Source organism: Streptomyces sp. NPDC087440 (assembly GCF_044744005.1).
In the GTDB taxonomy this organism is placed as follows: Bacteria; Actinomycetota; Actinomycetes; order Streptomycetales; family Streptomycetaceae; genus Streptomyces.
This window is the reverse complement of record NZ_JBIUXN010000016.1, coordinates 113614-225385: the sequence shown is the minus strand read 5'-3', so window position 1 is coordinate 225385 and position 111772 is coordinate 113614. Positions and strand designations below refer to the sequence as shown.

Sequence of the window (111772 nt, the reverse complement as noted above, 5' to 3'; positions counted from 1 at the left end):
GGCAGGCTCCTGCCCGCGAGGGAGGACGGGGCGGGGGCCGCGGGCACGGCGTCCCTGGTCATCGTTGCCTGGCTCATGCGTTGGCCCCCGAGTACTCCTTGCGGCGGGCGATGATGAGGCGCGCCGCGCCATTGACCAGCAGGGTGAGGACGAAGAGGACCAGGCCGGAGGCGATCAGCGCGTCCCGCCCGTACTCGTTGGCCTCGTCGAACTTCGCGGCGATGTTCTGCGCGAAGGTGCCGCCGCCCGCGTCCAGCAGGTGGAAGGAGAGCAGGAAGTTCGGGGAGAGGACGGTCGCGACGGCCATCGTCTCGCCGAGCGCACGGCCCAGGCCCAGCATCGAGGCGCTGATGACGCCCGAGCGGCCGAAGGGGAGCACGGAGAGCCGGATGACTTCCCAGCGGGTGGCGCCGAGCGCGAGCGCGGCCTCCTCGTTCATCTTCGGGACCTGGAGGAAGACCTCGCGGCTCACGCTGGTCACGATCGGCAGGATCATGATCGCGAGCAGGATGCCGACGGTGAAGAGGTTGCGGGCCGGGCCGATCTCGGTCTTCTCGAAGATCAGCGTCCAGCCGAGGTACTCGTCCAGCCAGGAGTTCAGGCCGTCCAGGTACGGGACCAGGACGAGGGCGCCCCAGATGCCGTAGATGATCGACGGCACGGCGGCCAGCAGGTCGACCACGTAGGCGAGCGGCGCGGCCAGCTTGCGGGGCGCGTAGTGCGAGATGAAGAGGGCGATGCCGACGGCGATCGGGACCGCGATGAGCATCGCGATGACCGAGCTGATCACCGTGCCGTAGAGGAGTACGGCGATGCCGAAGACCGGCGGGTTGCCGGACGGGTCCCAGTCGAAGGTGGTGAAGAAGTTGCCCTCGTTGTCGGCGAGGGCGGCGCTGGCGCGGACGGTGAGGAAGATGGCGATCGACGCCATCACCACGAGCAGCAGGATGCCCGAGCCGCGCGAGAGGCCCAGGAAGATCTTGTCGCCGGGACGGGCCGCGGACTTCGCCTTGGGGGCGGGGGGCGGTTCGGCCGGTGGGGAGTCTGGGGGTGTGAGGGTGGAGGCCATGACGTGTCTTTCCGGTCTGGGGAGGGGCGGCCGGGGTGGGCCGGTCCCGGGCGGCGGTGCACCGGATGGTGGGGCGGGGTCTTCGTTGTGCGGTACGGGGGGCTGGGCGGGGGCTACCGGGCTGGGCCGGTGTCGGGCGGGCCGCCCCCTTGCCCGCCCGTCCCGCCCCCGGGGGGGCCCGCCGCCCAAGGGGGCGGGCGGCGGCCGCGCCCCAAGGGGGCTGGGCTGAGGCTGCGTCCCCAGGGGAGCGGCGGCGGGAGACCCGGGGTGGGTTACTTCAGGCCGGCGATGGTTTCGCGGACCTTGGCGTTGATCTCGGCGGGGATCGGGGCGTAGCCGATGGAGGAGAGGGCCTTCTGGCCCTCGTCCGAGGCGGTGTAGTTGAGGAAGGACTTCACCGTCGGGAGGGTGTCGGCCTTGTTGCCCTCGTCGCAGACGATCTCGTACGTGACGAGGACCAGCGGGTAGGCGCCCTCGGCCTTGGTCGCGTAGTCGAGCTCCAGGGCCAGGTCCTTGCCGGTGCCCTTGATCTTGGCGGCGGCGATGGCCTTGGAGGCGTTCTCGGAGTTGGCGGCGACCGGGGCGGAGGCGCCGGTGGCGACCTTCACCGTGGGGATGGACTGCGAGGTGGCGTAGCTGAGCTCGAAGTAGCCGATCGAGCCCTCGTTCTGCTTGACCTGGGCGGCGACACCGGAGGAGCCGTTGGCGCCCTGGCCGCCGGCGGCGGGCCACTTCTTCTCGGCCTCGTACTTCCAGTCGGCCTTGGCGGCCTTGCCGAGGTACTTGCCGAAGTTCTGGGTGGTGCCGGAGTCACCGGAGCGGTGCACGGACTGGATGGCCTTGTCCGGCAGCTTCGCGCCCGGGTTGAGCTTGGCGATCGCCGGGTCGTTCCACTTCTTGATCTGGCTGTCGAAGATCTTGGCGATCGCGGAGGCGTCCAGGACCAGGTCCTTGACCTCGGGGAGGTTGTAGCCGATCGCGATCGGGCCGCCGACCATCGGGAGGTCGATGCCCTGGCCGGTCTTGCAGGCCTTCTTCGAGGCGGCGACCTCTTCGGGCTTCAGCGCGGAGTCGGAGCCGGCGAAGCCGACGACGCCGTCGGTGAAGTTGGAGATGCCGTCGCCGGAGGAGGAGGACTTGTAGTTGATCTCCACGCCCTGGCAGGCGGCCATGTAGTTCTTGACCCAGAGGTCCATGGCGTTCTTCTGCGCGGAGGAGCCGGAGGCGAGGAGCTTGCCCTTGGCGCCTTCGCACTTGACGTTCTTGGCGGCGTTGGTGCCGCCGGTCCCGCCGGTGCCACCGCTGTTGTTGTCCGAGCCGCACGCCGTGAGGAGCAGGGCGCCGGAGACGGCGAGGGCGCCGAATGCGGAGGCGCGGAGCCGGTTCTTGCGCGGGAGCTTCATCACTCTCTGGGTTCCTTCCGGGTGCCGCCGGGCCCTGTGGCGGGCGGCGTGCGAGGTGGGTGGGAGGGGTGTGGGACTTCTCGGCCGGATGGCCGGTCCCTTGCGTCTGCCTGTACGAAATTAGGCAGATCAGGTGAAGCGGGCTGCGGGGGAGAGTGAACGGGGGGTGAACCGTGGCGGGCGGGCACGTGCCGGTGCTTGGCGGCGGGGGTGCGCTTGCCGGTGCCGGGCTGCTCGTGCGGTTCTGCCGCGCGGGGCGCCCCTTCAGGGGCGCGGGGAACTGCGCGACCAGCCACGACGCACCTGCACGGAACCGTCCAATGGCCGCGCGGCGAGCGCTTTAGGTGGAGGGGCGGGTCTGGGGCCTCTTCTGCCTGGGCAGGACGGGGCCGCGTGTCCGGTACGGGGGCGGGCCGGGGCCCCCTTGGACGCGCGTCCGGAGCAGGCGCTCGGCCAGGGGCCGGTGTCGGGGCGAGCCGGTGGCGAGAGGGCCGGAACGGGGCGGGGCCCGTGTCGGGCGGGCCGCCCCCCTTGCCCGCCCGTTCCGCCCCCTTGGGGCGGCCCCGTCGCCCAAGGGGGCTAGGGGGAAGGGGGAGGGCGGTCCCGTCGCCCAAGGGGGCTAGGGGGAAGGGGGAGGGCGGCCCCGTCGGCCAAGGGGGCGAGAGGGGAAGGGGGAGGGTGGCCCCGTCGGCCAAGGGGGCTAGGGAAGAGGGAGGGGAAGGGCGGCCCCGTCGCCCAAGGGGGCGGGGGGGAAGGGGGAAGGCGTCCCGCAAGTGCAGGTGGCCCGGAGAGTCAGGTGTCCCGGAAGGCCGGCTTCCGCCCCCCCGGAAGGCCGGCTTCCGCCCCCCCCCCGGAAGGCCGGCTTCCGCCCCCCCCGGAAGGCCGGCTTCCGCCCCCCCCGGAAGGCCGGCTTCCGCCCCCCCCGGGAAGGCCGGCTTCCGCCCCCCGGAAGGCCCCCGAGGGCTCAGGCAGGGCGCAGGGAGGAGAGGAGGGCCGGGATGAGAGGGCGGTCGCGGCGTTGGGTGAGGCGGTTGGTGGCCGCCCCCGGCGGGAGCCAGAGGAGCCGGTCGACCTCGGCGTTCGGGGCGAAAGAGCCCGCCGCCGCCTCGGCCGCCCAGTACGCGACCTCCTTCGGCCGCCCCCCGACCACGTACCGCACCGTCGGCAGCCGCGCCCCCGGCACACAGTGGAAGCCCGTCTCCTCCAGGACCTCCCGCAGGGCCCCGGCCAGCGCGTCCTCGCCGCGCTTCAGCTTCCCCTTCGGGAAGGAGAAGTCGTCGTACCGGGGCCGGTGCACGAGGCACACCTCCACCTCCCCGTCGTACGGCCCCCGCCGCCACAGCACGCACCCCGCCGCCAGCACGACCCCCTTGCCCGAAACGCTCATCCCGGCATCACCACCACCGCCTGCCGCCACGCCCGCTGGAAGGCGAAGCGGGCCGCCTCGACCTCGTGGCGCTGCGAGGAATGGAGTACCCCGAGGGCGTACGCCGTAGCGGGTGCGATGCGGGCGGTTCGGGCCGCCGCCGACGCGGCCGCGGCGGCTTCCGCCGCGTCCCGGTGCCGGTCCAGGGAGCGGCCCGCCTCCGCGAGGGCACTGGTGTCGCCCCCGGTGACCTCGGCCGCGTAACGGTGCAGGCGCAGGAGGAGGCGTACGTGGTGCCACGGGGAGTCCTGCCCGTCGTGGACGGCCTCCGCGTTGTACGGGCGGGCCGCCCGCCCCAGCGGCAGCGCGTCCACCGCCTCGGTCAGCCGCCGCCCGGCCCGCGCCGCGTGCTCGTACGGGTCGCCGGGCACCACGGGTGCGTCCGAGGCCAGCAGTGCCACCGCGTCGGCGAGGGCGTGGAAGCGGGAGGAGCCGAGGGCCTGGAGGGCGGCGGAGTGGGCGCGGGTGCGGGCGAGGGTGAGCTGCCGCTCCAGCAGGGCGGCGGCCCGGGCGATGCCGAGCGCGTTCTCCCGTACGGACGCGGCGGCCCCCTCCTCCCGCTGCCCCGGGACGGGAGCCGCCGCCCCCAGCCGTTCCATCGCCTCCAGCAGCCTCCCCAGCCGCGCCGAACACGCGTGCTCTCGGGCCAACGTCCCGCTCAGCCAGGCGAGTTCGGCCCGCAGCGGGTCCGCCCAGGCGGTGTCGGTCATCGGCCGGAAGGTGTGCAGCGCACCCCCGATCCGGCGGGCCGCGCGCCGCATGTCGAGGGCGGAGCGCGCGGACTGCACCGGGTCGGTGGCGTCCGAGCCCTCCCGGTGCCGCCGCAGCGCCCGCAGGAACTCGGCGGCCTGGGCGTTCAGGTGCTCGGCGAGCATCACCTCACCACCCCTGCGGGCAGGCGGAGTTGACGTAACGAAAGCTTCGGCGATGGGTTCATGGCGTGGCACGTCGGCGCCTCCGGGCGTCGATCAGCATTTCCTGTACGTGGCGAAGGGGGTGCCCGTCCGCGTCCGTGGCGTGACGCGTCCAGTTGCCGTCCGGGCCGAGGTGCCAGGACGAGGTGGTGTCCGACATGCCGGTCTCCAGCAGGCGGGACAGGGCGGCCCGGTGGGCCGGGTCGGTGACCCGGACCAGGGCCTCTATGCGGCGGTCGAGGTTGCGGTGCATCATGTCGGCGCTGCCGAACCAGACTTCGGGCTCGCCGCCGTTGCCGAAGGCGAAGACGCGGGAGTGCTCCAGGAACCGGCCGAGTACGGAACGTACGCGAATGTTCTCGGACAGCCCCGCCACGCCCGGCCGCACGGCGCAGATGCCGCGCACCCACACGTCGACCGGGACGCCCGCCTGGGAGGCCCGGTAGAGGGAGTCGATGATGGCCTCGTCGACCATCGAGTTGACCTTGATGCGGACGTACGCGGGACGGCCCGCGCGGTGGTGCGCGACCTCCTGGTTGATCCGCGAAATGAGGCCGTCCCGAAGGGACTTGGGGGCGACGAGCAGACGGCGGTAGGTCTCGCGCCGCGAGTACCCGGACAGCCGGTTGAAGAGGTCCGAGAGGTCCGCGCCGACCTGCGGGTCGGTGGTCAGCAGCCCCAGGTCCTCGTACAGGCGGGCCGTCTTGGGGTGGTAGTTGCCCGTCCCGACGTGGCTGTACCGGCGCAGCGTGTCGCCCTCCTGGCGGACCACCAGCGACAGCTTGCAGTGCGTCTTGAGCCCGACGAGCCCGTACACGACATGGCAGCCCGCCTCCTCCAGCTTCCGCGCCCACTTGATGTTGGCCTGCTCGTCGAAGCGGGCCTTGATCTCGACGAGTACGAGGACCTGCTTGCCGGACTCGGCGGCGTCGATCAGCGCGTCCACTATCGGCGAGTCGCCCGAGGTCCGGTACAGGGTCTGCTTGATGGCCAGCACGTCCGGGTCGGCGGCGGCCTGTTCCAGGAAGAGCTGGACGGAGGTCGAGAAGGAGTCGTACGGGTGGTGCAGCAGCACGTCGCGTTCGCGCAGGGCGGCGAAGATGTCGGGCGCGGACGCCGACTCGACCTCGGCGAGGTCGCGGTGGGTGCCCGCGATGAAGCGCGGGTACTTCAGCTCGGGCCGGTCGAGCCCGGCGATGCCGAACAGCCCGGTGAGGTCGAGCGGCCCGGGCAGCGGATACACCTCCGCGTCGCTGACCTTCAACTCCCGTACCAGCAGGTCCAGTACGTACGGATCGATGGACTCCTCGACCTCCAGGCGCACCGGCGGCCCGAAGCGGCGCCGCATCAGCTCCTTCTCCAGGGCCTTCAGCAGGTTCTCGGCGTCGTCCTCCTCGACCTCCAGGTCCTCGTTCCGGGTCACCCGGAACATGTGGTGGGCGAGGACCTCCATCCCCGGGAACAGCTCCTCCAGATGCGCCGCGATGACGTCTTCGAGGGGGACGTACCGCTCGGGGGAGGCCTCCAGGAAGCGCGACAGCAGCGGCGGCACCTTCACCCGCGCGAAGTGCCGGTGCCCGCTGACCGGGTTGCGCACGACGACGGCCAGATTCAGCGACAGCCCCGAGATGTACGGGAAGGGGTGCGCGGGGTCCACCGCCAGCGGGGTGAGCACCGGGAAGATCTGCTGCCGGAACAGGGTGAAGAGGCGGGCCTGCTCCTTCTCCGTCAGGTCCGGCCAGCGGATGAGGTGAACGCCCTCGTCGGCCAGCGCCGGGGCGATGTCCTGCTGGAAACAGGCGGCGTGCCGGGCCATGAGCTCGCGCGAACGCGTCCAGATCAGGTCCAGCACCTCGCGCGGCTGGAGCCCGGAGGCGGACCGTGTGGCCACCCCCGTCGCGATCCGCCGCTTCAGCCCGGCCACCCGCACCATGAAGAACTCGTCGAGGTTGCTGGCGAAGATGGCCAGGAAGTTAGCCCGTTCGAGGAGGGGCGTGGTGGGGTCCTCGGCCAGCTCCAGCACCCGCTCGTTGAACGCGAGCCAGCTGCGCTCCCGGTCCAGGAACCGTCCCTGCGGCAGCGGGGTCCCCTCCTGGTCCCCCTCCCCCTCCTCGTACATGTCGAGGTCGGAATCCAGATCCGGATCGAGCCCGGAGGCCGGTGCGGCGGCCAGGGTGTGCGGCCGGTGCGCGGCGATGGACCCGACGGACGGCTGCGTGTGCTGAACAGGAACGTCGGCGCTCGTGCTGCTCTTGCTGGCACCGGTGCTGGGCTGCTGCTGGCTCATGGCCCCATTCTTCCGTGCGGGGCCCTCGGCGGGCGCGCCGAAATAGAGGGCGGCGGGCGGGGTGGGCACGGGGGGTCGCATTGAGCGAGGGTCGCAAGGGTGTCTGAATCCTGGGTTACGGGGAGGTGGCCCCCGGGGGAGCGGGGGCGGACCGGGGGCCTCTGGGGGCAGACCTCGCTCGCTCCCGCGTGGGCGCCGTTCTGCCCGGTTCCGGCAGGGCGGTCCGGCGGGACTTGCCGGGGCGGCCCCCTGGGGAGCCCTGCCGGAGCCGTGGTCGGATGGCCGGGTGCTGGGGTGCTGGGGTGCCGGGGTGCTGGGGTGCTGGGGTGCTGGGGTGCTGGGGTGCTGGGGTGCCGGGGTGCCGGGGTGCCGGGGTGACGCCTCGCTTCGACCGCGCGCAGCGCTACTCGGAACGACCTGACCCGGAAGGGGCAGTGCGCCGTGGACGGTACGGAAGATCGCGGGGTGGCCGGCCCCCTCCCGCTCAAGCCGGTCCTCGCCCCTGACGAGACGTCCTACGGCCTGGACGTGTACTGCCTCCGGGCCCATCTCCTGACGGCCGTGGGCATCACCCTGGCCTGCCTCGTTGCCGTTCTCATCACGACCGGTGCCGCCCCCGCGACCCCGGAGCCCGTCGGATATGCGCTCGTCTCCCTGGGGCTCGGCGCCGGTGCGCTGCGGGCGGCACGCCGGATGCGGCGCGTCCTGCGCAGCTTTCCCTGGCAGGTGTGCCGGGCGGTGACGGTGCGTGGACGGCTGGGCGCACCCGTCGTGGTGCTGACTGATCCCGGAAGCGGACTTCTGCTGCCGTTCTCCGTGGCCACCACCCGCAACCGCTTCCAGGCCGCCGACCCCGGGCCCGAGGCCGTGCTGTGGTTCTGCGGCGACTTCGTGCGAGGCGGTGTGGTCTCGCTGCCGGGCGGCGACGCCCTGGTGTGGGTGCGTCCGCTCCGGGGGCGGGCCGCCCGCAGGGCGGTCGGGCGGGCCGGCCGGTAGCCGGGCCCGTCATCCCTCCCGGAGTCCCTCCCGCTGGGCCCGCCACCGTTCCATCATCAGCGGGATCTCCTTCTGCACGAACGCGAAGAAGTCCGCCGACTCCGCCATCCGGCGTCCCGCCGGGCTGTCGGGGCCCAGCAGTTCCGCGCCCTCCAGGAGGACTGCCTCCCAGCGCACCATGATCTGGTCCCGCTTGCCGAACATCTCGTACCAGAGCTCGTCGTGCAGCACGTAGCGGTCCCGCCGGGTGCCCGGCTCGCGTTCGCGCCGGACCATGCTCACGTGGGTGAGGTAGCGGATCGCGCCCGACACCGCCGCCGGGCTGATCTGCAACCGCTCGGAGAGTTCCGTCGAGGTCATCGCCCCGGTCTCGGAGGCGAGCAGCGCGGCGAAGACGCGGGACGACATGCGCTGCATGCCCGCGTCCGTCAGTTCGCCGGCGAAGCGCTCGACGAAGCGGGACACGGCGGCCTCGTCCGGGCGGGCGGTCAGGGGGTGCTGGTCGGCTCCCTTGTCGTTCACGCTGGTCATCGCCTCATCTTCTCCCCTGTTCGACGCCCTTCGATCGTATCCCCGACTTTATACGTTTCCTTAACTTCACAAATTTGTGAAGTGAGCGTACGTTCAAAAACATGACCAACGCACTCAGCGTGGCCGGACTGCACAAGTCCTTCGGCCGCACGCATGCACTGGACGGACTGGACCTGGAGGTCCGCTCCGGCGAGGTTCACGGCTTCCTCGGGCCCAACGGCTCGGGCAAGTCCACCACCATCCGTGTCCTCCTCGGCCTCCTGCGGGCCGACTCCGGGGCGGTGCAGCTGCTCGGCGGCGACCCGTGGCGGGACGCGGTCGCGCTGCACCGGCGGATCGCGTACGTCCCCGGAGACGTCACCCTGTGGCGCAACCTCTCCGGGGGCGAAGTCATCGACCTGTACGGGAAGTTGAGGGGCGGCCTCGACCCGGCGCGACGGGCCGAGCTGATCGCGCGCTTCGAGCTGGACCCGACGAAGAAGGGGCGTACGTATTCCAAGGGCAACCGACAGAAGGTCGCCCTCGTCGCCGCCTTCGCCGCCCGGGACGTGGATCTCCTCATCCTCGACGAACCCACCAGCGGGCTCGACCCGTTGATGGAGTCCGTCTTCCAGCGGTGCGTGGAGGAGGCCCGGGACGCGGGGCGGACCGTACTCCTCTCCTCGCACATCCTCAGCGAGGTCGAGACCCTCTGCGACCGGGTCAGCATCATCCGGCAGGGGCGGACGGTCGAGACGGGTTCGCTGGCCGAACTGCGCCACCTCACCCGTACGTCCATCTCCGCCGAACTGGCCTCCGCCCCCAACGGGGTCGCCACCCTCCCCGGCGTCCACGACGTCGACGTCCAGGGCAACCGGGTCCGCCTCCAGGTCGACACCGACAAGCTCGACGCGGTCCTGTCCGCCCTCACCTCCTCCGGTGTCCGCTCGCTCACCAGCACGCCGCCCACGCTGGAGGAGCTGTTCCTGCGCCACTACAGCGACGAGACCAGTGAGGAGGCGCTCGTACGATGAGTGCCGTCGCAGCCCCTGTCCCGGCCGGTGGTCAACTCACCGGCCTGGCAACCCTCTTGAAGCTCGCCCTGCGCCGCGACCGGGTCATGCTGCCCGTCTGGGTCCTCGTCCTCGGCGTCACCATGAGCAGCGGCGCTGGGACGGTCGACGAGCTGTACGGAACGGCAGCCGAGCGCGCGAAAGTCGCCGCCTCCATGGCCGGCAGCGGTTCGCTCCGCGCGCTCTACGGCTCGGTCTTCGACACCTCCGTCGGCGGCCTCGTCGCCTGGCGGCTGGGCGGTTTCGTCGCCCTCATGGCGGGCGCGATGAGCCTGATCATCGTCGTACGGCACACCAGGGAGGAAGAGGAGACCGGGCGCCAGGAGATGCTCTCCGCCGGGACGCTCGGGCGCCGGGCCCCGCTCGCCGCCGCCCTGCTCACCGCCCTGATCGCCAACACCGCCCTCGCCCTCCTCGCCTGCGCGGGCCTCGCCTCCTCCACGCAGGACGCGACCGGCTCCCTGGCCCTCGGGCTCGGGATCGGCGCGACCGGCATGTTCTTCGCCGGGGTCGCGGCCGTCACCGCCCAGCTCAGCGAGAGCGCCCGCCTGGCGAAGGGCCTCGCGGTGGCCGTCCTGGGGGCCTCCTTCGTCCTGCGCGCCGCCGGTGACGCCGCGACGACCGACTCCTCGTCGGTGCTGAACTGGCTCTCGCCGCTGGGGTGGACCGCCAACATCCGTCCGTACGCCGACGAGCGTGCCCTCCCGCTGATCCTGCTGCTCGCGAGCGCCGCCCTGCTGGCGTGGGCGGCACAAACCCTGGCCGCCCGCCGCGACGTGGGCATGAGCTTCCTGCCCGCCCGGCCCGGCCCCGCCACCGGGCGCCTGACCTCGGCGTACGCCCTGGCCCTGCGCCTCCAGCGCGGCACCGTCGTCGCGTGGGCGGCGGGCTTCCTGGCCTGCGGGCTGCTCTTCGGCGGCATGACGAGCGGCGTCACCGACCTGGTCGGCGGCAACGCCAAGACCGCCGAGATCTTCCAGCGGATGGGCGGCAGCCGGGCCCTGGACGAGGCGTTCCTCGCCGCGATGGTCGGCATGCTGGGCATGGTCGCCGCGCTGTACGCGGTCGGGTCCGTGCTCCGGCTGCACGCCGAGGAGACCTCCGGCCGGGCCGAACCGGTCCTCGCGGGCGCGGTCGGCCGACTCCGCTGGGCGGCGGGCCACCTCGTCATCGCCTTCGGCGGCTCGGTCCTCGTCCTGCTGTGCGGCGGGCTGGGCCTGGCCCTCGGGTACGGAAAGTCCTTCGGGCCGGTCCTGGGTGCCTGCCTGGTCCAGGTTCCGGCGGTGTGGACGCTGGCCGGTCTCGCGGTCCTGCTGCACGGGGTGCTGCCCACCCTCACGCCGGCCGCGTGGGGGCTGACCGGCCTGTGCCTGGCGGTGGGCTGGATCGGCCCGGTGATCGGCGCACCGGACGCGCTGCTGCGGATCTCCCCGTTCGGCCACCTGCCGAAGGTGCCGGGGGCGGAGATGGCCTGGACCCCGGTGCTGGTCCTGACGGGCGTGGCGGCGGCACTGGTGGCGGCGGGGCTGGCGGGCCTGCGGCGCAGGGACGTGGCGTAGGGACGTGGCGCAGGGGCCCCGGCCTCCGGTACGGGGTGGGGCGGGGCGGCGGCGGACCTGTGCGGCCCACCCCGCCCCGCCTCCCCTCACCCGCCCCCCGGCACCACCAACCCCCACGCCCCCTCCCGCACCGTCCACGTCCGGGTCCGGACCGGGCCGCCCACCGTGCCGTCCGCCCGGTAGCGGAAGTCCGGGCCCGAGACCGTGACCGTGCGGGCGCTGGCGGACGCGGCCGAGACGCCCGGGGGCCCCGCGACCTCGACCTCGACCGTGCCGCCGCCCCGGGAACGTACCGACACCCCTTCCACCGCCTCGTCCAGGTCGCTCAGCAGCACCCCGTCCGCCTCCACCCGCAGCCGGTACGTCAGCAGCCGCTTCGGCGGGGTCGGGCGCACCAGGGTGCGGACCAGGGAGCGGCAGGCCGTCCACACGGAGGGCGGGCCGCCGGAGGCCGCGCCGGGGCCGGAGGGGGAGAGGGCGGGGACGCGCAGCCCGCCCAGGACCACGCCGTCGCTGTCGTCGACCAGCAGGTCGAGCCGCCGCGACGCCCCCTCCAGGACCGCTCGGGCCGCCGCGACCGTGCCCGTCGGCACGCCCAGCGAACGGGCCAGGACCACCCGGTCGCCCACCGGGACCAGGCCGAGGGGATCGCCGTCCGCCAGCTCCCGCTCCCGGTGCAGGAGGCCCACCGTACGGAGCAGCGCGCGGTCGTCGCCGATGACGACCAGCCGTTTTCGGCCCCGGCGGGCAAGGGCCCGCGCGAACTCCTCGGCACTCTCCGGAAGAGAGATTTTTGTGCGTGCCCCGGCACACAGCACGTCTTTCGCGATGCGTACGGACTCGCCGTCCATACGCCGGGCGACCGGGTCGATGACCACCATGAGCTGGTCGGGAGCCGACACCTCGGTCCTTCCTCGGGTAGCATCTTTGTGCAAGAGCCCCTTGCGCTATTGCGCCAGGGGCTTCGTCTATTCCGGGGCAGCTCGTTCAGCGGTCAAGGCACGCGACGGACGTCAGGAGACGTCCCGTACGCCGACACAGTCGTCGGTGCACGTCATCGCGTACGCCCCTTGACCTTGGACATGCCCCGCCCGGAAGGGGTGTACGCCTGTGCCCGCACTTGTGCTGCTCGGTGCTCAGTGGGGTGACGAAGGCAAGGGAAAGGCCACCGACCTGCTCGGTGGATCCGTTGACTATGTAGTGCGCTACCAGGGCGGCAACAACGCCGGCCACACGGTTGTCGTTGGCGACCAGAAGTACGCGCTGCATCTTCTCCCTTCCGGAATCCTCTCGCCTGAGTGCACGCCGGTCATCGGAAACGGTGTCGTCGTCGATCCCGCCGTCCTGCTCTCCGAGCTGAGTGGGCTGAATGACCGCGGTGTCGACACGTCCAAGCTTCTGATCAGCGGCAACGCCCACCTGATCACGCCGTACAACGTCACCGTCGACAAGGTGACGGAACGGTTCCTCGGCAAGCGGAAGATCGGTACGACGGGTCGCGGCATCGGTCCGACCTACGCGGACAAGATCAACCGCGTCGGCATCCGCGTCCAGGACCTCTACGACGAGTCGATCCTCACCCAGAAGGTCGAAGCGGCGCTGGAGACCAAGAACCAGCTGCTCACCAAGCTCTACAACCGCCGCGCCATCGAGGCGGAGCGGATCGTCGAGGAGATGCTCCAGTACGCGGAGCAGATCAAGCCCTTCGTCGCCGACACCACGCTGATCCTGAACAAGGCGCTGGACGACGACAAGGTGGTCCTCTTCGAGGGCGGCCAGGGCACCCTGCTCGACGTCGACCACGGCACGTACCCCTTCGTCACCTCCTCGAACCCGACCGCGGGCGGCGCCTGCACGGGTGCGGGCGTGGGCCCGACGAAGATCAGCCGCGTGATCGGCATCCTGAAGGCGTACACCACGCGCGTCGGCGCGGGCCCCTTCCCCACCGAGCTGTTCGACGAGGACGGCGAGGCGCTGCGCCGCATCGGTGGCGAGCGCGGTGTCACCACCGGCCGTGACCGCCGCTGCGGCTGGTTCGACGCCCCGATCGCCCGTTACGCCACCCGCGTGAACGGCCTGACGGACTTCTTCCTCACCAAGCTCGACGTGCTGACCGGCTGGGAGGAGATCCCCGTCTGCGTCGCGTACGAGATCGACGGCAAGCGCGTCGAGGAGCTGCCCTACTCGCAGACCGACTTCCACCACGCGAAGCCGATCTACGAGAAGCTCCCCGGCTGGTCCGAGGACATCACCAAGGCCAAGACCTTCTCCGACCTGCCGAAGAACGCGCAGGCGTACGTGAAGGCCCTGGAGGAGATGTCGGGCGCACCGATCTCCGCGATCGGCGTCGGCCCCGGCCGCACCGAGACGATCGAGATCAACTCCTTCATCTGACGCGCGTCTCCGACGCGTCGCCGCGTGCCATGCGGACGGCCCGCCTTCCCCGGATGCCGGGGGAGGCGGGCCGTCGTATGGGCGGGGTGGGTCAGCACGTCGACGCGGAGCTGATGCGGATCTTGTCGACCACCCAGCTGTTGAACGTGGTCTCGTAGCCCGGCTTGGTGCACCACGTCTCGCCGTTGGTGAAGTGCGTGTAGACGACGTCGTCGTTGCGGGTGTTCACCATCTTGGTGGCGCCCTTGCTCGAACCGAGACTCTGCCAGCCGCTGGTGACGTCCTTGAACTGGCCCGTCTTCGTGGAGCCCTTGTAGAAGCACACGTACGGGTAGGCGCAGCTCGCGGCGGCGGCCTGCGAGGCGGACGAGGCCGAGGTGGCCGCCGAGGCCATCGGGGCGAAGGCCAGGCCGGTGCCCACCGCCGCGGCGGCCGCGGTGAGGGCGAAGCGCTTGCGTATCTGCATGGTGTCGGCTTCCTTTCCAGTTCACGGGCCGGGTGCCCCGGGAGTGTCCCGGTGGTCCCCCGAGTCGGCCCGTGCTGTGCGGGGAAGCGGTGCCGCCGGTCAACGGCACCGCGGTGCTGCTGGGCCAGGAACCTACGGGGGTGTGCCGGCGCCGTCGTCCCGCGCCGGGTTGAATTCGGCGGGCCGGTGAGGCGTACGGGGGAGACTCCTGCAACTTCCGTTGTACGGCGGGGAGTTGAGGCCAATTCCGGCCTGGTGCCCCCGTGCTCGTCGCCCCCTCCGAACTTTCCTCACCTTGTGAGAACTCTGGTCAACAGGCGTACCCCTTGGTAACTTTCGGCGCTGTTACCGCTAGGTAACACCCCTGACACCCCCACGCCATCCCCGTGTTCCATGAGACGAATCCGAGGGAACCATGCACCGCATCGCACCGGGCAAGCTGGCCACCGCCGTCGTCACCGTCCTGGCCGCCACCGCCCTCCCCCTGGCCGCCACCGCCTCCGCCGCCCCCACCGCCGCCGTGTCGCAGACCGCTTCGGCCTCCGCTGCCAAGGACTCCTTCTACGCGTACGACGGCGAGAAGCCGCTCTCCTCGTACGCACCCGGCGACGTGCTGAAGACGCGCACGCTGAGCTACCACGTCCTCGGCATCCCCACGCCGGTCAAGGCGACCCAGTTGCTCTTCCGTACGGTCGACGCCCAGGGGCGGCCGTCCGCCGGGGTGACCTCGGTCGTCCGCAGCCCGAACGGCGACAGCGGCAAGGCCGTCTCGTACCAGTCGTTCTACGATTCCCTCGACCCCGAGCACGGGCCCTCCCGCGCGATTGCCGGTGACGTGTCGCTCGGCGGCGCCATCGCCAACGGCGAGTCGCTGCTGCTGGCGCCGCTGCTGCTCGCGGGCTACAACGTCGTCATCCCCGACACCGAGGGCCAGACCGCCAACTTCGCCGCCGGGCCGGAGTACGGGACGAACACCCTCGACTCGATCCGGGCCGCGAGCAAGGCCCCGGAGACCGGGCTGAACTCCGCGACCCGGTTCGGGCTCGCCGGGTACTCCGGCGGGGCCATCGCCACCCACTGGGCCGCCGTCCTCGCGCCGAGCTACGCGCCGGACGTCAACAAGAGACTGGTCGGGTACGCGGAGGGCGGCCTGCTGGTGAACCCTTCCCACAACCTGAAGTACATCAGCGGGAGTTCGATCTGGGCGGGCGTCGCGCCGATGGCCGTCATCGGGGCCGCCCGCGCCTACGACATCGACTTCACGCCCTACCTGAACGACTACGGCCTGAAGGTCTTCAAGAAGCTTCAGAAGGCGTCCATCGCGAACGCGCTGGGCCAGTACCCGGGTCTGACCTGGAAGAAGCTGGTGAAGCCGCAGTACGCCGACCCGAACTCGGTCCGCCCCTTCGTCGAGGCCGTGAACAAGCTCAACCTCGGTTCGGCCGCCACCCCGCAGATCCCCGGCTACATCGCGCAGGGCAACGGGGGCGTCTTCGAGGGCACCCTCAGCAACCACCCGGGCATCGGGCGGGGCGACGGCGTCATGGTCTCCGGCGACGTGCGGGCGCTGGCGCGGCAGTACTGCGACAAGGGCAACACCTCCATCAAGTACCAGCAGTTCGAGCTGCTGAGCCACGTCGGGGCGGCCGTGCCGTGGGCCCCCACCGCCGTGGGCTGGATGAACGACCGCTTCGCGGGCAAGAAGGCCCCGTCGGACTGCGGGCGCATCCCGGCGGGCAACTCGCTGGACCCGGAGGTCCCGACGGGGTCCTGAAGGATCTTGAGGGCTCTTGCGGGCTCTTGAGGGCTCTTGAGGTCACCCCGTCAGCGGGTGCGGAGCTCCGTCGTCGCCGTGACCGCCACGGCGACGGCGGCCGGCAGGGCCAGCAGTGCCCAGGCCGGGACGAAGCTGCCGGTGAGGTCGACCAGCAGGCCGAGCACGGGTGGCACGGTGACGATGGCGATCTGGTTGACGGACATGGCCAGCCCCAGGGCGAAGCCGGTCCTGCCCGGCGGGGCCGCTTCGGTGACGTAGGCGACCCACGGGCCGTACCAGCCGAAGCCGAAGAAGCCGAGCCAGACGAAGACACCGGAGGCGACGACCGGCGACCTCCCGGCCGGTGTCATCAGCACGGCCAGACCGGCGATCACGGCGACCAGGCAGACCAGTACGACGGTGTAGCGCCCGGACCTGCTCCGGTCGCTCCAGGCCGCCAGGCAGATCCGGCCCGCGACGCCCGCCCCCTGGGAGGCCACCAGGACCAGCGCCGCCGTCCCCGCGCCGACCGCCGCCGTGCGGTGCAGGTGGAGCACCGTCAGGATGCCCACGCCGCACTGCACGGAGACCAGGCTGGTCCCCGACAGCATGATCTTCACCGTGGACGGCTCCCGGAGCATGCGCAGCCGGGCGCGGAGCTGGGCCGCGAGCGAGGCCGAGGGCTCGGTTTCTTGAATGGCGGGCGATGCGGGCGGCCGACGATGGCAGCCCATGAACAGCCCGGCCCCGAGCAACGCGACGAAACCCCCTGCCAACAGGGTCGCCCGCCAGCCGAACTCCACGGCCACAAGAGGGAGTACGGCAGAGGCGAGCGCCGCGCCCAGCGGCAGCCCGGCCTGCCGGATGCCCATGGCGACGCCGCGCTGCGACGCGTCGAACCAGGACGCCACCGACTTGCTGCCGCCCGGCTGCACGGTGCTGTACCCCATCCCGACCACCAGCAGGACGCCCAGCAGGGCCGCGTATCCCGTCGCCAGGCTCCCCGTGCACAGGGCCAGCCCAACCGTGCCCGCACCGATCCCGACCACCCAGCGCTCGCTGTACCGGTCCAGCAGTTCACCCGCCACCAACAGCCCGACCAGCGGCGCGAGTTGTGCCGCCGAGAGCAGGAGCCCCAGCTGTGCCGTGCTCAGATCCAGGGCGTTCTGCAGGTGGACGCCGAGTGCTCCGATGCCGCCCACGAAAAAGCCGGACGCCGCCTGGGTGAAGGTGGCGACGCCCAGCACGACCCAGCGGTAGCGCCACGGGTCCCGGTTCCGGAATCCGGTGCGTCCGGGGCGTACGACGTCCCCTGCGGTGCCTTGTGTCATGCGCACCACCCTGCTGTCATGGTCTTATGCAGCTCAACCCTTACGGCGCTGACGCCGTGAACCTGGCCGCGGACCTGGCCAACCAACGTCCCCGCAGCGCGGAGGAGTTGGCGGACCGCTGCCGCGCCGCCGGGCTTGTGCTGGAGCGCCCGGTGGCGGCGGACGACCTCGACCGCGCTCGGTCGGCCCTCGACGCGTGGGAGGCCGTCGTCGATGCCGCAGACGAGCAGGAGCGCGCCGACCTGCTCAACCGGATGCTGGCCGAGGCCGCCGCCTACCCACGGCTGACCGCCCACCCCGGCACCGGCTGGCACCTCCACTACCGGGACGATCAACAGCCGCTCGGCTCCGTCCTGTTCACGCTGTTCGCGGTCGGCACGGCGTTCCACCTCGCGCACCGGGGCATGCACCGGCTGGGGCGCTGCGAGACGACCGCATGCGACACGGCCTTCGCCGACACCTCGCGCACCGGACTGCAGCGCTACTGCTCGCAGCGCTGCGCCAACCGTGACGCCGTCCGCCGTCACCGGGCGCGGGCGGCGCTCGCCTGACCGGAGTGTGCCGCCTACGTCGCGGGGCTCACACAGGTGGAGCAGTCGGGGGACGGGGAGAACAGCCCGTGGACGAGGGCACGCGTCGTGCGGTCCAGGTCGGGTTCGGGCAGGGCGGAGGGGCACAGGGCAAGAGGGACGAGGGTGAGCAGGAGAACGGGCGCGTACGCGGCGGGCGGGGCGTCCGACGTGCCCGGGGCGGATCTCGTGCCGTAGCCGCTGAGGCGTCTGTGCAGCCAGCCCTTCGCGGCCCAGTACAGGGGGTGATCGGCTGAACTCACGGCGTGCAGCAGTACGTCCGGGGATCGCTCCCGGAGCGAGACCGTCAGCGGATGATCGCGCACGAGCCGTGCGGCGTACGACAGTTGGCAGGCCAGCTCGCAGAGTGGCGGGAGCTGCGTGACCACCGACTGCGGAGGCTCGTCGGCGTGCCGGAGCAGCAGGTCCAGCCCGTAGGCGAGTGCTTCGGAGTGCAGCTGCCGGGGTCGGGGCCAGTGCCGGTAGAGGAGGCTTCGGTGGGTGCCCGCGAGCCGGGCGATGTTGTCGAGCCCCGGCTTGCGGACGCTGTGCTCGGCCATGGCCTGAAGGGTGGCCTCGTAAAGGAGGCTGAGCGGTGGCGGGTCGATCACCCGCGGACGAGCGTTCATGGAAGCACCCTGACCGCCCCGCAGCTCCCGCGCGCCGAATACCTGCAAGATCACTCAGAGGTGGCGATCGGAGGGGGTGCAGGAAAAGTGGGACAGTTTGGGCGCGAAGTGTCCCACTTTTTGGAGGGGGGTGATTTTTGGCGGCGAATTGGCACCCGTCCCGCTCCGGCCGGTGCACCCACGCAGGAGGAACCCGTGTCGTACCCGCATCCCCGCAGCCCCGAGGAGCAACTCGCGCACGCGAAGCGCCTGTTGGGCCTTCCATGCATCGTCGTGATCTGTGGCTCCACCCGCTTCATGGCCGAGATGAACGAGGCCGATCTCCGGGAGACCGCAGCCGGAAGGATCGTCGTCAAACCCGGCTGCGACCTCAAGTCACCGCACGCGCTGTGGTCCGACCCCGCCGAGGCCGAGTCGCTGAAGGTCCGCCTCGACGAGCTGCACCGGGCGAAGATCCGGCTCGCCGACGAGGTGCTCGTGGTCGGCCCCTACATCGGCGACAGCACCCGAGCCGAAATCACCTACGCCCGCTCCCTGAACAAGCCCGTACGTTTCACCCACCCCGAAGTCGCCCCCAGCTCCTGAGCAGTCTCTGACGCGGGCGACCGGGTCGGCCGAGGCCCGGGGCATGATCAGCGACAGTCGTTGAGCCAGTCCCCCGGGATCAGGTCATGAACCCGGTCGAGGTCTTCCACCGTCCGGCCGCGGGCCAGAACGGCCAGGCCGTCGTCGACACGGAGAAGTACGTCCCGGCCCAGGAACCACCGGATCGCGTGCTCCTCCTCGCCGATCGGATACGCAGGAAGGGGCAGCCGGACCCCCAGCCTCTCCTCGGCCGCGACCAGATCGGCCTCCGCCCACCCGTCACCGCTCTCCAGGGCACCAGCCCCATGGGCAGCGAAGCCCTGGATGAAGCTCCACGCACCACTACGGCCTTCGACGCCTCCGGCAAGAGACGCAGCGAGATCGAACCCTTGTGTCAGACCGGGACGATATCCGTCCCGCTCACCAGACCCTCAACAGCCCGGCACACCGACGAAGACGCCCTTCTCACCCCGGGTGGCGCCGATTCGAGGAGGAGCAGCCCATGTCCATACGCATCCGCAAGGCTCCGGCCGCCGACGAGGGCGAAGGGTAAGGCTGGTGGCTCTACTCGGAAGGTTGACCGGCGAACGACGCGTTGATGCGCCGAATCCTGGCGTCGTGCGACGGGACTAGTTCGGTTCGGTGGTCGATGTGAGACGTGGTGTGCGACCGGCGCGTACGAAGTCGAGGTACTCGTCTTGGGCAATACCGGCGTTGACCCACCGGCCGGGGACGGCTCCCGTGCTGGCCTCGGCGGTCGCCATGGCCTGCGATTCGTCCTCGGCTGTGGCGACCTCCTGACCGAAGTCCTCCTCGCCGTCGGAATCGAGGGCGGGGAACTCGGTGAGATCGTAGAAGTGCTCTCCGCCGATGTCCTCGGCGGTGTGGAGCATGACGGTGTATCCAACAGGTGCTGGCCTGACCTCTACCCAGCGAATGCCGGGCTGGTCCGGTCGGCCTACCGCGCCGAGGAACTGTTCGATGGTGCGGCCCCGCCGTAGGGCGGCGAGGGCGAAGGATTCGGTCAGGTATCGCACGTGGACAGCGTAGAGCGACGCCTCAAGCTGCCTGGGCGGGGTACGGGGTCCAGGCACGGATTCGGTGAGTCGGGCCCGAAGCGCGTCGTCCTCCGGGCCCTGGTGTTGCGCCAGTGCACGTAGGCGCCGATGGCGGCGTCCTGTTCGCCGACTGGCTGATGAGCACAGACCTGAACACCGTACCGATCACGCACCCGGCGCAGAAGCAGGCTCTCGTAGACCTGCTCGCACGTCTGGAGGAAGTGGACGTCATCGAGTCCACCGTTGAAGAGATCGTCACAGCCCAGGCCGAGGTGGCCAAGAACATGGGCTGGTAGGGAGCCGTACGAGGTTGGGGGTTTTCGAAGGGCACGGCGGTGGTGGCTGCCCGGCGTGTGGCGAGCGCGACGAGGATCAGCCTGAGGCTGCTGAGTTCCATGTTGCCGGGGCGAGTCCTGTGCAGCGGCCCCGCGCGACGTCAGCGGGCCGCGCGTACGGCACGGCCCGCGTTCCCCGCAGCCGGACGGGGGGGCGTGGGTCAGCGGGGTTCGACGGTGGGGAGGAAGGCGGACCAACTGGCGCTGGAGACCGTGAGGATGGGGCTCGTGTCGCTCAGCTTGGAGTCGCGGATGTGGACGGTGTGGGGGCAGGCGGAGACCTCGACGCACTCGCCGCCACTGCTGGCGCTGTACGAGGACTTGTGCCAGTCGTAGGCCACTTCGAGGCACTCGCCTCCGCCGCTGCTGCTGTAGCTCGACTTGAACCACCGGAGGGTCTTGCTCATCTCTGCTCTCCCGCCAACTGCTCAATGAGGCCCAGCGATTCACGAGGGCCCAGGGCCTGTGACCGGATCTTCGCATATCGCTGGAAGTAGAGCGTGACCTTTGTGGGGTCTTCAAGCAGGATGCTCTCGTCTTGGATCTCCAGGTAGACCAGGCGTTCGTTGTCCAGTGTTTCGATGATGGTGAGGTTGCCCCGGTCGCCTGCGTACTCGCCGTAGCGACCGCAGTCCTGCTTGAGCACTTGGATGGTGACGTTGCGTCGACGGGCACATGCGGCGAGGTGACGCATTTGGTCGCGCATGATTTCTTCGCTGCCCACCAGCCGGGTGAGTACGGCCTCTTCGATAACCAGCTCGGCCAGGGCCGTTGGTTCACGGTCGAGCAGCGACTGCCGCTCCATGCGCGCCTGGACGAGTTCTTCCGCCCTCGCCTCCGAGACCGGTGGGTAGCCGCCACTGATCAGCGCCTTCGCGTAGGCCTCTGTCTGGAAGAGCCCATGCACGGTCTGCATCGAGTAGATGAACAGCGTCGCCGCCTTGGCCTCCAGGTCCGCGAAGTCCTGGAAGAACGGCGGGAACTTCTCACGCCGGACCGCCGTCCGAGCCTCCTCGAAGAAGCCGGACCCCTCGCCCACAACCTCCTCCAGCCGGACGAGCATCAGGTCGCTCGGCGGCTGCGCGCACGTTTCCATGGCGCTCACCGCCGCCCCGGTGAATCCCAGTTCCTGCCCCAGTCGATCCTGCGACCAGCCCCTCTGTTTCCTGATGGCCAGGACCATCTTCGCAACCAGTCGTGCCGCCGGACCTGCCGTTTCCTTGTTCTCCGCACGCGCCATCGCGTTCACCAATTCACTCTCAACTGGCCTCAACCAGCCTCAACCAGTCCCCGCCGAATTCAACCCGGCACAACGGGAGTTGGCATTGTCCAACGGCCCGCCGAAGCCTATGGAAAACGTAAGGCAGCCCCCGACAAGCTGTCAGCGTGGATACGCAAACTCGTGAAGTAAACATCGACTGGATTCCCGCATCCGGCTTCCAACTCCGCAAAGCCGGCGTGCAATTCGATGCCGTACGCATCGAGGGGAGCGCGGGGCGCCGGGTGGCCGAGATGCTGGAGGAGATGACGGGCGGCGACCCCGGGCCGATCGTCGCCGAGGTGAAGGGCGTCCGGGCCGTGTACTTCCTGGTCCGGGCCGGAAGCACCGGGTACCGGGCGTGGCCGCGCGGGGTGACGGTACTCAACTCCGGCCCGAACAGGGTGAGTTACGTACCCGTGCCCGCACTCACTGGCGGGACCTGGCCGCTGACCTGGTGGTGTCCGCCGAGTTCGGCCGGGCGGCGAGTGCATTCGGGGCTGCTGGCGGGCGTGGCGGACGCGGTGCTGGTGGCGGAGTCAGCAGAATCCGGCGGCTCACCCGAATGAGTGGGAAAGCTCAACCTGGCTTGCGCGTAGGGATGTTGATGGTCGCGTAATGGTCGGCGACATAACTTCAGATCAACATGAAACGGCCCCGCGGTGTTAGAGCACCCGGGGCCCGACACCCGGAGCCACCTCCAGATGTACATTCACCGTACCTCGCCCACGCGCGCCTTCACCATCTTCAGCAACCAATTGTTGCGGGATTGCTCGATCTCCTGGTGCGCGGCAGGCGTACTGATGTACCTCATCAGCCTCCCCGAGGAAGCCCGGGCGTCCGTGCGTTCACTGGCGGAGAAGCGCAAGGAGGGGCGGGCCCGGATCGCCTCCGCCCTGCGTGAGCTGGAGAAAGCCCGGTATCTGCGGCGCGAGGTGCGCAAGGACCCCGAGTCGGGGCACTTCCGGACCGTGTACGTGGTGTTCGACAGCCCGTACGAAACGAGCGGGCCGGAGCCCGTGGAGCCCGCCCCCGAGAATGAACCCGAAAGTGGCTGGAACCTGGCCTCCGGTGACCGGACGGCTCGCGGCACGGGCCCGAAACCCTTGGTTTCAAGCACCTCTCCGAAAGAACCTCCCTCCCTGGCGGAGGGCGAGGCCGACCCCGCCGTACGGACCGGGCGGGCCGCCCGCTTCCTGCACGGGCTCGGGCGGGCCGTGCCCGCGCTGTCGCTGGGGGCGGCCGAGGCGTTGAGGCTCGCGCCGCTGGTGGAGGTGTGGTGGGAGCGCGGGGCCAGTGACGCCGTACTGGAGAAGGCGCTGACGGCGGGCCTGCCCCAGGAGGTGCACTCGGCCCCGAAGCTGCTCGCCGACCGGCTGCGACGCAAGTGCCCGCCGGTACCGCCCGCCCCGCCGGAGCCGTTGCTGCGGCACGCGTGCGAGGGGTGCGGGGCGCGGCTGCCCCAGGCCGGGCGGTGCGCGGCGTGCGTGCGGGGGGTGGTGCGGGAGAACAGGGAGCCGGTGCCGGTCGCCGAGGGCGTGCTCGGGTTCATCGAGTCGGCCAGGCGGGGCGCGGAGGCGGCGAGGGCCGCGATGCGGGGGCTGGCGCCGGGCGTGTAGGGGGCTGTGCGTGCCCCGCACCCGCGTCCCCGTACCGACAAGGACTTCCGGCCCGGATCCGGGTCGGCGGAATCAAGTAACCGGAGAAGAAGGAAGGGGTCCTCGTGACCGCATTGCTCGAACCGCCCCAGGTGGTATACCGAAGGTATACTGCCGTTATGGCCGACACCACGATCAAGGTTGACCCCCTCACCCGCGACCGCCTGATGGTGCTCGCCCGGGAGCGCGGCATGACCATGCGCGATCTCCTCACGGAGCTGGCCGACGCCACGCCCACCCAGGAGGAGCTCCGCAAGCGGTACGAGGCGACCAAGGCTTACTGCGAGACGCACTTCGGAGTGACGCTGACGGACGAGGATCACGACCGGGCCGAGCAGGTGTGGAAGGACTTGGAGGCCGGTCGGCCCGTGGACAGCCTGTGACCCGGTCCGTGGCGGTGGTCTACGACGAATCCGCGCTGCTCGCCCTCGGCCGGGGCAACCGGCTCGCCTCGCAGTTCCTGTCCAACACCGAGCATGGGCCGACACGGCATGTGTACGTCCCCGCTGTCTGCCTCGCGACGGCGGACGGGGTGCGCAAGGGGCTCGCGGACCACGTGGGAGCCCTGCCCGCCGCCGAGATCGTGGACCTGGACTTCGCAGGTGCCTCGGCGCTGGGCGCGCTGCTCAGGGACGGGATCGCCATGCCGGTCGGACACGCCGTCCACCTGTCCCGCCCCACCCTGGACTGGCCGGACGGACGACCGGTCGTGACGGTGGAGCCGGAGCTGTACGCCGACATGCCGCTGGTGCGGACCATCCGGCTGCCCTGAGGTGAAGGGGGTGGGGCGCGTCCTGGGGCGCGTCCCACCCTCCTGCGCGGCGACCAGGGCGGTCACGATCAGGTCGCCGATCGTGGCGGGGCCGTCGTGGGCTCAGCCCGCCCGGCGGTAGGAGGCGGGTGCGTCGTCGCTGCTCGCCCCGGCCTGCGTGACGAACAGCTGCTCGCCGCGCAGTTCGAACAGCTCGGTGTTGGAGTCGCCGCTCTTGCAGTAGTCCTTGGGCTCGCTCGCGGTGACCAGGGCGGGGGCGACGCGGAGGGTGTTCGCGCCGCCTGTGCCCGCGTCGATCAGGGAACCCTCCCACTCGCAGTGGTAGTTGTCGCCGTCGCCGGTCTGCTGGAGGACGACCTCGCCGTACGTTCCCTGGCCGATCTTGAGGATGACGTTGTGGGTCGCGCCGTCCTCGCCCTTGTAGGTGCGCTTCCAGGTGGCGACCAGCGGGGCGGGCACGGCCTCCTTGGCCATCGGCGGGACCTTGCGGAGCACGGCGGTGTTGCTGCCGTCGCTGTCCGTCCAGACGACGGTGCCGTCGGGGCGCAGGCGCAGGGTCTGCTTGCCGGAGGGGGAGCAGTCGTCGCTCTCGGGGAGGGACTTCACGACGCGCTTGGTGTCGACCTCCAGGAGGTTTCCGGCGGAGATGAGGGTGGAGACGCCTTCGCAGAGGACCTTGTCGCTGGAGTTGACGGTGTCGATGATCTCCTCGCCCTCGGCGCCCTGCTTGATGGTGAAGCGGCGTACGGCTTCGACCGACCCGTCGGACTTCTTCACCTCGCCCTGCCAGATGCCGAGGTATCCGGCGGGGACGGCGCCCGGGCCGGGGGTGGGGGGCGGCGTGCCCGGGGTGGTGGGTTGGGCGGTGCCGGTGCCCGGGGCGGGTGGGTTGGCGGCGGGGGTCTGCTTGGGCTTCGACGAAGTGCCCTGCTGGGCCTTGTCGTTGTCCTTGCCGCTGTCGTTCTTGTCGCCGTTGCCGTTCAGGAGGCCGGGGGCGAGGAGGACGCCGCCGACGGCGACGGCCAGGGCCGCGACGATGCCGACCGCGATGAGGAGGGGCTTGCGGCCCTTGCGGGGGGTGGGGGGCTGCGCGGTGCCGCTGGGGGAGATGTTCACCGCGGGGCCGAAGCCGCCGGGGGGAGTGGAGCCGCCGGGGGGTGTGGACCCTGCGGGGGGCGGGCTTCCGTAACCGCCGAGGGGGAGGGAGCCGCTGGGAGGCGTGGACCCGTCGGGGGGTGTTCCGCCGAAGCCGGGCGGGGGCGGGCCGAATCCCGGCGGGGGCGCCGATGCGGAGGGCGCGGTCGGGGTGGGTCCGGGCGCGGGGGAGGGGGCGCTGGCGGCGGGCGGGTTCGGGCCGCCTCCCGGCGCAGCACCGGCATCGGGTGGGGTCCCGGGCGCGGAGGAGTCGGGCGCGGGGGGCTCCGGTGCGGGGGATTCCGATGCGGCGGAGGGCTCGGGCGCGGGGGAGGACTTTGGTGCGGGCGAAGGCCCCGGTGCGGGGGCGGCTGCGCTCCTCGGGTCGGCGGCCTCGGCCCGGTACGCCCCGGGCAGCGGGGTCGGAGGCCCGGCAGGCATCGCCGGTACGGGTGCCGCGCTCCCCGGGAGCGGAGTCGGCGCCGGTGCCCCCATCGGCCTCGGCGGCACGGACGGCGGCGGTGTCGCAGGCGCGGCGGGATGCGGTGCCGCGCCCGAGCCGGGAGGCGGTGCCGTGCCCGGGGCCCATGCCCCGCCGTGAGGCAGTGCCGCACCCGGAGTCGATCCCGAGCCGGGATGCGGTGCCCCGTCGGGAGTCGGTGCCGCACCCGGTGCCGAACCAGAGCCGGGGGGCGGTGCCGCGCCCGGAACCGCGCCCGCGCCCGGTGCCGCGCCCGGAACCGCGCCCGCGCCCGGTGCCGCGCCGGGAGGCGGCCCGAACACGCCCGCCGCCAGCGCACCCGCACCCAGCGCACCCGCCCCCAGCGCCCCGGGCACTCCCAGCGCCCCCGGCGCGCCCGTCGGCGGGCCCGCCGGCATCGGCGGCTGCGCCAGCCCCGCCGGAGTTTCCGCGTCCAGCAACTGCGCCGCATGACGCCCCAGTTGAGCCACCAGCGCCGCCGGAAGCCACGGCTCGTCCGAGCCCTCGTCCGGAACGGCCTCGGCGGTGCGCTCCGCCACCTCCCCCGGCGTCGGCCGTGCCGCCGCATCCTTCGCCAGGCAGTCCCGTACGAGAGGCAACAGCCCCTCCGGCACCCCCGTCAGGTCCGGTTCCTCCTGCGCGATGCGGAACATCACCCCGTGCATCCCGCTCTCGCCGCCCCCGAACGGGGCCCGGCCCGTCGCCGCGAAGGCCAGTACCGAGCCGAGGCAGAACACGTCGCTCGCCGCCGTCAGCGACTCGCCCCGCACCTGCTCGGGGGACATGAAGCCGGGGGAGCCCACCACGGCCCCCGTCCGCGTCAGCTTGCCCGTGCCGGAGACCGCGTCCAGGGCCCGCGCGATGCCGAAGTCGATGACGAGGGGGCCGTCGATGGTGACCAGGACGTTGCCGGGCTTGAGGTCACGGTGGATGAGCCCGGCCCCGTGGATCGCGGCGAGCCCCTGCGCCAGCCGGTTCGCCAGCACGCGCACCGAACTCTCCGGCAGCGCACGCCCGTTGCGTACGACGGCCTCGTGGAGCGTCGGCCCCGGAACGTACCCCGTGGCCACCCAGGGCTCCCGCGCCTCGGTGTCCGCGTCCAGCACGGGGGCCGTCCACTCGCCGCCGACCCGGCGGGCCGCCGCGACCTCCTGGGCGAAGCGCCGCCGGAACTCCGGTTCCGCCGCGAGTTCGGCCCGTACCAGCTTGACGGCGACGGTGCGGCCGCCCTCGGAGCGGGCGAGGTAGACCTGCCCCATGCCGCCCGCGCCGAGTTTGCTGAGCAGGCGGTACGGGCCGATGCGGGCTGGGTCGGAGTTGGTGAGGGCTTCCATGGGCCGAGAATAGGTTCCGGTCCAAGTCCCGGACCGGCCGGTGAAGTTGTTGTTACGGGAACGGAACTGACCGCTCCCGCAGCCCGCCACTCGCCACCCGCCTGCGCGGAGCTAGCCCGCCGCCCCCCACTTCCGCGCGAACTCGCCGGGCTCGCTGTCCGTGCCCATCGAGAAGTCCTGGAGGAGTTCCTTGCCCCGGTAGCGGATGATCCGCAGGTTCCGGGACGAGGAGTCCTGGACGCACTGCGGGTCGGACTTGTCCCGGTCGAGCGCCAACGGGCCGAGGACCAGCAGGTTTCCCGCGCCGCCGACCGTTCCGGTCCGTACGCACAGCTCGTCGCCCGGCAGCAGGTTGCCCTGGTCGTCCGTCTTGGGCATGGACTCGTCGAACCGTACGAGCGACGTCCCGACCGGTCCCTGGGTGACGGTCAGGGTCGTCCGGTAGCGGTCCCGCTGCTCGGCCGACAGCTCCTTGAACGGCACGGCCTCCCACACCCCGACGAACCGCGCGGGCACCGCCTCCGGACCGGCCTTCGCCCGCTTCAGGGTGGCGGTGACCGGGCCCGACCTCCACTCCAGTACGTCTGCGGAGTGCAGGGTGAGGGTCTGTCCCGCGGAGGGCGTGCAGCGCTTGGCGGGCGCGCTGGTGGTCACGGTGCTCTCGCCGAGGACCACCGTGTCCGCGTTCGCCGACACCAGCACCGAGCGGCCCATGCACAGCAGGTCAGGGCCGACCTGGACGTACGTTCCGGCCTTGTCCCCGGTGCGCCCCTGGGCGATCTCGATGCGGCGCGTCTCGCTCGGCATGTCCGGGTCGCCGCGTACGACGCCCTCCCACGCCCCGAGGAACGCGGCGGGCACGGCGTCGGCGGCCGGGGCGGCGCGGGTGGGCGCGGGCGTGTCGCCCGCCTGGCCCGGCGTGCCCTTCTCCCGCGCCTGGTACGCGGCGAACCCTCCGCCTGCGGCGAGCGCCAGCACCGTACACACGGCGATGACGATCCGGTGCCGGCGGCGGGGGCGGGCGGCGGTGGGGGCGTCGGGCGGGCCGGAGGTGCCGGATGTGCCGGTCTCCTCGGGCGGCGGCGGGGACACGGCGGAGACCTCCCCACCCCGCACTTCCCCACTCCGGACATCCCCTCCCCGTACATCCCCACCCCGTACCTCGAAGTCCAGCAACTCCGCATTGCGTTCACCGATCAGCGCCAGCACCCCGGCGGGCAGCCACGGCCCCGGCGGCGCCGACAGGTGCGCGGCGATCGACGCGGCGATCGACGCGGCGTCGGGCCGGGCGGCCGGGTCCTTGCGCAGGCAGGCCCGCACCAGCCCGGCCAGATCGCCGGGCAGGTCCTCGGCCCCGGGCAGCCGCGGTTCGTCGTGCGCGATGCGGAACATCACCGAGTGCGCCCCGCTGGCCCCGTCCCCGAACGGCTGCACCCCGCTCGCCGCGTACGCCAGCAGCGACCCGAAGCAGAAGATGTCCGACGCCGTCCCGACCCGCTCGCCGCGCACCTGCTCAGGCGACATGAACCCGGGCGACCCGAGCAGCTCCCCGGTGCCGGTGAGCGTGAGGACACCTTCCCCGGTCACCGAGTCGAGGGCCCGCGCGATCCCGAAGTCGATGATCCGCGGCCCCTGCACCGCCAACAGCACGTTCGACGGCTTGAGATCCCGATGGACGAGCCCCCCGGCGTGAATGGCCTCCAGCGCCTGCGCCAGCCCATGCGCCAGCACCCGCACGGTGTCCGCGGGCAAGGGCCCGAACTCCCGCCCCACGACGTCCCGCAACGACGGCCCGGGAACGTACGCGGTCGCCACCCACGGCACGTGCGCCTCCGTGTCGGCGTCGATGACCTCCGCCGTCCACACCCCGCCCGCCCGCCGCGCCGCCGCGACCTCGCGGGCGAACCGCTCCCGGAAGGAGGGCTGTTGGGCCAGTTCCGGCTGTACGAGTTTGACGGCGACGGTTCGTCCCCCGCTCGACCGCGCCAGAAACACGCGGCCCATGCCGCCCGCCCCGAGCCGGGCGAGCAGCCGGAACTGGCCCACCCGGGCGGGGTCTTCGGCTCTCAGCGCATCCACGGCGGCATGATGCCACGAGGGGTGGCGGGGTGAGGTGGGGCTCCTGTGGAGGGTGTCCTAGGCGGCGGTGCGGGTCAGGCGGCCGGTTTCGTTGCCCTCGATGGTGGCGGTGGTGCTGGTGACGCGGGTCGGGCGGGCGGGGTCCTCGCAGGCCGGGGCCCTCAGCACGGTCGCGCCCCACCGCGACCAGAACAGGACGGAGGGGGCGGGGTCGTCGAAGTACCGGCGGAGCTCCCACTGTTCGGTGCTGTTCACCTCGTCGGCCTTCAGCCGGAACCTGTCGTGGGTGAGGTGCACGAGGAAGCCGGTGTTGGTGGGGCGGCGGTGGTGGTCGAAGTGGACGCGCCCCTGGTAGAGCGCGCCGACGCCGCCCGGGTCCGCCCAGTCGGCGGCGGTGCCGCCGCACTCGGGGGCGGGGGCGGGGGCCGCCGCGGCGGTGGGGGTGAGGACGGTGGCGGCGAGGAGGGCGGCGGTGGCGGCGGTGGCGGTGCGGATCACGGGCGGGGCCTTTCGGTGGGGAGCGGGGGTCAGAAGGAGGCGCGGGTGAGGAGGGCGTACTGCGTGCGGGTGTCCAGGACGGCCTCGGTGACCCGGGTCGGGCGCGCGGGGTCGGCGCACTCCGGGAAGGTGAGGGTGACGGAGGGGTTCCCGCCGACGACGGCGTACGGCAGTTCGTACTCGTGGTCCCATTCCAGGGACCACGCCTGGCTGTCGGAGGAGTCGCGGGCGTCCTCGCGGAGCTGGTCCAGGGCGAGGCGGACGGTCCGGGCTCCCTCGGGACGGCCGTTGCCGAAGCCGTCGTAGACGACCCCCCAGTAGCTGCTGCCGTTTCCGTCGGCGTCGGCCCAGTCGGCGGCGGTGCCGCCGCACACGGGCGGGGGAGCGGCCTCGGCGGAGGCCGGAACGGCGGCGAGGAGTGCGGCGGCGGCCAGGGCGGCGGCGAGGGGGCGGTGCATGCGGGGCCTTTCTCCGATGGAACGGGGTGTCCGGCGCGCGGGGCGAGCCGGCGGCCCCGCGCACGGAACACCCTGTTCCACATCCCGCGGCCGACGCGCAGACGATCTCCGAATGGACGCAGGGGGCAAGGGGGTGCGGGCGGGCGCGCGGGGGTGGCCGTGCGCCGGGCATGATCGCCGTATGACTGCTGCCGAGATCGTTCTGATGGCCGACCCCCGGATCGCCGCCGTGCCGGTGCGGGACTGCGGCGAACCGCTCGTCGACGTACGCGAGGTCGGGCTCGAACTGCGGCCGGAGCGGGCGGACGGCGTGGAGGCGTACGCACTCCTGCGGTCCGGCGTCGCCGAACGCCTCCTACGGGCACAGGAGTTGCTCCCGGACGGGCTGCGCCTGGTGATCGTGGAGGGGTACCGGCCGCCGGAACTCCAGCGGGCGTACTTCGAGGAGTACGAGGAGGAACTGCGCGGCCTGCACCCCGAGTGGCCCGCCTCCCGCATCCGCAGCGCGGCCAGCCGCTACGTGTCGCCGCCCGACATCGCCCCGCACAGCGCGGGCGGCGCGGTCGACCTGACGCTCGCGGACGCGCGGGGGCGGGAGCTGGACATGGGCACGCGGATGAACGCGAGCCCGGAGGAGAGCGGGGGCGCGTGCTACACGGAGGGCCCGGGCGTGCCCCCCGCCGCCCGCACGAACCGGGCGCTGCTGGGCACGGCCCTGGACGCGGCGGGCCTGGTCAACTACCCCACGGAGTGGTGGCACTGGTCGTACGGGGACCGGTACTGGGCGCTGGCACGGGGCGAACGGGCGGCACTGTACGGGCCTCGGGGCTGAGGCCTCTCGGGGCGGGCTGACATGCCGCCCGAAGGGCAGGCATGCCAGGGGCGCGGGGAACTGCGCGCCCAGCCACGACCTATCTGCACGGAACCGTGCAACGGCCGCGCGGCGAGCGCTTTAGGTGGAGGGGCGGGTCCGGGGCCTCTTCTGCCTGGGCCGGGCAAGGCTGACGCGCCCGTCACGGGGGCGGGCCGGGCCCCTTTGGGCGCGCGTCCGGTGCCGGGGTGGCCCAAGGGGCGGTACCCGGGTGGGCCGGGAGCGGGAGGGGCCGCCCCCTTGCCCGCCCGTTCCGCCCCCTTGGGGCGGCCCCGTCGCCCAAGGGGGCTGGGGCGCAGGGCGGAGCTCAAGGGGGTGGGGCGGCGAAGGGCAGCAACAGGGTTGCAGGGCAAGGGTGTTGACAGTTTGCTGTCGTAGTGGCAGCGTGCTGTCATCGGCCGGGGGAGGCCGACCCCGCGATCTCCAGGAGACGCCCATGTCCCGCACGACCGTGCACCTCGCCGTCTACGACACCTACGCCGACTGGGAGTCCGGCCACATCACCGCCGAGCTGAGCGACCACGGGTACACGGTCCGGACCGTGGCCCTCACCGCCGAGCCCGTCACCACCAAGGGCGGCCTCCGCATCCTGCCGGACCTCGTCCTCGCCGACCTCCGGCCCGAGGAGAGCGCCCTTCTCATCCTCACGGGTGCCGAACTCTGGGACGAAGGGGAGGAGTTGGAGCCGTTTGCCAAGGCAGCCCGGGGGTTCCTCGACACCGGGGTTCCCGTCGCGGCCATCTGCGGAGCCACCGCAGGGCTCGCCCGCGAGGGGCTGCTCGACGACCGCCCGCACACCAGCAACGTCGCCTTCTACCTCGACGCCACCGGCTACCAGGGCTCCGCCCACTACGTCGACACCGACGCCCTCACCGACGGCGACCTCATCACCGCCAACAGCACCCAGCCCGAGGCCTTCGCCCGCGAGATCCTGCGGCGCCTGGAGGTGTTCCCGGAGGAGAAGCTGGACGCCTGGTACCGGCTGTTCCACGACTCCGACCCCACCGCGTACGCGATCCTCGCGTCGTGACGGCCCCGCGTCCGGACGCCCGCTCCCCGGAGACCCCCGCCCAGCAGCTCCTCACCCGTACCGCACTCGGCGTCTTCCGCCTCAACGGCCAGTTCGTCGCCGTCTCCGACCGGATGGCCCGCGAGGTGGGCCTCACCGCCGCCTGGTGGCAGGTGCTGGGGGCCGTCGACCGGGTCCCGGACTCCGTCGCGGGCGTCGCCCGCACCCTGGGGATCACCCGGCAGAGCGTCCAGCGCATCGCCGACGTCCTGGTCGGGCGGGGGCTCGCCGAGTACACCGACAACCCCGCCCACCGCCGCGCCAAGCTGCTCCGTATCACCGCAGCAGGGGTCGAGGCGCTGCGCCGGTGCAACCCCTCCCACGCCGCGCTCGCCGACCGGCTGCGCGCCGAGCTGGGGGAGGCGGGACTCGCCGAGACCGTGCGTGTGCTGGAGCGGTTGTCGGCCGCCATGGGCGCGGTGCCGTCGTCGTTCCCCTCCCCTCGGGGCGCCTCCTGAGGGACACTCGGTGACGAAACGGTAGCGATCGGCTGACTTCACCGTCGTACGGCGGAACTATCCTCGGCCCATCGCTGTCGCATCGGGGGAGGGTGGCACAGCAGTCATGGCCATGGAGAAACTGGGGCCCTCGGACCCCCAACGCATTGGCGCTTACCGCCTGTTGGCCCGGCTCGGGGCGGGCGGGATGGGGCAGGTCTATCTGGCGCGCTCGGACCGCGGCCGTACCGTCGCCGTCAAACTCGTACGGCGCGAACTCGCCGAACAGGAGGAGTTCCGCTCGCGGTTCCGCCAGGAGGTGCAGGCGGCGCGGCGCGTCGGCGGGCACTGGACGGCGCCGGTGCTGGACGCGGACACCGAGGCCGACGTGCCGTGGGTGGCCACGGGGTACGTCGCCGGGCCCACCCTCCAGCAGGTCGTCTCCGGCGGGCACGGGCCACTGCCCGAGCGCTCGGTGCTGATCCTGGCCGCCGGGCTCACCCGCGCCCTCAAGGACATCCACGCGGCGGGCCTCATCCACCGCGACCTCAAGCCCTCCAACGTCCTGGTCACCATCGACGGGCCCCGCGTCATCGACTTCGGGATCGCACGGGCGCTGGAGACGGTCACGGACAGCGGGCTGACGCGGACCGGTGCGCTGGTCGGGTCGCCCGGGTTCATGGCCCCGGAGCAGATCCGGGGCGACCGGGTCACCCCGGCCTGCGACGTCTTCTGCCTCGGGTCCGTCCTCGCGTACGCGGCGACCGGGCGGCTTCCCTTCGGTACGACGCACAGCGGCGTCCACGCGCTGATGTTCCGCATCGCGCAGGAGCCGCCGGACCTGGCGGACGTGCCCGAATCCCTCCACGACCTGATCCGCGACTGCCTCCAGAAGGCACCGGAGGCGCGGCCGGACCTGGACGCGGTACTGGCACGGACCGGCCCGGCCCCGGCCCCGGGGGAGCCGTGGCTTCCGGCGTCACTGGTGGCGCAACTGGGGGCGCACGCTGTGCAGTTGCTGGATCTGGAGAGCCCGACGACGTCGCTGCCGGGTGGGCGGACGCCGACCGTGGGGGTCGGGACGCCGTTGCCGCCGGAGGTGCGGGCGGGGGGTGAGGAGGGGGCTTCTCCGGGTGCTCCGGGTGGGCCCGGTGCTCCGAGTGCTCCGGGTGGGCCCGGTGGCCCCGGTGCCCCCGACGGTGGGGTCCACTCGATGCCGACCATGATCGTCGCCCCGGGTGCGGCGCCCCCGGCGGCCGGCAGCGGGGCGGGCCAACCCGGTGCCACGCCCCCCGCCGGACCCCCCGCACCCGGCACCCCCGGGGCCGGAGCGCCTCCGCATGCGGGGCAGGGGCTCCCGGCGCTCCCACCGGCGGCCCCGAACGCGTACGGCTACCCCAACACCCCACCCCCGCACGTGAGTTACGGCTACCCGCAGCCGGGCTACGACCCCTACGGCCGCCCCACGCCACCCGGCAGCTACGGCTACCCGAACGCGTACCTGGGCGCGACCCCCGTTCCCCAGCCCCCGCCCCAGCGCAGCAAACGCTCCACCCTGGTCCTGGTCGCCGTGGCGGTCGTGGTCGCGCTCGCGGCGGGCAGCTCGGTGTACGCGCTCATGCGGGGCGACGGCCAGGACAAGCCCCCGGCCGCCGTCGGCACCCCGGACAACAAACCCTCCCCCCAGAACTCCTCTTCCTCCTCCTCGTCCTCAGCGGGTACCCCCTCCAGCGGTACGGCCGCCACCCCTCCGCCCACCACCGCCGACGCGGCGGGGTCGATCCCCTCCGGCTTCCTCGGCACCTGGCACGGGACGGTGAGCGGGGACTCGGGGTCGAGCACCCGCGACCTCACCCTCCGCCAGGGCCGCTCCGGCGAGACGGTGATGTCCCTCGTTGCCGAGGGCACCTCGTTCCGCTGCCTCTTCGAGGCGGAACTCGCCTCGGACCCGTCGCCGGAGGGCCCGGTCAGCCTGGGTCCCTCGCGGGTGGTCACGGGTCCGGCGACCTCCTGCTCGCCGGGCAAGGCGTCGGAGGTGACCCTCCTCCCGGACGGCCGCCTGCGCCGCACGACCCCCGACAACAAGTCCGTCACGTACACCCGCTCCGGCTGAGCCCGGCGCCGGGCCCTGCGGGGTGCGGGTGAGTTGGTTCCTGAACGCCGGACGGGCTGAAGTGCCCGTTCCGGGCAGGGGATCACCCTAGGGGCGCGGGGAACTGCGCGACCAGCCACCCACCCACCCGCACGGAACCGTGCAACAGCCCCGCAGGGTTACGGGAAGGATGGGGTCTCCCCTGCTCGAACGAAGTTGAGAGCTTGGGGAAGGGTAGGGGAAACCTGCCCCGGCACCGGCTGCCGATCCCCCACCCCGCACACAAGCGCCCCCAGCCCAAGCCCCGTGCCCCACAAACCAGGGCTCAGGCCCAGGCCCCAGGCCCGGGGGCCGGGGGCCCGCCCAGAGCCCCCCCCACCCTCGACACCCTGCCGACCCCCACGCCCCATCCCGTACAGGATGGCCATAGCCCCTCCCACCTGCGCCGATCTACCCTCCCCCCATGACCCCTCACTTCACCCCCGACCCGGCCAAGGGCGCAGCCGTCAAGGCCGCCGACCGGGCGCACGTGTTCCACTCCTGGTCCGCGCAGGGCCTGATCGACCCCCTGGCCGTCGCCGGTGCCGAGGGCTCGTACTTCTGGGACTACGAAGGCAACCGCTACCTCGACTTCACCAGCGGTCTCGTCTTCACCAACATCGGCTACCAGCACCCGACGGTCGTCCGGGCGATCCAGGAGCAGGCCGCGTCGATGACGACGTTCGCGCCCGCGTTCGCCGTCGAGGCCCGGTCCGAGGCCGCACGCCTCATCGCCTCCCACACCCCCGGCGACCTCGACAAGATCTTCTTCACCAACGGCGGCGCCGAGGCCATCGAGAACGCCGTCCGCATGGCCCGCCTGCACACGGGCCGTCACAAGGTGCTCGCCGCCTACCGCTCGTACCACGGCGCGACCAACACCGCCATCAACCTCACCGGCGACCCGCGTCGCTGGGCCTCCGACAACGGGTCCTCGGGCACCGTCCACTTCTGGGCGCCCTTCCTCTACCGCTCCGCCTTCTACTCCTCCACCGAGGAGGAGGAGTGCGCCCGTGCCCTCCAGCACCTGGAGGACACCATCGCCTTCGAGGGCCCGGCGTCCGTCGCCGCGATCGTCCTCGAAACGGTCCCCGGCACGGCCGGGATCATGACCCCGCCGCCCGGCTACCTCGCGGGTGTGCGCGAGCTCTGCGACCGGTACGGGATCGTCTTCGTGCTGGACGAGGTCATGGCGGGCTTCGGGCGTACGGGCACCTGGTTCGCCGCCGACCAGTTCGACGTCGTACCGGACCTCATGACCTTCGCCAAGGGCGTCAACAGCGGTTACGTCCCGCTCGGCGGCGTCGCCATCTCCGGCAAGATCGCCGAGACCTTCGAGAAGCGTGCCTTCCCGGGCGGGCTCACCTACTCCGGGCACCCCCTCGCCTGCGCGGCCGCCGTCGCCACCATCCAGGTGATGGAGGAGGAGAAGGTCGTCGAGAACGCCGCCCACATCGGCGCGACCGTCATCGGCCCCGGCCTGCGCGACCTCGCCGAGCGCCACCCGAGCATCGGCGAGGTGCGCGGCACGGGCATGTTCTGGGCCCTGGAGCTGGTCAAGAACCGCGAGACCCGCGAGCCGCTCGTCCCGTACAACGCGACCGGCGCGGACGCCGCCCCCATGGCGGCCTTCGGTGCAGCCTGCAAGAAGAACGGCCTGTGGCCCTTCATCAACATGAACCGCACCCACGTCGTCCCGCCGTGCAACGTCACCGAGGCCGAGGCCAAGGAAGGCCTCGCGGCCCTCGACGAGGCACTCACCGTCGCGGACGAGCACACTGCGTAACGCTCGACGCGTCGTACGCAACCGAATGTGATCTCCCCCCTTGTCCTGCCCCGAACGCCCCATAAGGTGTCCGGAGCGGACGAAGGGGGAGACATTATGCCCGCGAGCGGAGCCGGCACGCGCGGGATCGTGCACCGCAGCACCCTGCGCCAGCAGTTGGCCGACGCACTGAGCGACGAGGTGCTGGCGGGGCGGCTGCCCCCCGGTCACGCCTTCACGGTCAAGCACATCGCCGAGCAGTACGAGGTCTCCGCGACCCCGGTGCGCGAGGCCCTCTTCGACCTCGCCGCGCAGGGCCTGCTGGAATCCGACCAGCACAAGGGTTTCCGGGTACGGGAGTACAGCGTCGCCGAGTTCCGGGGCATGGTCGAGGCGCGCTCGCTCGTCGTCGCCGGGGTGCACCACAAGCTGGCCGTCGCCACGACCGACCTCCCGCCGGACCGCCTGGCGGTGCTGCGCCGCCGCGCGGAGGAGGCCGCCCGGGCCGCCGGGGCGGGGGACCTGGACGTCCTCATCGGCTACGACCTGCGCTTCTGGAACGAGCTGGCCACCATGGTCGGCAACCCGCACATAGCCGCCTTCCTTCACCAACTCCGGGTCCGCTGCTGGGTGTTCTCCATCTCCCGCCTGCGCGCCGAACTCCTCCTGCGGGAACCCGGCAGCCGGGCGGGCGGCCTGTGGAGCCGTCACGAGGAGGTCGTCGCGGCCATCGCCCAGGGGGACGCGGAAGCGGTCTACACCCTCCTCGACGAACACGACACCCGCGCCCTCGGCTGGGCCGACCGCCTGGAGGGCCACGGCGAATACGCGGGCCCCCCGGGCTTCTGAGCCTCCGCCCGCCTGCTGCCCGCCGAGTGCCTGGGCCACCACTACGTGCCTGCTGCCCACCGGGCTTCTGGGTGCCTGGCTGCCTGCTGCCCGCCGCCGAGTTGCCTGGGCCGCCGAGTTTCCTGGGCCGCCGCCTGCCTGCTGCCCGCCGGGCTTCTGAGCCTCCGCCCGCCTGCTGCCCGCCGAGTGCCTGGGCCACCACTACGTGCCTGCTGCCCACCGGGCTTCTGAGCGCCTGGCTGCCGGCTGCCCGCCGAGTTGCCTGGGCCGCCGCCCACCCGCCGCCCGCCGGGCTTCTGAGTACCTGGCCTCCCGACCGCTGCTTGCCCGGGTGTCCGGGCCGCCTCCCGTCTGCTGCCCGTCGGGTGTCTGGCCCGCCGCCCACCCGCCGCCCGCCGGGCTTCTGAGTGCCGGTCCGCCCACCCGCTGCCCGCCGGGTGCCTGAGCCGCCGCCCGACCGCCCACCCGCCGCCCGCGTGGGTTCCGAGCCGTCGCCCGCCCGTTGCCCCAGCGCCCGGCCCCGCCCCCCGGAGCACCCCGCCCCCGACCTGTGGCGTACCCCGCCCCTGCTTCTGACCGGCGGTCTTCGCTCGACGTACACATGGCATTACGCTGCCTGGACCGACCGGTGCCGGACCCCGGGGCCGGACGCCCAGACCCACCTCATCCCCGCCCCGGACCGTGGAGGAGCGCACCCCTTGGCCTGTGACCTGTGGCTGGTCCCCCTTGTCGACATCCTCTGCCAGAGCCCCGACAACCCCTTCGCCGAAGAGATCGCCTCCTACGACAAGGCGCTGACCGACGCCGGTCTGCCGACGGTCCCGATCTTCCCGTACATGCCGGGCCTGTCCGGCGACGTGGCCCCGGTCGCGGGCTTCGACTACGACGCGCTGCACCTGCTGCGCCGGGCCTACCTGCTCCAGGCGCGCGGCCTCGCGGTGACCCCCGTCGACGAACTCGGCGGCGACTACGAGCAGTTGCTTGAGATTTTCGAGGAGACGGCCCTCCAGTCCCACCTGGTCTGGCACTTCGACCACGCCGGGGCGTACGTGCCGGTGGACTTCCCCGCCCCCCTCTCCAACGAGGAACTCCTCGCCGGGGGCGGCCCGTTGGGCTCCGCGCAGGGACTGCTCCGTGAACTTGAGTACGTCGCCGCCGCGATCGGCATCGACCCGGCCAACCCGCCCGCCGCGCCGCTGCCCCCGGCGGGGCCCACGGCCCTGGACGAACCCGCCGCGCCGGTGACGGACCCGTCCCCCTTCGCGCGCGAACGCCATGTGTGGCTGGGCCTGCACGCGGCCACCACCCGCAGCCTCGCCCAGGGCTCGATGATCATCTTCAGCTGACCGGCTGACCGGCTGACCGGCTCCGCACCGGGGGCGGGGAACCGCCCCCGGAACGCCCTAGCGGGGAGACTCCGGCGGCCGCTGCCTCGGCATGTTCGGCCGTGTCCCCGGCGGCAGCGGAATCCGGCTCGGGTGGCCGGAGGCGCCCTCCGGCCGGGCCGCCGGGGCGGCGCCCAGGGTCTGCATGACCAGGGGCGCCGGTCCCGACCGGAATTCCACCATCCAGTCCGTCGTCTCGACCCGGATCAGCTCGGTGATGTCCTCGGTGAAGCGCCGCAGGACGCCCAGGCACCGCTCCGCCGCCTCGCTGGCCGTCCCCTCGGTCGGGCCGAGGATCTCCCGTACGCTCTCCGACGCCCAGTCGAACTGGAGCGCCGTCAGCCTGCGCTGCACCGCCTGCGCGGTGGCCATGTCCCGCATCCAGCCCGACGTCAGCCCGAAGTACCGGTCGCAGCCCAGGCACGCCGCCCCCGCCAGCAGCGCCAGATATCCCCACCCGGCACCCCCGGACAGCGTCCCGGTCAGGTCGAGCAGAGGCAGCGAGGCCCCCACCACGACCCCCACCGCCGTACCGATCCGCAGTGCCCGCGCGCCCCGCCGCTTCCAGCCCCGGTCGGCGAGGTACCAGCGGGCCGTGCGCAGCGCCCCCGCCTCCACCCACCGGTACAGCTCGTCCAGCCGCTCCGCGGGCTCGCCCCAGTCGCCGAGCGGGAAGGGGCGGCCGGTGAGGTCCTCGGCGTCCCAGCCCCACTCCTCACCGCCGTTGCCCGCGACATCGTGACCGGAACCGGCGTCGTGCCGGGCCGGCGGCCCCTCGGGCTGCATCTCCGGCTGACTCACCGGGCACTCCTCTGCTCTTCTGCTCTGAGAGATCCGCGCTTCTTGAGATCCGCGCCGGGAACGCCCTGCGGGCGCACGCCCTGGGGGCGTGCCGGGAGCGTTCTGCGGCGTACCGGCAAACTGCTCCGTACGGGTGCGCTTGCCCTTCCTACCGCCGAATGGCGTGCCATGGGGCCGTTGTCCCGGTATTTCCCCCCGTACGAGGCCGTGAACAGGAGGAGGAGCCGAAGCCCACTCACTCGAAAGAGTCACTTGGTACGGCGTGCGGCGTGCCGTCGGGCGACCACGTAGGCTCGGATTGACCGACCTCTCGACCCCGAGACGGCGACCCGCAGACGACGAGGAGACATGCCGTGATCCCCGGTGGTGGCCAGCCCAACATGCAGCAGCTGCTCCAGCAGGCCCAGAAGATGCAGCAGGACCTCGCCCAGGCGCAGGAGGAGCTCGCCCGCACCGAGGTCGACGGCACCGCCGGCGGCGGCCTGGTCAAGGCGACCGTCAACGGCTCGGGCGAGCTGCGCGGCCTGGTGATCGACCCGAAGGCCGTGGACCCGGAGGACACCGAGACCCTCGCGGACCTCGTCGTCGCCGCCGTCCAGGCCGCCAATGAGAACGCGCAGACCCTCCAGCAGCAGAAGCTCGGCCCGCTCACCCAGGGCCTCGGCGGGATGCCGGGCCTGCCCTTCTGAGGCGAGCCACGGCCCCGTAACCCTTCTGTACAGCCCCCCGCACCAACTACCGTACGAACCAAGCAGAATCAGGAAGGCACTCCGTGTACGAAGGCGTGGTCCAGGACCTCATCGACGAGTTGGGCAGGCTGCCCGGCGTCGGTCCCAAGAGCGCGCAGCGGATCGCCTTCCACATCCTCCAGGCCGAGCCGACGGACGTCCGCCGGCTCGCGCACGCCCTGCTGGAAGTCAAGGACAAGGTCCGCTTCTGCGCGGTGTGCGGGAACGTGGCGCAGGAGGAGCGGTGCAACATCTGCCGCGACCCGCGCCGCGACCAGACCGTCATCTGTGTCGTGGAAGAGCCCAAGGACGTGGTCGCGATCGAGCGGACGCGGGAGTTCCGGGGGCGCTACCACGTGCTGGGCGGCGCGATCAGCCCCATCGAGGGCGTCGGTCCGGACGATCTGCGGATCAGGGAACTGCTCGCCCGCCTCGCCGACGGTTCCGTCACCGAGCTCATCCTCGCGACGGACCCGAACCTGGAGGGCGAGGCCACGGCCACGTACCTGGCACGGATGATCAAGCCGATGGGTTTGAAGGTCACCCGGCTGGCCAGTGGTCTCCCTGTAGGGGGAGACCTTGAGTACGCCGACGAGGTCACGCTCGGGCGTGCCTTCGAGGGGAGACGATTGCTGGATGTCTGACGCCACTTTTGTTGCCGCAGCTTTTGATTCGGTCGCGCGCGACGACTTTGTCGAACCGGACGACTTCGCCGTCCAGATCGCCGATCAGATCGAGAGCTTCATCCTGACCGTCACGGAAGTGGCGAAGGGTGACGAGCCGGACAGCGCGGTGCCCTTCCTGCTCCTGGAGGTCTCCCAACTCCTCCTCGCGGGCGGCCGGTTGGGCGCGCACGAGGACATCGTCCCGGACGAGCGGTACGAGCCGGACCTCGGCCCCGAGCCGGACGTCGACGACCTGCGCATCCGCTTCGCGCGCATGCTGGAGCCGATCGACGTCTACTCCGAGGTCTTCGACCCGTACGAGCCGCGCAAGGCGCCCGTCGCCTGCCGGATCTCCGACGACCTCGCCGACATCATCACCGACCTGCGGCACGGCCTCGCGCACTACCGCGCGGGCCGCACCTCCGAGGCCCTGTGGTGGTGGCAGTTCTCCTACTTCTCCAACTGGGGCTCCACCGCCTCGGCCTGCCTGCGCGCCCTCCAGTCCCTGGTGGCGCACGTCCGCCTCGACCAGCCGCTCCAGGAGCTGGACGGCCTGGACACGGACGAGGACCTGGGCGAGAAGGACCTGGAGGAGGAGGCGGGACGCGTGATGCTGGAGGAGATCGCGGGTCCGCTGGGCCTCAGGACGACGTAGCACCGTTCCGCACGGGGGCTGCGCGGTCCCTTCTCGTGCGAGCGGCGCCTACCCAGTCCCTCCCCGCACGGGAAAGGGGGACCCCTCCGCCCCTCGCTTCCCCCTAGCCCCCTTGGCTCGGCCCCTTGCCGCCCCGCCCCCTTGGGCGGCGGGGCCGCCCCCCGGGGGCGGGACGGGCGGGCAAGGGGGCGGCCCCTCCCGGCACCGGCCACGCGGAGCCCCGCCCCGCCGGGGCAAGGGGGTCCCCAGCCCCGCCCCTTCACCTAAACCCGCGGGGCAATTGCACGGTTCCGTGCGGGTGCGTGGGTGGCTGGTCGCGCAGTTCCCCGCGCCCCTGAAGGGGCACGGACAAGCGGCCCCGGCACGGGAGGGGGCGCCACCCCGCGGAGACGCCGGGGTCAGCGGGCACGGGTGGCGGCCGGCGCGTCGGGCCGGCGCGCCAGGTCGCCGCCGACCTCGTGCGCGACCTCGACCCGCACCGCCACCGCACCCGCCTCCCGGACCAGCCGCTCACGGAACTCCCTCGACGCCGCCCCCTCCCGCGAGGTGCCGACGGTGAGGCCCTTCGCCCCGTCGAGGGAGAGCGTGCTGACGGGGAACCCGTACTCCTTCTCGTACTGCGCGGCGTGCTTCCGCACCCGCTCGCCCGCCGCGTCGACCTCCTTCTTCGACCAGCCCGCCAGCCGCAGGTCCACCCGACCGGTGTCGACATCCGGATGCGCCTTCCGCACGGCCGCCACCCAGGCCCGCCCGCGCCCCAGGTCGCTGACGCACAGCGTGACCCGGCCCCTCGGCCGGTCGACCTCCATCGAGCTGTACGTGTCGTCGTACGCGGCATGCGCGCCGGTGCCCCGCTTCGGCGGGTCGAGCGCGTCGGCCAGGGCGCGCGCCTCGGGGGTGTTCTCGGTGGCCGCCGGGTCGGGGCGGAGCTCGTCGGTGGGGCAGGCCCGCCCGCCGGGACGTTCGGGCGTCGCGACCGACTCCGTACCGCAGCCGACCAGGAGACCGGCGACCAGGACGGCGGCCGCGCAGGCCGACGGGCGAGAGGGCATGGTTCCTCCGGGGCGTGGGTGGCGCGTGGAGTTCCTATGGCGGCGGTGTGACGCCCGACACCCCCACCCGGTTCCCGTGTGAGGCAGGACACCTTCCGCGTACCCCGGTTGGACCGGGGCAGCATCCCGTTCGAGCAGGCAGGACGGCACCGGCGGGACCAGTGCGTGAGCGGGACGTCTCACGATGCGATACCCACCCGGCGTGACCGGCCCGCTCGTTAAACTGACCCGAGCGCAGTAATGAACTGCCGCAATGGACTAACGAGGAGCGCACGTGGGCCTTGTCGTGCAGAAGTACGGAGGCTCCTCCGTCGCCGATGCCGAAGGCATCAAGCGTGTCGCCAAGCGAGTCGTCGATGCCAAGAAGAACGGCCATCAGGTCGTTGTCGTGGTGTCCGCGATGGGCGACACCACGGATGAGCTGATCGACCTCGCCGGGCAGGTATCTCCGATCCCTGCCGGGCGCGAATTCGACATGCTGCTGACCGCCGGAGAGCGGATCTCCATGGCCCTGCTGGCCATGGCGATCAAAAACCTGGGCCACGAGGCCCAGTCCTTCACGGGCAGCCAGGCCGGAGTCATCACCGACTCGGTCCACAACAAAGCGCGGATCATCGACGTCACCCCGGGCCGCATCCGGACCTCGATCGACGAGGGCAACATCGCCATCGTCGCCGGGTTCCAGGGCGTCAGCCAGGAGGGGAAGAACATCACGACCCTCGGTCGCGGTGGCTCGGACACGACGGCCGTCGCGCTGGCCGCCGCCCTCGACGCCGAGGTCTGCGAGATCTACACGGACGTGGACGGCGTGTTCACCGCCGACCCCCGTGTGGTGAAGAAGGCGAAGAAGATCGAGTGGATCTCCTTCGAGGACATGCTGGAGCTGGCCGCGTCCGGCTCCAAGGTGCTGCTGCACCGGTGCGTGGAGTACGCACGCCGATACAACATCCCGATCCACGTCCGCTCGTCCTTCTCCGGACTGCGCGGCACCTGGGTCAGCAACGAGCCGCAGGGAGACCAGCAGGTGGAGCAGGCCATCATCTCCGGAGTCGCCCACGACGTCTCCGAGGCCAAGATCACGGTCGTCGGCGTCCCGGACAAGCCGGGCGAGGCCGCGGCGATCTTCCGTGCCATCGCGGACGCCGAGATCAACATCGACATGGTCGTGCAGAACGTGTCCGCCGCCTCGACCGGGCTGACCGACATCTCCTTCACGCTGCCCAAGACCGAGGGCCGCAAGGCCACCGACGCGCTGGAGAAGGCGCGCGCGATCATCGGTTACGACTCGCTGCGCTACGACGACCAGATCGGCAAGATCTCCCTGGTCGGAGCCGGTATGAAGACGAACCCGGGCGTGACGGCGGGCTTCTTCGAGGCGCTCAGCGACGCGGGCGTGAACATCGAGCTGATCTCGACCTCCGAGATCCGCATCTCGGTGGTCACCCGCGCCGACGACGTCAACGAGGCCGTGCGCGCCGTGCACACTGCCTTCGGACTCGACACGGACTCCGACGAGGCCGTGGTCTACGGAGGCACCGGAAGGTGACGCAGAAGCCGACGCTCGCGGTCGTCGGGGCGACCGGGGCGGTCGGCCGGGTCATGCTCCAGATCCTGTCGCAGCACGCCGACGTCTGGGGCGAGATCCGACTCCTGGCCTCCCCGCACTCGGCCGGCGCCAAGCTGGCCGTGCGCGGGGAGGAGTCCGAGGTCCACGCACTCTCCGAGGAAGCTCTGGAGGGCGTGGACGTCGCGCTGTTCGACGTCCCCGACGAGGCGGCCGCCCAGTGGGCGCCCGTCGCCGTCGCCAAGGGCGCGGTGGTGGTGGACAATTCGGCCGCTTTCCGTCAGGAAGCGGACGTTCCGCTCGTGGTGCCCGAGGTCAATCCGCACTGTGTACGGGTCCGGCCTCGCGGCATCGTCGCCACCCCGAACTGCACCACCCTCTCGATGATCGTGGCGCTCGGCGCCCTGCACGCCGAGTTCGGCCTGACCGAGCTGGTGGTCTCCTCGTACCAGGCGGCCAGCGGCGCGGGACAGCGCGGCATCGACACCCTGCGCGCCCAGCTCTCGTTGCTCGCGGCCGAGCCGGACGCGGGCACCACCCCCGGCGGGGTGCGCCGCGCGGTCGGCGACGACCTCGGGCCCTTCCCGGCGCCGCTGGCGCTGAACGTGGTGCCCTGGGTGGGGGACTGGCAGGACGGCGGCTGGTCCTCGGAGGAGCTGAAGATCCGCGAGGAGTCCCGCAAGATCCTGGGCCTGCCCGACCTGCGGGTGACGGCGACCTGCGTCCGGGTCCCCGTCATCAGCACGCACTCCGCGTCCGTGCACGCCCGCTTCGAGTCCGAGGTGACCGTCGAGCGGGCCGAGGAGATCCTCGCCACCGCCCCCGGCGTGGTCCTCTTCGACGACCCCGCGCAGGGCGACTTCCCCACCCCCGCCGACGTGGTCGGCACCGACCCGACCTGGGTCGGCCGGGTGCGCCGCTCGATGGACGACCCGCAGGCCCTCGAACTCTTCGTCTGCGGCGACAATCTGCGCAAGGGGTCTGCCCTGAATACGGTGCAGATCGCCGAATTGGTCGCTTCTGAACTCGCTCCGAACTGACCGGAATTCTTTGTAGGATCTGTGAAAGCCCTGTGCATGTGTAACAGGTCCGGACCACAGAGGATGGACTGTCGGCAGGGCGCTGTCGTGCCGACTTCCCGTCGTACGGGGGGCCGTACGGGAAATCGTGCGGGGAATCGTGCGCGGAGCGCGGGAGAACGGGAAGGCCCGGGACGTTCGCGGAGTCCGGGGGAGGCCAGGGGTTTCGGGGGAATCCGGGGGAATTGCCTACGGCCTTGTGGGAACCGGCAGTTGGGCGCCTGGCGTCTCTGTCGACGCCCTCGGACGACGCCGCGGAAAAATCGGGGCAAAGGGGAGGGGCGGTTACGCATGGGACACGTCGAAGCGGCGCGCTGGGTGCGAGGCGCGGCGCACGTGCCGAGCACGCCGTCAAAAGCGGCGTCCCGTGTGTACAACCCTGATGGGGAGAAGTGTGTCCAACAGGCGTGGCAGCAGAGGTTCTCGACATCACGGCGGTCTCGCTGCGCGGCGCGTCAGTGCGCCCGCGGCGCACGTCCCGCATGCCCGGCGGCATGCCGGTGATCGCCCCCATGCCCGCGGCGCGTCCGGTGCGCCTGCCGGTGCAGCAGACGCTCTCGTCGGTCACGCCGATGGTGGCGCCGCCCGCCGCCAGACCTGCCCCGGAACCCGCCCCGGAGTCCCGGGCGGAGTCCGCCGGGGCCCGGTCCGCGACGCGCTCGGGGCCCGTGCTCGTGGCCGCTGAGGAGAGGACCCTCGCCGGGGAGACGGCCGAGGGCACACCGACCGCCGCGGGCGCGCACGCCGCCGCGCACGCCGCCGCCGAGGGCACCACCGTCGACCACCTCACCGAGACCTACCGCGCGCACTACCGCTCGCTGCTGGGCCTCGCCGCGCTGCTGCTGGACGACGTCGCCTCCTGCGAGGACGTGGTCCAGGAGGCGTTCATCCGGGTCCACTCGGCGCGCGGCCGGGTCCGCGAGCCGGAGAAGACCCTGGCGTACCTCCGCCAGACCGTCGTCAACCTCTCCCGCTCGGCCCTGCGCCGCCGCATCCTCGGCCTCAAGCTCCTCTCCAAGCCGATGCCGGACATGGCGAGCGCCGAGGAGGGGGCGTACGTCAGCCTGGAGCGGGACGCGCTGATCAAGGCGATGCGCGGCCTCCAGCGCCGCCAGCGCGAGGTGCTGAGCCTGCGCTACTTCGCGGACATGACGGAGGCGCAGGTCGCCGAGGTGCTCGGAATATCGCTGGGCTCGGTGAAGGCGTACGGTTCACGCGGGATCGCGGCGCTGCGCGTCGCGATGGAGGCGACCGCATGAGCGGAAGCGACCACGAGAGGTACGGGCCGGACGGGCCGCGCATCGACCGGACTGGAAAGAACAAGGCTGTGAACGACGGGCGCGACGGGCGCGAGGAGCGCCACGGGCGGGACACCCCGGCGACCCCCTCCGAAGACCGGGGCCCGTCCTGGGGCACGGACGGCGCACGGGCCGCGGACGGCAGCGATACGTTCCCGGGCGCGGGCGTCAGGGATACGTTCCCGGGCGGGGGCGTCAGCGATACGTTCCCGGGCGCGACCGGCAGCGATACGTTCCCCGGCGCGACCGGCAACGGCGCCTTCCCCGGCGGCGGTGGGGCCTTCCCCGGTCCCCGCGCCGCCGCCCAGGCCTCCCCGGGGTCCTCGCGCCCCGGTACCACCCACCCCTTCGCGGCCCCCGGCCGACAGGCGGCCCCCGGCCCGCGGGCAGTCCCCGGCGGTCGGCGTCCGGCCACCGGTCCGCACGCGGCCACCGCCGCCCTCAGCCCCGACGAGCTGGCCGTCCGGCGCCTCATGCAGGGCGCCGTACAGGACCTGGAGCCCTCCGACGGCGCGCTCGACCACCTGCGCCGCGCGGTGCCGCAGCGGCGTACCCGCAGACGGCAGGCGGTGGTCGGGGCGGCGGCCGCGGCGCTGCTGATAGGCACCGCGATCCCCGCCTTCCTGCACGTCTCCCGCTCCGGCAGCACCACCACCGCGCACTCCGCCAACGCGGGCCACTCCCAGAGCGCCGACGGCTCCGACGACGGCACGACCGGCACGGGCAGCGACGGCACCGGCCAGGGCCCGGCCGACCCGCAGGACAGGACGCCGGGCAAGACCACGGGCAAGGGTCCCGACGGCAAGACGCAGGCCCCCGTCCCGGGCGTTCCCGACACCGGTCAGGGCGACACCGACGGGGCCGACGCGCACCGCCCGGACGCGTACGAACAGAGCACCGACGAGCCGGAGAAGCCCGCCTGCGACGGCAACCAGCTGGAGGTCATCAAGGCCACCACGGGCGCCCCGGACGCGACCGGCAAGGTCTACGGGGCGTTCCGCATCGCCAACAAGTCCGGCGCGGAGTGTGCCGTTCCGGGCGAGGGCCGGATGAACTTCCAGGCGATGGGCGCCGCCGACCAGAAGCGCATCAAGGTCGTCGAGCACAAGCAGGGCGACCCGGCGGTGGGCCTGCCCGACCCGGCGAAGGAGGCGCGCAGCCTGGTGCTGCCGCCGGAAGCGGTGTACGAGGTGCAGTTCGCCTGGGTCCCGCAGGACACCTGTCCCAGTACCGGCGGGGCCACCCCGAAGCCGACCCCCACGGGCGAGAACCCGGGCGCGGGCGGCACGGACGGCGGCACTCCGGGCGGCGAACCCGGCGGCAAGGTCCCCGAGACGAGCCCGGACGAAGCGAAGTCGACCGGCACCACGACCCAGTTGCTCACCGGCGACGGCGACCCGGCGGACGGCAAGGTGGCGGTGACGCACACGCCGGAGGAGGGCGCACCGAGCGCCGCGACGACCATCCCCAACGCGTGCGCGGGAACGATCTACCGGACAGGCGTACTGGACGCTCCCTGACCGGCTGGATCGGCTGGACCGGCTGGACCGGCTGCGTCCTCAGCGGGACCCTCAGCGGGCGGCCCCTCTGCGGGCCCCTCCGTGGGAATCCCGAGCGCGAGGTCGCGGGCGGCCTCGACCTCCCGCCGCACCAGCCGGAACCACATGAACAGCACGAACCCGGCGAACACGAACCACTCACCCGTGTACCCGAGGTTCTGGAACGCCTTCAGATCCAGCCCGCTGCCCTGCGGCGCGACGGCGGGCACGGCCTTCATCCCGCCGGTCTGCCCGGAGCTCTGGGTGACCCACGCGTCGTACACGTCGTACGGCACCAGGTTCACGAGCGTCGCGGAACTGATCATTCCGACCTGTCCCTGCGGCAGACCGCCCGTCGCGTTGACGCCGTCCGTCTGCGCGTTCTCGGACGCCTGGAGCGCCCCGACGACGGTGACCCGCCCCTGCGGCGCGGGCGGCGGCGTGGCCCCCTTCGCGTCCCCGGCGACCCACCCCCGTACGACGGGAAGCGCTCGCTTGCCGCCCGTCTTCAACATCCCCAGGACGTAGTACCCGTCCCGGTCGTCCAACCGCCGCCCGGGCACCAGGAACTGCTCCCCGTACGTCCCCGTGGCCTCGGCCTGCTTGCCGGACGTCTCGGTCGTCACCGGCAACAACTCCGCCAGCGGTACGGCAGCCTGCCGGGCGGGATCGGGGGCGGACTCGGCGCTGCGGTGCGAGTCGACCCGGTCCTCGAAGCGGCCGAGCTGCCAGGACCCCATGAAGATGCAGAAGGGAATGGCCAGCACGACGAACAGGTTGATCCCCCACCACCGCGGGGTCAGCAAAAACCGGTACACACCCCCAAGGTACGTTCCCCCCTCCCACCCCTCCTCCCCACCCCCTCGCCCCCCACCGTCTTGGACCCCGCTCCGTTGCCCCCCGCCCCCTGGGCTCCGTCCTCTTGGGTCCCGCCCCCTCGGCCCCGCCCTCTTGGGTCCCGCCCTGTCGCCCCCCCGCCCCCCGGGGGCGGAACGGGCGGGCAAGGGGGCGGCCCGCCCGACACGGGCCCACCCCACTCCCGGCCCTCTCGCCCCCGGCCGCCCCCGAAGGCCCCCGCCCCCGTCCCGGCCCGGGGCACGAGGCCCCCGCCCCCCAGGCCCCCCCCGAAACCACCGAGCCTCAGCCGAGGTACCGCTTCACAAAATCAATCTCCAACCTCACCTGCTTGATCCTCTCCTCCACCACCAACGACCCATGCCCCGCCTCATACCGATACACCTCGTGCACCGCCCCCCGCGCCCCCAGCCGATCCACATAATTGTCGATCTGCTGAATCGGACACCGCGGATCGTTCATCCCCGCCGAGATGTAAACGGGCACCCGCACCTCATCCACATACGTGATCGGCGACGACGCCGCGAACCTCTCCGGCACCTCCTCCGGCGTCCCCCCGAACAGCGTCCGGTCCAGCGCCTTGAGGGCCTCCATCTCGTCCTCGTACGCCGTCACGTAGTCGGCGACCGGCACCGCCGCGAGCCCCAGCGCCCACGCCTCGGGCTGCGTCCCGAGCCCGAGCAGCGTGAGGAACCCGCCCCACGACCCCCCGGACAGCACGATCCGCTCCGGGTCCGCGAGCCCGCTGCTGACGGCCCACTCCCGGACGGCCCCGATGTCCTCCAGCTCGATCAGCCCGACCCGGTGCTTGAGCGCGTCCGTCCAGGCACGCCCGTACCCCGTCGACCCCCGGTAGTTCACCCGTACAACGGCGAACCCGTGATCCACCCACGCCGCGGGCCCGGACGCGAACGCGTCGCTGTCGTGCCAGGTCGGCCCCCCGTGCACTTCGAAGACGGTCGGGTACGGACCGTCCCCGACCCCCTCCGGCCGCTGCACCAGCGCATGCACACGCCCACCGGGCCCGTCCACCCACACGGTCTCGACCGGCACCGACCGAGGCGCCTTCGCCCCCGGCGGATCCAGCACGACCCCGCCCGCCGTCGACCGCACCACCGGCGGCTCGGCGGCCGACGACCACATGTACTCCACCGACCCGTCAGGCCGCGCGGTCGCCCCGCTCACCGACCCGACCGGCGTCTCGACCCGCACGAGCCCGCTGCCGGAGAACTCGTACCGCCACAACTCCCCCCGCGCCTCGAAGCTGTGCCCGACCACCAGAGCCGTCCCATCTGGATACCAGTCCGCACTGACATCGCCCGGCAGATCGATGTTCAGCTCGGTCTCGGCGCCGGTCACGGGGTCCCAGATCATGGGCTCCCAACGCCCCCGCCGCTGATGCCCGACCAACAAACGGCTGTCCCCGTCCACCGGCGAGAACCCGAGCACGGCGAGCCCGAGCTCCTCCGTCCCGCCCTTCGTGTCGTCCAGCTCCCCGACCACACCCCCGTCACTCACCCGCACCACCCGCAATGACGAATGCATGGCATCCCCGTGCTCGGTGTGCTCGATGGCGAGCAGCGTGGAGTCATGACTGAGATCCCCGACCCCGGCGGACTCCCGGTGCCGGTAGATCTCCACGGGCTCACCCGTCCCGCCCCTGACCACATGCACGGTCGACCCGTCCTCGTCGGTCGACCGCCCCACCACGACGGTCCCGTCGACCCCGAGCGCCAGCCCGGCCGGATACGAGGCCTCCAGCCCCTCCACGGCCACGACATCCGCCCCACCCCCGAACGGCTGCCGCATCCAGACCCCGAACTCGTCCCCGTCGGTGTCGCTGAACCACCACACGGACTCCCCGTCCGGCGTCAGCACCCCGTCCGTGGTCCCGTTCGCCCGGTCGGTGACCTGCCGCTGCTCACCACTGCTGCGGTCCCAGGCGTACAACTCGTACGTCCCCGTCGCGTTCGACACGAACAACGCCCGCTCGGGCGCCTCCTCGGCCCACTCGGGCAACGACACCCGAGGCGCCCGGAACCGCTGCTCCCACAGCGGTACGTCGGTCTGTCCGCCCTTACCCACACTGCTCTCACCACTGGTCATCCCCCCATCAAACAGGACCGCCCCTCACCCCCACGCCCCCCAAACGGAATCCGTCCCCCTCATTTGTCAGACCCGCCCCCCACACTCTTCCCATGACGCCCGACCCACAGACCACGCCCACCCTGGCCACCCTCATCGACACGTACTGGAAGGCGGTGAACACCGGCGACTGGGACCTCTTCGACACGACCCTCGCGGACGACGTCGTCTACGACCTCCCCCAGACCCGCGAACGCATCCGAGGCAAGCAGGCCTACTCCCGCTTCAACCGCGACTACCCGGGCACCTGGCAGACCCGCGTCCTGCGCACGATCGTCGAGTCCCCCCAGGCAGCCACCTGGACCCACACCACGATGGGCCTGACGGAACTGCACGCCCAGACCTTCTTCACCACCGACCCCGCCTCGGGCCTGATCACCGAGATCACCGAATTCTGGCCCGAACCCTACGAACCCCCGGCCGGCCGCGAACACCTGGTGGAACGCTACTGACGCCTACTTCGCCCGCTACTTCTCCCGCTCGGCCGGTGGCAGCCGCACGACAGCCGTCCCACCCCGCAGATCCACACTCGTCGCACGATGCGGCGGCGCGCCGTCGTCCTCGTCGTCCCGCATGACGAGCGAACTCTGCCGCTCCTTCAGCTCGTTCGCCTTCCCCGGCGAAAAGCTGGCGTGCAACTGCTCGAACCCGGTCGCCGACACCTGCCCGGCAGCCCCCTTCCCCCGCCAGGGCAGCACCCCGGCCCGCCCCATCCTGAGCAGCATCTGATCCACGAACGCCACCACGGTCAACGCGATGACGAGCCCCGGCAACGTAAGCAACACGGCGAACCCCATACCCCCAGCATCCCGCGCCGCCCCCCACACGCAGATAGTCACGCACACAAAAACAGGTGAGCCGAGTGGAATAGTTCCACTCGGCTCGCCTGATGTTTTGGCTGTCGGGGTGGCGGGATTTGAACCCACGACCTCTTCGTCCCGAATAAAGTCAGAGCGGCTCCCGGACCTGCGGCTACCCCGTACGGGCAGGTCAGGGACTTGGTGTGCGTTGGTTTCGCATGGTCCTGCCGGGGACTGGGAGCAAGATCTTCTCCCATTCTTCTCCCAGCCTCTCCCACGCTCTGCACTCGCCGACTTCGACCTGACCGCCAGGGTCCGCCCGCACCTCAGAGATGCATCATGGCCATGAGGTCGGCGCTCCGCACGCCCGTCGTCACCTCGGGGAGCTGTTGTCCCGGCTTCACCCAGCCCGCCGCGACAGCGGAAGCCACGGCCGCAGCCTCGTCGGCATCTGCCGTCGCGTTCAGCGCTTCGTCTTCACCGCGTGCCACTGCTGTCGCGGCCGCCCCCGCAGACTGCGAGGCCTTGATGGCAGCCCGGCAGGCTTCGGCTGAGGCCTCGCTGGTGCCATCACAGAGCTGGCCCGCTTGTGCGGCCTGAGCGGCTGAAGCAGCTGAGTTCCTCGCGCAGCGGGAATCTGCGGCTGGATCCGGAGCGGACTCGGCGAGCACCGCGAGGGCCTTCGCGGACACCTGGGCCGCGTTGCTGGCCTTCCAGACGATCTGCTCCCTGGTCATCCCGCCCTCGCCCGTTGCGCTCGGCGCATGCTGCTCGACGTAGTGGAACAAGGCCGTCGCCCTGGCCGCGGCGCTCGCTGCACGCGCGGAGTGCTGCTGCCGGAGGGCGGCTTCGGGGTTGAGCCCGTCGGCCTCCTGGGCGCGGTCGTCGTTCTGCTCGCTCATGGCCATCTCCTTGCCTGACAGGGTGATGGGGCGCCCGTTGGATGTGGGCGTCGGGCAGGGTGACACGTCAGCCTCGAACAGGCCAGAGCAAGCGCTCAGGAATTGGTGTCCTCGTTCCGCCGCGCCGGCGGAAGCAGCAGGTCCCGCTGCGGGTGCTTCTCGCCCTTGACACTGCCCTGCACGCCGAGGTCGACCCGGGCGGCCTCGTGGAACTCGTTGATCTCCCTGAAGACGGCGCGGTTCAGGTCCCGCCAGTCGTCCAGCGTGCCCTCGGTCTTCCCCTGCGCCAGCCAGTCGACCTTCAGCGCCGCTGCCGTCAACTGGTGCGCCGCCTCGACGACTTCATCGCCAGCGAGGAGCATGACCCGCTCGAAGGCCCGCCCCCGGAGCCGTACGGCCTCGATCAGCTCCAGGCTGAGCTCGGCCCGGGACTTCGGGCTGGAGCGTATCTGGGTGGTGTCCTCGTAGAGCTCGACCGCCAGGTAGATGCAGGCCCGGACCGAGTCTACGTAGGCCTCGTAGGCGTTGAGCTTGGAATCGTCCCAACGGGTCAGCAGGGCATGCTTGTTGCGGGTCCGCTCCATCATGTATGTCGTCACGTGCGTGGTGAGCGCGCCGAGTAGCACTGCGGCAATCGTGATGAGCTGCTCGCCGGTATCCAACCCGTCCCCCAGGTATCGCCCACTCCCAAAAATGACTGGGTGATCGTATGGGGGAGGGTTGGATCGGTGTGGGTGAACGCTGAAACAGGTGGAGCAGGCGCTGGGGCCAGCGTAAAGACGTGACGCTGTGACGGCTGTGACACCCCCGACTGTTCCAGCGTCTCGTCACACCAGGCTCATCCCGGTCGATGCTGACAACGCAGGCAGGCTCGTTCGCCGTCCGAATCGAGCCTGCCCTCATATCCGTTGCTGTCTGCGGCTGGGTCAGCGGAGCAGCACGTACAGGTGGAACACCCGGGTCGAAGTCCAGTCACAGCGATAGCGGATGACGTTGGTGTGACTGTCCACGTACCACTGGCCGCTACGCTCGCAGGCGGCCTTCTTGTTGTACGTCTCTCCTGTGTCGTACCAGGACGAAGAGATGGACGACGGGGCGGCCGTCGCCACCGCTGGTGCTACAAGGGCGCTTGTGGCGCCCAGAAAGGCCGCAGCGGCGGCCAATCGCATCCTCATGGGTGAACTCCCTCTGTCGACATGCGAGCGGAACGGGAGACCCGTTAGCCGGGCTTCCCGCCGAAGCGGACGGCCCAACCTTGCGCTCTGGACTTCGGGATGGCTGCGTCAAATCCCGTCCGGGACATGTCCGAGGTGTGTCCGTACTGGTCAGTGGTGCAGGCGGGACAGCTGCCTGGTTGGTTATGGGAAGAGTCCGAGCGCTTGGTCGAGCGACCAGCTCTGCCAGCACATGGCGAAGAGGCCCACAACCGAGATCAGTGCCATCATCAGGTTCTGCCCCTGCTCGCCCCAGTCGTGAATCATCAGCACCAGGTAAATCAGGTTGAGGATCAGGCCGCAGACGAGCGCGATCGGCGTGAGGAAGCCGGCGATCAGGCCGAGGCCGAGGGCGAGTTCCGCGTACGCGACGAGGTAGGCCATCAGGCGAGGCCGCGGCTTCACGATCCGGTCGAAACCGTGCCGGACGAACGGCCAGCGGTGGTCGGCCGCGATGCCCTCGGCCCACGCGATGCCGCCGCCGGCGAACCAGGTCTTCTTGTCCTTGTGTCGCCAGCTCTCCAGCCACCACAGGCCCAGGCCGATGCGCAGGACCGCCATCCACTCGGCGCCGCCGAGCCAGATCGTCTCCACCTCGTACTCCTCACCCGCAAAGAATCTGATGGTGCGTCAGTTCAACGGCTCGCACGGGATTGCGCAAGGGGTCAACTTCCCTGTTCCTCCTTGTCGCTTGAGGGTCGAGCACCTAACCTCCAACTGATGGGTCGTCAGATTCGAGCCGGTTGAACGGCGAGCAACTGGGGGTACAGCGTGGTTGGAAACGAGAGCGGCACGAGGGAGATCCCGAAGGTCATCAGCGTGGACGACCACGTGATCGAGCCCGCGCACCTCTTCGACACGTGGTTGCCGAAGAAGTACCGGGACCGGGGCCCGAAGCCGTTCACAGCGGGGATCGGTGAGCTGGAGTACGTCGGCGGGAAGTACCGGTTCCACACCGACCCGAACGGTCAGACCACCGACTGGTGGGAGTACGAGGGGCTCTTCTTCCCGTACAAGCGCATCATCGCGGCCGTCGGGTTCTCCCGGGACGAGATGACGCTCGACGGCATCACGCGGGAGCAGATGCGGCGCGGCTGCTGGGACCCGAAGGCGCGCCTGGCGGACATGGACATGAACCACGTCGAGGCCTCGCTGTGCTTCCCCACCTTCCCGCGGTTCTGCGGCCAGACCTTCGCCGAGGCGAAGGACAAGGAGGTCGGGCTCGCCTGCGTGCGGGCGTACAACGACTGGATGGTCGAGGAGTGGTGCGGCGACAGCGGCGGCCGGCTGATCCCGCTGTGCCTGATTCCCCTCTGGGACATCGACCTCGCCGTCGCCGAGATCAAGCGCAACGCCGCTCGTGGCGTTCGCGCGGTGACCTTCAGCGAGATTCCGACGTACCTGGGGCTGCCGTCGATCCACTCCGGCTACTGGGACCCGTTCTTCGCCGCGTGCGAGGAGACGGGGACGGTCGTGAACATGCACATCGGCTCGTCGTCACAGATGCCTGCCGCTTCGCCGGACGCCCCGCCGGCTGTCCAGGCGTCGCTGTCCTTCAACAACGCGATGGCGTCGATGATGGACTTCCTCTTCTCCGGGGTCCTGGTGAAGTTCCCGCAGCTCAAACTGGCCTACAGCGAGGGGCAGATGGGCTGGATCCCGTACGCGTTGGAGCGCGCCGACGACGTGTGGGAGGAGCACCGGGCCTGGGGCGGGGTGAAGGACCTGATCCCCGAGCCGCCCTCCACGTACTACTACCGGCAGATCTTCTGCTGCTTCTTCCGCGACAAGCACGGCGTCGACGCGATCGAGAAGGTGGGCGTGAACAACGCGACCTTCGAGACCGACTACCCGCATGTGGACTCGACGTGGCCGCACACGAAGGCGGTGGCCGAGGACCATGTTGGGCATCTGCCAGAGGACGTCGCCTACAAGCTGCTTCGGGGTAACGCTATTCGGATGTTGGGCCTTCCGTTCGACCGTGAGAGGGATGTACCAACTGGGGCTTGAAGGCATGGTTGTCGTGACAGCGAAACGGACGATGGTCGGGGCTCGCTGCACGGGGTCTGTGCGACGAGCCCTGGGCCAGCAGTCCTCAAAGATAGGCGTCGTGGAACCCGGATGGGCGCTCCAGTGAATAGGTTGAATCGCCGCCCGGTGGATGGCCAGCAGGCCGCAAACCCGACTCCGGGTCTCGATGGTCCGACTCAGCGGGCTCACGCCGTCACTCCGAATCTCGACCTTATGGGGGCCTCGAAGCGCGGTAGGCGAGGCGGCGGTGGATCAGACAGGCCAGTACTGCTAGAGAGTTCCTTGAGCGCTCACATGTTGAACTCTGAAACAATTGAGCGACTTGGTCTCTCTATGTTCCTTGAATCCTGTCGGCTTGTCTCAAATGTGTGACTCGTGCGGCCGCATTCACGCCACATGGCGGATTTAAGAGCAATGCAATCCGGACAGCACTTTTTCGTCTGCTTTGCGAAAGATTCGCAACCGCTGGAAATCCCTTCACGGAAAGGTCATGATTTGCTGGCCCGCCAGTGGGGCGGGCTATTCGAAGTGGGGGCGGGCTGATGGAAAACGGAAGAATGAGATCCGCATTAGGGGTGTCATTGGCTCTCGCGGTCGCGGTCGCCTTGGCTCCTGCGGCCACGGCTGCGGCTGGAGAGCGGGCGGTGCCGGGGGATGAAGTTTTCGGAGCTGTCGCTCAGGCGGTGTTGGAACACCGGACCGCCAACCTCGTAGAAGGGGCGGCACCCAGCCTCGCCCCGCTCCCGGTCGCAGGCCAAGTGAGGCTGTCGATCATGCGGACTCACGAGGAGACGGAGATCGACGCCGAACTCACGGCACGGCGTCTCGCGCTGGCCGGAATGAGTGAGGCGTACACCGGTTCCACCACGCAGGTGGATGTGGAGTCGACGACCGTCGACGGCGACAAGGTTGTTGCCGTCCTCAATGAGACGACGGAGCTCGCCTACAAGCAGATCCGGGGTGACGAGCCCCCTAACACGGCGTTCCAGTCGCGCCACGAGGCCGTCTTCACTGCGGCTCCCGGGGGTGGATGGGAGCTCACCGCCATGAAGCCCCTCGATGAGGGCCCCAACGCGGTCAACCAGCCGGACGCTGAGGTCGTCGACCCCGGAGGAGCACTCCCCAAGGAAGGGGAGTCGGCGGACACGAGGGAGCCTGCCACTCCGTCAACGGGTGAGAAGACCACGCTGGCCGCTTCGTACAACTACTACGAGATGGCGAACTACGCCGAGAGGCACTGGAAGAACTACAACAAGTCGTACCGAAGATTCAGTGACGTCGGCGGCGACTGCACCAACTTCATCAGCCAGGCCCTCAGAGCTGGCGGGTGGGCCCACGACACAGGCCTGTACACCGACTACCGCAACTGGTGGTACAACTCGCTCAACCAGTCGCGGTCGTGGGTGAATGTGAATTACTGGGCCTCGTTCGCGCTGCATAGCAAGCGCACGTACAACCTCAAGAATGTGTACCAGTTGGCGAGGGGCGACATTCTTCAAATGGACTTCAGTAACAACGGGTCCAAGGACCACTCCATGATCACTACCTACCGGAGTGCTAGTGGAGTTCCGTATCTCACGTACCACTCAAGGGACACGTACCGGAAGTCGGTGGCCAGCATTGTCGCGTCGAACCCCCGGGCGATCTACTACGCCTTCCGTACCTGAGCGGCTTCGACGGTGCCGCTCGCGGTTCCTCGCGGTCGTTGTCGCGGCTGCGGCGCTCTTTCTTCTCGCCTCCTGTACCGAGGATGAGCCGACGTCCTCCGACGGGATCGACTCGTTCTTGGTGACGTACGTCAAACTGCTCAACGAATCCGACGAGTCGGGTCTCGCGCGTCACCTCTCGGCCCATCCCAGCGGTGAGAAGGACGCGAAGGCGCGCATCGCTGAGTTCGGCGGGCAGGGGTGGAAGGTGACGTGGACAAAGACGTCCGAGTTCGCGGGGGTGTGGAACGTGAAGTTCCGAGGGACCCGTGATTCTGGTTCGACCCCCGTGAACGTGACCGAGGTGCTGACCCGGGAGGACGGGGAGTGGATGTTTGCTCCCTTGCCTGGTGTCGTACCCAGTCCAAGCGGAGCAGCGGACACCACGCGGCCAGAATAGGCCGACAAACGTCAAAGTGGCAGGTAACGGGCCACCGGGCCATATTGAGCCCGGTGGCCCGTTCGGTATTGGACGGGTAAGTTTGGCTGTTATTGAGGGGAATGGGAAAGGGAAATAATGAAAGCGCCTTGTATTGCCGAGGACCCCCGCGTGTAGTCGTCGTGTTCGGTGGCATGGTCCGGTGCCGGTCCCTATACCAGGGGTACGAAGCTAGGCCAGAACTTTCGCGTCGGTTCGCGAGAACACCAACTCGCATTCGCCTACGATCGGCTCACGCAGGCGTGTCGGCGGCACGGGGTGTCCCATAGCAGGGGGATAGCTCTCTGACTTGTAATCGCTGGGCAGGCGGTACGTGTGGAAGCCGTGTTCGCGCATGGTCTCAAGCAGCTCCTCCAAGGAGTCGCCCAGCTTGACCATGCGCTCCGGGGTAACCTCCACGGCAATCTCGACATCCTGGCGGAGCTGACCCAGTACCGGTCCTAGCCCGCGGATGACGCTCCCCTCGGCGCCCTCGACGTCGATCTTGATGACGCGGGCGCGCGCGAGCTCGTCCGGCTCCAGGAGGTCGGGGAGCGGACGGGCGTCCATGGTGAAGGCCGACTCGGCCGGGCCGTCGTACGGGACGATGCTGTTGGCGCCCATGTTGTTCGAGCTGGCGAGCACGAAGGTCAGGGGCTTGGTGGTGTCGGCGACGGCGCCGTTGATGGCGCGGACGTTCTCGCAGCCGTTGAGGTCGAGGTGCTGGAGCACCCTGCGGTGGAACACCGGGGAGGCTTCGATCGCGACGACGCGGCCGGTGCTGCCGACGAGGCGGGAGCCGAGGACGGTGAAGTAGCCGATGTTCGCGCCGACATCGACCAGGACGTCGCCGGGGCCGAGGCGGCTCTTCAGCCAGGCGGTCATGTGCGGCTCCCACACTCCGAAGAGGTGGATGTAGCGCTGGATGAGGTCGCGGGTGTCCACCGCGAACCGGGCGTCGAAGCGGGCTTCCACCACGCGCCGGCGGGGGTGGGCGCGGAGGTGGGGGTTCAGGTACTTGGCCGCGAGCGGGCCCTTCAGGAGTGATCCGGGGGCGTTGCGTACGTATCCGCGGCCGAGGGTGACCAGCAGTTCCTGGAACGGCGGGATGGCGGCAGGTGGCATGGTCGTGACCGTACGGGGCCGACTGTGCGGCGGCAAGATCGCCGGGGGCTGGCGCGATGGGCTTCCTTGGGGGCGGTACGCGACGGGGTGGGCCCCGCTCCCGTGAGGAGCCGGGCCCCCGGCGCGTGCCACTACCAGCAGATCGGGTCCAACGTGCCGCCAGCGCACATCGGGCAGTCGACCTTGTACGTCCCGGAGCAGGTCGCGCAGCCGTAGAACCCGTAGCAGTCGGGGCACCAGATCTGCTGGCGGCCGATGCAGCACCCGCAGTAGGTGAGCGGCTCGGCTTCGGTGTCCGGTGGGGAAGTCGGGGACGACTCCTTTACGGACATGGGTCGGCCTGCGGCAGCGCTGTCCCCGTTCCCTTCGTGTCCGGCGTCTTGAGCTGCGACGCAGCGGCAAGCCTCTCGGCCCGGCTTTCGGCGACCTGAAGGACGTCGGGCAGGACTTCGCGGGCGTGTGCCAGCGTGAGCCGGGCCTGGGCGAGATCGAGCTTGCCCGGCGGGAGTTCGAGGAGGTCGTCGAGCTCCGCCAGCACCCTGTGACCTGCGGCTACCTGTGCGGTCTCCACGGCGTCGGCGATGCGGGACACCACGCCGCCGTTCGAGTCCGTGCTCAGGAAGCACGGTTTGCCGTCGGGGCTTTCCCACGGGAGTCGGCGGAGAGGCACCGGGTTGGGATGGGCCGGGGGTTCCTGGGGCTGGTGGTCCGGTGCCTCGCTCATTCCGTCACCGCCGGGTCCGGCGTGTGGGTGGCGAACAGGGCGTCGGCGCGGTGGCCGGGGAGGATCAGGAGCGCGGCCTCCACGACGCGGCCGACGGCGTCCATCGACATCCGCTCGACCACCAGCACGGCCGTTCCCCGGCCGAGCCGCAGGACCCGCTCCTCGGTGGCGGATGCGAGGCGTGCGGTGGCCCGGTCGAGGGCGGAGGTGACCGCGATCCCGGCCTTGGCGAGATGGCCCCGGATGTCTTCGCCCAGCGGCGAACTGCTCCGCCAGGGCATGTCGAGTTCCGCCACGGCCTGCGGTACGTAGATGTGCGCCAGGCTGTGCGGTGCGCACCCCTGGAAGCTGAGGTAGACGTACTCCCGGATCAGGGCGCCGCGCTCGACCTGGAGCAGGTTCATCAGCCGGTCCTCCGCGCGGAGTTGGCGGGTGTTGACGTCCACCCGAAGGGCGGCGGCGAAGGCCGCGCGGGTGTCCGCCGAGACCTTGTCGTTGGTGTAGGTGATGGGCTGGATGGGGCGGCGGACGAAGTTTCCGCGACCGTGCTGCTTCTCGATCAGGCCCTCGCTCTGAAGGACTCCGGGCGCCGCCCGCATCGTGGGGAGGCTGACGTCGTAGTGCTGGGCGAGGGTGGCCCGCCGCCCTGTGCGAGATCGTCTACGAGGTCCCGGTCAGCCGGGGCTGAAGCCAGGGCCCGGGGTTGTGCCGGACCGCGTCTCGACGGAACGCTGTGCGTCCTTGAGTGCGCGGTGGTGGCTCCTACTGGTCGGGGTTGACATGCCGACCAGTGGCTGCGTCGAGGTAGGCGTCGCCACCGGCTACGCCCAGCAGCCATACGGGCCGCCACGTTCCCTGCACCCGCTGAGCGAGGAGCTTTGCGCTGGTCGCCTTGCGGCCCGTGGCCTTCTCCGTACGGAGCTTGGCGTCCTTCTCGCTGATGGTGGCGGAGGGCAGCGCGGGATCGGCGGTGGGCTGGGAGGTGAAGCCCATGATGCGTCCGGATCGGGTGATGGTGATGTCCAGGCGCATGGGCATCATCACGTCGCGTACGTAGCGACGGTAGATCACGACGAAGACACCCTGCTTGGGGTCATCGCCGACGAGGCGGCAGGTCTGGACACTGCCCTTGAGGCTGGCGGGGAACCACTTCTGGGCGTAGACGTGAGCCAGCCTGCGGGCTTCGTCCTCAGAGACGGTGCCCTCGTCGCCCCTGTTGTTGGTCGACCATCCCTGCTGGAGCGTGCGGTCGGGCCACCATCCGGAGATGGTGCCCTTGTTGGTCTCGGCGGTGACCAGGGACCGTTGCCCGCTGGAGTCGGCGGATGTCACGGAGACCTGCGTCCCCTTGCCGAACAAGCTGATCGCTGCCGTCTTGAGCCACTCGTCGGAGCCTTCGAGGCTGTCGACGTGTGCCCGGCTCCGGTCGTCGATCGCCACGACATCAACTGCTTGTACCCGCCACTGGAACCCTCCGGCAAGGACGACTGCCGAGGCCAGAAGGATGCCTGCACCCCACAGTGCATCGCGCCCCCGCCACCGCAGAGCACCCTTGGTGAGCGCGACCCCCAGGCTTCCGAGGACGCTTCCGATGAGGGCGCCGATCGAGTTGGCGGCGATGTCCGTGGCGCTGCAAGCGCGGCCAAGCGGCAACACCGCCTGCAGAAATTCGATACCGCCGCTGACAGCCACGAAGACAGCGGCGACGGTCGCGGGCCGTCGGAAGACCATCACGGTGAGAGCCGAAGCCGGAACGAACATGGCGATGTTCAGCAGCGCGCTGGTCGAGGTGAGCACGTGCCGGGGCACACCCGTGTCGCACTGGCCCGGGGAGATGCCTGCACCGCTCGGAAGCAGGGTGATCGTGACCACACCGGCGATTGCTGTTGCGGCAAGCGCGGGCAGGACGGCGGGCTTCCCGCGGGACTTCGAGACGAGCGCTGCAGGGATCGCGGTCATCGCAGCAAGGACGAGGAAGGCGACGATCAGCCCCGGGACGGCGCCGATGGAGGCTTCGATCACGGTGGAACCTCAGAGAAGGTGGGGGCCGGATCACCAACGGGTTCCGGCCCGAGCAGTGGATCTAGCAGGCGCCGACATTGGGGGTGTAGTACTTGCCCGTGGTTGCCACCATGTACCCGGCCACGGTGCAGTCAGGGACCTTGGACTTGGCCAGCCCGCCCCAGCTCTTCGTTTTGGTCTGGCCCGCCGAGATCTGCATGGCGTCGGTCTTGTACAGGGACTCGCCGGTGTCCAGCGCGAGCTGGATGGAAACCGTAGGGCCGTTGGTCTTCTCGTACGTGGTCGCGGCGTAGTAGAGGCTGCAGTTTCCGCTGACCTCGCAGCCGTTCTGTGTCATGACCGTCAGCACGCCATGGGACAGCTTGGTGCTCTTGGATCCGTAGGCGGCGGCCGCTCCTGCGCTGAGAGCCAGGATGCTGGCAAGTGATGCGGCCACGGCCACGGTCTTCTTGAGCATGGGGTTCCCTTCGGTGGGCTGCTCCACTCCGCGCTATTGACGGAAGGTCGTCAGTGATCCGCATCATCTGACGGCCGACTGCGTGCGAGCAGCTACTTCGTGGAGGGTGCACTCAAAGGGATTGCTGACGTATCGGTGTGTTTGAGGGATCGGGCACTAACACTCGAACGGGAATTCTGGGTGGCTTCCGCTCTCCGACTCGTGACCCTGCACGCCTCCGGGCTGGACCGAGACGGAGGATGCGTGAGTGCGAGCCGGACGGCGACACCAGGGTGGGAAGGTGTGGGCTGCGCATACGTACTCGCTTGCGGCATGCCGTACCCCGGTCACTCCGAGCTCACCGGGTACCGCCACTGGAAGAAGTCCAGCGCGCGGGCACGCGCCTCGATCACGGCCATACGCGCGTCCCGCTCGGCGGGGTCGACGTGCGCGGCCTGGCCGGTCGCCTGCCCCTCCCACTTGCGGTAGTGCAGGCCGACCTCCGCCGAGAACCAGCCGCGGGCAACGGAGTTGAGCGCGAGCAGCAGGCCCGTGTCCTCCGAGGCCGGAAGCGCCATCCAGCCGCCGAGGGCGACCAGCAGGTCGCGGCGTACGAAGAGCGTCGCCGGGTGGACGGACGCCCGGAAGTTGTTGGCCTTCCAGAAGTCGAGCACCTCGCCCCGCTCGATCGGGCCGGGCTCCGGGTCGCCGGGGAAGCCGGCCGTCGAGCCGTCGGGCAGCAGGTCGAGCACGCGTGACGTGGCCCAGCCGATGCTCGGGTCCGCTTCCAGCGCCGCCAGGTCGCGGGCCAGGGCGCCGGGTGCCAGCTGATCGTCGGCGTCCAGGATCTTCACGTAGTCACCGTCCGCGTGGGCGAGCGCGATGGTGCGCGCGACACCGGGGCCGCCCCGGCGCCCCTGCCGGAAGGTCACCCGCTCGTCCTGGGGGACGTGCGGCGTGACGTCGTCGCCCTGGCCGTCCTCCTGGATCAGCCAGTGCCACTCCCAGCCTTCGGGCAACTCCTGGTCACAGAGCGACTTGTACGCCTCGGACAGGAACTGTGCCGAGGGCGCGTGGACGGCCGTGACGATGATGATGCGCCGGGTCACGGCTCACCACCTTTCCAGGGGAGTCGTGAACAGCATTTCCGTGCGGTCGCCGGGAAGCGTTATGTCGGACATCTCCACCACCCGGTTGTTCGTGTCGTACGACGTCTTGCGCAGGACCATGACCGCCGTGCCGTGCGGGAGATCCAGCTCCTCGGCCTCCTCGGGCGTCGGCGGACGCGCGGTGACGTGCTCCTCGATGCGGTCGAGTTCGATCCCGACGGTGTGCAGCTGGTTCTGCGTGCCGCCGGGCCAGGGCTCCTTGGTCTCGTCCAGGAGGTCCGGGTTGTCGGCGACCATGTCGCGTACGAGGTACGAGGTGACGAGGCTGAAGGGCGCGTTCTCGGCCGCGTAGCGCGTCCGGCAGGTGCGCTCGACCAGCGCTGTTCCCTCGCTGACGCCCATCGCCTTCGCGATCTCCGCGCTCGCCTCGACCTCGCGGTAAGCGGCGTGGAAGATCAGGTCGTTGACCGTCAGGCCGGTGTCGTGCTCGGTGGCCCCGGTCTTGGCGCGGTTGTCCTCCGGGTCGCGCGCGCGGTCCTTCTCCCACTGGTGGCGCGCGTTCGTCCGGGACACCTTCGTGCGTGGCCGACGGACGAAATTCCCGCGGCCGTGCTGCTTCTCGACGAGTCCTTCGTCGCGCAGAAGCCGAAGCGCTTCACGAATTGTCGGGACGCTTCGCCGATACGTCTCAGCGAGTTGCGTCTCCGCCGGCAAGCGGTCACCGGGCTTGAGCTGACCTGCGCGGATGGCCTCGCGGAGCTCGTCCGCGATCCGCTCGTACGCCACTGCCATCTGCGCTTTCACCATCCGTCGTTCGGCTCCCCACACCATACGACTCCTCAAGAGGTCTTGATGAGTGACGTGGGATTCGCCATAGTCGGGGCAACTCCTCAAGAGGAGTTGAGGACAGGAGGTCTTCAGGACTCGTGTCCGTGATGGCGTCCGGAGGAAAGCCCGAGGGGGTGAGTACAAAGGCAGCGCTCGTTCCTTGAGAGCCGCATAGCTCCACATGAAACGAACCCCACGGGAGCCCCTGGGTGTTGCCCCCCCCCGCAGTCGGCGACGAGTAGGCGCTCCGGGTCGCTCGACGCGTACGAGCGGCCGCCATGCACGTCGCCGGGCGGGCCTCCGCCTGCCCGGCCCTTCCTGGTGCCGAGAGGAGACCGCGTTGTACCTCGCGATCGGTGATGTCGTCCGAGATCGCACCGACATGGAGCTGGGCACGGTCATCGGCCGCGTCCCCGGCGGCTGCGTCGCCCTCCCGATGTCCGGGGGCGCCGCGCGCCTCATCGCCCCGTACGACCTCGCCCTCGTGGCCCGGCGCAAGCCGTCGACCTCGACGGTCAGCGGCGTGGTGGACCCGGTCGTCCTCCTGGTCGGCCTGCTCGCCGCGTACATCAGCGGCAATTCCGTCCAGGTGCTGGGCGGCAGTTGGCTCCTGATGTTCTTCGCGTCCACCGGGGCGTTCAGCTTCGTGGTCGCCCTGTACGGCTGGATCATCCGGCTGGCGGGGCCCCGGCGCTTCCGCGTCTGAGGCGTACTCCCTGAACACCCCGCACCTCTGCGGTCGACCGCAGCGGTCGACGGGTCAAGGAAGCCCGCTGCTGTCGGCTCTCCCTTCCATCCCCACCAGGATCTGGAGAGATCTGATGCGTACGTACATCGGCCACCAGGAAGTCCTCAGCGTCACCGAGTGCTGGGAGCTGGCCGTCGGCGACGACGCCGAACTCCCGGATGGCTTCCGCGAGTTGTTCCTCGGCGAGGCCGACGAGTCCGGTTCGCCATCGAGCGAGCCGGGCTTCTCTGTTTGTGCTGCACTCGCCGGAAGCACGAAAGCGCCCGGTCGTTGACGACGGGGGATGCATCAACGACCGGGCTGTAACGAACCGTAACAAGGCTGCCTGCGCAGGGATAGTCAACTCTCGGTTCGCGACAGGGGGTTGTGACAGGGATCACGTGACGTGTCTGCAGGTGAGGAGGGGCGAAAGCTATTCGTCGCAGGGGGGAGCGTAGGAAATGCGGGGCAGGTAATCCAGCCACTTCTCCCGCGTCAGAACACTCCGCGTGGTCGAGCAGATGCGGTGAATCGCCTCGGCGGTGTCCAAGTTCCAGAGCCGGACGGTATCGGTGCCGCTCGAAACACCGAGCATGCGGCCCTGGGGACTGAACGACAGGAAGCTGCCGGTCTTGGCGTTGGGGCTCATCGACTGGCCGATGGGGGAGGCGCTGGACGGGTGGGTGACGTCCCACAGGCGCACCGCGTTGTCATTGCCTCCACTCGCCAGGGTGTGACCGTCCCGGCTGAAGGTCAGGGACACGATGGCGTCTGTGTGACCCGTGAGGGAGGACTCCGGACGGTCGGCCTTGAGGGGTTCGGCGACGTTCCAGAGCTGGACCGTGCCGTCGTCACTGCCGCTGGCCAGGGTGCGGCTGTCCGGGCTGTAGGCGAGCGTGTTGACGGGGCCCAGGTGTTCCGTCAGAGGCTTCCCCAGTTGGGCTGCGCGACGGGTGTCGGTTACGTCCCAGAGCCGTATGGTGCCGTCCGCGCTGCCGCTGGCGAGCGCCCGTCCGTCCGGGCTGAAGTCGAGGGAGTTGATGTAGCCCGTGTGCCCGGTGAGCGGCGCGGAGAGCGGATCGAGGTGGGCAGGGTCGCTGACGTTCCACAACTGGATCGTGCGGTCGCTCTGCGCGGTTGCCAGCGTGCGCCCGTCCGGGCTGAAAGCCAGAGCATCGGTGCCCGCGAATCGTGTGCGCAGCGCGACGGGCGGCCCGTAGGGGAGGGGCCGGGCCGGATCGGTGACGTTCCACAACTGCACCGCACGGCGTCCCGTCAGTACGGCGAGTGTGCGGCCGTCGGGGGAGAAGACCAGCGAACGCACCTCCCCCTCGCCGGGTTTGAACGGCCGGCTCAGTGACACGGGCAGGTCGGGGCGTTCCACGTTCCAGAGCCGGACCTGTTCGTCGCGCGCGGCGGTGGCGAGCACCTTCCCGTCGGGGCGGAACGCTCCTATCCGCCCGATCATGTCCGCCGTCGGGATCGACCACAGGCGGACCTTGTTGTCGCCGCTGCCGGTGGCGAGTGTTCGCCCGTCGGGGCTGAAGCCGAGGGCGTACATCTCCCCGCTGCTGCCGGCGAGAGGTTCCCCGACCTGGGAAGGGTGTGCTGGATCGCTGACGTTCCACAGGGTCGCCGTGCTGTCGGCGCTGGCGGCCGCGAGCATGTATCCGCCGGGGTTGAAGGCCACTGACCAGATGGGTCCGGTGTGGTGGGTCAGCGGTGCGCCGAGTGGTTCCGCGTGACGCGGGTCGGCCACGTTCCAGAGCCGGATGGTGTCGTCCGAGCCTCCGCTGGCGAGAGTGCGGCCGTCCTGGTTGAAGGCCACGGAGTGCACCGTTCCCGTGTGCCCCGTCAACACCTTCTCCACCGGCTTGGGGCGACGCGGGTCGGCCGTGTCCCACAGCCTGATCGTGCCGTCGTCACCGCCTGCCGCGAGCGTCCGCCCGTCCCGGCTGAAGGCCACGGATCGTACGGCCGCGGTGTGGCCGGGAAACGCACCGAGTGCCTCCGGCCGGGACGGGTCCTCCACGTTCCACAGCCGGACGTTGTGATCGTCGTTGGCGGTGGCCAGCGTGTGCCCGTCCGGGCTGAAAGCGACCAGGTAGATCGAGCCGCCGTCGCTGATCAGGGGGTCGCCCAGCAGGCGCGGGTGCTGGGGATCGCGTACGTTCCACAGTCTGATCGTGCCGTCGTCCGACGCGCTGGCGAGGGTGGTGCCGTCCGGGCTGAAGACCGCGCTGCTCACCCAGCTCTGGTGACCGGCCAGGGGTGCGCCCAGGCTTTTGGGGCGCGACGGGTCTGCTACGTCCCACAGCCGAACGGTGCGGTCGTAGCTCGCGGTGGCCAGGAGCTGTCCGTTCGGGCTGAACGAGGTGAGGTAGACGGCGCCGGTGTGGCCGAGGAGCGGCGTGGCCAACGGTGCGTTCACGATGGAGATCAGCCGGTTCTTCGCCGCCTGGTCGTCCGGCCGCAGTCGGTGTGCCACCAGACCGAGCTGAGCGGACAGCGACGGGTCCGTGTACTGGGCCCGGTCGACCTCGGCGACCACCTGCTCGAACACCGCGTCGTTCCGCTGGTTCCACGCGACCACCGCCGCGGACGCGGCCACGATCGCCAGGGCCACCAGGGCCGCCACCGCGCCGCGGGCGATCAGAACCGTACGCCTGCGCAACCGGGCCGAGGCGGCCAGGAATTCCACCGCGCCCCGGGTCAGGAAGGTGTCACCCGCAGATCCCGCCCAGGCTCGTGCCTGCTCCAGCCGAGAACCCCGGTAGAGCAGTGCCGTGTCGCGGGCGGACTCCTCCCACGCCTTGCCGTCCTCCTCGAGGCGCTGGCGCAGCAGGTGGTCGTCCCGATCCTCGTCGATCCAGTCGCGCAGGCGGGGCCAGGCGTGGAGCAGCGCCTCATGGGTGATCTCCACGGTGTCCGCGTCGAGGGTCACCAAGCGGGCGTGCACCAGTGCTTCGAGCGACTCCTCCGTCTTGCCGGGATCCGTCGACTCCTCCGAGAGCTGGCGTCGAGTGCCCCGCCTACGGGTGGCCTGGGTGTCCTCGCCCAGCCGGACCAGCCTGAGGAGGAGCAGTCTGGCGGCCGTGCGTGCCGCCGGGTCGAGGCCGGACCAGGCGCGCTCGGCGGACGCCGCGACCGCTCCCTGGATGCCTCCGGCCGCGCGGTAGCCGGCCAGGGTCAGCCGCCCTCCCTTCCGCCGCTGCCAGGTGGCCAGCAGTGCGTGGGACAGGAGCGGCAGCACTCCCGCGTCGTGCGCCCCGTGCGGGCCGTCCGTGCTCACCTCGCGGACGATCAGCTCTGTGAGGCCCGGTTCGAGCTCAAGACCCACAGCCTTTGCCGGGCCGGTCATCGCGTCGCGCAGCTCGGTGTGGGACAACGGCCCGAGCACCATGTGCCGGTGTTGCAGCGCGTCGGCCAGTTCGCGGTGCCGGAGGCACTGTTCGTAGAAGTCGGCCCGCAGACCGAGGACCACGCGGGCCGGAGCGGGCTCGCCGGAGTCGGCGGGCGAGCACGCGGCGTGCAGGAGCTGGATGAAGGTGCGCCGGTCCGCCTCGTCGGAGCAGAGGGTGAACGCCTCCTCGAACTGGTCCACGATGATGACCGGGCGGGTGCTGGAGGACGTCGCGTGCTGCAGCGCCCACGCGGCGACGGACTTCCGCACCGCATGCGCGAATTGGGGAGTGCCGGATGCCTGCACGAGGGTGTCCGCGAGCTCCGGTATGTGGCGGGTCAGCTCTGCGAGAGGGTCGGCCCCCGGTACGAGTTGCAGTACGAGACCCGGCCGACCGCTCTCGTCATCCAGGGCGCCGCTGTGCAAGACGGGCACCAGACCGGCGCTCAGGAGCGAGGACTTCCCCGCTCCCGAGGCGCCCACGAGCATGATCAGGCCGCCCGTCTTCTCCGTTGCGCGGAGTTGAGCAACGAGGTCGTCCGTGCTCCGCTCGCGGCCGAAGAACCACGGGGCGTCCTGCTGGCGGTACGACGCCAGTCCCCGGTACGGGCATACACCGGGGTCGATGGGGGCTTCGGCCCGAGGCTGTTCCTCGCCTTCCGCAGATGTCGCGGCGGCGCGCCCGGCGACCGGGTCGGCCACCGCCCGGCTCCAGAGGAGCTGCCACTGGGCCATCTCGTACAGGCCCGCGGACACCGGCGCGGGACGTTGCCGCCGAGCTTCGGGGATCAGCACACTCAGTACCGCTGCGAGAGCGGCGAACTGGGCAGGCACGTTCTTGGCCCGTCGCCAGTCGCTGATCCGCTGGGCGGACACCCGCACGGGGCGGCCTCGCTCGTCGACCTTCTGGAGCCGGACGACGGCCTCGGCCACGCGCTGAAGGGGAGGATTACCGGCTTCCTTGTACAGCAGCGCAAGGCGCTCCGCGAAGGCTGCGCGCGCCCCTGAGTCGGGCTCCAAGGCCTCCACCCCCTACTTTGTCGCACCCGGATATCCGGACCGGAAAACTCGCTCTATGCGTCTGACCTGCGATTATGTCGTCCGGGCGACAGTGGGGTCTCCTCGGGTTGAGCTGCAACTGGCAGGATCGCCTTCCGGTACTGATCCGGCCGCGCAGCGTCAGAGTAGGCCACCAGCGCGTCACCCCAAGGGTGGTGTCCCTGTGAGGCTGCACTCCCTCTGCGCGTCGATTGCGGATCAGATCGCCCTCGGCTCGCGCTGACGCCGATGCGGCGCGTATCGACACCGTCGCGTTGTTCGCCACCGGTCCTCACAGGGGAGGGACCGGTGCCGAACAGCGCGACGCGTGTGTGTGGTGCCGTACGCGACCGCCGGACGACTTCAGGGTCCGTGCGCCTGCCGCTGCGGCCGCCGAGGATCAAGTGGGGCCGGGGCGCTACGACTGCGTCTGCGCAGCCCGCATCGGGACTTCTGTGCCACTCACCGGAGTTGGGATTTCCATGATCCGCTCCCCCCTCGCTCCCCAGTGCCCCCACAACGCAGATCAGGCCCGGCACTGATTTCTCAGTACCGGGCCTGATCTGCTGTTTTGGCTGTCGGGGTGGCGGGATTTGAACCCACGACCTCTTCGTCCCGAACGAAGCGCGCTGCCAAGCTGCGCTACACCCCGATGTCCACCGCGTTGCCGTGGCGACATCGATTACTTTAGCCCACCCGCGCTCTCAGGCGAAATCCGGTTTTCGCGGCGGCGCAGGTCGGGGCGTACCCGGTCCAGGGCGACCAGGCCGAGGGCCAGGGCGTAGAAGGCCAGGCCCAGGATCAGGGCGGTCACGGCGGTGCTCGCGTAGCCGTGGGCGGCGACGTCGAGGAAGGGGTACGGGTAGCGGGCGGCCGTGCCGGGGGCGAGGAGGGCGCCGCGGATCAGGGCGAAGGCGAGGTAGGCGGCCGGGTAGAGCAGCCACTGGGCGGCGTACCGGAAGAGGAGGCTGCCGGGGGCGGTGAGGAGGAGCCAGTCCAGGGCCGCGCCGAGGGGGGTGACGGTGTGCAGGAGTTGGTTGGAGAGGGCGCGGGGGCCGGTGAGGGCCTCTCCGGTCATGGAGAAGCTGCTGGAGTCGTTGGCCAGGATCAGGTGGTAGACGAGGCCGGTGATGGCGATGAAGAGGAACGCGCCGCCGGTCAGGCGGGGCGAGAGGGGCGGGCGGCCGGTCCAGGCGCGGTGGGCGGACCAGCCGAGGACGAGGGCGAGCAGGGCGTTCGACTGGATCGTGAAGTAGATCGGGACCCGGAGCGGGTCGCCGAAGGTCAGGTCGATCACGATGCCGGTGACGGCGGCCGCGCAGAGCAGGGCGCGGAAGACGGCTGCGTACGGGCGGCGGCGGGGCGGCACGACCGCTGCGGCGGGCACGCCCTGGGGGGTCGGGGCGATCATGACTCCCACGGTAGGGGAGTTCGTCCGGGTTTGGGTGAGCGGGGGGCCGTCCCTCAGGCCCCGAGAGGGGTGGGGCCGGGCCTCGGATGGGGGGGGAGGCCCGGCCCGTACGGCGGATCAGGCCTTCGGTGTCAGCGTCAGCAGGGTCGCCTCCGGGGGGCACGCGAAGCGGACCGGCGTGTAGCGGTTCGCGCCGCAGCCCGCGGAGACGTGGAGGTAGGAACGGTGGCCGCCGTGGGTGTGGGTGGAAAGGCCCTTCACGCGGTCGGTGTCCAGGTCGCAGTTGGTGACCAGGGCGCCGTAGAAGGGGATGCAGACCTGGCCGCCGTGGGTGTGGCCGGCGAGCATCAGGGGGTAGCCGTCGGCGGTGAAGGCGTCCAGGGCGCGCAGGTACGGGGCGTGGACGACGGCGATGGAGAAGTCGGCGGAGGGGGACGGGCCGCCCGCGACCTCGGCGTAGCGGTCGCGCTTGATGTGCGGGTCGTCGAGGCCGGTGAAGGCCAGGTCGAAGCCGTCGCGGAGCTTCAGGTTGCCGCGGGTGTTGGTGAGGTTGAGCCAGCCGGCGGCGTCGAAGCCGTCGCGGAGCTCTTCCCAGGGGTTGTGGACGGCGCCGACGACCGGCGGGTTGCCGTTCAGGCCGTGCTTGCCCTGGACCTTTTCGAGCAGGTAGCGGGCGGGGTTGCGCGGCTTGGGCCCGTAGTAGTCGTTGGAGCCGAAGACGTACACGCCCGGGAACTGCATGAGCGGGCCGAGCGCGTCCAGCACCTCCGGCACGCCCTCCGGGTCGGAGAGGTTGTCGCCCGTGTTGACGACGAGGTCGGGGCGCAGCCCGGCCAGCGACTGGAGCCAGCGCTGCTTCTTGCGCTGTCCGCTCACCATGTGGATGTCCGAGACCTGGAGTACGCGCAGGGGCTTCGCGCCCGGCGGCAGGACCGGGACGCTCACTCGTCGGAGTCTGAAGGAGCGGGCCTCGAAACCGGCCGCGTAGGCGAGTGTGGCCGCGCCAACGGCCGTGATTCCCAGGGGTACTCCGTAACGTGCGCGCATGCCTCCCATCGTTGCAGATGGGGGAGGGGGCGGACGCCGCGGCGGAAATCGGCGGGCGGCGGAGGCGTACGACCTGCCACACTTGCGTCATGACCACGCTCAAGTCCCAGCTCAAGTCGCAGTTGAAGGAAGACCTCACCGCCGCCATCCGGGCGCGCGACGAGCTCCGCTCCTCCACGCTCCGGCTCACCCTCGCCGCCGTGCAGGTCGAGGAGGTGTCGGGCAAGGAGGCCCGCGAGCTCTCCGACGCCGAGGTCGAGAAGGTGATCGCCAAGGAGGCGAAGAAGCGCCGCGAGGCCGCGGACGCCTTCGCCAAGGGCGGTCGCGCCGAGCAGGCCGAGCGGGAGAAGGCCGAGGGCGAGATCCTCGCGACGTACCTGCCGCAGCAGCTGAGCGACGACGAGCTGAAGGCGATCGTGGCCGAGGCCGTCGCCGAGGCGCAGGCGGCGGGGGCCGAGGGGCCGCGTGCCATGGGCGCCGTCATGAAGATCGTCAACCCGAAGGTCGCGGGCCGCGCCGAGGGCGGGCGCGTCGCCGCGGCGGTGAAGGGGCTGCTGGCGGGCTGATCCGGGCCGGCGTGCCGATCCGGGCCGACGGTTCACGCCTGCGGGTGTAGGAGTGAGGGCGCCACCCCCGACGGGGGTGGCGCCCTCTTTCGTTGCTCACGCGGTCGTCGCGGTCGTCGCGGTCACCGGTCGCTCCGGATCACGGCCCGTCCCCGCCGAAGATGTCGCCCCAGCCGCCGCCGTTGCCGTCGTCTCCGCCGTTCCCGTTCCCGTTTCCGTCCCCGCCGTCGTTGCCGTTCCCGGGGTCCTGGCCGGGGGGCTTGTTGTCGCCGGGGCGGTTCTTGTCGCGGTCCCTGTTCTTGCCCTTGTCCTTGTCAGTCTCCGGCTCAGGGATGTCGACCGTCTTGAACTGCGGGGAGCCCTTGCCGTCGAGCGCCCCGGTCATCGCGTCCTTCCAGATGGGGCCGGGGACCTGGCCACCGAACACCTTGGCCTCGTACTTGCCGCCGATGGTGATGTTCTCCATCTTCACCTGCTGGGAGGGGCTGCCCACCCAGACGGCGCCCGACAGGTTCGGGGTGTAGCCGACGAACCAGGCGTTCTTGCGGGCGTCGGTGGTACCGGTCTTGCCCGCGTTGTCACGGCCGTCCTTGAGCCCGGCCTGCTGACCCGTACCGGAGTCGACCACCCCGCTCAGCAGCGTGTTGACGGTGTCCGCGGTCTGCTCGGCCATGGCCGCCGTGCACGAGGTCTTCGGCACCGGCAGCGACTTCTTGCCGGGCGCGGTGATCGACTCGATGGCGATCGGCGTGCAGTACGTGCCCCGGTTGGCGAAGGCCGCGTACGCGCTGGCCATCCGCAGCGGCGAGATGCCGTTGGAGCCGAGGGTCAGCGTTGAGGGCTCCTCGTTGAGCTTCTTGCCGTGGCCCTGGATCAGGCCGAGCTTGTCGGTCATCTTGACGACCGGGCACATCCCGATGTCCTCAAGCATCTGAACGAAGTACGTGTTGACGGACATGTTCATCGCTTTACGGAGCGGGTACGGGCCGTTCTCCTTCTCGTTCTCGTTCTCGAGCTTCTGCTTCATGCCGATGTTCACCCACGGTTTGCCGCTGCAGGTCTCGATCCGCGCCGGGTACGGCATCTGGTACGGAGACGGGTAGACCTGCGTCGGCGGCTTGCCCTCTTCCAGCGCCGCCGCGGTCAGGAACGGCTTGAAGGTCGAGCCGGTCGGGAAGCCGAAGTTCGAGCCGCCCATGTTCTTGTCGACCGAGTAGTTGATCTGGGTCTCGTTGTTCCCGAAGCCGTACGGCTTGGACTGGCCCATCGCGAGGACCTTGCCGGTGCCGGGCTCCACCAGGGTGACGGCCGTGGCGACCTTGTCGCTCTTGTAGACGTGGTCCTTGATGGAGGCCTGCGTCGACTGCTGGGCCTTCGGGTCCAGGGTGGTGCGTACGGTCAGACCGCCCTGGTTCCAGACCTTGGCCCGGTCCTCCTTGGTCTTGCCGAAGACCGGGTCGTTGAGGAAGATCTCGCGGACGTAGTCGCAGAAGAACCCGGCGCCGCTCACCGCGGTGATGCAGCCGTTCTTGGGCTTGCTCACCTTCAGCTTCAGCGGGGCGGCCTTGGCGCGCGCGGCCTCGGCGGGGGAGATCTCGCGGATGTCGGCCATGCGCTGGAGCACGATGTTGCGCCGCTTGGTGGCCTCGGCGGAGTCGTTGACCGGGTCGTACCGGGTCGGCGACTGGACGAGTCCGGCCAGCAGCGCGGCCTCCTCCAGCTTCAGGTCCTTGGCGCGCTTGCTGAAGTACCGCTGGGAGGCGGCCTCGACGCCGTACGCCTGCTGCCCGAAGAAGGTGATGTTGAGGTAGTTCTCCAGGATCTTCTTCTTGCCGAGCTCCTGCTCGACCTGGATGGCGTACTTCAGCTCGCGGATCTTGCGGCCGAGGGTCTGCTGGGTGGCCTGCGCGACCTTGTCCGGGTCGTCGCCCGCCTCCTCGACGAAGACGTTCTTCACGTACTGCTGCGTCAGCGTCGAAGCGCCCTGTGCGGTGCCGCCGGACTGCACGTTGCGGTTGAGGGCGCGCAGGATGCCCTTCATGTCGACCGCGCCGTGCTCGTAGTAGCGGTTGTCCTCGATCGCGACGATCGCCTTCTGCATGTACGGCGAGATGTCCTTCAGGTCGACCACCGTGCGGTCGCGGGAGAACACCGTGGCGATCTTGCCGCCCTGGCTGTCGAGGATCGTGGTGCGCTGGCTCAGCGGCGGGCGCTTGAGGTTCGCCGGGATGGTGTCGAATCCCTCGACCGTCCCCTTGGCCGCGAGACCGAGCGCACCGGCTGCGGGCAGGGCGATGCCGGCCAGCACGGCTCCGGAGAGCACGCTGACACCGAGGAACTTGGCGGCCTGCTGGGTCCGTGTGAGACCCCCGCCCGAGCGCGTTTTTGCCATGAGGAGCAGCCTAATCCGTAGGTAAGGGCGATCCGTAGGAGCAGGGGCCTCTCGGAGCGTTCGCGTACCAGACCGTGACATCCAGGAGCAGCCGGGCCGATCAGGCCTCGACGTGGACCGGTGCGCGAGCTTGGTGCTCAGGGTGGTGGCAGTCGTGCGGGTGCCGAACGGATGCCTGGCGCTGTGCGGGTCCTCGCTGAGATCGGGGACGACCACACCCGCTTCGCCGACGCCCGCGGCCTCAAGGCCAGTGCAGGCGCCTCGCCCGTCACCCGCGCCTCCGGCAAGAAGTCCTCCGTCACCCGCCGCCGGGTCAAGAACGACCGCCTCGACCACGCTGGCCACCTCTGGGCCTTCGCCTCCCTGCGGGCCTCCGCCGGGGCCAACGCCCACCACCGGCGCCGACGCGAAGCCGGAGACCGGCTCGCGTCCGCCCGGCGCAACCTCTTCCACCACCTGCTCGGGCAGCTCTACCACTGCCTCCAGCACCACGAACTGTTCGACGAAAACACCGCGTTTCCCGCTCAAGTCGCCTCCGCCGCTGGACGAATGAGCAACGTGAGGTGTCTACGTTCTCAATCGCCGGACACACACAAAGGCTCTGGCCTAAGCTGCTCTCAGCTGTCACACCAGTGCGGTTCCGTCTCACATCGGCGGGGCCGGACCGAGTGGTCCCCGCGGTCGCTTCCCCGGCCCTCTCGACCCCGCTGAACTGTCCCGTTTCTCCGGGTAGATGACGCATGTCCCCAGCTCACTCCCCTGGGTGATCTGCCGCATACGCATAGTCCGTTCGGGCCATTCAAGATTGGGCCCGAAGGGGGTGTTGCGCTGTGCCCACCTTCCGTAACGTCCTCAACTGGCAGCGGTGAATATGCCGCTACCGCCGTGGGGGAGCCTCGATTCGGGAGAGGACGGCGCCGGGATGGGCTGGGTAACCGACTGGAGTGCGCAGGCAGCCTGCCGCACTACCGATCCGGATGAACTGTTCGTACAAGGAGCGGCGCAGAACCGGGCGAAGGCGGTGTGCACCGGATGTCCGGTGCGGACCGAGTGCCTGGCGGACGCGCTGGACAACCGCGTCGAGTTCGGCGTGTGGGGTGGCATGACGGAGCGGGAACGCCGAGCGCTGTTGCGCAGGCGTCCGACGGTCACCTCGTGGCGCAGGCTCTTGGAGACGGCGCGTACGGAGTACGAGCGCAGTGCGGGAATCCTGCCCGCGGTGCTCGAAGAGGCCGAGGTCTACGAGGAGACGTACGCCGCGGTGGGCTAGGCCGATCGTGGCGGGACTGGGCCGATCGTGGCAGCCCAGGCAGTCCACGGCTCAGCTCAGGCCGGGCGTGGCGGGGCCGACGGTGACGGCGTGCAGGGCGGCGGATGCGGACGGGGATGTCCGGACCGGCCGCCGGTCGCTCACCGACGACTCGTGGTTCACCGGTGGCTCAGACGCTCACCGATGGCCCGCAGGCCGGCCAGGTCGTGCACGTCTCCGGGTAGGGCGGCGACTTCGGTCACTGCCACCTCGGGGTGGAGTGCGGTGAAGCGGTCGCGCGTTCGCTGTTCACGCGCGAGAACCTGCATGCGTTCGGCATGCAGCCGCAGCAGGCCGGCAGTCAACTGCGCGACCTCGTCGGCGACGTCGGCCCCGGCGGGCCCGTGGGCTTCGGCGGGTTCGGTTCGGGGAGCGTCGGTCGTCGCGTCGCCGCGTGCGGTGGTGCGGGGTGTCTCGGGAGAGGCGGCCGTGGAGCCACGAGGACCAGCATTCCCGTCCCCCTGATCCACAATGCCGCGCTGTCCAAGATTTTCCGCGGCGGCCAGCGCCCGCTCGGCGGACAGCTGGGGGGCGCCGCTGCCGTGCACCCGGTTGAGTACGAGACCGGCCAGCGGCATCTCCTCGGCGGCCAGGCGCTCCACGAAGTACGCCGCCTCGCGCAGCGCGTCCCGCTCCGGGGCGGCGACCACCAGGAACGCCGTCCCGGGCGCCTGGAGCAGCCGGTAGGTGGCGTCCGCACGCGTGCGGAACCCGCCGAACATCGTGTCCATCGCCGCCACGAACGTCTGCACGTCGCGCAGCAGTTGGCCGCCCATCAGCTTGCTGAGCGTGCCGGTCATCATCGACATGCCGACGTTGAGGAACTTCATCCCGGCCCGGCCGCCCACCTTCGCCGGCGCCATCAGCACCCGGATGAACTTCCCGTCCAGGAAGGACCCCAGCCGCTTGGGCGCGTCCAGGAAGTCCAGCGCGGACCGGCTGGGCGGGGTATCCACGACGATCAGGTCCCACTCGTCCCGCGAGCGGAGCTGCCCCAGCTTCTCCATCGCCATGTACTCCTGCGTACCGGCGAACCCGGCCGACAGGGACTGGTAGAAGGGGTTGTCCAGGATGGCGCGGGCCCGGTCCGCGTCCGCGTGCGCCTCGACGATCTCGTCGAAGGTGCGCTTCATGTCGAGCATCATGGCGTGCAGCTCGCCGCCCGCGCTCTCGTCGATGCCCTTCACCCGGCGCGGCACGTTGTCCAGGGAGTCGATCCCCATCGACTGGGCGAGCCTGCGCGCCGGGTCGATGGTCAGCACCACCGCCCGCCGCCCCCGCTCGGCCGCCCGTACGCCCAGTGCCGCCGCGGTGGTCGTCTTCCCGACGCCGCCGGAGCCGCAGCACACGATGATGCGGGTCGCCGGGTCGTCCAGCAGGGGATCGACGTCCAGCGCCGGGGCCGGGTCCAGCCCCCGGGCCGTACCCGTGGCCCGGGTCGTCGTGCCCGTCTGCGACGTGCCCGTCCGCGACGTGTCCGCGCTCATGCCGATCCCCCCGCCCGGTCCGCCCCCAGGTGGGTACGGAGTGCCGCCGCCAGCCGGTAGAGCCCGGCCAGGTCCAACCCCTCGCCCAGCATGGGGAGTTCGTACGTCTGAAGGCCGATCCCGGCCAGTGCCGACCGCTGCTCGCGCTCCAGCTCGACGCGCTGTGCGTGCTCCGCGGCCTGCTCCAGGAGCGGGTCCACCAGCCGCTCCGCGTGCCCGCCGCGTTGTGCGCCGCCCAGGCCCGCCGTGGACAGGGCCTGCGCCACGGCCGCCCGCTGCTCGCCCGCCGCCGCCCGCAGCGCCTCCTCGTCCAGCAGCTGCGGCCGGACCATGTTCACCAGCACCTTGCCCACGGGCAGCTCGGCGGCCCGCAGCTCGGCGACCCCGTCGGCGGTCTCCTGGACCGGCATCTCCTCCAGGAGCGTCACGAAGTGCACCGCCGTCTCGGGGGACTTCAGGACCCGCATCACGGCCTGCGCCTGGTTGTGTATCGGCCCGAACTTCGCGAGCCCCGCGACCTCGTCGTTCACATTGAGGAACTTGGTGATGCGCCCGGTGGGCGGCGCGTCCATCACCACGTAGTCGTAGACGTACGCGCCCTTCTTGTCCCGGCGCCGGACCGCCTCGCAGGCCTTGCCGGTCAACAGGACGTCCCGCAGTCCCGGCGCGATGGTGGTCGCGAAGTCGATCGCGCCGAGCTTCTTCAGCGCCCGCCCGGCGCTCCCCAGCTTGTAGAACATCTGGAGGTAGTCAAGGAGTGCGCGTTCGGCGTCGATCGCGAGGGCGTACACCTCCCCGCCGCCCGACGCGACAGCGATCTTGCGCTCCTCGTACGGAAGGGCTTCCGTCTCGAAGAGCTGCGCGATGCCCTGCCTCCCCTCGACCTCCACCAGGAGGGTGCGTTTGCCCTCGGTGGCGAGGGCGAGCGCGAGTGCCGCGGCGACCGTGGTCTTGCCGGTACCGCCCTTGCCACTGACGACCTGGAGCCTGCTCACGCCTTCGAGCCTAACCAGTCGTCCCGCGGGCCAATCAGGAGGCCGCCCATCCCGTACGTTCCGACGGGGCCACCGCTGCGTTCCCACCCACTTTCCACCGGCTAGAGTCGGCCGCATGAGTACAAAGTGGGAGTACGCGACTGTCCCCCTCCTCGTCCACGCGACGAAGCAGATCCTGGACACCTGGGGCGAGGACGGCTGGGAGCTCGTCCAGGTCGTGCCGGGTCCGAACAACCCCGAGCAGCTGGTGGCCTACCTCAAGCGGGAGAAGACCGCATGAGCGCGGTCGAGGAGAAGATCGCCTCGATCGGCCTGACCCTGCCCGAGGTCGTCCCGCCGATCGCCGCGTACCAGCCGGCCGTGCAGTCCGGTGTGTACGTGTTCACCGCGGGCCAGCTCCCGATGGTGGACGGCGCCCTGCCGGTCACCGGCAAGGTCGGCGCGGAGGTCACCGCCGAGGAGGCCAAGGACCTGGCGCGGATCTGCGCGCTGAACGCCCTGGCGGCCGTGAAGTCCGTCGCCGGTGACCTGGACCGCATCGCGCGCGTCGTGAAGGTCGTCGGCTTCGTGGCCTCGGCCAACGACTTCACCGGTCAGCCCGGTGTCATCAACGGCGCCAGCGAGCTGCTCGGCGAGGTCCTCGGCGACAAGGGCGTGCACGCCCGCAGCGCCGTCGGCGTGACGGTCCTGCCGCTGGACGCCCCGGTCGAGGTCGAGATCCAGGTGGAGCTCACCGAGGCGTGAGCCGTGGGCCCGGCCGGTTGGGTGCTGGCTACAACTGCCTCTCGAACATCGAGGCGGTTGGCCGTAGCATCCGGCCATGTCCCATGGTCAGTGGTACCCGCCCGAATGGCCCGACCGGATTCGCGCGCTGGCGAGCGGCGAGCTCGTTCCCGCGACCCCGAAGCGGGCCGCGACCGTGCTGTTGCTGAGCGACGGCACCACCTCTGACCAGGACGGACTCTCCGTCCACATGCTGCGCAGACGCGCCTCCATGGCTTTCGCCGGAGGCGCGTACGCGTATCCGGGCGGCGGCGTCGATCCCCGGGACGACGACTCGCTGGTGCGCTGGGCGGGGCCCGGCCTGCCGGAGTGGGCCGAGCGGCTGGGCCTGGGCGACGACCTGGGTGCGGCCCAGGCGGTGGTCTGCGCGGCCGTGCGCGAGACCTTCGAGGAGGCGGGCGTCCTCCTCGCCGGTCCCACCGAGGACACTGTGGTCGGCGACACCACGGGCGCCGACTGGGAGGCGGACCGGCAGGCTCTGGTGGCCCGGGAGCTGGGCTTCGCCGCGTTCCTCGACCGGCGGGGGCTCGTACTGCGCTCGGACCTGCTGGGCGCGTGGGCGCGCTGGATCACCCCGGAGTTCGAGCCCCGGCGGTACGACACCTGGTTCTTCGTGGCCGCGCTGCCCGCCGGACAGCGGACCCGCAACGCCTCCACGGAGGCGGACCGCACCGTGTGGATCTCCCCGGCGCAGGCGGCCGCCGGATACGACCGTGGCGAGCTCCTGATGATGCCGCCCACGATCTCCACTCTCCGTCGGCTCCAGCCGTACCGGACGGCGGCAGAGGTCCTGGCGGGCGCACCCGCCCAGGACATGACCCCCGTACTGGCCCGGGCCCGCCTCGTCGGCGGCGAGCTGGAGCTGAGCTGGCCGGGCCACGACGAGTTCACCAAGCACATCCCGGCCGCCTCCGGGCAGGCCGACCCGGCGGGAGGCACCCGATGACGGACGCAGCGGCCCTTCCCGGGCAGCCGCGCGGCGGAGTCCTCTCCGGGCGCGCCACCGCCCGCGCGGTCAACGTCCTGGCCCCGAACCCCTCCGCGATGACCCTGGACGGCACGAACACGTGGATCGTGTCCGAGCCGGACTCCGACCTGGCCGTCGTCGTGGACCCGGGTCCCTTGGACGACGTGCACCTGCGGGCGGTGATCGACACGGCGGAGAAGGCGGGCAAGCGCGTCGCGCTGACCCTGCTGACGCACGGGCACCCCGACCACGCGGAGGGGGCCGCGCGGTTCGCGGAACTGACCCGGACCACGGTGCGGGCGCTGGACCCCGCGCTGCGGCTCGGGGACGAGGGGCTGGGCGCCGGTGACGTGATCACCACCGGCGGAGTCGAGATGCGGGTGGTGCCCACGCCGGGGCACACCGCCGACTCCCTCTGCTTCCATCTGCCCGCCGATCAGGCCGTGTTGACGGGGGACACGGTCCTGGGCCGGGGCACCACCGTGGTGGCGCACCCCGACGGGCGGCTCGGGGACTACCTCGACTCGCTGCGGCGGCTGCGGTCGCTCACGGTGGACGACGGGGTGCGGCTCGTCCTGCCAGGACACGGGCCCGTACTCGACGACGCCCAGGGCGCGATCGAGTTCTACCTGGCGCACCGGGCGAACCGGCTGGCGCAGGTGGAGACGGCGGTGGAGAACGGGCACGTGAGTGCGTCCGACGTGGTGGCGCATGTCTACGCGGACGTGGACCGGTCCCTGTGGCCGGCGGCCGAGCTCTCCGTGCGGGCGCAGCTGGCGTATCTGCGCGAGCACGGCCTGATCTGAGCCGAACCGGCCTTCCTTCCCTGTGCAGTTCACAAGCTGCGAGGGCTCAAAGGCCCACCGACCTGCGGAACTCCGGTACTGCGCACTGCGGTTTCTCCGTACGGCCGAGGGGTCTTCCTGCCGTGGACTGCGATGTATTCGGTCGCCAGCCACGGGCCGAAATCCTCGGTGTACATACGGAGAACGGCCGGATCCGCCGAAGGGTTCCCGGCCGCCTCCGCGATTTTCCGCATCGTGTCTCCCCGCTCCGGGAACTCCTCGCGCTCGATGTACGGGTGGTGGGGAGGGCGTCCCGCGAATTCCCCCGCGTTCGCCATGTTCATGCCTTACTCTCCGCCTACATCCGGTCCATTCCGGCATGATGACCGCAGTTCCTGGGGGGAACCACTGTGTTTGTGCTGTCCATCCTGCTCGTCCTCGCCGCCGTGGTGCTCTATTTCGTGGGCCGTGCGCAGGACACCCGCGGGCTGAAGATCGGTGCGGCGGGCGCGTTGCTCGCGGGGCTGATCGCGGGGATCTCCAGTTGCCTGTACGTGATGAGCGCGTACGAGGTGGGAGTGCCGGTGACCTTCGGCAAGGTCGGCGGGCCGATGCTCTCCGGCATGCATCTGCGCTCGCCCTTCACGACCGTCACCTCCTTCTCCACCCGGCCCGTCGACCTCAACCTGTCCGACAAGGACGTCGTCGAGGTCCGTTCCTCGCAGGGCGGCGTCATGGAGGTCGAGCTGACCGTGAAGTGGGCGGTGACCCCGGACAAGGTCGTCGAGCTGTACCGCCTCGCGGGCAGCGAGGAGTCCGTGCAGACGCGTCTGGTGCAGCCGGACACCCGGGAGATCATCCGCAACGTGTTCGCCCGGCACACGAGCGAACAGGGCTATTCCTCGGCCCGCGAGAAGATCAACGCCGAGATCGGCGAGCTCATCAAGGAGCGCCTGGCCCCGCGCGGGATCGCCGTCGCGGCCGTCAACCTGCGCAACGTGAAGCCCTCGGCGCAGCTCCAGGGCCAGATCGACCGCAAGATCCAGCAGCAGCAGGCCACCGAGCGGGCCGAGGAGGCGACCAAGACGGCCACCGCCGAGGCCAAGCGCCGCAAGATCGAGGCCGAGGGCATCGCCCAGGCCAACCGCATCCTGAACGACTCGCTCAGCGACAAGGTCCTCGCGAACCAGTGCATCGAGGCCTACAAGGAGGCCGCCCAGAAGCACCCCGTGTACGCCGTCCCGTGCGGCTCCGGCAGCAAGACGCCGGTGATCGTGGGCAAGGACTGAGCGCGGTGGTGCGGGCATGCCCCCGAAGACGGGGCACTGTCGCGGGCCGCACCGCCGAAAACGCGGCACCCTGACGCGGGAACGGGCCGCACCCTCACCGAGGGTGCGGCCCGTTCCCGTACAACAAAAGACAGCGACAGCAGGAGCGTCAGCGCGAGCGCTTCGCCAGCCGCTCCACGTCCAGCAGGATCACGGCACGCGCCTCCAGGCGCAGCCAGCCGCGGCCCGCGAAGTCCGCGAGGGCCTTGTTGACCGTCTCGCGGGAGGCGCCGACCAACTGGGCCAGCTCTTCCTGCGTGAGGTCGTGCACGACGTGGATGCCCTCCTCGGACTGCACGCCGAAGCGGCGCGACAGGTCCAGGAGTGCACGGGCCACACGGCCCGGCACGTCGGAGAAGACCAGGTCGGACATCTGGTCGTTGGTCTTGCGCAGCCGGCGGGCCACCGCGCGCAGCAGCGCGGTCGCGACCTCCGGGCGTACGTTCAGCCAGGGCTGGAGGTCGCCGTGGCCGAGGCCCAGCAGCTTGACCTCGGTCAGCGCCGTCGAGGTGGCGGTGCGCGGGCCCGGGTCGAACAGCGACAGCTCGCCGATCAGCTCACCGGGGCCGAGGACGGCCAGCATGTTCTCCCGGCCGTCGGGGGAGGTGCGGTGAAGCTTCACCTTGCCCTCGGTCACCACATAGAGGCGGTCACCGGGGTCGCCCTCGTGGAACAGGGCGTCACCGCGTGCGAGGGTCACCTCGCTCATGGAGGCGCGCAGCTCCGCGGCCTGCTCGTCATCGAGCGCCGCGAAGAGCGGGGCGCGCCGCAGAACGTCGTCCACGTGTTCTCTCCTTGTCGACCTGCTCAGGGGAACCTGGGTCCCCATGATGCCGGACGGTAAAACAGTGCGATCAATCACTTCAATCACCAAGGATGACTTACAACCGGCCCAGGTCGTGCTTCAGGGGGCTGATTGGGTACGCATGGGGCTGCGGCCACGGCGAATGTCAGTGGCTGCACCTAGGCTGGACGGGTGTCCAACAAGCCGGTGAGAGCGCAGGTCAAGGGGGCCGGGCAGGTGGCAGCAGATCGCAATTCCGCTGTGGGCGAACAGGCTGCGGCGAGGCCGATGAAGGCCGCCAAATCGGTCGGTGCGACGTCGGCCGGACCGGTGGCGGCGAAGAAAGCGCCGGTCAAGAAGGCTGCGGTCGCGAAGGCCGCGGCGAAGAAGGCCGCGGCGAAGAAGGCTGCCGCCGCTCCGGCGAAGAAGTCCGTCGCCATTCCGGCGAAGAAGGCTGCCGTCGCGAAGCCTCCGGTGAAGCAGCCCGCCGCCAAGGCCCCCGCCAAGAAGGCCGCCAAGCCCGAGTCGCACCTCTCGATGGTCCGCCGCGCCCGCAAGATCAACCGCGCGCTGGCCGACGTCTACCCGTACGCCCACCCCGAGCTCGACTTCGAGAACCCCTTCCAGCTGCTGGTCGCCACGGTCCTCTCCGCCCAGACCACCGACCTGCGCGTCAACCAGACCACCCCCGCCCTCTTCGCGGCCTACCCGACGCCCGAGGACATGGCGGCGGCCGTGCCCGAGGAGCTGGAGGAGATCATCCGGCCGACGGGCTTCTTCCGGGCCAAGGCGCGGTCCCTGCTGGGCCTCTCCACGGCCCTGCGGGACACCTTCGGCGGCGAGGTGCCGGGCCGCATCGAGGACCTGGTCACGTTGCCGGGAGTGGGACGAAAGACGGCAAATGTCGTCTTGGGCAACTACTTCGGCGTCCCCGGCATCACCGTCGACACCCACTTCGGACGCCTGGTGCGGCGCTGGAAGTGGACCGACGAGGAGGACCCGGTGAAGGTCGAGGCGGTGGTCGCCGAGATCTTCCCCAAGAGCGAGTGGACGATGCTCTCGCACCGCGTCGTCTTCCACGGCCGCCGCATCTGCCACTCCCGCAAGCCCGCCTGCGGCGCCTGCCCGATCGCCTCCCTGTGCCCGTCGTACGGCGAGGGCGAGACGGACCCGGAGAAGGCCGAGAAGCTCTTGAAGTACGAGAAGGGCGGGTACCCGGGACAGCGGCTGAAGCCCCCGCAGTCCTACCTGGACGCGGGCGGGAAGCCCGCACCCCCGATGGGAGCGGCACCGGCCGGAAAGTGACCTTCGCCGTTCCCCGGATTGAGGGAACGACGGCTGAATGCGGAACGATCGTGACGGGGGCGGACGTTGGGAGAGCACGGGGGTGTGGCGATGACACGGATCAGTGCGGCGGGAGCCGCGAGCGAGACGGACGAGATGGACGAGACGGACGAGGACGGGGCCCCGACGGCATCCGGCCGGACCGCATCGGCTTCCGGCCGCACCGCGGCGGCTCCCGCCCGGACCGCACCGGCACCCGGCCACGCCACCGCCCCGGCCGTCGTCGTCAGCGACCGGGGCCTGCCCGCCTGGCTCGACCCGGTCGCCGGTGTCGCCCGCAGCGTCCGCCCCGAGCAGCTGAGCCGGTTCCTGCCGCCGGAGAGCGGCAGCGGCCGCCAGTCGGCCGTCCTGGTCCTCTTCGGCGAGGGCCCGCAGGGGCCCGAGCTGCTCCTGATGGAGCGGGCGAGCAGCCTGCGCTCGCACGCCGGGCAGATCTCCTTCCCCGGCGGCGCCCTCGACCCCGAGGACGGCGACCCGGAGACCACGGGCCCGCTGCGGGCCGCCCTCCGCGAGGCCGAGGAGGAGACCGGACTCGACCCCTCCGGCGTCCAGGTCTTCGGCGTGCTGCCGCGCCTCTACATCCCCGTCAGCGGCTTCGTGGTGACCCCGGTGCTGGGCTGGTGGCGCGAGCCGAGCCCGTTCGGCGCCGTCGACCAGGGCGAGACGGCCCGGGTCTTCACGGTCCCGGTGGCGCACCTCACGGACCCCGCGACCCGGGCCACCAGCGTGCACCCGCGCGGCCACCGCGGTCCGGCGTTCCTGCTGGAGCACGGCCTGCTGTGGGGTTTCACGGCCGGAGTGGTCGACAAGGTCCTGCACTACGCGGGCTGGGAGCGCCCCTGGGACCGCTCCCGCGAGGTCCCGCTCGACTGGCACGCATGACGGACATGACAGGGTGGCGGGCGTGAACGTCCTGGACATTGTGTTGCTGGTCGCGGCCGTGTGGTTCGCGGTCATCGGGTACCGCCAGGGATTCGTCGTCGGCGTGCTGTCGGTGATCGGGTTCCTCGGCGGCGGTCTTGTCGCGGTCTATCTGCTGCCGGTGATCTGGGGGTGGTTCGACGAGGGTTCCTCCCTCGGCGACTCCACCACCGGAATCCTGGTGGCGGTCGTGATCGTGATCGTCTGCGCCTCCGTGGGGCAGGCCTTCACCACCCACCTGGGCAACAAGCTCCGCAGACACATCACCTGGTCGCCCGCCCGCGCCCTGGATGCGACCGGCGGCGCGCTGGTCAACGTCGTGGCGATGCTGCTGGTGGCCTGGCTGATCGGCTCCGCCCTCGCGGGCTCCTCGCTGCCGACGCTCGGCAAGGAGGTGCGCGGCTCCAAGGTGCTGCTCGGGGTGGACCGGGTGGTGCCGGGCCAGGCCGCGAGCTGGTTCGACGACTTCAGCTCCGTGCTCGCGCAGAATGGTTTCCCGCAGGTCTTCAGCCCGTTCTCGAACGAGCCGATCACCGAGGTCATGCCGCCCGACCCGAAGCTCGCGGGCAGCCCGGTGGCGGCCCGCGCCAAGCAGTCCATCGTCAAGGTCGTCGGCACGGCGCCGAGCTGCGGCAAGGTCCTGGAGGGCACCGGCTTCGTGTTCTCCGAGCGCCGCGTCATGACGAACGCGCACGTGGTGGGCGGCGTCAGCGAGCCGACCGTACAGATCGGCGGCGAGGGCAAGCTGTACGACGCCAAGGTCGTCCTCTACGACTGGCAGCGCGACATCGCCGTCCTGGACGTCCCCGACCTGCGCGCCAAGCCGCTGGAGTTCATCGGCAAGGACGCCCGCAGCGGCGACAGCGCGATCGTCGCGGGCTTCCCGGAGAACGGTTCGTACGACGTCCGCTCGGCCCGCGTCCGCGGCCGCATCAACGCCAAGGGCCCGGACATCTACCACCGCGACACCGTCCGCCGCGACGTCTACTCGCTGTACGCGACGGTCCGCCAGGGCAACTCCGGCGGCCCGCTGCTGACCCCCGACGGCAAGGTGTACGGCGTCGTCTTCGCCAAGTCCCTGGACGACCCGGAGACCGGCTACGCGCTGACCGCCGACGAGATCAAGGACGACATCAGGACCGGCCGCACGGCCAACCAGCAGGTGGACAGCCAGGGCTGCGCGCTCTGATCCCGACCGGGTGCGGCCCCTTCCCGCGCTCACCGGGCGCGGCCCCCACGCGCTCACCGGGCGGCGCGGCCCCCGCGCCTTCACCGGGCGCGCCCCCCCCGGCCCGTGCCCACCGGGCGCGACCCCGCGACGTACGACCGAAAGGCCATGAGCATGCGTCTGACGATCCTGGGCGGCGGCGGCTTCCGCGTCCCGCTGGTGTACGGAGCGCTGTTGCGCGACCGCGCCGAGGGCCGCGTCACCCGTCTCACCCTGTACGACCTGGACCCGGCCCGGCTGGCCGCCATCGCCCGGGTGCTGAAGGACCAGGCCGCCCACGTCGAGGACGCCCCCGAGGTCACGGTCACCACCGACCTCGACGAGGCCCTGCGCGGCGCCGACTTCGTGTTCTCCGCGATCCGGGTCGGCGGGCTGGCGGGCCGGGCCGCCGACGAGCGGATCGCCCTGGCCGAGGGAGTGCTGGGCCAGGAGACCGTCGGTGCGGGCGGCATCGCGTACGGACTGCGGACCGTCCCCGTGGCGGTCGACATCGCCCGCAGGGTGGCCCGGCTGGCCCCCGACGCCTGGGTCATCAACTTCACCAACCCGGCGGGCCTGGTCACCGAGGCCATGTCCCGCCACCTCGGCGAGCGCGTCATCGGCATCTGCGACTCCCCGGTGGGCCTCGCCCGGCGCGTGGCGCGCACTCTCGGCGTCGCCGACCCGGCCGCCGCCCGCATCGACTACGTCGGCCTCAACCACCTGGGCTGGCTGCGCGGGCTGTACGTGGACGACCGCGACGTGCTGCCGCAGCTGTTCGCCGACGACGCGCGGCTGACGTCCTTCGAGGAGGGCCGCCTCTTCGGCGCGGACTGGCTGCGCTCCCTGGGCTCCGTCCCCAACGAGTACCTGCACTACTACTACTTCAACCGCGAGGCGGTCGCCGCCTACCAGCAGGCCGAGCAGACCCGCGGCGCCTTCCTCCACGACCAGCAGGCGCGCTTCTACGACGCGCTGGCGGCCGGAGCGGCACCGGGGGCCGGTCAGGGGGCCCCGGGCGCCGCCTGGGACGCCTGGGACCGCACCAGGGCCGAGCGCGAGGCCACGTACATGGCGGAGAACCGGGAGGCGGCGGGCGCGGGCGAGCGCGCCGCCGACGACCTGGCGTCCGGCGGGTACGAGTACGTGGCGCTGGCCCTGATGCGGGCCGTCGCGCGCGACGAGAGCACCACGCTGATCCTCAACGTCCGCAACGGCGGGCGCGCCCACCCCGAAGGCGGCCGGGTGCTCGACGTGCTCGACGAGACGGCCGTGGTCGAAGTCCCGTGCCAAGTCGACGCGACCGGGGCGCACCCCCTCGCGGTCTCGCAGCTCACCGGGCACGAGGCGGGCCTGGTGGCCGCCGTGAAGGCCGTGGAGAGGTGCGTGCTGGCCGCGGGGGAGAGCGGGTCGCGCCGGGAGGCGGTCAAGGCGTTCGCCCTGCATCCGCTCGTCGACTCGGTGCAGGTGGCGCGCAGGCTGCTGGAGGGCTACCGGGGCGCACACCCGGGACTCGGCTACCTCAGGAAGGACTGAGGCGGACCGCCGGTCCGGCGAGGGGGCGTCAGCTGCGCTGATGCCTCAGCCGCGCCGACATCCACCGGGCACGGCGCCGGAGAATACGGGGGATGCCGATCGCCGTGCCGGGGTGTTGGTGGCCCTCATGGTGGGGGCGTCCCCTCTCGTAGGCGATCGGCGTCGTTGCCGAGCGGCGGTTGCGTGCTGCGTCACCGTAGTCGTGCGTCCAGCCCATACCCCGACGTCTGCCCGGGCCCCAAGGTCGATAATCGCCTGACGGTCCGCCAATTGGCCTATGCGGGAGGCAATTGGCAGTTCGTAGGACAGATGTTCTGCCGGAGGGAGGCTCCGGTTCCGCCGAGGGGGCTGCCGAGCGGCTGCGGGCAGGGCTACCGGTCGTGCTCCGGGTCCTTCAGCCAGTTGACCAGCTCGGTCGAGAAACCGACAGGGTCCTCCTCGTGCGGAAAGTGCCCGATGCCGTCGAGCAGCCGCCACTGGTAGGGCGCATCGACGTACTCGCCGGAGCCCGCGGCACTGCGGGTGCGCATCACCGGGTCCAGCGAGCCGTGCAGATGCAGCGTCGGCACCCGTACGGGAGCCTTCATCCGCCGGTTGAACTGGAGGCCGTCGGGGCGGGCCATCGACCGCACCATCCACCGGTACGGCTCGATCGAGCAGTGCGCCGTGGAGGGGATCTGGATCGCCCGCCGGTAGGTGTCGACCACCTTGTCGTCCGGCTGCCGGGGCCCCGACCAGTCCCGGATCAGGCGGCCCGTCAGCGCCGCGTCGTCCGCGACGAGCTGACGCTCCGGCACCCACGGCCGCTGGAAGCCCCAGACGTACGAACCGGCCCGCGACTGCGCGACGTCCGACAGCATCGCCGAGCGCCACCGCCTGGGGTGCGGCATCGAGGAGACCACCAGTCGGCGCACCAGCTTCGGCCGCATCGCCGCCGCCGTCCACGCCAGGTACCCGCCCAGGTCGTGCCCGACCAGCGCCGCGTCCGGCTCGCCCAGGGACCGTACGACGCCCGTGATGTCGAGCGCGAGGTTCGCCGGGTCGTAACCCCGGGGCGTACGGTCGCTGCCGCCGACCCCGCGCAGGTCCATCGCCACCGCCCGGAATCCGGCGTCGGCGAGCGCCGTGAGCTGATGCCGCCAGGTCCACCAGAACTGCGGGAACCCGTGCAGCAGCAGGACCAGCGGCCCTTCCCCCAGCTCCGCGATGTGGAAGCGCGCACCGTTGGCCGCCACGTCCCGGTGCGTCCACGGTCCTTCGAGCCGTACGACGGACTGGGCGGACGCCGACGCTGCGGCGGGCGGGGCGGACGTACCGGAAGAGCCGTTGGTATCAAGGGCTGTCATACGGACGAGCGTGCCACAACGGACGTGTTGTCCTGCACCTGACGGGGGTGCGGCTTGGCGTTTCCGAGGACGGCGGCCGTCTCCTTCGCGGACGCGGCGACCTTCTGCGGGCCCTTGCCCTTCTTGGCCTTCTTCGCGAAGACCACGCCGATCAGCGCGAGCAGACCCGCGACCAGCACGTTCGCCGCGAAGGAGAGCAGGAAGCAGACCGAAAGGTGCCAGCCGCTCCAGGCGTGGATGCCGTACGCCAGCGCGAAGCTGAGCATCGGCAGCGAGAAGATCAGCACCGCGCCGGCCGCGCCGAACGCCCCGCCGCTGGTGGCCCCGCGCTTCACGTCCTGCTTGAGCTGAACCTTCGCCAGCGCGATCTCGTCGTGCACGAGCGCCGACATCTCGGTGGTCGCCGTGGCGACCAACTGGCCGAGACTGCGCTCGGCGCTCTCGACGCCGTGGACGTTGTGCGCGGGGTCGCTCATCGCTTGCTCCCTCTTTTGTTCAAGCTCTGCGAGTTTTCGTCACTCGTCGGGTCTGAGTCAGGATCTGAAGTCAGATCATGCCGGACCGCTTGCGCCGTCGCGCGCCGCCCCCGGCACTTCCGTGTCGTTCCCGGCGTTCTCGGCACCGGTGTGGACGGCGCCGTCGAGTGTGGCGCCGCTGTTGCCGCTACCCGCGCACTGCGCGGCCAGCCGTCGGTGTTCGGCGGCCTTCGCCTCGTGGATGTCGGCCATCCGCAGGTGGTAGTCCGGCTTCCCGACCTCGTAGATGTCCGGGATTCCGTCCATGTCCTCGTCGCGCTCTTCCTCGTCGTAGAGCGCACGGTACTTACGGACGCGCAGTTTCAGCAGTACGCCGGACAGGATCGCGGCGATGAGCGAACCGATGAGCACCGCCGCCTTGACCTCGTCGGCCAGTTGCAGGTCGTCGGTGAAGGCGAGTTCGCCGATCAGCAGGGAGACGGTGAAGCCGATTCCGGCCAGCGAGGCGATCGCGAAGACGTCCGGCCAGACCAGGTCCTCGTTGAGCTCCGCCTTGGTGAAGCGGGCCGCCAGCCAGGTGCCGCCGAAGATGCCGAGCGCCTTGCCGACCACCAGACCCAGCACCACACCGAGCGTCTCCGGCTTGGTGAAGACGTCCGCGAGCGCACCGCCCGACACCGAGACGCCCGCCGAGAACAGGGCGAACAGCGGTACCGCGAGCCCCGCCGACAGCGGCCGCACCAGGTGCTCGATGTGCTCGCCCGGCGAGTGCTCCTCGCCCTCGCGCCGGGAGCAGCGCAGCATCAGGCCCATGGCGACACCGGCGATGGTGGCGTGGACGCCGCTGTTGTACATCAGGCCCCAGATCACCAGGGCGAGCGGTACGTAGACGTACCAGCCACGAACGTTCGCCCGCAGCAGCACCCAGAAGACGGCCAGGGCGACGACGGCCCCGGCGAGGGCGACGAAGTTGATGTCGTTGGTGAAGAAGACCGCGATGATCAGGATCGCGAAGAGGTCGTCGACGACGGCCAGGGTCAGCAGGAACGCCCGCAGCGCGGACGGCAGCGAGGTGCCGATCACCGCGAGGACCGCGAGCGCGAACGCGATGTCGGTCGCGGTCGGCACCGCCCACCCGCCGGTGTCGCCGTCGCCGATGACGTTGACGAGTACGTAGACGAGCGCCGGGACCGCCATGCCGCACAGGGCCGCGATCACCGGGAGCGCGGCGGCCTTCGGGTCGCGCAGTTCGCCCGCGACGAGTTCGCGCTTGAGCTCGATGCCCGCGACGAAGAAGAAGACGGCCAGCAGGCCGTCGGCCGCCCAGTGCTGCACGGACAGGTCGAGCCCGAGGAAGCCGGGCCCGAAGTGCAGGCCGCGGAACGCCTCGTACCCCGAACCGAAGGTGTTCGCCCAGATCAGCGCCGCGACGGCGGCTATGAGGAGCAGGACGCCGCCGACCGTTTCGGTGCGCAGGGCCTCGGCGACGTAACGCCGCTCGGGGAGCGGGAGCCGTCCGAGGAACTTGCTTTTGGTCTCGCTCTCGGGAGCGGGCGTGGGGGGAGTGGGCGTGGGGGGAGTGGGCGCGGCCACGGGTGAATACCTCCGGTCGGTGGGCAGCATGAAGCACATTGCCGACCAGACTTCCCGGCGCACCTGTTGAGTTTTGACGCGTTCCTGACGCGACGGACAACTCTACCGGTGGTGCGCAAGGGCGTATCCGGCGAACTTCACCTTACGAGCGAAACGGGCACCCGGCGCGGGGAGCGCGGGGTGCCCGTGGGCCGTCCGGGGGATGCGGGAGGACTGGTCCTCGCTGCCCTCCGAGCAGGGAGAACTAGTCCTCGCTGCTCTCCGAGCTCGGCAGCTTCGTCTGGATGAGGCCCATCACGGAGGCGTCGGTGAGCGTCGAGACGTCGCCCAGCTCCCGGCCCTCGGCGATGTCGCGCAGCAGACGGCGCATGATCTTGCCGGAGCGGGTCTTCGGCAGCTCCGCCACCGGCAGGATGCGCTTCGGCTTGGCGATCGGGCCGAGCGTCGAGCCGACGTGATTGCGCAGTTCCGCGACCAGCGACTCCGTCTCGGACGCCGTGCCGCGCAGGATCACGAACGCCACGATCGCCTGACCGGTCGTCTCGTCGGCCGCACCGACCACGGCCGCCTCGGCGACCGACGGGTGCGAGACGAGCGCGGACTCGACCTCGGTGGTGGAGATGTTGTGGCCCGACACCAGCATCACGTCGTCGACCCGGCCGAGCAGCCAGATGTCGCCGTCGTCGTCCTTCTTGGCGCCGTCACCGGCGAAGTACTTGCCCTCGAAGCGCGACCAGTAGGTGTCGATGAACCGCTGGTCGTCGCCCCAGATCGTACGGAGCATGGACGGCCACGGCTCGGTGAGGACGAGGTAGCCGCCCCCGCCGTTGGGCACCTCGCGCGCCTCGTCGTCCACCACCGTCGCCGAGATGCCCGGCAGCGCGCGCTGCGCCGAACCCGGCTTGGTCTCGGTGACGCCCGGCAGCGGGGCGATCATCATCGCGCCGGTCTCGGTCTGCCACCAGGTGTCGACGATCGGGCAGTTGTCGCCGCCGATGTGCTTGCGGTACCAGATCCACGCCTCGGGGTTGATCGGCTCGCCGACCGACCCCAGGACCCGCAGCGAGGACAGGTCGAACTTCGCGGGGATGTCGTCGCCCCACTTCATGAACGTACGGATCGCGGTCGGCGCGGTGTAGAGGATCGTCACGCCGTACTTCTGCACGATCTCCCAGAAGCGCCCCTGGTGCGGGGTGTCGGGGGTGCCCTCGTACATGACCTGCGTCGCGCCGTTCGCCAGCGGCCCGTACACGATGTACGAGTGGCCGGTCACCCAGCCGATGTCGGCCGTGCACCAGTAGACGTCGGTCTCCGGCTTGAGGTCGAAGACCGCGTGATGCGTGTACGCCGCCTGGGTGAGGTAGCCGCCGGAGGTGTGCAGGATGCCCTTGGGCTTACCCGTCGTGCCCGACGTGTACAGGATGAACAGCGGGTGCTCGGCCTCGAAGGCCTGCGGGGTGTGCTCGGCGGACTGACGGCCGACGACCTCGTGCCACCACACGTCGCGGGACTCGTCCCACGCCGTCTCCTGCTTGGTGCGCTGTACGACCAGGACGTGCTGGACCGTCGGGCACTTGGCCACGGCCTCGTCGATCGCGGGCTTCAGCGCGGACGGCTTGCCGCGCCGGTAGCCGCCGTCGGAGGTGATGACCAGCTTGGCGTCGGCGTCCTGGATGCGGGAGGCGACGGCGTCGGCGGAGAAACCGCCGAAGACCACCGAGTGCGCGGCGCCGACGCGGGCGCAGGCCAGCATCGCGATCGCGGCCTCGGGGATCATCGGGAGGTAGACGGCGACGCGGTCGCCCTTGCCGACGCCCAGCTCGGTGAGGGCGTTCGCGGCGCGCGACACCTCGTCCTTGAGCTCGGCGTACGTGATGGAGCGGCTGTCGCCCGGCTCGCCCTCGAAGTGGATGGCGACGCGGTCGCCGTTGCCGGCCTCGACGTGGCGGTCCACGCAGTTGTACGCGACGTTGAGTTCACCGTCCGCGAACCACTTCGCGAAGGGCGGGTTCGACCAGTCGAGCGTCTCGGTGGGCTCGTTGGCCCAGGTGAGCCGGCGTGCCTGCTCGGCCCAGAAACCGAGCCGGTCGGTCTCGGCCTGCTCGTACGCCTCCGCAGTGACGTTGGCGTTCGCGGCCAGTTCGGCGGGAGGAGCGAATCGACGCTCTTCCTTCAGAAGGTTGGCCAGGCTTTCGTTGCTCACGACATCTCCCATTCCCAGGGCGTCCGATGTGTCCCGGGGCCTAGCTCATCAGTCATGAGCCCGGGTGACAAGAGCCATCCGGGAATTGGTTTAGACCTGTGAGCTGCGTTGACACCGGTACGGCCACTGCTGTGACACCGGTACGGCCCCCTCCGCGGGCGTGCGGAAGGGGCCGTACGGTCACACGTACGCGAACCCCGAAAGGTTCACGTTGCACCTGTCAGGCGCTGAGGTCTTCCAGCTCCGTGTGCGACGACGGCGCCACCCGGTCGAAGACCTCGATGGTCTCTCCGACGCGTGCCCCGTCGACCAGCAGATACGCCTGTGCCTCGCCCACGTGGAAGTACATCCCGTGCAGCTCCAGCGTGCCTTCGGCGAGGCGGCGCTTCACCGATTCGTGGCTGCGCAGGTGCTCCAGCTGCTGCACCACGTTGGTCAGGCACAGCTGCTCCACCACATCGGTGGGCAGCCGCCCGGAGATCCGCGCCCACGAGTGGTGACGGCTCTTCATCCGGCGCAGGCTCGGCGCGCCGTGCCGCAGCCAGCGGCGCAGCGGGGTGTTCGCGCCGCCCTCGGCGGGCCCGTTGAGCAGGGCCTGCATCGCCCCGCAGCCCGAGTGCCCGCAGACGGTGATCGACTCGACCTTCAGAACGTCCACCGCGTACTCGATGGCCGCGGCCACCGAGTCGTCCCCGCTCTCCGAGCCGGGCGGCGGAACGAGGTTTCCCACGTTGCGTACGGTGAAGAGGTCGCCCGGACCGCTGGACGTGATCATGCTCGTGACCAGCCGGGAGTCCGCACAGGTCAGGAAGAGCTGCGAGGGGCTCTGGCCCTCGCGCGCCAGGCGGGCCAGCTCCTCGCGGACCAGCGGCGCGGTGTTGCGCTGGAACGCGCTGAGCCCGCTGGCCAGTTGACGCGTCCCGGTCGGACGCGACACCGCCTCGGGCGTGTGCTCGGCGGTGGTGTGCTCGTCGCAGTGGTGGTTGCGCCACGGCGTCCAGGGGCGGCAGCAGGTGTGCGCCGCACTTGTCACGGGCCCGGCGAGGCGGATGCCCGAACGGCCGGTGACCTCGACCTTTCCGCCCTGCGCGACATGGCTGTCCTGCCAGGTCTGGAGGGTCTCGTACGCCGCGTGGTCCATGAAGGAGCCGTCCAGCTCCACCACCGTGTGCGCCCCTTCGGGCACCTGGCCGAGCGTCCGGCTCAGCCGGGGGACGGCCAGGAAGGTCAACTGCCCGCGTGCCCGGACGTGGTGGACCCCGTCCTCGGTGGTCTCCGTGACGATGCGGGTCTTGGCCAGCCGGTGCAGGGCGACCGCGACCGCGACCGCGATCCCGAGGGCCACGCCCTCCAGCACGCCGAGCACGACGACACCGGCGACCGTGGTGACGTACACCAGGAATTCGCGGTGCTTATGGACGTTGCGAATGTGCGCGAAATTCACCATCTGGATGCCGACCATCATCACCAGGGCGGCCAGTGCCGCCAACGGAATCCACTCCAGTACGCCGACGAGCAGCGCAGAGGCGAGCAGTACCCACACTCCGTGCAGCACGGTGGCCGCCCGACTGACGGCGCCCGTACGGACGTTGGCCGTGCTGCGGACGGCGCCTCCGGAGAGCGGCAGGCCGCCGAGCAGTCCGGAGATCATGTTCGAGATGCCCTGGCCGCGCAGCTCGCGGTCCAGGTCCGAGCGCGGTACGGGCGGGACGCCCGGTACGACGGGCCGCTCGGCGGCCAGCTTGTCCACGGCGACCGCGGACAGCAGTGACTCCAGGCTCGCCACCAGCGTCACCGTCAGCACGGCCGCGACCAGCCCGAGCACCGGGCCCTCGGGCATCTCCGGCAGCGCGTGACTGCTCCAGGAGGGCAGGTCGACGCGGGTGATCGAGGGTGCCGCCACGGCGGCGACCGCGGTGGCGATCGCGACGGAGGCCAGTGCGGCCGGTGTCTTGCGCAGGATTCTTCCCGTACGTCCCGGCAGGCGCGGCCAGAGGACGAAGACGGCGATGGTGAGCGCGCCGATCAGCGGCGCGGCCGGCCCGAGGTGGGTCAACTGCTCGGGCAGGGCAAGGGCGTTGGCCGTGGCGGAGCTCTCCGGGGAGCCGCCGAGCACGATGTGCAGCTGGGCGAGTGCGATGGCGACGCCGATTCCGGCGAGGGTGCCGTGCACGATGGCCGGGCTGACGGCCAGGGCGCTGCGGGCGGCCCGCAGCGAGCCGAGCAGGATCTGTACGAATCCGGCGCAGATGACGATGCCGCAGGTGGTGCGCCAGCCGTACTGCTGGATGAGGCCTGCGGTCACGACGGTCAGTCCGGCGGAGGGGCCGCTGACCAGGAGGGGCGAGCCGCCGAGCAGTCCGGCGACGATGCCGCCGACGGCGGCGCCGATCAGGCCCGCAGCCAGCGGCGCGTCGATGGCGACGGCCAGGCCGAGCGACATGGGCACGGCGATCAGGAACACGGTGATCGAGGCGGCGACGTCACCACCGGCGATCTTGAAGCGGGCCCGGTGGGGCTTCTCGCCGTGGTCACCGGACGGCGGGCTGTGCGGGCGGTTGAACCGTGAGGCTCGGGTGGTGCGAGAGGTGTGTTCGGGGCGAGTGGGTACGCAAGCAGACATTGCTCTTGTCTCCTCCGGGGCAGCGCGGTCGCGGAACTGAGGTGTCGCGGCCGTGGGTCACGGCGTGCAGCGGGGGACTCTTAAAACTCTCGGTAAATGAATCGTAATTCAGAGTAAAGATCTGCGGGTTGGTTTGCCAGCAAATGGGCTAATCGTTCACCCGAATCAGTGATTAAGCATTTCGGGCGGCTTGTCGCATCTAGTGGCGTGTGGGTGCATGCGAGGTTTGCCGCGCCGTTTCGGCCGACGCGGAATCCGGCCGTCGAGGAATCCGGCCGTCGACGCGGAAATCCGACTGTCGCCGCGGAATCAGACCAAGAAAGAGGGTGGGCGGATGATGGCCGCCACGAAGAGAGCTGCCTTCGGCGTCACTGCCGCCGCACTGACCCTGACCGCCCTCGCCGGATGCTCCGGCCAGGAGGCCCCGGAGCGGGAGGGGGCGCACGGTGCGAAGAAGGCGCCCGCGGCCGCCCCCAAGAGCCCGTTCCGGCTGATCGGCGACGGCTCGACGGCGTACACCGGCGCCCAGCCGCTCCAACCCGTACCGAAGAGGCTGGCGCCCGGCGAGAAGCCCCCGCAGTTCGTCGTCTTCTCCTGGGACGGCGCGGGCGAGGACAGCCAGCGGCTGTTCTCCCACTTCCGCAAGGTCGGCCAGCAGTACAACGCGACCATGACCTACTTCCTCAGTGGCGTCTATCTCCTGCCCGAGGACAAGAAGAACCTCTACACCGCGCCCCAGCACTCCTCCGGCCGCTCCGACATCGGCTTCAACGACGTCAAGGGAATCAAGGACACCGTGGAGCAGATCCGCGGCGCCTGGTTCGAGGGCAACGAGATCGGCACCCACTTCAACGGCCACTTCTGCGGCAACGACGGCGGCGTCGGCACCTGGTCGAAGGAGGAGTGGAAGAGCGAGATCGGCCAGGCCAAGTCCTTCGTCAAGAACTGGAAGTCCAACGCGGCCCTGAAGAACGTCAAGCCGCTGCCCTTCGACTACGAGAAGGAACTCGTCGGCGCCCGCACGCCCTGCCTGGAGGGCCGCAAGAACTTCATGCGCGCCGCCTCCGAGATGGGCTTCCGCTACGACACCAGCGGCGTCAACGACCAGATCTGGCCCGAGAAGCAGGGCCGGCTCTGGGACCTGTCGATGCAGCTGGTGCCGGTGCCGGGGCGGGCCTTCCAGACCCTCTCCATGGACTACAACTTCTACATGAACCAGTCGGGCGCGACCCGCGGCGACGAGGACAAGCACGCGTACTGGGGCAACCAGATGCGCGACGGCCTGGTGCAGGCCTTCGAGCGCTCGTACCGGGGCAACCGCGCCCCGCTGATCATCGGCAACCACTTCGAGTCCTGGAACGGCGGCACGTACATGCGCGCCGTCGAGGACACCATCAAGACGGTCTGCACCCAGCGCGACGTGAAGTGCGTGTCCTTCCGCCAGCTCGCGGACTGGCTGGACGCCCAGGACCCCCAGGTCCTGGCCAAGCTCCGCACCCTGAAGGTCGGCCAGGCCCCGCAGACGGACTGGCAGACCTTCCTGAACCCGGCAGCCGCGCCCGCCCGGCCCGCCCAGCCCGCCCACGCTCCGGGAACTACGCCGGCTGAGCGGCACTGACCGCCAGGCGCTCGTCCAGCACGAAGGCCGGGTCGACCTGGGCAGCCAGGTCGGCGCCGGTCTTCGCGTTTCCCCAGCTCTCCGCGTTCTTCAGGTGGAAGTGGACCATCTGGCGGGTGTAGCGCTCCCAGTCGCGGTGCGCGTAACTGTCCTCGGCGGCGTCCTGGAGGACCTGGAGGGCCTGGCGGTTGTCCGCCTCCAGGAGCTCGAAGCGGGCGGGGCGGCCCTTCTCCATGGCCCGCACCCAGTCCGAGTGGCCCATGGTGACCAGCAGGTCGTCGCCGACCTCGTCGCGCAGGAAGTCCAGGTCGTCCTGGCCCTGCACCTTGTTGCCGACGACCTTCAGCGCGATGCCGAAGTCCCGGGCGTACTCCTTGTACTGGCGGTAGACGGAGACGCCCTTGCGGGTCGGTTCGGCCACCAGGAACGTCATGTCGAAGCGGGTGAACATGCCCGAGGCGAAGGAGTCGGAACCCGCCGTCATGTCGACGACGACGTACTCGTCGGGGCCGTCGAGCAGGTGGTTGAGGCACATCTCGACCGCGCCGACCTTGGAGTGGTAACAGGCCACCCCGAGGTCCGACTCGGTGAACGGGCCGGTCGCCATCAGCCGGACCTCGCCGTCGTCGAGCGTCACCGGGCGCGCGCACGCGTCGTACACCGGGTTGTCCTCGCGCACCCGCAGCAGGCGGGAGCCCTCGCCGGGCGGAGTCGTCTTGATCATCGTCTCGGCGGAGGCGATGCGGGGGTTGGTGCCGCGCAGGTAGTCCTTGATGAGGGGGAGGTGGGCGCCCATCGCGGGCATCGCGGCCGACTCGTCCTCGGAGAGGCCGAGCGCCGCGCCCAGGTGCTGGTTGATGTCGGCGTCGACGGCGACGACCGGCGCCTCGTTGGCCGTGAGGTGGCGGATGAACAGCGAGGACAGCGTGGTCTTGCCACTGCCGCCCTTCCCGACGAAAGCGATCTTCATGTTCACCAAGGGTAGGCGCATGAATGCGGTGCGTGTGCAACCGAAGTGAAGAAGACCACTCCAAGGTGGGGCAGGAGGGGGCGTGACGGATCGGTGCGTACGCTCCTTACTTATGAGTACGAACGCTGATCCGCTCGCGGCGCTGGGCGCCCTGCCCGGCGTGCCCGAGGCCGTCGACTCCGTGCGCAAAGCCGTCGACCGGGTGTACGGGCACCGCGTCATGCGGCGCAGGAGCAACGCGATCACCGGCGAGGCGGCACTGCGCGGCGCGCGCGGTTCGGCGGCCCTGGCGGGCGCGGACTGGGCGCTGGAAGAGGTGCGGCGGCGCACCGACTTCAGCGGGGACGACGAGGCCCGGGTGGTCGGCGGGGCGCTGCGGCTGACGGCCGAGGCGGGTCAACTCCTGTCCATCTGGCGGCAGTCGCCGGTACGGGTGCTGGCCCGGCTGCACCTGGTGGCGGCCGGCGGTGCGGGCATCGAGGACGAACGGGTGGGGCGGCCGAGGCTGGCCGGTGAAACGGTCGACGAGCCACTGATCGAGCTGCCGCTGCCCGGCGCGAGCGAGGTCGCGGGGCGGCTGGAGGGCCTGTCGCAGCTGATCATCGCCGGTGGTGCGGCGGCTCCCGCGCTGGTCACGTCGGCGGTGGTGCACGGCGAGCTGCTGGCACTGCGGCCGTTCGGCTCGCACAACGGCCTCGTCGCGCGCGCCGCCGAGCGCATCGTGCTGATCAACAGCGGACTCGACCCGAAGTCGGTGTGCCCTGCCGAGGTCGGCCACGCGGAACGTGGGCGCGCGGAGTACGTCGCGGCCCTGGAGGGGTACGTGTCCGGTACGCCGGAGGGCGTCGCGGCGTGGATCACGCACTGCGGGCGTGCGGCGGAACTGGGCGCGCGCGAGTCGATGGCGGTCTGCGAGGCGCTGCAGCGCGGCGCGGCCTGAGGGGCCGTTCCGGGGACTTGCGGGGGCGGGCGTGGGCGGGGGCGGGCGTGGCCTGGGGGCTGCCGTGGTGGAACGCCACCCCGGGAACAAAGATGCGGCGGTACCGGAATCGGTACCGCCGCTGGCATGTCCGTCGAGTTACCAAGCGTCCTCGGATTTTTGCCCATCAGGTCGGGATCTTCGCCCGTGGCCTGGTGCGGCTGGCCCGTAATCGACGGGTCGACGTCGCGTGGGTGCTCGGCTTCCATGCGCGGTCCGTGGGGCCGTGATGCGTAGCAGGTGATCCTCTCGGATGTCCTTGGTCTCGCGGGCCGTTGCATCCTTTGTACTCCCGTTCCCGGGGAAGCGGAACCCCTGGATGCGCTTCTTTACTTTTACTCTCAAATACGGACAAAGCGATGCCCGTGCGAGGGGGCGGAATCAGCCGGTGACGGCCGCCCTGCGGCGGCTGGCGTACCAGACGAGGCCGGCGGTGGCCGCTGCCGCTCCCACCGCTGCCGCCGCCATCAGCGCGGGGCGCGGCGGCATCGACAGGGTGGGCAGGCGCTGCTTGAGGCGGACGGGGCGGCTGAAGACGAGAATCGGCCATTCTCGGGCGGTCGCCTCGCGGCGCAGCGCGCGGTCCGGATTGACCGCGTGCGGGTGGCCCACGGACTCCAGCATCGGCACGTCGGTCGCCGAGTCGCTGTAGGCGTAGCAGCGCGCCAGGTCGTACCCCTCGGAGGTGGCGAGCTCCTTGACGGCCTCCGCCTTCGTCGGGCCGTACGCGTAGTACTCCACCTCGCCGGTGAAGCAGCCGTCGTCGCCGACGACCATCCGGGTGGCCACCACCCGGTCGGCGCCCAGCAGTTCGCCGATCGGCTCGACGACCTCCGCGCCGGACGTCGAGACGATCACCACGTCGCGGCCGGCCGCGTGGTGCTCCTCGATGAGGGAGGCGGCCTCGTCGTAGATGATCGGGTCGATCAGGTCGTGCAGGGTCTCGGCGACGATCTCCCGCACCTGGGCCACGTTCCAGCCCTTGCAGAGGGCGGAGAGGTATTCGCGCATCCCCTCCATCTGGTCGTGGTCCGCTCCGCCCGCCAGGAAGACGAACTGTGCGTAGGCCGTTCGTAGAACGGCGCGGCGGTTGATCAGTCCGCCTTGGTAGAAGGACTTGCTGAAGGTCAGCGTGCTCGACTTCGCAATGACGGTCTTGTCCAGATCGAAGAAGGCAGCGGTGCGGGGCAGCGAGTGGTTTTCCACGAGCCGAGCATAGAACCCCGCCATTCGGCGTACGCTGGGGCGCGTGGGTTTGCCTGAGAAGGCTCTCGGGTACACCATGGAAGTCACGGATCGTTCGCGACCGTGCTACCCCGGTTCGGCTCCTCCCCCCCCCGAGTCGAACCGTGGCAGACGACCCCCGCTCTCCCCCCCGGCGGGGGTCGTCGCATGTCCGGATGCTTTTTCGGGGCCCGTGGCGGCCTCTGATCCCTGTGCATCGCGTGACTCCTCCCTCTGTCTTCGCGCGTCGACGGCGCCTTCGTACTCACTCAACTCGTGACTCTGCGTAGTCGTTCCGTTCCCCTTGGAAGTCACTGGTATGGGTGAGCGGAATATTCACAACCGATGAGTTGTCCACAGTTTTCGAGCAAGATCCACATGATTTCCCGGATCGCTGCACGGTGATTCCCCGCCGCGAACTTCGCGGATGTCGGGAATCGCTTGAGATCGCAGTGAGAGGGGGCGGAGATCGTGGCTGGATCGATCACACCCGACCGCTTGTCGGCCGCCGAAGCGGGCCGGGGCGGACCGCTGATCGTCACCGAGGATGTGGAACTCCTCGACGATCTGCTGAGATTGTGCGCCGCGGCCGGCGCGGAACCGGAAGTCCATCACGGAGTCCCGCAGCGGCAGGGGAGTTGGGAAGCCGCCCCGATCGTGCTCGTCGGGGACGACGCGGCCGCACGGGTGCGCGGTGCGGTGCGCAGACGCGGCGTCATGCTCGTCGGGCACGACCAGGACGACCCGCACGTCTGGCAGCGGGCCGTCGAGATCGGCGCGGACTACGTGCTGCGGCTGCCCGACGCCGAGAACTGGCTCGTGAACCAGCTCGCCGACGCGGCGGAGGGCGTCGGCGGACAGGCGCTCACCGTCGGGGTGATGGGCGGGCGCGGCGGAGCGGGTGCTTCCACCCTGGCGTGCGCCCTGGCCGTCACGGCGGCGCGCACCGGCCGCCGGACCATGCTCGTCGACGGCGACCCGCTCGGCGGAGGCCTTGACGTCCTTCTCGGAGGCGAGAGTGCGCAGGGCATGCGGTGGCCGGATTTCGCCGCCTCCCGGGGGCGGGTGGCGAGCGCGGCGCTGGAGGAGTCCCTGCCCCGGCTGCACGACCTGCGGGTGCTCAGCTGGGACCGCAGCGACACCGTGACGATCCCGCCCGAGGCGATGCGGGCGGTGCTGGCCGCGGCGCGGCGCTCCGGCGGCGTGGTGGTCGTGGACCTGCCGCGCCGGGTGGACGAGAGCGTCGCCGAGGCACTGGCGCAGCTGGACCTGGGGCTGCTCGTGGTGCCGGGCGAACTGCGGGCGGTCGCCGCCGCGCGCCGGGTCGCCGCCTGTGCCTCGATAGTGCTGGGCGACCTGCGGACCGTCGTACGGGGGCCGTACACGGCGGGCCTCGACGAGGAGTGGGTGGCCAAGGCGCTCGACCTGCCCCTGGTGGGCGAACTGCCCGCCGAGCCGGGGCTCTGGGAGGCGCTCGCGGACGGGGAGCCGCCGGGCGGCAGCCCGCGCGGGCCGCTGGCCAGGTTCTGCACGGCCTTCTGGGAGCGGGCCACGGTCGGGGGTGGTTCCGGATGAGCGCGACCGTACTGCTGAACGCCGTGCGTCAGCGGCTCGCCGAGTCCGGGGCCGACCCGACGCCCGCCAGGGTGGCCGCCGCGCTGCGGGCGCAGGGGAGGCTGCTGGGGGATGCGGAAGTGCTGGGTGCGGCGGCCGAGTTGAGGAACGAGTTGGTGGGTGCGGGGCCTCTGGAGCCACTGCTCGCCGACCCCTCGGTGAGTGACGTGCTGGTCTCGGCGCCCGACCGGGTGTGGGTGGACCGGGGGGCCGGGTTGGAGCTCGCGGACGTGGTCTTCGCGGACGGGGCGGCCGTGCGCAGGCTGGCCCAGCGGCTCGCTGCGGTTGCCGGGCGGCGGCTGGACGACGCCCGGCCCTGGGTGGACGCGCGGCTGCCGGACGGCACGCGGATGCACGCCGTGCTGCCGCCGGTCGCCGTCGGCGGGACCTGTCTGTCGCTGCGGGTGGTGCGGCCGAAGGCGTTCCGCCCGGAGGAGCTGGTGGCGGCGGGGACCGTGCCGCCCGGCGGCGACGTGCTGCTGCGGGCGCTGGTCGAGGCCCGGCTGTCGTACCTGATCAGCGGGGGCACGGGAGCGGGCAAGACGACGCTGCTGTCGGCCCTGCTCGGGCTGGTCGGCCCGCAGGAGCGGATCGTGCTCGCCGAGGATTCGGCCGAGTTGCGGCCGGACCACCCGCACGTGGTGCGGCTGGAGTCCCGGCCGCCGAATCAGGAGGGTGCGGGCCGGGTCACCCTTCAGGACCTGGTGCGCCAGGCGCTGCGGATGCGGCCCGACCGGCTGGTGGTCGGGGAGGTGCGCGGGGCCGAGGTGACGGACCTGCTGGCCGCTCTCAACACCGGTCACGAAGGCGGCGCGGGCACGCTGCACGCCAACGCGGCGGCCCATGTTCCGGCCCGGTTGGAGGCGTTGGGGACGGCGGCCGGGCTCGACCGGGCCGCGCTGCACAGCCAGGTCGCGGCCGCGCTCTCGGTGGTGCTGCATCTCGTACGGGACCGGGGCGGCCGGCGCAGGCTCGCCGAGATGCACGTCCTGGAGCGGGACGCGGCGGGCCTGGTGGTGACCGTGCCCGCGCTGCGGTGGGGGCCGGACGGGTTCGTGCGGGAGCGGGGCTGGCCCCGGCTGCGCGAGCTGATCGGGGGTGCGTGGTGAACCCCCTGGGGCCGACCGCGTACGCGGCGATGGTGTGCGCCGGACTGGCGGCCTGGCTGCTGGTCGGCTGGGAGCAGGGGCTGCGCAGGGCCCGGCTGGTGATGGCCGGGGGCGCGGCCGAGGAGGTGCGGCCGGCGCCCTGGGAGCGCTTGCGGGATCTCGTACGGGAACGGGGGCGGCCGGAGTGGTGGTGCGTGCCGGTGGCGGGTCTGGTCGCGGCGCTCGGGGAGTCGGTGATTCCGCTGCTGCTGGGCGCGGTGGCCGTGCCGGTGGTCGGACGGCGGCTGCGGGCGCGGGAGGTGCGGCGTGAGCGGGAGCGGTGCGGGGAGCGGGTGATCGCGTTGTGCGGGGCGGTGAGCGGGGAGTTGCGGGCCGGGAGCCAGCCGGGGCAGGCCCTGTTCGTCGCGGCGGCGGACACCGGGGGCCTGGGGGCGGCGGAGGCCGAGGTGCTGGCGGCGGCCCGGTTCGGGGGTGATGTGCCCGCCGCCCTGCACCGGGCCGCGCGGGAGCCGGGGGCCGAGGGGCTGATCGGGGTCGCCGTGTGCTGGCAGGTGGCGGTGGGCAGCGGGGCGGGGCTCGCCGCGGGGCTGGACCGGCTGGAGGCGGCGCTGCGGGCCGAGCGGGACCGGCGGGAGCTGCTGCGGGCCCGGTTGTCCGGGGCCTGGTCGACGGTCGGGCTGCTCGCCCTGCTGCCGGTGGTGGGCGTGCTGATCGGGAGCGCGATGGGCGCGGACCCGCTGCGGGTGCTGCTGCACACGCCGTTGGGGCTCGGCTGCCTGGTGGCGGGCGGGGTGTTGGAGGCGGCGGGCCTGCTGTGGGCGCGTCGGATCGTACGGGGCGGAGAGGGGGAGGGTGCATGAACGGGGACGTTGTCCACAGGCTGGGGGTAGTGGTGTCGGCCGTGGCGGCCGTGGGGTGTGTGGCCTTCGCGGTGGCCGGCAGACGCCGGGAGCAGGAGGCCAGGCGGCGGCTCGTGGCGTTGCTGGCGGTCGAGGCGGCGATGGTGCGGCGGCGGCGTGGGGACTTCCGGGCCGGTGCGGAGTGGGCGCGGGGCTGGGGCGGGCCCGCGGCGGCGGTGGTCGCCGGGTGGGTGCTGGTCGGCGGGGTGTGGGGCTGCCTCGTCGGGGCGATGGCCGGGGCCGGGGTGCGCAAGTGGCTGCGGGGGCGGCGGGTGACGGGGGCCGCGGCGGCCGAGGACGCGGCGGCGGTGCGTCAACTCCCCCTCGCGGCCGACCTGATGGCGGCCTGCGTGGCCGCGGGGGCGGGGCCGGGGGAGGCGGCCAGGGCGGTGGGCGAGTCGCTCGGCGGGCCGGTCGGGGAGCGGCTGGCGCGGGCGGCGGCGGAGCTGCGGCTCGGGGGTGAACCGGCCGAGGCGTGGGGGCGGTTGGGGGCGATACCCGGCGCCGCCGGACTGGCCAGATGCCTGGCGCGGGCCGGCGTCAGCGGGGCGCCGGCGGCAGGACCGGTGGCCCGGATCGCGGACGGGCTCCGCGCGGAACGGGCCCGCAGGGCCGAGGCCGGGGCGAACAGGGCGGCCGTGCTGATCGTCGTGCCGCTGTCGCTCTGCTTCCTGCCCGCCTTCCTGGTGGTGGGGGTGGTTCCGGTGGTGATCGGGCTGGCGGACGGGCTGCTGGCAGGCGCATGACGCAAGTGGCTCACGTGGTTCAAATGGCTCAAGTGGTGTGTGGACTCGGGAGGTTGAGATGTGGAAGACGATGCGGGTGCGAGTGGTGTGGGGGCTGGGCCGGGCGTGGACGCGGGTGCGGGGGCGCGGGCTGTCCGGGGACGCCGGGATGAGTACGTCGGAATACGCCGTCGGGACGATCGCCGCATGCGCCTTCGCCGCGGTGCTCTACAAGGTGGTCACCAGTGGGGCGGTCTCGGGGGCGTTGCAGGCGGCGGTGGAGAGGGCCCTCGATGTGCAGTTCTGAGGGGCGGCGGGGAGCTCGGCGGGGTGCGGACCGGGGGTATGTGACGGCCGAGGCGGCGATGGCGCTGCCGGTGCTGGTGCTCTTCGGAATGGCGCTGGTGTGGGCGCTGTTGGCGGCCGCGGCGCAGATCCAGTGCGTGGACGCCGCCCGGGCGGGGGCGCGGGCGGCGGCACGGCAGGAGGCGCGGGCGGCGGCCGAGGCCGTGGCCCGGCAGGCGGCTCCGGACGGGGCGAAGGTCGGGTTCCGGCGGGAGGGCGACCTGGTGCGGGTGGTGGTGGAGGCTCCCGCACCGGGGCCGGGGCCGCTGGGGCTGACGCTGCGGGCCGAGGCGGTGGCCTTGGCGGAGGAGACGGTGGGGGTGGGGGCGTGAGGCGGCCGGGGCGGGGGCCGGACGCGGACCGCGGGTCGGCGACGGTGTGGGTGCTGGGCGTGGTGGCCCTGCTCGGGGTGGTGTGTGCGGGGGTGCTGGCGATGGGCCAGGCGATGGTGGCGCGGCACCGGGCCGGTGGCGGTGCGGACCTGGCGGCCCTGGCGGCGGCGACCGAGTGGGCCCGGGGCGAGCGGGCGGCGTGCGGGCGGGCCGCCGAGGTGGCCCGGGCGCAGGGGGTGCGGGTGGTGCGGTGTGCGGTACGGGGGGAGGTGGCGGACGTGTCGGTGGTGGCGGGGGCGGGACCGTACGAGGCGGTGGTGCGGGCGCGGGCGGGCCCGGGGGGTGCTGCGACCGGGCCGGAGCGGGAGGTGCGGGGCGCCGGGCGGGCGGGGGTGCGGTGGCCGGTCGCGGCCCTGCGGTGGAGCCGCCCGTCGGTAGGGACCCGCGCAGCCGACGGGGCGGGGTCAGGCGGGGTCCGGGGCCGCGTTCAGGAGGGTGGTGAGGAGGCGCAGGGCGCCGCGTTTGTGGAGGGGGTCGTTGCCGTTGCCGCACTTCGGGGACTGGATGCAGGAGGGGCAGCCCGCGTCGCACTCGCAGGAGGCGATGGCTTCGCGGGTGGCGGTGAGCCAGGCGCGGGCGGTGTGGAAGCCGCGTTCGGCGAAGCCCGCGCCGCCCGGGTGGCCGTCGTACACGAAGACCGTGGGCAGGAGCGTGTCCGGGTGGAGCGGGATGGAGACGCCGCCGATGTCCCAGCGGTCGCAGGTGGCGAAGAGCGGGAGCAGGCCGATGGCGGCGTGCTCGGCGGCGTGCAGGGCGCCCGGGAGGATCTCCGGGGTGAGGCGGGCGGTGTCGAGGTCGTCCTCGGTGAGGGTCCACCAGACGGCGCGGGTGCGCAGTGTGCGGGGCGGGAGGTCGAGCTTGGTCTCGCCGAGGACCTCGCCGGTGACGAGTTTGCGGCGGAGGAAGGAGACGACCTGGTTGGTGACCTCGACAGAGCCGTAGTGCAGGCGCGCGGTGCCCCAGGGGACGGTCTCGTCGGTGGAGAGGACCGAGATGGCGGTGGTGTCGCGGGCGGTCGTGGAGTAGGGCGGGCTGGCCTCCTCGACGAGGGCGGCGGAGTCCTCCAGGTCGAGGCGACGGACCAGATAGGTGCGGCCCTGGTGGAGATGGACGGCGCCCTCGTGGACGGAGGTGTGGGCGGCCTCGGCGTCGACCGTGCCGAGGAGGCGGCCGGTGGACTCCTCGACGATCTGGACCGGACTGCCGCCCCCGCCCCGGATGTCGGCCAGGTCGGCGGCCCGCTCCCGGCGGGTCCAGTACCAGGACTTGCCGCGCCGGCGGAGCAGGTTCGCGGCTTCGAGGGAGGGGAGGAGGGGCTCGGCGGCGGGACCGAAGAGGGCGAAATCGGTCGCGGTGAGGGGAAGTTCGGAGGCGGCCGCGCACAGGTGCGGAGCGAGGACGTAGGGGTTGTCGGGGTCCAGGACGGTGGACTCGACGGGCTGGTCGAAGAGGGCCTCGGGGTGGTGCGCGAGGTAGGTGTCCAGGGGGTCGTCGCGGGCGATCAGGATCGCGAGCGCGCCGTCGCCGGAGCGGCCCGCGCGGCCCGCCTGCTGCCAGAGGGAGGCGCGGGTGCCGGGATAGCCGGCGATGAGGACGGCGTCGAGGCCGGAGACGTCGATGCCGAGTTCGAGGGCCGTGGTGGCGGCCAGACCGAGGAGTTCGCCGGAGTGCAGGGCCGCTTCGAGGGCCCGGCGTTCCTCGGGGAGATATCCGCCCCGGTAGGCGGCCACCCGGCGGGGCAGCGAGCGGTCGGTGTGGTCGGCGAGGCGTTCCTTGGCGATCAAGGAGATCAGCTCGGCCCCGCGCCGGGAGCGTACGAAGGCGACTGTGCGGGTGTTGTGCAGAACCAGGTCGGTGAGGAGGTCGGCGGTCTCGGCGGTGGCGGTGCGCCGGACCGGGGCGTTGTTCTCGCCGTGCAGCTCGGTGAGAGGGGGTTCCCACAGGGCGAAGACCAGTTCGCCGCGGGGTGAGGCATCGTCGGCGACCTCCTTCACCGGGAGGCCGGTCAGGCGGCTCGCGGAGGCGGCCGGTTCGGCGGAGGTGGCCGAGGCGAGGAGGAAGACCGGGCTGGCGCCGTACCGCTCGCACAGGCGGCGCAGTCGTCGTACGACCTGGGCGACGTGGGAGCCGAAGACGCCCCGGTAGGTGTGGCACTCGTCGATGACGACGTAACGCAGGGCTTTCAGGAAGGAGGACCAGCGGGGGTGGGACGGGAGTATCCCCCGGTGCAGCATGTCGGGGTTGGTGAGGACCAGGTTGGCGTACTGGCGCACCCACTCGCGCTCCTCGACGGGGGTGTCCCCGTCGTAGACGGCCGGGCGGACCGCGTTGCCCAGCGGGGCCGCCAGGGACTTCACCGCGCGCCGCTGGTCGGCCGCCAGGGCCTTGGTGGGGGCCAGGTAGAGGGCGGTGGCGCCCCGGCCGTTGGGGGCCTCGGAGCCGTCCAGGAGGGCGCTGAGGACCGGGGTGAGGTAGGCGAGGGACTTGCCCGAGGCCGTCCCTGTGGCGATCACCACGGACTCGCCGTCCAGGGCGTGCTCGGCGGCCTGCGCCTGGTGGGTCCAGGGGTCCTTGATCCCGGCCGTCTCGATCGCCGCGATCACTTCGCTGCGGATACGGTCCGGCCACACCGCATGGCTGCCCTCCCGGGCGGGCAAGTGCTCCGTATGAGTGACGCGAGCGGCCCGGCTCTCCCCTGCGGAGAGACGGGCGAGGACCTCGCCGGGAGACGGGGCCTGGGCCCTGCTCTGGGGAGGTCGTCCGGGACGGGGATTCTTGGCCATCACCGCCGAGTGTGTCACTGGCGTGACGGACAATGGTCCCAAGGCGTCGTGCTCGCCTGCTGGTAAGTGATTGAATGCCATCGCGGCTGGCGTTCCGTCCTCTGGCTCCGCCGGGGAGACCTCAGGGGGACGGCCGCTCGATAGCAAGGTGCTGGAGGATCCGTGGACCTGTCCCTGTCGACTCGCAACGTGACCGGACCTGCCGGCGACCGTACGGTCGTCGAGGTCGGTGGCGAGATTGATGTGTATACCGCGCCCAAGCTGCGCGAGCAGTTGGTCGAGTTGGTGAACGACGGCAGTTACCACCTGGTCGTCGACATGGAGGCCGTGGACTTCCTCGACTCCACCGGCCTCGGCGTGCTCGTGGGCGGACTGAAGCGTGTGCGTGCCCACGAGGGCTCGCTGCGTCTGGTCTGCAACCAGGAGCGCATTCTCAAGATCTTCCGGATCACCGGACTGACCAAGGTGTTCCCGATCCACACGACGGTCGACGAGGCCGTCGCGGCGACCGACTGACATCTTCTGGTCCGGTCCGCCGGAATCACGACCGCGCCGCGCGGACGTGAAGCGCCCTCACCGGCGTAGCGGTACGCGCCGCCCATCGGCGTGAACAACAAGCTCAGAGCAGTACGACGCGGGGTGCCGGGCCTCATCGCCCGGACCCTCGCGGATGCACGCCCGTACGTCCGAGGGGGATGCGCAATGGCCACCGTGGAACTCCGTTTCAGCGCCCAGCCCGAGCACGTCAGGACGGCCCGCCTCGTGGCGGCCGCCGTGGCGCGTCGGGCCGGGGTCGACGAGGCGGTGCTGGACGAGGTCCGGCTCGCGGTGGGTGAGGCGTGCTCCCGGGCCGTGGGCCTGCACCGTACGAACAACATCACGGCACCGGTGAAGGTGGCGCTGACCGAGGAGGAGAAGACCTTCTCCATCGAGGTCAGCGACGAGGTGCCGGCACCCGCGGGGGCGATCCCGGGCGCGCGCAGCGCACCCGAGGCGGGCTCGCGGGGCGTGGACCTCGAAGCGGACGGCGAGGACGACATGGGCCTCGCCGTCATCAGCGGACTGGTCGACGACGTCGAAGTCGTCGGCGGGGAAAGCGGCGGTTCGATCCGGATGAGCTGGCCCACCGCCTCCGCGGTGGTAATGCCCTGAAAGCATTTCCGTAATTGATATGCGAAAGGCCCTGCTGAGCAGGGCCTTTCGTCTTTTCCGGGCCGCTTCAAAATCATTTCCGGAGATCAAATTTACGGCGGTCTGTTGAGATCAGCTTCCGCTACCTAGAATCCGTCCACATCTTGAGCTCTGCGCGTCAAGGAGGACGAATGGCGGGACTCTTCAACTCCCCACAGTCCGAACACTTCTCGAACCTCGCGGTCTCACTCACCGACGACAACCGACTCATCGTGATCGTCATCGCGGCGGTCGCCGTCGCCGCACTGATCGTCGCCCGGCTGCTGGTGCGCCAGGTGCTGGCGGCGGACGAGGGCACCGACTCCATGAAGGAGATCGCCGCCGCCGTGCAGGAAGGCGCGAATGCCTATCTGATGCGGCAGTTGCGCACTCTGGGGATCTTCGCGGTAGTGGTGGTATTCCTGTTGCTGCTGCTTCCGGCGGACAACACTTCGCAGCGGATAGGGCGTTCGCTGTTCTTCCTCGTGGGCGCGATCTTTTCCGCGGCCACCGGATACATCGGCATGCGGTTGGCCGTGCGCAGTAATGTGCGTGTTGCGGCTGCCGCGCGGGAAGCGACTCCCGCGCCCGGTGAGGCGGAAAAGGATCTGAAAGTCGTCTCGCACAAAGCGATGAAGATCGCTTTTCGTACGGGCGGCGTCGTCGGAATGATCACCGTGGGCCTCGGCCTGCTCGGTGCGGCCGTCGTCGTCCTCGTGTACGCCGACCACGCCCCGAAGGTCCTGGAGGGCTTCGGTCTGGGAGCGGCCCTCATCGCCATGTTCATGAGGGTCGGCGGCGGCATCTTCACCAAGGCCGCCGACGTCGGCGCCGACCTGGTCGGCAAGGTGGAACAAGGCATTCCGGAGGACGATCCGCGCAATGCCGCCACCATCGCGGACAACGTGGGCGACAACGTCGGCGACTGTGCGGGCATGGCGGCCGACCTCTTCGAGTCGTACGCCGTCACGCTGGTGGCCGCGCTGATCCTGGGCATGGCGGCCTTCGGCGACGCGGGGCTCGCGTTCCCGCTGATCGTGCCCGCGATCGGCGTGATCACCGCCATGATCGGCATCTTCGCCGTCGCACCCCGGCGGACCGACCGCAGCGGCATGACCGCGATCAACCGCGGCTTCTTCATCTCCGCCGTGATCTCGCTGGTGCTGGTCGCGGTGGCCGTGTTCGTCCACCTGCCGTCGTCGTACCGGGAACTGGACGGCGCGGACGCGTCCGTGGCCGGGCACGGGGGCGATCCGCGGCTGCTGGCACTGGTGGCCGTCGCCATCGGCATCGTGCTGGCGGCGCTGATCCAGCAGCTCACCGGGTACTTCACGGAGACCACCCGGCGACCGGTGCGCGACATCGGCAAGTCGTCGCTGACCGGGCCCGCGACCGTGGTGCTCGCGGGCATCTCGATCGGGCTCGAATCCGCCGTCTAC

The 111772-nt window shown here is 71.1% G+C and carries 105 protein-coding genes, 1 tRNA gene and 2 pseudogenes (2 of these 108 running past the window's edge); 56 read left to right on the top strand and 52 right to left on the bottom strand.

The window, feature by feature from the left end; all coding sequences use genetic code 11:
- The 6 genes from pstA to ACIO3O_RS28850 form a co-directional block, all read right to left on the bottom strand.
- Window positions 1-77: the 5' portion of a phosphate ABC transporter permease PstA gene (gene pstA / locus ACIO3O_RS28875; protein ID WP_401750785.1), read on the bottom strand. 997 nt of this gene lie to the left of the window's left edge; only the first 77 of its 1074 coding nucleotides appear in the window; the start codon lies at window positions 75-77; the stop codon falls past the left edge of the window.
- On the bottom strand, window positions 74-1069 hold the full coding sequence (gene pstC / locus ACIO3O_RS28870; RefSeq protein ID WP_401750783.1) for a phosphate ABC transporter permease subunit PstC: 996 nt from the start codon (window positions 1067-1069) through the stop codon (window positions 74-76). The genes pstA and pstC overlap by 4 nt, the downstream gene beginning before the upstream one ends.
- A 272-nt stretch (window positions 1070-1341) precedes the next feature.
- Window positions 1342-2472, bottom strand: coding sequence for a phosphate ABC transporter substrate-binding protein PstS (gene pstS / locus ACIO3O_RS28865; RefSeq protein WP_401750781.1), 1131 nt, complete (start codon window positions 2470-2472; stop codon window positions 1342-1344).
- A 964-nt stretch (window positions 2473-3436) separates the two neighbouring features.
- On the bottom strand, window positions 3437-3859 hold the full coding sequence (locus ACIO3O_RS28860) for an NUDIX hydrolase (protein WP_401750778.1): 423 nt from the start codon (window positions 3857-3859) through the stop codon (window positions 3437-3439).
- A complete protein-coding gene (locus ACIO3O_RS28855) occupies window positions 3856-4773 on the bottom strand; it encodes a CHAD domain-containing protein (RefSeq protein WP_401750776.1) in 918 nt (305 codons plus the stop codon). The genes ACIO3O_RS28860 and ACIO3O_RS28855 overlap by 4 nt, the downstream gene beginning before the upstream one ends.
- A gap of 58 nt (window positions 4774-4831) precedes the next feature.
- Window positions 4832-7099 (bottom strand): RNA degradosome polyphosphate kinase, encoded by a 2268-nt coding sequence (locus ACIO3O_RS28850; protein ID WP_401750775.1) that lies wholly within the window; start codon window positions 7097-7099, stop codon window positions 4832-4834.
- A gap of 465 nt (window positions 7100-7564) precedes the next feature.
- Between ACIO3O_RS28850 and ACIO3O_RS28845 the strand changes: the two genes are divergently transcribed.
- Window positions 7565-8095, top strand: a complete 531-nt coding sequence (locus ACIO3O_RS28845; protein WP_401750772.1) for a hypothetical protein — start codon at window positions 7565-7567, stop codon at window positions 8093-8095.
- A 9-nt stretch (window positions 8096-8104) separates the two neighbouring features.
- On the opposite strand, the gene ACIO3O_RS28840 is transcribed toward ACIO3O_RS28845, so the two are convergent.
- The gene (locus ACIO3O_RS28840) at window positions 8105-8626 is read right to left on the bottom strand and encodes a GbsR/MarR family transcriptional regulator (RefSeq protein WP_401750770.1); all 522 of its coding nucleotides are present in this window, start codon (window positions 8624-8626) and stop codon (window positions 8105-8107) included.
- A gap of 101 nt (window positions 8627-8727) precedes the next feature.
- Between ACIO3O_RS28840 and ACIO3O_RS28835 the strand changes: the two genes are divergently transcribed.
- Both ACIO3O_RS28835 and ACIO3O_RS28830 read left to right on the top strand, forming a co-directional pair.
- Window positions 8728-9639 (top strand): ATP-binding cassette domain-containing protein, encoded by a 912-nt coding sequence (locus tag ACIO3O_RS28835; RefSeq protein ID WP_401750769.1) that lies wholly within the window; start codon window positions 8728-8730, stop codon window positions 9637-9639.
- Window positions 9636-11237, top strand: coding sequence for an ABC transporter permease (locus tag ACIO3O_RS28830; protein WP_401750767.1), 1602 nt, complete (start codon window positions 9636-9638; stop codon window positions 11235-11237). The genes ACIO3O_RS28835 and ACIO3O_RS28830 overlap by 4 nt, the downstream gene beginning before the upstream one ends.
- A gap of 86 nt (window positions 11238-11323) precedes the next feature.
- Here ACIO3O_RS28830 and ACIO3O_RS28825 read toward each other — a convergent pair whose 3' ends face one another.
- Window positions 11324-12118: a diacylglycerol kinase family protein gene (locus tag ACIO3O_RS28825; RefSeq protein ID WP_401750854.1), complete on the bottom strand. Its 795-nt coding sequence runs from the start codon at window positions 12116-12118 to the stop codon at window positions 11324-11326.
- Between the two features lie 229 nt (window positions 12119-12347).
- Between ACIO3O_RS28825 and ACIO3O_RS28820 the strand changes: the two genes are divergently transcribed.
- The gene (locus ACIO3O_RS28820) at window positions 12348-13631 is read left to right on the top strand and encodes an adenylosuccinate synthase (RefSeq protein WP_189826828.1); all 1284 of its coding nucleotides are present in this window, start codon (window positions 12348-12350) and stop codon (window positions 13629-13631) included.
- A gap of 91 nt (window positions 13632-13722) precedes the next feature.
- On the opposite strand, the gene ACIO3O_RS28815 is transcribed toward ACIO3O_RS28820, so the two are convergent.
- Window positions 13723-14097 carry a hypothetical protein gene (locus tag ACIO3O_RS28815; RefSeq protein ID WP_401750765.1) on the bottom strand — a complete coding sequence of 125 codons (375 nt, stop codon included), beginning with the start codon at window positions 14095-14097 and terminating at the stop codon, window positions 13723-13725.
- Window positions 14098-14512: 415 nt separating this feature from the next.
- Here ACIO3O_RS28815 and ACIO3O_RS28810 point away from each other — a divergent pair, with 415 nt between their 5' ends.
- Complete coding sequence (locus tag ACIO3O_RS28810; RefSeq protein WP_401750762.1) at window positions 14513-15871, top strand: lipase family protein; 1359 nt, start codon at window positions 14513-14515, stop codon at window positions 15869-15871.
- Window positions 15872-15921: 50 nt separating this feature from the next.
- On the opposite strand, the gene ACIO3O_RS28805 is transcribed toward ACIO3O_RS28810, so the two are convergent.
- Window positions 15922-17184 (bottom strand): MFS transporter, encoded by a 1263-nt coding sequence (locus ACIO3O_RS28805; RefSeq protein WP_401750760.1) that lies wholly within the window; start codon window positions 17182-17184, stop codon window positions 15922-15924.
- Between the two features lie 26 nt (window positions 17185-17210).
- Here ACIO3O_RS28805 and ACIO3O_RS28800 point away from each other — a divergent pair, with 26 nt between their 5' ends.
- On the top strand, window positions 17211-17735 hold the full coding sequence (locus ACIO3O_RS28800) for a CGNR zinc finger domain-containing protein (RefSeq protein WP_401750758.1): 525 nt from the start codon (window positions 17211-17213) through the stop codon (window positions 17733-17735).
- 14 nt (window positions 17736-17749) lie between these two features.
- Here ACIO3O_RS28800 and ACIO3O_RS28795 read toward each other — a convergent pair whose 3' ends face one another.
- Window positions 17750-18382 (bottom strand): TetR/AcrR family transcriptional regulator, encoded by a 633-nt coding sequence (locus ACIO3O_RS28795; protein ID WP_401750757.1) that lies wholly within the window; start codon window positions 18380-18382, stop codon window positions 17750-17752.
- A gap of 195 nt (window positions 18383-18577) precedes the next feature.
- On the opposite strand from ACIO3O_RS28795, the gene ACIO3O_RS28790 reads away from it, so the two are divergent.
- Window positions 18578-18967, top strand: coding sequence for a hypothetical protein (locus ACIO3O_RS28790; protein ID WP_401750755.1), 390 nt, complete (start codon window positions 18578-18580; stop codon window positions 18965-18967).
- A gap of 86 nt (window positions 18968-19053) precedes the next feature.
- Entirely contained in the window at window positions 19054-19566 is a 513-nt protein-coding gene (locus ACIO3O_RS28785) for a hypothetical protein (RefSeq protein WP_401750753.1), read from the top strand.
- A 30-nt stretch (window positions 19567-19596) separates the two neighbouring features.
- Here the strand turns inward: ACIO3O_RS28785 and ACIO3O_RS28780 are convergent, their stop codons facing one another.
- Entirely contained in the window at window positions 19597-20004 is a 408-nt protein-coding gene (locus ACIO3O_RS28780; protein WP_401750751.1) for a hypothetical protein, read from the bottom strand.
- 158 nt (window positions 20005-20162) lie between these two features.
- On the opposite strand from ACIO3O_RS28780, the gene ACIO3O_RS28775 reads away from it, so the two are divergent.
- A complete protein-coding gene (locus ACIO3O_RS28775) occupies window positions 20163-20321 on the top strand; it encodes a hypothetical protein (RefSeq protein WP_401750749.1) in 159 nt (52 codons plus the stop codon).
- Window positions 20322-20521: 200 nt separating this feature from the next.
- On the opposite strand, the gene ACIO3O_RS28770 is transcribed toward ACIO3O_RS28775, so the two are convergent.
- On the bottom strand, window positions 20522-20767 hold the full coding sequence (locus ACIO3O_RS28770) for a DUF397 domain-containing protein (RefSeq protein WP_401750747.1): 246 nt from the start codon (window positions 20765-20767) through the stop codon (window positions 20522-20524).
- Window positions 20764-21600: a Scr1 family TA system antitoxin-like transcriptional regulator gene (locus tag ACIO3O_RS28765; protein WP_401750852.1), complete on the bottom strand. Its 837-nt coding sequence runs from the start codon at window positions 21598-21600 to the stop codon at window positions 20764-20766. Before ACIO3O_RS28765 ends, ACIO3O_RS28770 begins: the two co-directional genes overlap by 4 nt.
- A 146-nt stretch (window positions 21601-21746) precedes the next feature.
- Between ACIO3O_RS28765 and ACIO3O_RS28760 the strand changes: the two genes are divergently transcribed.
- From ACIO3O_RS28760 to ACIO3O_RS28745, 4 genes are all read left to right on the top strand, one after another.
- A complete protein-coding gene (locus ACIO3O_RS28760; RefSeq protein ID WP_401750745.1) occupies window positions 21747-22187 on the top strand; it encodes a hypothetical protein in 441 nt (146 codons plus the stop codon).
- 135 nt (window positions 22188-22322) lie between these two features.
- Entirely contained in the window at window positions 22323-23237 is a 915-nt protein-coding gene (locus ACIO3O_RS28755; protein WP_401750743.1) for a hypothetical protein, read from the top strand.
- A 158-nt stretch (window positions 23238-23395) separates the two neighbouring features.
- Window positions 23396-23659, top strand: a complete 264-nt coding sequence (locus ACIO3O_RS28750) for a hypothetical protein (RefSeq protein ID WP_401750741.1) — start codon at window positions 23396-23398, stop codon at window positions 23657-23659.
- The gene (locus ACIO3O_RS28745; RefSeq protein WP_345220445.1) at window positions 23656-24048 is read left to right on the top strand and encodes a hypothetical protein; all 393 of its coding nucleotides are present in this window, start codon (window positions 23656-23658) and stop codon (window positions 24046-24048) included. The genes ACIO3O_RS28750 and ACIO3O_RS28745 overlap by 4 nt, the downstream gene beginning before the upstream one ends.
- A 102-nt stretch (window positions 24049-24150) precedes the next feature.
- Here the strand turns inward: ACIO3O_RS28745 and ACIO3O_RS28740 are convergent, their stop codons facing one another.
- The 4 genes from ACIO3O_RS28740 to ACIO3O_RS28725 all read right to left on the bottom strand — a co-directional run bounded on the left by ACIO3O_RS28740 (window position 24151) and on the right by ACIO3O_RS28725 (window position 30032).
- Window positions 24151-26997, bottom strand: coding sequence for a serine/threonine protein kinase (locus ACIO3O_RS28740; RefSeq protein WP_401750739.1), 2847 nt, complete (start codon window positions 26995-26997; stop codon window positions 24151-24153).
- A gap of 111 nt (window positions 26998-27108) precedes the next feature.
- A complete protein-coding gene (locus ACIO3O_RS28735; RefSeq protein WP_401750737.1) occupies window positions 27109-29076 on the bottom strand; it encodes a serine/threonine-protein kinase in 1968 nt (655 codons plus the stop codon).
- A 57-nt stretch (window positions 29077-29133) separates the two neighbouring features.
- On the bottom strand, window positions 29134-29574 hold the full coding sequence (locus tag ACIO3O_RS28730; RefSeq protein WP_401750735.1) for a hypothetical protein: 441 nt from the start codon (window positions 29572-29574) through the stop codon (window positions 29134-29136).
- Window positions 29575-29603: 29 nt separating this feature from the next.
- Complete coding sequence (locus tag ACIO3O_RS28725) at window positions 29604-30032, bottom strand: hypothetical protein (protein ID WP_401750734.1); 429 nt, start codon at window positions 30030-30032, stop codon at window positions 29604-29606.
- A 181-nt stretch (window positions 30033-30213) separates the two neighbouring features.
- Between ACIO3O_RS28725 and ACIO3O_RS28720 the strand changes: the two genes are divergently transcribed.
- The 7 genes from ACIO3O_RS28720 to ACIO3O_RS28690 all read left to right on the top strand — a co-directional run bounded on the left by ACIO3O_RS28720 (window position 30214) and on the right by ACIO3O_RS28690 (window position 38500).
- Window positions 30214-30864: a M15 family metallopeptidase gene (locus tag ACIO3O_RS28720; protein ID WP_401750731.1), complete on the top strand. Its 651-nt coding sequence runs from the start codon at window positions 30214-30216 to the stop codon at window positions 30862-30864.
- A gap of 475 nt (window positions 30865-31339) precedes the next feature.
- On the top strand, window positions 31340-31933 hold the full coding sequence (locus ACIO3O_RS28715; protein ID WP_401750729.1) for a type 1 glutamine amidotransferase family protein: 594 nt from the start codon (window positions 31340-31342) through the stop codon (window positions 31931-31933).
- Complete coding sequence (locus ACIO3O_RS28710; protein ID WP_401750727.1) at window positions 31930-32430, top strand: MarR family winged helix-turn-helix transcriptional regulator; 501 nt, start codon at window positions 31930-31932, stop codon at window positions 32428-32430. Before ACIO3O_RS28715 ends, ACIO3O_RS28710 begins: the two co-directional genes overlap by 4 nt.
- 112 nt (window positions 32431-32542) lie before the next feature.
- Entirely contained in the window at window positions 32543-34522 is a 1980-nt protein-coding gene (locus ACIO3O_RS28705; protein WP_401750850.1) for a serine/threonine-protein kinase, read from the top strand.
- Between the two features lie 442 nt (window positions 34523-34964).
- Entirely contained in the window at window positions 34965-36326 is a 1362-nt protein-coding gene (locus tag ACIO3O_RS28700) for an aspartate aminotransferase family protein (RefSeq protein WP_401750725.1), read from the top strand.
- Window positions 36327-36455: 129 nt separating this feature from the next.
- Window positions 36456-37154 (top strand): GntR family transcriptional regulator, encoded by a 699-nt coding sequence (locus tag ACIO3O_RS28695; RefSeq protein ID WP_401750724.1) that lies wholly within the window; start codon window positions 36456-36458, stop codon window positions 37152-37154.
- Between the two features lie 698 nt (window positions 37155-37852).
- The gene (locus ACIO3O_RS28690) at window positions 37853-38500 is read left to right on the top strand and encodes a hypothetical protein (protein ID WP_401750722.1); all 648 of its coding nucleotides are present in this window, start codon (window positions 37853-37855) and stop codon (window positions 38498-38500) included.
- Between the two features lie 57 nt (window positions 38501-38557).
- On the opposite strand, the gene ACIO3O_RS28685 is transcribed toward ACIO3O_RS28690, so the two are convergent.
- Window positions 38558-39340, bottom strand: a complete 783-nt coding sequence (locus ACIO3O_RS28685; RefSeq protein WP_401750720.1) for an SLATT domain-containing protein — start codon at window positions 39338-39340, stop codon at window positions 38558-38560.
- Window positions 39341-39693: 353 nt separating this feature from the next.
- Between ACIO3O_RS28685 and ACIO3O_RS28680 the strand changes: the two genes are divergently transcribed.
- The 3 genes from ACIO3O_RS28680 to ACIO3O_RS28670 all read left to right on the top strand — a co-directional run bounded on the left by ACIO3O_RS28680 (window position 39694) and on the right by ACIO3O_RS28670 (window position 41388).
- Window positions 39694-40029: a YbaB/EbfC family nucleoid-associated protein gene (locus ACIO3O_RS28680; RefSeq protein ID WP_189826850.1), complete on the top strand. Its 336-nt coding sequence runs from the start codon at window positions 39694-39696 to the stop codon at window positions 40027-40029.
- 83 nt (window positions 40030-40112) lie between these two features.
- Window positions 40113-40712: a recombination mediator RecR gene (recR, locus tag ACIO3O_RS28675; RefSeq protein WP_345220423.1), complete on the top strand. Its 600-nt coding sequence runs from the start codon at window positions 40113-40115 to the stop codon at window positions 40710-40712.
- Window positions 40705-41388, top strand: a complete 684-nt coding sequence (locus ACIO3O_RS28670) for a DUF5063 domain-containing protein (RefSeq protein WP_401750717.1) — start codon at window positions 40705-40707, stop codon at window positions 41386-41388. The genes recR and ACIO3O_RS28670 overlap by 8 nt, the downstream gene beginning before the upstream one ends.
- Window positions 41389-41786: 398 nt before the next feature.
- Here ACIO3O_RS28670 and ACIO3O_RS28665 read toward each other — a convergent pair whose 3' ends face one another.
- Entirely contained in the window at window positions 41787-42440 is a 654-nt protein-coding gene (locus tag ACIO3O_RS28665; protein ID WP_401750715.1) for a hypothetical protein, read from the bottom strand.
- A 274-nt stretch (window positions 42441-42714) separates the two neighbouring features.
- On the opposite strand from ACIO3O_RS28665, the gene ACIO3O_RS28660 reads away from it, so the two are divergent.
- The 4 genes from ACIO3O_RS28660 (at window position 42715) to ACIO3O_RS28645 (ending at window position 47901) form a co-directional block, all read left to right on the top strand.
- Window positions 42715-43986 (top strand): aspartate kinase, encoded by a 1272-nt coding sequence (locus ACIO3O_RS28660; protein ID WP_401750714.1) that lies wholly within the window; start codon window positions 42715-42717, stop codon window positions 43984-43986.
- Window positions 43983-45044 (top strand): aspartate-semialdehyde dehydrogenase, encoded by a 1062-nt coding sequence (locus ACIO3O_RS28655; protein WP_401750712.1) that lies wholly within the window; start codon window positions 43983-43985, stop codon window positions 45042-45044. Before ACIO3O_RS28660 ends, ACIO3O_RS28655 begins: the two co-directional genes overlap by 4 nt.
- 521 nt (window positions 45045-45565) lie before the next feature.
- A complete protein-coding gene (locus tag ACIO3O_RS28650; RefSeq protein ID WP_401750849.1) occupies window positions 45566-46342 on the top strand; it encodes a SigE family RNA polymerase sigma factor in 777 nt (258 codons plus the stop codon).
- Window positions 46339-47901 carry a hypothetical protein gene (locus ACIO3O_RS28645; RefSeq protein WP_401750711.1) on the top strand — a complete coding sequence of 521 codons (1563 nt, stop codon included), beginning with the start codon at window positions 46339-46341 and terminating at the stop codon, window positions 47899-47901. Before ACIO3O_RS28650 ends, ACIO3O_RS28645 begins: the two co-directional genes overlap by 4 nt.
- On the opposite strand, the gene ACIO3O_RS28640 is transcribed toward ACIO3O_RS28645, so the two are convergent.
- Together ACIO3O_RS28640 and ACIO3O_RS28635 are read right to left on the bottom strand one after the other, a co-directional pair.
- Window positions 47871-48737 (bottom strand): SURF1 family protein, encoded by an 867-nt coding sequence (locus ACIO3O_RS28640; RefSeq protein ID WP_401750710.1) that lies wholly within the window; start codon window positions 48735-48737, stop codon window positions 47871-47873. The two genes, ACIO3O_RS28645 and ACIO3O_RS28640, sit on opposite strands and share 31 nt — an antisense overlap.
- 322 nt (window positions 48738-49059) lie before the next feature.
- A complete protein-coding gene (locus tag ACIO3O_RS28635) occupies window positions 49060-50880 on the bottom strand; it encodes a prolyl oligopeptidase family serine peptidase (RefSeq protein WP_401750708.1) in 1821 nt (606 codons plus the stop codon).
- A gap of 92 nt (window positions 50881-50972) precedes the next feature.
- Between ACIO3O_RS28635 and ACIO3O_RS28630 the strand changes: the two genes are divergently transcribed.
- Window positions 50973-51371, top strand: coding sequence for a nuclear transport factor 2 family protein (locus tag ACIO3O_RS28630; RefSeq protein WP_401750706.1), 399 nt, complete (start codon window positions 50973-50975; stop codon window positions 51369-51371).
- A 15-nt stretch (window positions 51372-51386) separates the two neighbouring features.
- On the opposite strand, the gene ACIO3O_RS28625 is transcribed toward ACIO3O_RS28630, so the two are convergent.
- From ACIO3O_RS28625 to ACIO3O_RS28605, 5 genes are all read right to left on the bottom strand, one after another.
- Complete coding sequence (locus tag ACIO3O_RS28625) at window positions 51387-51716, bottom strand: DUF6191 domain-containing protein (protein ID WP_401750704.1); 330 nt, start codon at window positions 51714-51716, stop codon at window positions 51387-51389.
- Between the two features lie 329 nt (window positions 51717-52045).
- Window positions 52046-52621: a hypothetical protein gene (locus tag ACIO3O_RS28620; protein WP_401750702.1), complete on the bottom strand. Its 576-nt coding sequence runs from the start codon at window positions 52619-52621 to the stop codon at window positions 52046-52048.
- 95 nt (window positions 52622-52716) lie between these two features.
- Window positions 52717-53220 (bottom strand): hypothetical protein, encoded by a 504-nt coding sequence (locus tag ACIO3O_RS28615; protein WP_401750701.1) that lies wholly within the window; start codon window positions 53218-53220, stop codon window positions 52717-52719.
- Window positions 53221-53547: 327 nt separating this feature from the next.
- Entirely contained in the window at window positions 53548-53796 is a 249-nt protein-coding gene (locus tag ACIO3O_RS28610) for a hypothetical protein (RefSeq protein WP_401750699.1), read from the bottom strand.
- Window positions 53797-53979: 183 nt separating this feature from the next.
- Window positions 53980-54429 carry a DoxX family membrane protein gene (locus tag ACIO3O_RS28605; protein WP_401750697.1) on the bottom strand — a complete coding sequence of 150 codons (450 nt, stop codon included), beginning with the start codon at window positions 54427-54429 and terminating at the stop codon, window positions 53980-53982.
- A 177-nt stretch (window positions 54430-54606) separates the two neighbouring features.
- Between ACIO3O_RS28605 and ACIO3O_RS28600 the strand changes: the two genes are divergently transcribed.
- Both ACIO3O_RS28600 and ACIO3O_RS28595 read left to right on the top strand, forming a co-directional pair.
- Window positions 54607-55845, top strand: a complete 1239-nt coding sequence (locus tag ACIO3O_RS28600; protein WP_401750695.1) for an amidohydrolase family protein — start codon at window positions 54607-54609, stop codon at window positions 55843-55845.
- Window positions 55846-56441: 596 nt separating this feature from the next.
- Window positions 56442-57533, top strand: a complete 1092-nt coding sequence (locus ACIO3O_RS28595) for an amidase domain-containing protein (RefSeq protein WP_401750693.1) — start codon at window positions 56442-56444, stop codon at window positions 57531-57533.
- Window positions 57534-58182: 649 nt separating this feature from the next.
- Here ACIO3O_RS28595 and ACIO3O_RS28590 read toward each other — a convergent pair.
- The 8 genes from ACIO3O_RS28590 to ACIO3O_RS28555 all read right to left on the bottom strand — a co-directional run bounded on the left by ACIO3O_RS28590 (window position 58183) and on the right by ACIO3O_RS28555 (window position 64198).
- Window positions 58183-59115 (bottom strand): FkbM family methyltransferase, encoded by a 933-nt coding sequence (locus tag ACIO3O_RS28590; protein WP_401750691.1) that lies wholly within the window; start codon window positions 59113-59115, stop codon window positions 58183-58185.
- Window positions 59116-59246: 131 nt separating this feature from the next.
- On the bottom strand, window positions 59247-59447 hold the full coding sequence (locus tag ACIO3O_RS28585) for a hypothetical protein (protein ID WP_401750690.1): 201 nt from the start codon (window positions 59445-59447) through the stop codon (window positions 59247-59249).
- Window positions 59438-59839 carry a hypothetical protein gene (locus ACIO3O_RS28580; RefSeq protein ID WP_401750689.1) on the bottom strand — a complete coding sequence of 134 codons (402 nt, stop codon included), beginning with the start codon at window positions 59837-59839 and terminating at the stop codon, window positions 59438-59440. Before ACIO3O_RS28580 ends, ACIO3O_RS28585 begins: the two co-directional genes overlap by 10 nt.
- On the bottom strand, window positions 59836-60438 hold the full coding sequence (locus ACIO3O_RS28575; RefSeq protein WP_401750687.1) for a UTRA domain-containing protein: 603 nt from the start codon (window positions 60436-60438) through the stop codon (window positions 59836-59838). Before ACIO3O_RS28575 ends, ACIO3O_RS28580 begins: the two co-directional genes overlap by 4 nt.
- Window positions 60439-60601: 163 nt before the next feature.
- Window positions 60602-61861 (bottom strand): VanZ family protein, encoded by a 1260-nt coding sequence (locus ACIO3O_RS28570; protein WP_401750685.1) that lies wholly within the window; start codon window positions 61859-61861, stop codon window positions 60602-60604.
- A gap of 61 nt (window positions 61862-61922) precedes the next feature.
- Window positions 61923-62318: a hypothetical protein gene (locus ACIO3O_RS28565; protein ID WP_401750683.1), complete on the bottom strand. Its 396-nt coding sequence runs from the start codon at window positions 62316-62318 to the stop codon at window positions 61923-61925.
- A gap of 326 nt (window positions 62319-62644) precedes the next feature.
- Complete coding sequence (locus ACIO3O_RS28560) at window positions 62645-63406, bottom strand: glycosyltransferase family 2 protein (RefSeq protein WP_401750681.1); 762 nt, start codon at window positions 63404-63406, stop codon at window positions 62645-62647.
- Window positions 63407-63409: 3 nt separating this feature from the next.
- Complete coding sequence (locus ACIO3O_RS28555; protein WP_401750847.1) at window positions 63410-64198, bottom strand: GntR family transcriptional regulator; 789 nt, start codon at window positions 64196-64198, stop codon at window positions 63410-63412.
- A gap of 376 nt (window positions 64199-64574) precedes the next feature.
- Here ACIO3O_RS28555 and ACIO3O_RS28550 point away from each other — a divergent pair, with 376 nt between their 5' ends.
- Window positions 64575-64940 (top strand): hypothetical protein, encoded by a 366-nt coding sequence (locus tag ACIO3O_RS28550; RefSeq protein WP_401750679.1) that lies wholly within the window; start codon window positions 64575-64577, stop codon window positions 64938-64940.
- A gap of 115 nt (window positions 64941-65055) precedes the next feature.
- A complete protein-coding gene (locus ACIO3O_RS28545; RefSeq protein WP_401750677.1) occupies window positions 65056-65256 on the top strand; it encodes a hypothetical protein in 201 nt (66 codons plus the stop codon).
- A gap of 138 nt (window positions 65257-65394) precedes the next feature.
- Here ACIO3O_RS28545 and ACIO3O_RS28540 read toward each other — a convergent pair whose 3' ends face one another.
- From ACIO3O_RS28540 to ACIO3O_RS28525, 4 genes are all read right to left on the bottom strand, one after another.
- Complete coding sequence (locus tag ACIO3O_RS28540; RefSeq protein WP_401750674.1) at window positions 65395-69393, bottom strand: hypothetical protein; 3999 nt, start codon at window positions 69391-69393, stop codon at window positions 65395-65397.
- A gap of 587 nt (window positions 69394-69980) precedes the next feature.
- Window positions 69981-70054 (bottom strand) — tRNA-Pro (locus ACIO3O_RS28535).
- Window positions 70055-70084: 30 nt separating this feature from the next.
- Complete coding sequence (locus ACIO3O_RS28530; protein WP_401750671.1) at window positions 70085-70813, bottom strand: Pr6Pr family membrane protein; 729 nt, start codon at window positions 70811-70813, stop codon at window positions 70085-70087.
- A gap of 117 nt (window positions 70814-70930) precedes the next feature.
- Window positions 70931-71860 carry a metallophosphoesterase gene (locus ACIO3O_RS28525; protein WP_401750669.1) on the bottom strand — a complete coding sequence of 310 codons (930 nt, stop codon included), beginning with the start codon at window positions 71858-71860 and terminating at the stop codon, window positions 70931-70933.
- 89 nt (window positions 71861-71949) lie between these two features.
- On the opposite strand from ACIO3O_RS28525, the gene ACIO3O_RS28520 reads away from it, so the two are divergent.
- The gene (locus ACIO3O_RS28520) at window positions 71950-72426 is read left to right on the top strand and encodes a GatB/YqeY domain-containing protein (RefSeq protein WP_401750667.1); all 477 of its coding nucleotides are present in this window, start codon (window positions 71950-71952) and stop codon (window positions 72424-72426) included.
- Window positions 72427-72565: 139 nt separating this feature from the next.
- On the opposite strand, the gene ACIO3O_RS28515 is transcribed toward ACIO3O_RS28520, so the two are convergent.
- Window positions 72566-74818, bottom strand: coding sequence for a transglycosylase domain-containing protein (locus ACIO3O_RS28515; protein ID WP_401750665.1), 2253 nt, complete (start codon window positions 74816-74818; stop codon window positions 72566-72568).
- Between the two features lie 186 nt (window positions 74819-75004).
- Between ACIO3O_RS28515 and ACIO3O_RS28510 the strand changes: the two are divergent.
- Window positions 75005-75361: pseudogene (locus tag ACIO3O_RS28510) on the top strand (transposase); the annotation flags it as partial.
- 379 nt (window positions 75362-75740) lie between these two features.
- Window positions 75741-76088: a WhiB family transcriptional regulator gene (locus ACIO3O_RS28505; protein WP_401750662.1), complete on the top strand. Its 348-nt coding sequence runs from the start codon at window positions 75741-75743 to the stop codon at window positions 76086-76088.
- Window positions 76089-76246: 158 nt separating this feature from the next.
- Here ACIO3O_RS28505 and ACIO3O_RS28500 read toward each other — a convergent pair whose 3' ends face one another.
- On the bottom strand, window positions 76247-77614 hold the full coding sequence (locus ACIO3O_RS28500; protein WP_401750660.1) for an ArsA family ATPase: 1368 nt from the start codon (window positions 77612-77614) through the stop codon (window positions 76247-76249).
- Window positions 77611-78609: an ArsA family ATPase gene (locus tag ACIO3O_RS28495; protein ID WP_401750658.1), complete on the bottom strand. Its 999-nt coding sequence runs from the start codon at window positions 78607-78609 to the stop codon at window positions 77611-77613. The genes ACIO3O_RS28500 and ACIO3O_RS28495 overlap by 4 nt, the downstream gene beginning before the upstream one ends.
- Window positions 78610-78724: 115 nt before the next feature.
- Here ACIO3O_RS28495 and ACIO3O_RS28490 point away from each other — a divergent pair, with 115 nt between their 5' ends.
- From ACIO3O_RS28490 to ACIO3O_RS28470, 5 genes are all read left to right on the top strand, one after another.
- Window positions 78725-78889: a DUF4177 domain-containing protein gene (locus tag ACIO3O_RS28490; RefSeq protein WP_189826869.1), complete on the top strand. Its 165-nt coding sequence runs from the start codon at window positions 78725-78727 to the stop codon at window positions 78887-78889.
- Complete coding sequence (locus ACIO3O_RS28485) at window positions 78886-79353, top strand: RidA family protein (protein ID WP_401750656.1); 468 nt, start codon at window positions 78886-78888, stop codon at window positions 79351-79353. Before ACIO3O_RS28490 ends, ACIO3O_RS28485 begins: the two co-directional genes overlap by 4 nt.
- Window positions 79354-79429: 76 nt before the next feature.
- Window positions 79430-80338, top strand: a complete 909-nt coding sequence (locus ACIO3O_RS28480) for an NUDIX hydrolase (protein WP_401750654.1) — start codon at window positions 79430-79432, stop codon at window positions 80336-80338.
- Window positions 80335-81165, top strand: coding sequence for an MBL fold metallo-hydrolase (locus tag ACIO3O_RS28475; RefSeq protein WP_401750652.1), 831 nt, complete (start codon window positions 80335-80337; stop codon window positions 81163-81165). The genes ACIO3O_RS28480 and ACIO3O_RS28475 overlap by 4 nt, the downstream gene beginning before the upstream one ends.
- Window positions 81166-81560: 395 nt before the next feature.
- Window positions 81561-82433: a prohibitin family protein gene (locus ACIO3O_RS28470; protein WP_401750649.1), complete on the top strand. Its 873-nt coding sequence runs from the start codon at window positions 81561-81563 to the stop codon at window positions 82431-82433.
- A gap of 148 nt (window positions 82434-82581) precedes the next feature.
- Here the strand turns inward: ACIO3O_RS28470 and ACIO3O_RS28465 are convergent, their stop codons facing one another.
- A complete protein-coding gene (locus ACIO3O_RS28465; RefSeq protein WP_185033934.1) occupies window positions 82582-83256 on the bottom strand; it encodes a Crp/Fnr family transcriptional regulator in 675 nt (224 codons plus the stop codon).
- A 288-nt stretch (window positions 83257-83544) separates the two neighbouring features.
- Here ACIO3O_RS28465 and nth point away from each other — a divergent pair, with 288 nt between their 5' ends.
- The 4 genes from nth (at window position 83545) to ACIO3O_RS28445 (ending at window position 88264) form a co-directional block, all read left to right on the top strand.
- The gene (gene nth, locus ACIO3O_RS28460; protein ID WP_401750846.1) at window positions 83545-84561 is read left to right on the top strand and encodes an endonuclease III; all 1017 of its coding nucleotides are present in this window, start codon (window positions 83545-83547) and stop codon (window positions 84559-84561) included.
- Between the two features lie 135 nt (window positions 84562-84696).
- Entirely contained in the window at window positions 84697-85482 is a 786-nt protein-coding gene (locus ACIO3O_RS28455) for an NUDIX hydrolase (protein ID WP_401750844.1), read from the top strand.
- Window positions 85483-85504: 22 nt separating this feature from the next.
- On the top strand, window positions 85505-86710 hold the full coding sequence (locus ACIO3O_RS28450; protein WP_401750647.1) for a MarP family serine protease: 1206 nt from the start codon (window positions 85505-85507) through the stop codon (window positions 86708-86710).
- A gap of 153 nt (window positions 86711-86863) precedes the next feature.
- Entirely contained in the window at window positions 86864-88264 is a 1401-nt protein-coding gene (locus ACIO3O_RS28445) for a 6-phospho-beta-glucosidase (RefSeq protein ID WP_401750842.1), read from the top strand.
- A gap of 28 nt (window positions 88265-88292) precedes the next feature.
- Here ACIO3O_RS28445 and ACIO3O_RS28440 read toward each other — a convergent pair whose 3' ends face one another.
- From ACIO3O_RS28440 to ACIO3O_RS28415, 6 genes are all read right to left on the bottom strand, one after another.
- Window positions 88293-88481, bottom strand: coding sequence for a hypothetical protein (locus tag ACIO3O_RS28440; protein WP_401750645.1), 189 nt, complete (start codon window positions 88479-88481; stop codon window positions 88293-88295).
- A 154-nt stretch (window positions 88482-88635) separates the two neighbouring features.
- The gene (locus ACIO3O_RS28435; RefSeq protein ID WP_401750644.1) at window positions 88636-89610 is read right to left on the bottom strand and encodes an alpha/beta fold hydrolase; all 975 of its coding nucleotides are present in this window, start codon (window positions 89608-89610) and stop codon (window positions 88636-88638) included.
- The gene (locus ACIO3O_RS28430) at window positions 89607-90086 is read right to left on the bottom strand and encodes a phage holin family protein (protein WP_401750642.1); all 480 of its coding nucleotides are present in this window, start codon (window positions 90084-90086) and stop codon (window positions 89607-89609) included. Before ACIO3O_RS28430 ends, ACIO3O_RS28435 begins: the two co-directional genes overlap by 4 nt.
- Window positions 90087-90161: 75 nt before the next feature.
- Complete coding sequence (nhaA, locus tag ACIO3O_RS28425; protein WP_401750640.1) at window positions 90162-91709, bottom strand: Na+/H+ antiporter NhaA; 1548 nt, start codon at window positions 91707-91709, stop codon at window positions 90162-90164.
- A gap of 214 nt (window positions 91710-91923) precedes the next feature.
- Window positions 91924-93894 carry an acetate--CoA ligase gene (gene acs / locus ACIO3O_RS28420; protein WP_401750638.1) on the bottom strand — a complete coding sequence of 657 codons (1971 nt, stop codon included), beginning with the start codon at window positions 93892-93894 and terminating at the stop codon, window positions 91924-91926.
- 208 nt (window positions 93895-94102) lie between these two features.
- Entirely contained in the window at window positions 94103-96505 is a 2403-nt protein-coding gene (locus tag ACIO3O_RS28415; protein WP_401750637.1) for a bifunctional SulP family inorganic anion transporter/carbonic anhydrase, read from the bottom strand.
- A gap of 334 nt (window positions 96506-96839) precedes the next feature.
- On the opposite strand from ACIO3O_RS28415, the gene ACIO3O_RS28410 reads away from it, so the two are divergent.
- Complete coding sequence (locus tag ACIO3O_RS28410) at window positions 96840-98123, top strand: hypothetical protein (RefSeq protein WP_401750636.1); 1284 nt, start codon at window positions 96840-96842, stop codon at window positions 98121-98123.
- Here the strand turns inward: ACIO3O_RS28410 and ACIO3O_RS28405 are convergent.
- A complete protein-coding gene (locus tag ACIO3O_RS28405) occupies window positions 98101-99093 on the bottom strand; it encodes an ATP-binding protein (protein ID WP_401750634.1) in 993 nt (330 codons plus the stop codon). The genes ACIO3O_RS28410 and ACIO3O_RS28405 overlap by 23 nt on opposite strands.
- A gap of 112 nt (window positions 99094-99205) precedes the next feature.
- Between ACIO3O_RS28405 and ACIO3O_RS28400 the strand changes: the two genes are divergently transcribed.
- Window positions 99206-100033 (top strand): oxidoreductase, encoded by an 828-nt coding sequence (locus tag ACIO3O_RS28400; RefSeq protein ID WP_401750631.1) that lies wholly within the window; start codon window positions 99206-99208, stop codon window positions 100031-100033.
- 420 nt (window positions 100034-100453) lie between these two features.
- Here ACIO3O_RS28400 and ACIO3O_RS28395 read toward each other — a convergent pair whose 3' ends face one another.
- The gene (locus ACIO3O_RS28395) at window positions 100454-101302 is read right to left on the bottom strand and encodes an HAD family hydrolase (RefSeq protein ID WP_401750628.1); all 849 of its coding nucleotides are present in this window, start codon (window positions 101300-101302) and stop codon (window positions 100454-100456) included.
- Between the two features lie 465 nt (window positions 101303-101767).
- Here ACIO3O_RS28395 and ssd point away from each other — a divergent pair, with 465 nt between their 5' ends.
- The 7 genes and pseudogenes from ssd to ACIO3O_RS28360 all read left to right on the top strand — a co-directional run.
- Window positions 101768-102871: a septum site-determining protein Ssd gene (ssd, locus tag ACIO3O_RS28390; protein WP_401750626.1), complete on the top strand. Its 1104-nt coding sequence runs from the start codon at window positions 101768-101770 to the stop codon at window positions 102869-102871.
- Window positions 102868-104019 carry a TadA family conjugal transfer-associated ATPase gene (locus ACIO3O_RS28385; RefSeq protein ID WP_401750623.1) on the top strand — a complete coding sequence of 384 codons (1152 nt, stop codon included), beginning with the start codon at window positions 102868-102870 and terminating at the stop codon, window positions 104017-104019. The genes ssd and ACIO3O_RS28385 overlap by 4 nt, the downstream gene beginning before the upstream one ends.
- Before the next feature lie 29 nt (window positions 104020-104048).
- Window positions 104049-104879: a type II secretion system F family protein gene (locus ACIO3O_RS28380; RefSeq protein WP_401750839.1), complete on the top strand. Its 831-nt coding sequence runs from the start codon at window positions 104049-104051 to the stop codon at window positions 104877-104879.
- Complete coding sequence (locus ACIO3O_RS28375) at window positions 104876-105664, top strand: type II secretion system F family protein (RefSeq protein ID WP_401750620.1); 789 nt, start codon at window positions 104876-104878, stop codon at window positions 105662-105664. The genes ACIO3O_RS28380 and ACIO3O_RS28375 overlap by 4 nt, the downstream gene beginning before the upstream one ends.
- Window positions 105665-105722: 58 nt before the next feature.
- A complete protein-coding gene (locus tag ACIO3O_RS28370; RefSeq protein ID WP_401750618.1) occupies window positions 105723-105950 on the top strand; it encodes a DUF4244 domain-containing protein in 228 nt (75 codons plus the stop codon).
- On the top strand, window positions 105937-106320 hold the full coding sequence (locus tag ACIO3O_RS28365; RefSeq protein ID WP_401750616.1) for a TadE family type IV pilus minor pilin: 384 nt from the start codon (window positions 105937-105939) through the stop codon (window positions 106318-106320). Before ACIO3O_RS28370 ends, ACIO3O_RS28365 begins: the two co-directional genes overlap by 14 nt.
- Window positions 106317-106598 (top strand): annotated as a pseudogene (locus ACIO3O_RS28360) (Rv3654c family TadE-like protein); the annotation flags it as partial. The gene ACIO3O_RS28365 and the pseudogene ACIO3O_RS28360, both read left to right, overlap by 4 nt.
- Before the next feature lie 186 nt (window positions 106599-106784).
- On the opposite strand, the gene ACIO3O_RS28355 reads toward ACIO3O_RS28360, so the two are convergent.
- Window positions 106785-109244: a DEAD/DEAH box helicase gene (locus ACIO3O_RS28355; RefSeq protein ID WP_401750614.1), complete on the bottom strand. Its 2460-nt coding sequence runs from the start codon at window positions 109242-109244 to the stop codon at window positions 106785-106787.
- An 81-nt stretch (window positions 109245-109325) separates the two neighbouring features.
- Here ACIO3O_RS28355 and ACIO3O_RS28350 point away from each other — a divergent pair, with 81 nt between their 5' ends.
- The 3 genes from ACIO3O_RS28350 to ACIO3O_RS28340 all read left to right on the top strand — a co-directional run.
- On the top strand, window positions 109326-109679 hold the full coding sequence (locus tag ACIO3O_RS28350; protein WP_401750611.1) for an STAS domain-containing protein: 354 nt from the start codon (window positions 109326-109328) through the stop codon (window positions 109677-109679).
- 186 nt (window positions 109680-109865) lie between these two features.
- Entirely contained in the window at window positions 109866-110315 is a 450-nt protein-coding gene (locus tag ACIO3O_RS28345) for an ATP-binding protein (protein WP_401750608.1), read from the top strand.
- Between the two features lie 170 nt (window positions 110316-110485).
- Window positions 110486-111772, top strand: partial view of a sodium-translocating pyrophosphatase gene (locus ACIO3O_RS28340; protein ID WP_401750605.1) — the 5' portion only. It continues 1170 nt past the right edge of the window; only the first 1287 of its 2457 coding nucleotides appear in the window; the start codon lies at window positions 110486-110488; the stop codon falls past the right edge of the window.

Excerpts from the sequence above, each read along its gene's own strand:
- pstC (WP_401750783.1), bottom strand. The coding sequence starts at position 1,069 with ATGGCCTCCACCCTCACACCCCCAGACTCCCCACCGGCCGAACCGCCC.
- pstS (WP_401750781.1), bottom strand. The coding sequence starts at position 2,472 with ATGAAGCTCCCGCGCAAGAACCGGCTCCGCGCCTCCGCATTCGGCGCC.
- ACIO3O_RS28860 (WP_401750778.1), bottom strand. The coding sequence starts at position 3,859 with ATGAGCGTTTCGGGCAAGGGGGTCGTGCTGGCGGCGGGGTGCGTGCTG.
- ACIO3O_RS28855 (WP_401750776.1), bottom strand. The coding sequence starts at position 4,773 with ATGCTCGCCGAGCACCTGAACGCCCAGGCCGCCGAGTTCCTGCGGGCG.
- ACIO3O_RS28850 (WP_401750775.1), bottom strand. The coding sequence starts at position 7,099 with ATGAGCCAGCAGCAGCCCAGCACCGGTGCCAGCAAGAGCAGCACGAGC.
- ACIO3O_RS28840 (WP_401750770.1), bottom strand. The coding sequence starts at position 8,626 with ATGACCAGCGTGAACGACAAGGGAGCCGACCAGCACCCCCTGACCGCC.
- ACIO3O_RS28835 (WP_401750769.1), top strand. The coding sequence starts at position 8,728 with ATGACCAACGCACTCAGCGTGGCCGGACTGCACAAGTCCTTCGGCCGC.
- ACIO3O_RS28830 (WP_401750767.1), top strand. The coding sequence starts at position 9,636 with ATGAGTGCCGTCGCAGCCCCTGTCCCGGCCGGTGGTCAACTCACCGGC.
- ACIO3O_RS28825 (WP_401750854.1), bottom strand. The coding sequence starts at position 12,118 with ATGGTGGTCATCGACCCGGTCGCCCGGCGTATGGACGGCGAGTCCGTA.
- ACIO3O_RS28815 (WP_401750765.1), bottom strand. The coding sequence starts at position 14,097 with ATGCAGATACGCAAGCGCTTCGCCCTCACCGCGGCCGCCGCGGCGGTG.
- ACIO3O_RS28810 (WP_401750762.1), top strand. The coding sequence starts at position 14,513 with ATGCACCGCATCGCACCGGGCAAGCTGGCCACCGCCGTCGTCACCGTC.
- ACIO3O_RS28805 (WP_401750760.1), bottom strand. The coding sequence starts at position 17,184 with ATGACACAAGGCACCGCAGGGGACGTCGTACGCCCCGGACGCACCGGA.
- ACIO3O_RS28800 (WP_401750758.1), top strand. The coding sequence starts at position 17,211 with ATGCAGCTCAACCCTTACGGCGCTGACGCCGTGAACCTGGCCGCGGAC.
- ACIO3O_RS28795 (WP_401750757.1), bottom strand. The coding sequence starts at position 18,382 with ATGAACGCTCGTCCGCGGGTGATCGACCCGCCACCGCTCAGCCTCCTT.
- ACIO3O_RS28785 (WP_401750753.1), top strand. The coding sequence starts at position 19,054 with ATGAACCCGGTCGAGGTCTTCCACCGTCCGGCCGCGGGCCAGAACGGC.
- ACIO3O_RS28775 (WP_401750749.1), top strand. The coding sequence starts at position 20,163 with ATGAGCACAGACCTGAACACCGTACCGATCACGCACCCGGCGCAGAAG.
- ACIO3O_RS28770 (WP_401750747.1), bottom strand. The coding sequence starts at position 20,767 with ATGAGCAAGACCCTCCGGTGGTTCAAGTCGAGCTACAGCAGCAGCGGC.
- ACIO3O_RS28765 (WP_401750852.1), bottom strand. The coding sequence starts at position 21,600 with ATGGCGCGTGCGGAGAACAAGGAAACGGCAGGTCCGGCGGCACGACTG.
- ACIO3O_RS28755 (WP_401750743.1), top strand. The coding sequence starts at position 22,323 with ATGTACATTCACCGTACCTCGCCCACGCGCGCCTTCACCATCTTCAGC.
- ACIO3O_RS28750 (WP_401750741.1), top strand. The coding sequence starts at position 23,396 with ATGGCCGACACCACGATCAAGGTTGACCCCCTCACCCGCGACCGCCTG.
- ACIO3O_RS28740 (WP_401750739.1), bottom strand. The coding sequence starts at position 26,997 with ATGGAAGCCCTCACCAACTCCGACCCAGCCCGCATCGGCCCGTACCGC.
- ACIO3O_RS28725 (WP_401750734.1), bottom strand. The coding sequence starts at position 30,032 with ATGCACCGCCCCCTCGCCGCCGCCCTGGCCGCCGCCGCACTCCTCGCC.
- ACIO3O_RS28720 (WP_401750731.1), top strand. The coding sequence starts at position 30,214 with ATGACTGCTGCCGAGATCGTTCTGATGGCCGACCCCCGGATCGCCGCC.
- ACIO3O_RS28715 (WP_401750729.1), top strand. The coding sequence starts at position 31,340 with ATGTCCCGCACGACCGTGCACCTCGCCGTCTACGACACCTACGCCGAC.
- ACIO3O_RS28705 (WP_401750850.1), top strand. The coding sequence starts at position 32,543 with ATGGAGAAACTGGGGCCCTCGGACCCCCAACGCATTGGCGCTTACCGC.
- ACIO3O_RS28700 (WP_401750725.1), top strand. The coding sequence starts at position 34,965 with ATGACCCCTCACTTCACCCCCGACCCGGCCAAGGGCGCAGCCGTCAAG.
- ACIO3O_RS28670 (WP_401750717.1), top strand. The coding sequence starts at position 40,705 with ATGTCTGACGCCACTTTTGTTGCCGCAGCTTTTGATTCGGTCGCGCGC.
- ACIO3O_RS28665 (WP_401750715.1), bottom strand. The coding sequence starts at position 42,440 with ATGCCCTCTCGCCCGTCGGCCTGCGCGGCCGCCGTCCTGGTCGCCGGT.
- ACIO3O_RS28650 (WP_401750849.1), top strand. The coding sequence starts at position 45,566 with ATGCCCGGCGGCATGCCGGTGATCGCCCCCATGCCCGCGGCGCGTCCG.
- ACIO3O_RS28645 (WP_401750711.1), top strand. The coding sequence starts at position 46,339 with ATGAGCGGAAGCGACCACGAGAGGTACGGGCCGGACGGGCCGCGCATC.
- ACIO3O_RS28635 (WP_401750708.1), bottom strand. The coding sequence starts at position 50,880 with ATGACCAGTGGTGAGAGCAGTGTGGGTAAGGGCGGACAGACCGACGTA.
- ACIO3O_RS28630 (WP_401750706.1), top strand. The coding sequence starts at position 50,973 with ATGACGCCCGACCCACAGACCACGCCCACCCTGGCCACCCTCATCGAC.
- ACIO3O_RS28625 (WP_401750704.1), bottom strand. The coding sequence starts at position 51,716 with ATGGGGTTCGCCGTGTTGCTTACGTTGCCGGGGCTCGTCATCGCGTTG.
- ACIO3O_RS28620 (WP_401750702.1), bottom strand. The coding sequence starts at position 52,621 with ATGAGCGAGCAGAACGACGACCGCGCCCAGGAGGCCGACGGGCTCAAC.
- ACIO3O_RS28610 (WP_401750699.1), bottom strand. The coding sequence starts at position 53,796 with ATGAGGATGCGATTGGCCGCCGCTGCGGCCTTTCTGGGCGCCACAAGC.
- ACIO3O_RS28590 (WP_401750691.1), bottom strand. The coding sequence starts at position 59,115 with ATGCCACCTGCCGCCATCCCGCCGTTCCAGGAACTGCTGGTCACCCTC.
- ACIO3O_RS28585 (WP_401750690.1), bottom strand. The coding sequence starts at position 59,447 with ATGTCCGTAAAGGAGTCGTCCCCGACTTCCCCACCGGACACCGAAGCC.
- ACIO3O_RS28580 (WP_401750689.1), bottom strand. The coding sequence starts at position 59,839 with ATGAGCGAGGCACCGGACCACCAGCCCCAGGAACCCCCGGCCCATCCC.
- ACIO3O_RS28575 (WP_401750687.1), bottom strand. The coding sequence starts at position 60,438 with ATGCGGGCGGCGCCCGGAGTCCTTCAGAGCGAGGGCCTGATCGAGAAG.
- ACIO3O_RS28565 (WP_401750683.1), bottom strand. The coding sequence starts at position 62,318 with ATGCTCAAGAAGACCGTGGCCGTGGCCGCATCACTTGCCAGCATCCTG.
- ACIO3O_RS28555 (WP_401750847.1), bottom strand. The coding sequence starts at position 64,198 with ATGGCAGTGGCGTACGAGCGGATCGCGGACGAGCTCCGCGAGGCCATC.
- ACIO3O_RS28545 (WP_401750677.1), top strand. The coding sequence starts at position 65,056 with ATGCGTACGTACATCGGCCACCAGGAAGTCCTCAGCGTCACCGAGTGC.
- ACIO3O_RS28530 (WP_401750671.1), bottom strand. The coding sequence starts at position 70,813 with ATGATCGCCCCGACCCCCCAGGGCGTGCCCGCCGCAGCGGTCGTGCCG.
- ACIO3O_RS28525 (WP_401750669.1), bottom strand. The coding sequence starts at position 71,860 with ATGCGCGCACGTTACGGAGTACCCCTGGGAATCACGGCCGTTGGCGCG.
- ACIO3O_RS28520 (WP_401750667.1), top strand. The coding sequence starts at position 71,950 with ATGACCACGCTCAAGTCCCAGCTCAAGTCGCAGTTGAAGGAAGACCTC.
- ACIO3O_RS28515 (WP_401750665.1), bottom strand. The coding sequence starts at position 74,818 with ATGGCAAAAACGCGCTCGGGCGGGGGTCTCACACGGACCCAGCAGGCC.
- ACIO3O_RS28505 (WP_401750662.1), top strand. The coding sequence starts at position 75,741 with ATGGGCTGGGTAACCGACTGGAGTGCGCAGGCAGCCTGCCGCACTACC.
- ACIO3O_RS28500 (WP_401750660.1), bottom strand. The coding sequence starts at position 77,614 with ATGAGCGCGGACACGTCGCGGACGGGCACGTCGCAGACGGGCACGACG.
- ACIO3O_RS28490 (WP_189826869.1), top strand. The coding sequence starts at position 78,725 with ATGAGTACAAAGTGGGAGTACGCGACTGTCCCCCTCCTCGTCCACGCG.
- ACIO3O_RS28485 (WP_401750656.1), top strand. The coding sequence starts at position 78,886 with ATGAGCGCGGTCGAGGAGAAGATCGCCTCGATCGGCCTGACCCTGCCC.
- ACIO3O_RS28480 (WP_401750654.1), top strand. The coding sequence starts at position 79,430 with ATGTCCCATGGTCAGTGGTACCCGCCCGAATGGCCCGACCGGATTCGC.
- ACIO3O_RS28475 (WP_401750652.1), top strand. The coding sequence starts at position 80,335 with ATGACGGACGCAGCGGCCCTTCCCGGGCAGCCGCGCGGCGGAGTCCTC.
- nth (WP_401750846.1), top strand. The coding sequence starts at position 83,545 with ATGAAGGCCGCCAAATCGGTCGGTGCGACGTCGGCCGGACCGGTGGCG.
- ACIO3O_RS28455 (WP_401750844.1), top strand. The coding sequence starts at position 84,697 with ATGGACGAGACGGACGAGGACGGGGCCCCGACGGCATCCGGCCGGACC.
- ACIO3O_RS28445 (WP_401750842.1), top strand. The coding sequence starts at position 86,864 with ATGCGTCTGACGATCCTGGGCGGCGGCGGCTTCCGCGTCCCGCTGGTG.
- ACIO3O_RS28440 (WP_401750645.1), bottom strand. The coding sequence starts at position 88,481 with ATGGGCTGGACGCACGACTACGGTGACGCAGCACGCAACCGCCGCTCG.
- ACIO3O_RS28435 (WP_401750644.1), bottom strand. The coding sequence starts at position 89,610 with ATGACAGCCCTTGATACCAACGGCTCTTCCGGTACGTCCGCCCCGCCC.
- ACIO3O_RS28430 (WP_401750642.1), bottom strand. The coding sequence starts at position 90,086 with ATGAGCGACCCCGCGCACAACGTCCACGGCGTCGAGAGCGCCGAGCGC.
- nhaA (WP_401750640.1), bottom strand. The coding sequence starts at position 91,709 with ATGCTGCCCACCGACCGGAGGTATTCACCCGTGGCCGCGCCCACTCCC.
- acs (WP_401750638.1), bottom strand. The coding sequence starts at position 93,894 with ATGGGAGATGTCGTGAGCAACGAAAGCCTGGCCAACCTTCTGAAGGAA.
- ACIO3O_RS28415 (WP_401750637.1), bottom strand. The coding sequence starts at position 96,505 with ATGTCTGCTTGCGTACCCACTCGCCCCGAACACACCTCTCGCACCACC.
- ACIO3O_RS28410 (WP_401750636.1), top strand. The coding sequence starts at position 96,840 with ATGATGGCCGCCACGAAGAGAGCTGCCTTCGGCGTCACTGCCGCCGCA.
- ACIO3O_RS28405 (WP_401750634.1), bottom strand. The coding sequence starts at position 99,093 with ATGAAGATCGCTTTCGTCGGGAAGGGCGGCAGTGGCAAGACCACGCTG.
- ACIO3O_RS28400 (WP_401750631.1), top strand. The coding sequence starts at position 99,206 with ATGAGTACGAACGCTGATCCGCTCGCGGCGCTGGGCGCCCTGCCCGGC.
- ACIO3O_RS28395 (WP_401750628.1), bottom strand. The coding sequence starts at position 101,302 with ATGGCGGGGTTCTATGCTCGGCTCGTGGAAAACCACTCGCTGCCCCGC.
- ACIO3O_RS28385 (WP_401750623.1), top strand. The coding sequence starts at position 102,868 with ATGAGCGCGACCGTACTGCTGAACGCCGTGCGTCAGCGGCTCGCCGAG.
- ACIO3O_RS28380 (WP_401750839.1), top strand. The coding sequence starts at position 104,049 with ATGGTGTGCGCCGGACTGGCGGCCTGGCTGCTGGTCGGCTGGGAGCAG.
- ACIO3O_RS28375 (WP_401750620.1), top strand. The coding sequence starts at position 104,876 with ATGAACGGGGACGTTGTCCACAGGCTGGGGGTAGTGGTGTCGGCCGTG.
- ACIO3O_RS28370 (WP_401750618.1), top strand. The coding sequence starts at position 105,723 with ATGTGGAAGACGATGCGGGTGCGAGTGGTGTGGGGGCTGGGCCGGGCG.
- ACIO3O_RS28365 (WP_401750616.1), top strand. The coding sequence starts at position 105,937 with ATGTGCAGTTCTGAGGGGCGGCGGGGAGCTCGGCGGGGTGCGGACCGG.
- ACIO3O_RS28355 (WP_401750614.1), bottom strand. The coding sequence starts at position 109,244 with ATGGCATTCAATCACTTACCAGCAGGCGAGCACGACGCCTTGGGACCA.
- ACIO3O_RS28345 (WP_401750608.1), top strand. The coding sequence starts at position 109,866 with ATGGCCACCGTGGAACTCCGTTTCAGCGCCCAGCCCGAGCACGTCAGG.